General features: G+C 44.5%; 100 protein-coding genes, 1 other RNA gene, 1 pseudogene and 1 riboswitch (2 of these 103 cut by a window edge). Of the genes and pseudogenes, 70 read left to right on the top strand and 32 right to left on the bottom strand.

Annotation, left to right across the window (positions count from 1 at the left end):
- Window positions 1-2,578 carry the 5' portion of a ribonuclease E gene (gene rne, locus ACU01J_RS00730; protein WP_481083989.1) on the bottom strand. Its footprint begins 398 nt before the window's first position, so the window shows 2,578 of its 2,976 coding nt (coding positions 1-2,578); its start codon is at window positions 2,576-2,578; its stop codon lies off the left edge, out of view.
- Between the two features lie 574 nt (window positions 2,579-3,152).
- On the opposite strand from rne, the gene rluC reads away from it, so the two are divergent.
- The gene (gene rluC / locus ACU01J_RS00725; protein ID WP_481083988.1) at window positions 3,153-4,097 is read left to right on the top strand and encodes a 23S rRNA pseudouridine(955/2504/2580) synthase RluC; all 945 of its coding nucleotides are present in this window, start codon (window positions 3,153-3,155) and stop codon (window positions 4,095-4,097) included.
- Between the two features lie 115 nt (window positions 4,098-4,212).
- On the opposite strand, the gene ACU01J_RS00720 is transcribed toward rluC, so the two are convergent.
- Window positions 4,213-4,794, bottom strand: a complete 582-nt coding sequence (locus ACU01J_RS00720; RefSeq protein ID WP_481083987.1) for a Maf family protein — start codon at window positions 4,792-4,794, stop codon at window positions 4,213-4,215.
- A gap of 148 nt (window positions 4,795-4,942) precedes the next feature.
- Between ACU01J_RS00720 and yceD the strand changes: the two genes are divergently transcribed.
- The 15 genes from yceD (at window position 4,943) to ACU01J_RS00645 (ending at window position 18,183) form a co-directional block, all read left to right on the top strand.
- Window positions 4,943-5,470 carry a 23S rRNA accumulation protein YceD gene (gene yceD, locus ACU01J_RS00715; protein ID WP_053438277.1) on the top strand — a complete coding sequence of 176 codons (528 nt, stop codon included), beginning with the start codon at window positions 4,943-4,945 and terminating at the stop codon, window positions 5,468-5,470.
- A 30-nt stretch (window positions 5,471-5,500) separates the two neighbouring features.
- Window positions 5,501-5,671, top strand: coding sequence for a 50S ribosomal protein L32 (gene rpmF / locus ACU01J_RS00710; RefSeq protein ID WP_004414666.1), 171 nt, complete (start codon window positions 5,501-5,503; stop codon window positions 5,669-5,671).
- Window positions 5,672-5,680: 9 nt separating this feature from the next.
- Window positions 5,681-6,706: a phosphate acyltransferase PlsX gene (gene plsX / locus ACU01J_RS00705; protein WP_481083986.1), complete on the top strand. Its 1,026-nt coding sequence runs from the start codon at window positions 5,681-5,683 to the stop codon at window positions 6,704-6,706.
- Between the two features lie 5 nt (window positions 6,707-6,711).
- Entirely contained in the window at window positions 6,712-7,662 is a 951-nt protein-coding gene (locus tag ACU01J_RS00700; RefSeq protein WP_481083985.1) for a beta-ketoacyl-ACP synthase III, read from the top strand.
- Between the two features lie 75 nt (window positions 7,663-7,737).
- Window positions 7,738-8,661, top strand: coding sequence for an ACP S-malonyltransferase (gene fabD / locus ACU01J_RS00695; protein ID WP_481083984.1), 924 nt, complete (start codon window positions 7,738-7,740; stop codon window positions 8,659-8,661).
- A gap of 27 nt (window positions 8,662-8,688) precedes the next feature.
- Complete coding sequence (fabG, locus tag ACU01J_RS00690) at window positions 8,689-9,423, top strand: 3-oxoacyl-ACP reductase FabG (protein WP_481084255.1); 735 nt, start codon at window positions 8,689-8,691, stop codon at window positions 9,421-9,423.
- A 305-nt stretch (window positions 9,424-9,728) separates the two neighbouring features.
- Entirely contained in the window at window positions 9,729-9,962 is a 234-nt protein-coding gene (acpP, locus tag ACU01J_RS00685; RefSeq protein WP_004406112.1) for an acyl carrier protein, read from the top strand.
- A gap of 91 nt (window positions 9,963-10,053) precedes the next feature.
- The gene (fabF, locus tag ACU01J_RS00680; RefSeq protein WP_481083983.1) at window positions 10,054-11,298 is read left to right on the top strand and encodes a beta-ketoacyl-ACP synthase II; all 1,245 of its coding nucleotides are present in this window, start codon (window positions 10,054-10,056) and stop codon (window positions 11,296-11,298) included.
- Window positions 11,299-11,395: 97 nt separating this feature from the next.
- Window positions 11,396-12,199 (top strand): aminodeoxychorismate lyase, encoded by an 804-nt coding sequence (gene pabC, locus ACU01J_RS00675; RefSeq protein ID WP_481083982.1) that lies wholly within the window; start codon window positions 11,396-11,398, stop codon window positions 12,197-12,199.
- Window positions 12,196-13,212, top strand: a complete 1,017-nt coding sequence (gene mltG, locus ACU01J_RS00670; protein WP_481083981.1) for an endolytic transglycosylase MltG — start codon at window positions 12,196-12,198, stop codon at window positions 13,210-13,212. Before pabC ends, mltG begins: the two co-directional genes overlap by 4 nt.
- Complete coding sequence (gene tmk, locus ACU01J_RS00665) at window positions 13,209-13,838, top strand: dTMP kinase (protein WP_481083980.1); 630 nt, start codon at window positions 13,209-13,211, stop codon at window positions 13,836-13,838. Before mltG ends, tmk begins: the two co-directional genes overlap by 4 nt.
- Before the next feature lie 3 nt (window positions 13,839-13,841).
- Window positions 13,842-14,804: a DNA polymerase III subunit delta' gene (gene holB, locus ACU01J_RS00660; protein WP_481083979.1), complete on the top strand. Its 963-nt coding sequence runs from the start codon at window positions 13,842-13,844 to the stop codon at window positions 14,802-14,804.
- The gene (locus tag ACU01J_RS00655; RefSeq protein ID WP_481083978.1) at window positions 14,795-15,562 is read left to right on the top strand and encodes a TatD family hydrolase; all 768 of its coding nucleotides are present in this window, start codon (window positions 14,795-14,797) and stop codon (window positions 15,560-15,562) included. The genes holB and ACU01J_RS00655 overlap by 10 nt, the downstream gene beginning before the upstream one ends.
- 445 nt (window positions 15,563-16,007) lie before the next feature.
- Window positions 16,008-17,438, top strand: a complete 1,431-nt coding sequence (gene ptsG, locus ACU01J_RS00650; protein ID WP_481083977.1) for a PTS glucose transporter subunit IIBC — start codon at window positions 16,008-16,010, stop codon at window positions 17,436-17,438.
- 322 nt (window positions 17,439-17,760) lie between these two features.
- On the top strand, window positions 17,761-18,183 hold the full coding sequence (locus ACU01J_RS00645) for a hypothetical protein (RefSeq protein ID WP_481083976.1): 423 nt from the start codon (window positions 17,761-17,763) through the stop codon (window positions 18,181-18,183).
- Window positions 18,184-18,245: 62 nt separating this feature from the next.
- On the opposite strand, the gene ACU01J_RS00640 is transcribed toward ACU01J_RS00645, so the two are convergent.
- Complete coding sequence (locus ACU01J_RS00640; protein ID WP_481083975.1) at window positions 18,246-18,839, bottom strand: outer membrane protein; 594 nt, start codon at window positions 18,837-18,839, stop codon at window positions 18,246-18,248.
- Between the two features lie 129 nt (window positions 18,840-18,968).
- On the opposite strand from ACU01J_RS00640, the gene cydH reads away from it, so the two are divergent.
- Both cydH and ACU01J_RS00630 read left to right on the top strand, forming a co-directional pair.
- A complete protein-coding gene (cydH, locus tag ACU01J_RS00635; RefSeq protein ID WP_481083974.1) occupies window positions 18,969-19,061 on the top strand; it encodes a cytochrome bd-I oxidase subunit CydH in 93 nt (30 codons plus the stop codon).
- Window positions 19,062-19,068: 7 nt separating this feature from the next.
- Window positions 19,069-20,217, top strand: a complete 1,149-nt coding sequence (locus ACU01J_RS00630) for a patatin-like phospholipase family protein (RefSeq protein WP_481083973.1) — start codon at window positions 19,069-19,071, stop codon at window positions 20,215-20,217.
- Between the two features lie 37 nt (window positions 20,218-20,254).
- Here the strand turns inward: ACU01J_RS00630 and pyk are convergent, their stop codons facing one another.
- Window positions 20,255-21,697 (bottom strand): pyruvate kinase, encoded by a 1,443-nt coding sequence (pyk, locus tag ACU01J_RS00625; protein WP_481083972.1) that lies wholly within the window; start codon window positions 21,695-21,697, stop codon window positions 20,255-20,257.
- A gap of 321 nt (window positions 21,698-22,018) precedes the next feature.
- Between pyk and mlc the strand changes: the two genes are divergently transcribed.
- Together mlc and ACU01J_RS00615 are read left to right on the top strand one after the other, a co-directional pair.
- Window positions 22,019-23,236: a sugar metabolism global transcriptional regulator Mlc gene (gene mlc, locus ACU01J_RS00620; RefSeq protein ID WP_481083971.1), complete on the top strand. Its 1,218-nt coding sequence runs from the start codon at window positions 22,019-22,021 to the stop codon at window positions 23,234-23,236.
- A gap of 132 nt (window positions 23,237-23,368) precedes the next feature.
- Window positions 23,369-24,316: a chemotaxis protein CheV gene (locus ACU01J_RS00615; protein WP_481083970.1), complete on the top strand. Its 948-nt coding sequence runs from the start codon at window positions 23,369-23,371 to the stop codon at window positions 24,314-24,316.
- Between the two features lie 157 nt (window positions 24,317-24,473).
- Here ACU01J_RS00615 and ACU01J_RS00610 read toward each other — a convergent pair.
- The 4 genes and pseudogenes from ACU01J_RS00610 to ACU01J_RS00595 all read right to left on the bottom strand — a co-directional run bounded on the left by ACU01J_RS00610 (window position 24,474) and on the right by ACU01J_RS00595 (window position 30,531).
- A pseudogene (locus ACU01J_RS00610) lies at window positions 24,474-27,544 on the bottom strand (error-prone DNA polymerase).
- 14 nt (window positions 27,545-27,558) lie between these two features.
- Window positions 27,559-28,959, bottom strand: coding sequence for a Y-family DNA polymerase (locus ACU01J_RS00605; protein ID WP_481083969.1), 1,401 nt, complete (start codon window positions 28,957-28,959; stop codon window positions 27,559-27,561).
- A gap of 2 nt (window positions 28,960-28,961) precedes the next feature.
- Window positions 28,962-29,639, bottom strand: coding sequence for a translesion DNA synthesis-associated protein ImuA (gene imuA / locus ACU01J_RS00600; RefSeq protein WP_481083968.1), 678 nt, complete (start codon window positions 29,637-29,639; stop codon window positions 28,962-28,964).
- Between the two features lie 148 nt (window positions 29,640-29,787).
- Complete coding sequence (locus tag ACU01J_RS00595) at window positions 29,788-30,531, bottom strand: YciK family oxidoreductase (protein ID WP_481083967.1); 744 nt, start codon at window positions 30,529-30,531, stop codon at window positions 29,788-29,790.
- A gap of 89 nt (window positions 30,532-30,620) precedes the next feature.
- Between ACU01J_RS00595 and sohB the strand changes: the two genes are divergently transcribed.
- From sohB to ACU01J_RS00570, 5 genes are all read left to right on the top strand, one after another.
- Complete coding sequence (gene sohB, locus ACU01J_RS00590; protein WP_481083966.1) at window positions 30,621-31,682, top strand: protease SohB; 1,062 nt, start codon at window positions 30,621-30,623, stop codon at window positions 31,680-31,682.
- Between the two features lie 207 nt (window positions 31,683-31,889).
- Window positions 31,890-32,375, top strand: coding sequence for a hypothetical protein (locus ACU01J_RS00585; protein WP_481083965.1), 486 nt, complete (start codon window positions 31,890-31,892; stop codon window positions 32,373-32,375).
- 287 nt (window positions 32,376-32,662) lie between these two features.
- Window positions 32,663-32,932, top strand: coding sequence for a PTS sugar transporter subunit IIB (locus ACU01J_RS00580; protein WP_481083964.1), 270 nt, complete (start codon window positions 32,663-32,665; stop codon window positions 32,930-32,932).
- 11 nt (window positions 32,933-32,943) lie between these two features.
- Entirely contained in the window at window positions 32,944-34,200 is a 1,257-nt protein-coding gene (locus tag ACU01J_RS00575; protein WP_481083963.1) for a PTS ascorbate transporter subunit IIC, read from the top strand.
- On the top strand, window positions 34,197-34,643 hold the full coding sequence (locus ACU01J_RS00570; RefSeq protein ID WP_481083962.1) for a PTS sugar transporter subunit IIA: 447 nt from the start codon (window positions 34,197-34,199) through the stop codon (window positions 34,641-34,643). The genes ACU01J_RS00575 and ACU01J_RS00570 overlap by 4 nt, the downstream gene beginning before the upstream one ends.
- A 132-nt stretch (window positions 34,644-34,775) precedes the next feature.
- Here the strand turns inward: ACU01J_RS00570 and ACU01J_RS00565 are convergent, their stop codons facing one another.
- Together ACU01J_RS00565 and rrtA are read right to left on the bottom strand one after the other, a co-directional pair.
- Window positions 34,776-36,221, bottom strand: a complete 1,446-nt coding sequence (locus ACU01J_RS00565) for a DEAD/DEAH box helicase (RefSeq protein ID WP_481083961.1) — start codon at window positions 36,219-36,221, stop codon at window positions 34,776-34,778.
- Between the two features lie 131 nt (window positions 36,222-36,352).
- On the bottom strand, window positions 36,353-36,910 hold the full coding sequence (gene rrtA / locus ACU01J_RS00560) for a rhombosortase (protein WP_481083960.1): 558 nt from the start codon (window positions 36,908-36,910) through the stop codon (window positions 36,353-36,355).
- Window positions 36,911-36,913: 3 nt separating this feature from the next.
- Between rrtA and ACU01J_RS00555 the strand changes: the two genes are divergently transcribed.
- Both ACU01J_RS00555 and ACU01J_RS00550 read left to right on the top strand, forming a co-directional pair.
- Window positions 36,914-37,522 carry a tRNA-uridine aminocarboxypropyltransferase gene (locus ACU01J_RS00555; RefSeq protein ID WP_481083959.1) on the top strand — a complete coding sequence of 203 codons (609 nt, stop codon included), beginning with the start codon at window positions 36,914-36,916 and terminating at the stop codon, window positions 37,520-37,522.
- An 89-nt stretch (window positions 37,523-37,611) separates the two neighbouring features.
- Window positions 37,612-37,711, top strand: a riboswitch (purine riboswitch).
- A gap of 62 nt (window positions 37,712-37,773) precedes the next feature.
- Entirely contained in the window at window positions 37,774-38,811 is a 1,038-nt protein-coding gene (locus tag ACU01J_RS00550) for an adenosine deaminase (RefSeq protein ID WP_481083958.1), read from the top strand.
- A 54-nt stretch (window positions 38,812-38,865) separates the two neighbouring features.
- On the opposite strand, the gene ACU01J_RS00545 is transcribed toward ACU01J_RS00550, so the two are convergent.
- The 3 genes from ACU01J_RS00545 to ACU01J_RS00535 form a co-directional block, all read right to left on the bottom strand.
- Entirely contained in the window at window positions 38,866-40,182 is a 1,317-nt protein-coding gene (locus ACU01J_RS00545) for an anti-phage deoxyguanosine triphosphatase (protein ID WP_481083957.1), read from the bottom strand.
- Between the two features lie 111 nt (window positions 40,183-40,293).
- Window positions 40,294-41,844, bottom strand: a complete 1,551-nt coding sequence (locus ACU01J_RS00540) for a DHA2 family efflux MFS transporter permease subunit (protein WP_481083956.1) — start codon at window positions 41,842-41,844, stop codon at window positions 40,294-40,296.
- Between the two features lie 2 nt (window positions 41,845-41,846).
- On the bottom strand, window positions 41,847-42,905 hold the full coding sequence (locus ACU01J_RS00535; RefSeq protein WP_481083955.1) for an HlyD family secretion protein: 1,059 nt from the start codon (window positions 42,903-42,905) through the stop codon (window positions 41,847-41,849).
- Between the two features lie 124 nt (window positions 42,906-43,029).
- Here ACU01J_RS00535 and ACU01J_RS00530 point away from each other — a divergent pair, with 124 nt between their 5' ends.
- Entirely contained in the window at window positions 43,030-43,941 is a 912-nt protein-coding gene (locus ACU01J_RS00530; RefSeq protein ID WP_481083954.1) for a LysR family transcriptional regulator, read from the top strand.
- Here the strand turns inward: ACU01J_RS00530 and yfbR are convergent.
- Both yfbR and ACU01J_RS00520 read right to left on the bottom strand, forming a co-directional pair.
- Window positions 43,934-44,548: a 5'-deoxynucleotidase gene (gene yfbR / locus ACU01J_RS00525; protein WP_481083953.1), complete on the bottom strand. Its 615-nt coding sequence runs from the start codon at window positions 44,546-44,548 to the stop codon at window positions 43,934-43,936. The genes ACU01J_RS00530 and yfbR overlap by 8 nt on opposite strands.
- 72 nt (window positions 44,549-44,620) lie before the next feature.
- Complete coding sequence (locus tag ACU01J_RS00520) at window positions 44,621-45,835, bottom strand: pyridoxal phosphate-dependent aminotransferase (RefSeq protein ID WP_481083952.1); 1,215 nt, start codon at window positions 45,833-45,835, stop codon at window positions 44,621-44,623.
- 219 nt (window positions 45,836-46,054) lie between these two features.
- Here ACU01J_RS00520 and ACU01J_RS00515 point away from each other — a divergent pair, with 219 nt between their 5' ends.
- The 7 genes from ACU01J_RS00515 (at window position 46,055) to ACU01J_RS00485 (ending at window position 53,612) form a co-directional block, all read left to right on the top strand.
- The gene (locus tag ACU01J_RS00515) at window positions 46,055-47,362 is read left to right on the top strand and encodes an isochorismate synthase (RefSeq protein ID WP_481084254.1); all 1,308 of its coding nucleotides are present in this window, start codon (window positions 46,055-46,057) and stop codon (window positions 47,360-47,362) included.
- On the top strand, window positions 47,362-49,092 hold the full coding sequence (gene menD, locus ACU01J_RS00510; RefSeq protein ID WP_481083951.1) for a 2-succinyl-5-enolpyruvyl-6-hydroxy-3-cyclohexene-1-carboxylic-acid synthase: 1,731 nt from the start codon (window positions 47,362-47,364) through the stop codon (window positions 49,090-49,092). The genes ACU01J_RS00515 and menD overlap by 1 nt, the downstream gene beginning before the upstream one ends.
- Entirely contained in the window at window positions 49,082-49,858 is a 777-nt protein-coding gene (gene menH / locus ACU01J_RS00505; RefSeq protein WP_481083950.1) for a 2-succinyl-6-hydroxy-2,4-cyclohexadiene-1-carboxylate synthase, read from the top strand. Before menD ends, menH begins: the two co-directional genes overlap by 11 nt.
- Before the next feature lie 41 nt (window positions 49,859-49,899).
- Window positions 49,900-50,766 carry a 1,4-dihydroxy-2-naphthoyl-CoA synthase gene (gene menB, locus ACU01J_RS00500; protein WP_038207015.1) on the top strand — a complete coding sequence of 289 codons (867 nt, stop codon included), beginning with the start codon at window positions 49,900-49,902 and terminating at the stop codon, window positions 50,764-50,766.
- Between the two features lie 175 nt (window positions 50,767-50,941).
- Window positions 50,942-51,928, top strand: coding sequence for an o-succinylbenzoate synthase (gene menC, locus ACU01J_RS00495; RefSeq protein WP_481083949.1), 987 nt, complete (start codon window positions 50,942-50,944; stop codon window positions 51,926-51,928).
- Entirely contained in the window at window positions 51,928-53,295 is a 1,368-nt protein-coding gene (gene menE, locus ACU01J_RS00490) for an o-succinylbenzoate--CoA ligase (protein WP_481083948.1), read from the top strand. The genes menC and menE overlap by 1 nt, the downstream gene beginning before the upstream one ends.
- 140 nt (window positions 53,296-53,435) lie before the next feature.
- Window positions 53,436-53,612: a hypothetical protein gene (locus tag ACU01J_RS00485; protein ID WP_481083947.1), complete on the top strand. Its 177-nt coding sequence runs from the start codon at window positions 53,436-53,438 to the stop codon at window positions 53,610-53,612.
- On the opposite strand, the gene ACU01J_RS00480 is transcribed toward ACU01J_RS00485, so the two are convergent.
- The 3 genes from ACU01J_RS00480 to ACU01J_RS00470 all read right to left on the bottom strand — a co-directional run bounded on the left by ACU01J_RS00480 (window position 53,609) and on the right by ACU01J_RS00470 (window position 57,148).
- The gene (locus tag ACU01J_RS00480) at window positions 53,609-54,532 is read right to left on the bottom strand and encodes a YeiH family protein (RefSeq protein WP_481083946.1); all 924 of its coding nucleotides are present in this window, start codon (window positions 54,530-54,532) and stop codon (window positions 53,609-53,611) included. The genes ACU01J_RS00485 and ACU01J_RS00480 overlap by 4 nt on opposite strands.
- Window positions 54,533-54,661: 129 nt before the next feature.
- Window positions 54,662-56,533 (bottom strand): MFS transporter, encoded by a 1,872-nt coding sequence (locus ACU01J_RS00475; RefSeq protein WP_481083945.1) that lies wholly within the window; start codon window positions 56,531-56,533, stop codon window positions 54,662-54,664.
- Window positions 56,534-56,557: 24 nt separating this feature from the next.
- Entirely contained in the window at window positions 56,558-57,148 is a 591-nt protein-coding gene (locus tag ACU01J_RS00470; protein WP_481083944.1) for a TetR/AcrR family transcriptional regulator, read from the bottom strand.
- A 192-nt stretch (window positions 57,149-57,340) separates the two neighbouring features.
- Here ACU01J_RS00470 and ACU01J_RS00465 point away from each other — a divergent pair, with 192 nt between their 5' ends.
- Together ACU01J_RS00465 and ACU01J_RS00460 are read left to right on the top strand one after the other, a co-directional pair.
- A complete protein-coding gene (locus ACU01J_RS00465; protein ID WP_053438232.1) occupies window positions 57,341-58,219 on the top strand; it encodes a Tim44 domain-containing protein in 879 nt (292 codons plus the stop codon).
- A gap of 126 nt (window positions 58,220-58,345) precedes the next feature.
- A complete protein-coding gene (locus ACU01J_RS00460) occupies window positions 58,346-58,666 on the top strand; it encodes a DUF1244 domain-containing protein (RefSeq protein WP_481083943.1) in 321 nt (106 codons plus the stop codon).
- Window positions 58,667-58,789: 123 nt separating this feature from the next.
- Here the strand turns inward: ACU01J_RS00460 and ACU01J_RS00455 are convergent, their stop codons facing one another.
- Window positions 58,790-59,860: a PLP-dependent cysteine synthase family protein gene (locus tag ACU01J_RS00455; RefSeq protein ID WP_481083942.1), complete on the bottom strand. Its 1,071-nt coding sequence runs from the start codon at window positions 59,858-59,860 to the stop codon at window positions 58,790-58,792.
- A 117-nt stretch (window positions 59,861-59,977) separates the two neighbouring features.
- Between ACU01J_RS00455 and ACU01J_RS00450 the strand changes: the two genes are divergently transcribed.
- Window positions 59,978-60,451 (top strand): Lrp/AsnC family transcriptional regulator, encoded by a 474-nt coding sequence (locus ACU01J_RS00450; protein ID WP_053438230.1) that lies wholly within the window; start codon window positions 59,978-59,980, stop codon window positions 60,449-60,451.
- Between the two features lie 64 nt (window positions 60,452-60,515).
- On the opposite strand, the gene tesB is transcribed toward ACU01J_RS00450, so the two are convergent.
- Entirely contained in the window at window positions 60,516-61,376 is an 861-nt protein-coding gene (tesB, locus tag ACU01J_RS00445) for an acyl-CoA thioesterase II (RefSeq protein ID WP_481083941.1), read from the bottom strand.
- 191 nt (window positions 61,377-61,567) lie between these two features.
- On the opposite strand from tesB, the gene ACU01J_RS00440 reads away from it, so the two are divergent.
- A complete protein-coding gene (locus ACU01J_RS00440) occupies window positions 61,568-61,993 on the top strand; it encodes a YbaY family lipoprotein (protein ID WP_481083940.1) in 426 nt (141 codons plus the stop codon).
- A 25-nt stretch (window positions 61,994-62,018) separates the two neighbouring features.
- Here the strand turns inward: ACU01J_RS00440 and ACU01J_RS00435 are convergent, their stop codons facing one another.
- Entirely contained in the window at window positions 62,019-62,321 is a 303-nt protein-coding gene (locus ACU01J_RS00435; protein ID WP_481083939.1) for a DNA base-flipping protein, read from the bottom strand.
- A gap of 50 nt (window positions 62,322-62,371) precedes the next feature.
- Between ACU01J_RS00435 and ACU01J_RS00430 the strand changes: the two genes are divergently transcribed.
- The 17 genes from ACU01J_RS00430 (at window position 62,372) to ACU01J_RS00350 (ending at window position 83,778) form a co-directional block, all read left to right on the top strand.
- On the top strand, window positions 62,372-63,112 hold the full coding sequence (locus ACU01J_RS00430; protein ID WP_481083938.1) for a VP0952 family biofilm-associated protein: 741 nt from the start codon (window positions 62,372-62,374) through the stop codon (window positions 63,110-63,112).
- 160 nt (window positions 63,113-63,272) lie between these two features.
- Window positions 63,273-65,282 carry a diguanylate cyclase domain-containing protein gene (locus ACU01J_RS00425; RefSeq protein WP_481083937.1) on the top strand — a complete coding sequence of 670 codons (2,010 nt, stop codon included), beginning with the start codon at window positions 63,273-63,275 and terminating at the stop codon, window positions 65,280-65,282.
- 128 nt (window positions 65,283-65,410) lie between these two features.
- Window positions 65,411-65,507: signal recognition particle sRNA small type (ffs, locus tag ACU01J_RS00420), an RNA gene on the top strand.
- Window positions 65,508-65,802: 295 nt separating this feature from the next.
- The gene (locus ACU01J_RS00415) at window positions 65,803-66,066 is read left to right on the top strand and encodes a hypothetical protein (RefSeq protein ID WP_481083936.1); all 264 of its coding nucleotides are present in this window, start codon (window positions 65,803-65,805) and stop codon (window positions 66,064-66,066) included.
- Between the two features lie 245 nt (window positions 66,067-66,311).
- Complete coding sequence (locus ACU01J_RS00410; RefSeq protein WP_481083935.1) at window positions 66,312-67,130, top strand: DUF4123 domain-containing protein; 819 nt, start codon at window positions 66,312-66,314, stop codon at window positions 67,128-67,130.
- Between the two features lie 3 nt (window positions 67,131-67,133).
- On the top strand, window positions 67,134-69,206 hold the full coding sequence (locus tag ACU01J_RS00405; RefSeq protein WP_481083934.1) for a lipase family protein: 2,073 nt from the start codon (window positions 67,134-67,136) through the stop codon (window positions 69,204-69,206).
- Entirely contained in the window at window positions 69,203-69,901 is a 699-nt protein-coding gene (locus ACU01J_RS00400) for a hypothetical protein (RefSeq protein WP_481083933.1), read from the top strand. The genes ACU01J_RS00405 and ACU01J_RS00400 overlap by 4 nt, the downstream gene beginning before the upstream one ends.
- Before the next feature lie 438 nt (window positions 69,902-70,339).
- Entirely contained in the window at window positions 70,340-71,914 is a 1,575-nt protein-coding gene (locus ACU01J_RS00395) for a type I restriction-modification system subunit M (RefSeq protein ID WP_481083932.1), read from the top strand.
- 12 nt (window positions 71,915-71,926) lie between these two features.
- Window positions 71,927-73,195, top strand: a complete 1,269-nt coding sequence (locus ACU01J_RS00390) for a restriction endonuclease subunit S (protein WP_481083931.1) — start codon at window positions 71,927-71,929, stop codon at window positions 73,193-73,195.
- A gap of 75 nt (window positions 73,196-73,270) precedes the next feature.
- Window positions 73,271-73,627: a four helix bundle protein gene (locus ACU01J_RS00385; RefSeq protein WP_481083930.1), complete on the top strand. Its 357-nt coding sequence runs from the start codon at window positions 73,271-73,273 to the stop codon at window positions 73,625-73,627.
- Between the two features lie 42 nt (window positions 73,628-73,669).
- A complete protein-coding gene (locus ACU01J_RS00380; RefSeq protein ID WP_481083929.1) occupies window positions 73,670-76,600 on the top strand; it encodes a type I restriction endonuclease subunit R in 2,931 nt (976 codons plus the stop codon).
- A 486-nt stretch (window positions 76,601-77,086) separates the two neighbouring features.
- A complete protein-coding gene (locus tag ACU01J_RS00375; protein WP_481083928.1) occupies window positions 77,087-78,718 on the top strand; it encodes an ABC transporter substrate-binding protein in 1,632 nt (543 codons plus the stop codon).
- Window positions 78,719-78,810: 92 nt separating this feature from the next.
- Entirely contained in the window at window positions 78,811-79,734 is a 924-nt protein-coding gene (oppB, locus tag ACU01J_RS00370; RefSeq protein ID WP_481083927.1) for an oligopeptide ABC transporter permease OppB, read from the top strand.
- 12 nt (window positions 79,735-79,746) lie between these two features.
- Window positions 79,747-80,649, top strand: coding sequence for an oligopeptide ABC transporter permease OppC (gene oppC, locus ACU01J_RS00365; protein ID WP_481083926.1), 903 nt, complete (start codon window positions 79,747-79,749; stop codon window positions 80,647-80,649).
- A 29-nt stretch (window positions 80,650-80,678) separates the two neighbouring features.
- On the top strand, window positions 80,679-81,650 hold the full coding sequence (gene oppD / locus ACU01J_RS00360; RefSeq protein ID WP_481083925.1) for an oligopeptide ABC transporter ATP-binding protein OppD: 972 nt from the start codon (window positions 80,679-80,681) through the stop codon (window positions 81,648-81,650).
- The gene (gene oppF, locus ACU01J_RS00355) at window positions 81,647-82,642 is read left to right on the top strand and encodes a murein tripeptide/oligopeptide ABC transporter ATP binding protein OppF (RefSeq protein WP_481083924.1); all 996 of its coding nucleotides are present in this window, start codon (window positions 81,647-81,649) and stop codon (window positions 82,640-82,642) included. The genes oppD and oppF overlap by 4 nt, the downstream gene beginning before the upstream one ends.
- Before the next feature lie 191 nt (window positions 82,643-82,833).
- Window positions 82,834-83,778: a glutathione S-transferase family protein gene (locus ACU01J_RS00350; protein ID WP_481083923.1), complete on the top strand. Its 945-nt coding sequence runs from the start codon at window positions 82,834-82,836 to the stop codon at window positions 83,776-83,778.
- Between the two features lie 68 nt (window positions 83,779-83,846).
- On the opposite strand, the gene pta is transcribed toward ACU01J_RS00350, so the two are convergent.
- Window positions 83,847-86,012 (bottom strand): phosphate acetyltransferase, encoded by a 2,166-nt coding sequence (gene pta / locus ACU01J_RS00345; protein ID WP_481083922.1) that lies wholly within the window; start codon window positions 86,010-86,012, stop codon window positions 83,847-83,849.
- A 123-nt stretch (window positions 86,013-86,135) separates the two neighbouring features.
- Window positions 86,136-87,332: an acetate kinase gene (locus tag ACU01J_RS00340; RefSeq protein WP_481083921.1), complete on the bottom strand. Its 1,197-nt coding sequence runs from the start codon at window positions 87,330-87,332 to the stop codon at window positions 86,136-86,138.
- 361 nt (window positions 87,333-87,693) lie between these two features.
- On the opposite strand from ACU01J_RS00340, the gene yfbV reads away from it, so the two are divergent.
- Window positions 87,694-88,146 (top strand): terminus macrodomain insulation protein YfbV, encoded by a 453-nt coding sequence (yfbV, locus tag ACU01J_RS00335; RefSeq protein WP_004414497.1) that lies wholly within the window; start codon window positions 87,694-87,696, stop codon window positions 88,144-88,146.
- Between the two features lie 153 nt (window positions 88,147-88,299).
- On the opposite strand, the gene ald is transcribed toward yfbV, so the two are convergent.
- The gene (gene ald, locus ACU01J_RS00330; protein WP_481083920.1) at window positions 88,300-89,424 is read right to left on the bottom strand and encodes an alanine dehydrogenase; all 1,125 of its coding nucleotides are present in this window, start codon (window positions 89,422-89,424) and stop codon (window positions 88,300-88,302) included.
- 174 nt (window positions 89,425-89,598) lie between these two features.
- Here ald and lrp point away from each other — a divergent pair, with 174 nt between their 5' ends.
- Together lrp and ACU01J_RS00320 are read left to right on the top strand one after the other, a co-directional pair.
- Window positions 89,599-90,093 carry a leucine-responsive transcriptional regulator Lrp gene (gene lrp, locus ACU01J_RS00325; protein WP_004414493.1) on the top strand — a complete coding sequence of 165 codons (495 nt, stop codon included), beginning with the start codon at window positions 89,599-89,601 and terminating at the stop codon, window positions 90,091-90,093.
- 182 nt (window positions 90,094-90,275) lie between these two features.
- Window positions 90,276-93,299, top strand: a complete 3,024-nt coding sequence (locus ACU01J_RS00320; protein ID WP_481083919.1) for a DNA translocase FtsK 4TM domain-containing protein — start codon at window positions 90,276-90,278, stop codon at window positions 93,297-93,299.
- A gap of 239 nt (window positions 93,300-93,538) precedes the next feature.
- Here ACU01J_RS00320 and dsbB read toward each other — a convergent pair whose 3' ends face one another.
- Together dsbB and nhaB are read right to left on the bottom strand one after the other, a co-directional pair.
- Window positions 93,539-94,057, bottom strand: a complete 519-nt coding sequence (gene dsbB, locus ACU01J_RS00315; RefSeq protein ID WP_481083918.1) for a disulfide bond formation protein DsbB — start codon at window positions 94,055-94,057, stop codon at window positions 93,539-93,541.
- Between the two features lie 92 nt (window positions 94,058-94,149).
- Entirely contained in the window at window positions 94,150-95,739 is a 1,590-nt protein-coding gene (gene nhaB, locus ACU01J_RS00310; RefSeq protein ID WP_481083917.1) for a Na(+)/H(+) antiporter NhaB, read from the bottom strand.
- Window positions 95,740-96,409: 670 nt separating this feature from the next.
- On the opposite strand from nhaB, the gene fadR reads away from it, so the two are divergent.
- Window positions 96,410-97,249, top strand: a complete 840-nt coding sequence (gene fadR, locus ACU01J_RS00305) for a fatty acid metabolism transcriptional regulator FadR (RefSeq protein WP_481083916.1) — start codon at window positions 96,410-96,412, stop codon at window positions 97,247-97,249.
- Window positions 97,250-97,315: 66 nt separating this feature from the next.
- Here fadR and ACU01J_RS00300 read toward each other — a convergent pair whose 3' ends face one another.
- Window positions 97,316-98,488, bottom strand: coding sequence for a DUF1887 family protein (locus tag ACU01J_RS00300; RefSeq protein ID WP_481083915.1), 1,173 nt, complete (start codon window positions 98,486-98,488; stop codon window positions 97,316-97,318).
- Window positions 98,489-98,636: 148 nt separating this feature from the next.
- Window positions 98,637-100,628, bottom strand: a complete 1,992-nt coding sequence (locus ACU01J_RS00295) for a methyl-accepting chemotaxis protein (RefSeq protein ID WP_481083914.1) — start codon at window positions 100,626-100,628, stop codon at window positions 98,637-98,639.
- A gap of 221 nt (window positions 100,629-100,849) precedes the next feature.
- Between ACU01J_RS00295 and hinT the strand changes: the two genes are divergently transcribed.
- The 7 genes from hinT to ACU01J_RS00260 all read left to right on the top strand — a co-directional run bounded on the left by hinT (window position 100,850) and on the right by ACU01J_RS00260 (window position 106,932).
- A complete protein-coding gene (hinT, locus tag ACU01J_RS00290; RefSeq protein ID WP_481083913.1) occupies window positions 100,850-101,200 on the top strand; it encodes a purine nucleoside phosphoramidase in 351 nt (116 codons plus the stop codon).
- A gap of 111 nt (window positions 101,201-101,311) precedes the next feature.
- Entirely contained in the window at window positions 101,312-102,706 is a 1,395-nt protein-coding gene (locus tag ACU01J_RS00285; RefSeq protein ID WP_481083912.1) for a COG3014 family protein, read from the top strand.
- Window positions 102,703-103,092: a YcfL family putative periplasmic lipoprotein gene (locus tag ACU01J_RS00280; RefSeq protein WP_134833813.1), complete on the top strand. Its 390-nt coding sequence runs from the start codon at window positions 102,703-102,705 to the stop codon at window positions 103,090-103,092. Before ACU01J_RS00285 ends, ACU01J_RS00280 begins: the two co-directional genes overlap by 4 nt.
- Before the next feature lie 36 nt (window positions 103,093-103,128).
- Window positions 103,129-103,719 (top strand): penicillin-binding protein activator LpoB, encoded by a 591-nt coding sequence (gene lpoB / locus ACU01J_RS00275; RefSeq protein WP_053438204.1) that lies wholly within the window; start codon window positions 103,129-103,131, stop codon window positions 103,717-103,719.
- A gap of 22 nt (window positions 103,720-103,741) precedes the next feature.
- Window positions 103,742-104,596 carry a phosphotransferase gene (locus ACU01J_RS00270; RefSeq protein WP_481083911.1) on the top strand — a complete coding sequence of 285 codons (855 nt, stop codon included), beginning with the start codon at window positions 103,742-103,744 and terminating at the stop codon, window positions 104,594-104,596.
- A 101-nt stretch (window positions 104,597-104,697) separates the two neighbouring features.
- Complete coding sequence (gene ycfP / locus ACU01J_RS00265; protein WP_481083910.1) at window positions 104,698-105,237, top strand: alpha/beta hydrolase YcfP; 540 nt, start codon at window positions 104,698-104,700, stop codon at window positions 105,235-105,237.
- Window positions 105,238-105,642: 405 nt separating this feature from the next.
- On the top strand, window positions 105,643-106,932 hold the full coding sequence (locus ACU01J_RS00260) for an NAD(P)/FAD-dependent oxidoreductase (protein ID WP_481083909.1): 1,290 nt from the start codon (window positions 105,643-105,645) through the stop codon (window positions 106,930-106,932).
- 62 nt (window positions 106,933-106,994) lie between these two features.
- On the opposite strand, the gene ACU01J_RS00255 is transcribed toward ACU01J_RS00260, so the two are convergent.
- From ACU01J_RS00255 to ACU01J_RS00240, 4 genes are read right to left on the bottom strand one after another with little or no spacing between them, the layout of a single operon-like run.
- Window positions 106,995-107,534: a GNAT family N-acetyltransferase gene (locus tag ACU01J_RS00255; RefSeq protein ID WP_481083908.1), complete on the bottom strand. Its 540-nt coding sequence runs from the start codon at window positions 107,532-107,534 to the stop codon at window positions 106,995-106,997.
- Between the two features lie 33 nt (window positions 107,535-107,567).
- A complete protein-coding gene (locus tag ACU01J_RS00250) occupies window positions 107,568-108,341 on the bottom strand; it encodes a peptidoglycan binding protein CsiV (RefSeq protein WP_481083907.1) in 774 nt (257 codons plus the stop codon).
- A gap of 51 nt (window positions 108,342-108,392) precedes the next feature.
- A complete protein-coding gene (mfd, locus tag ACU01J_RS00245) occupies window positions 108,393-111,854 on the bottom strand; it encodes a transcription-repair coupling factor (RefSeq protein ID WP_481083906.1) in 3,462 nt (1,153 codons plus the stop codon).
- A gap of 9 nt (window positions 111,855-111,863) precedes the next feature.
- Window positions 111,864-112,430, bottom strand: coding sequence for a PilZ domain-containing protein (locus tag ACU01J_RS00240; RefSeq protein ID WP_481083905.1), 567 nt, complete (start codon window positions 112,428-112,430; stop codon window positions 111,864-111,866).
- Between the two features lie 179 nt (window positions 112,431-112,609).
- Between ACU01J_RS00240 and lolC the strand changes: the two genes are divergently transcribed.
- The 3 genes in view from lolC to lolE are tightly spaced (each overlapping or abutting the next) and all read left to right on the top strand, a layout consistent with a single transcriptional unit that may run on beyond the window.
- Entirely contained in the window at window positions 112,610-113,818 is a 1,209-nt protein-coding gene (gene lolC, locus ACU01J_RS00235) for a lipoprotein-releasing ABC transporter permease subunit LolC (RefSeq protein WP_481083904.1), read from the top strand.
- Window positions 113,811-114,497 (top strand): lipoprotein-releasing ABC transporter ATP-binding protein LolD, encoded by a 687-nt coding sequence (gene lolD, locus ACU01J_RS00230; RefSeq protein WP_481083903.1) that lies wholly within the window; start codon window positions 113,811-113,813, stop codon window positions 114,495-114,497. Before lolC ends, lolD begins: the two co-directional genes overlap by 8 nt.
- Window positions 114,498-115,343 carry the 5' portion of a lipoprotein-releasing ABC transporter permease subunit LolE gene (gene lolE / locus ACU01J_RS00225; protein WP_481083902.1) on the top strand. The gene runs 399 nt beyond the window's last position, so only the first 846 of its 1,245 coding nucleotides appear in the window; its start codon is at window positions 114,498-114,500; its stop codon lies off the right edge, out of view.

The following is a 115,343-nucleotide window of genomic DNA, read 5'->3' as shown; positions in this document are numbered from 1 at the left end:
CCATTTCAGGACAAGCAAAGCCACCTAGTGAAGCCACGTTAGTTTCCACATTCGCTTCTACAGCCGCTGCTTTAACATTGTCTGTCTTCGCTTGCTGCTTAGGTGCTGGTTTAGTGATGCCGTAGCTTGGCATTACTTTACCCATCGCCATTTCAGGAGATGCTACACCACCTTTACGTAGGCGGAATGGGTTAGGGCGACGATCGCGACCGCGACGACGACGTTGACCACTTGCACGTAGGTGACGAGGTGAACGACGGTTACGACGTTGCTTCGGCTGCTCTTCAGATTCTTCAGAAACTGCATTTACTGCTTTTTCTTCAACAGCATCAGCTTTTGCTTCTGACTGAATTTGTTTCGCTTCTTCGTCAGCTTTCGCCTTGTTAGCTTGGTCTTTAACGCGAACTTGTTTAGATAGCTTACGACGTTGACGGCGCTCTTTAACTTTCGCTGCTTTCTCTTCTGCACGCTCTTTACGCGCATCAGGTTTGTCAGTTTGTTGCGCATCTGCTGCCAGTTTTAGACCTTCTTCAGCAACTTTACTAGGCTTAACATCATCACGCTTGTTACGGCGATCTTGTTTCGGCTTACGGTTCTGTTGCTTACGCTCATTTGGCTTCGCTTCGTTCGCTGCTTCATCGCGAGTATTCTTACGCTTGTTATCGCGTTTGTCGTCACGATTCTCGTTGCGATTGTCATTACGATTATCGCGGTTGTTACGGCGACGGTTATCGTTGCGGTTGCGGCGGTTACGGTTATTGCGGTTGCCTTCTTTATGCTCTTTAGGCTTCTGCTCTTCTTTCTTCTCTTCTTCTTTTTCAGAAGAACCGAATAGGAAGCTACCTAGAGCTTTAAAGAAGCGGTTTACCAAGCCAGGCTGGTCGTCTTGAGCGGGTTCGACCTTCGCTTTTTTCGCTGGTGCAGGTTTTGCTGCTGGCGCTGGAGTAGCAGGTGCTGGAGCTGTTTGGTTAGGAGATGCGAAACCTTTCAGTGCAGGTTCTTCGATCTTCTTAGGCTTAGCTTCAACTTCTACAGGCTCTTTACCTTCAGCTTCCTTCATTGCTTCAAGCTTCTTAGGAAGTAGGTAAGAAAGCAGATCAAACTCTTCACCTTCACGAACACGGATAACATCAAAATGCGGTGTTTCCATATCTGAGTTAGGTACAACAGTGATCTTCACTTCTTGAATGCGTTCAATGTGGTTAACTGAACGACGCTTTTCGTTAAGCAGGTAAGACGCGATAGGTACAGGAACAACGGCCAGTACTTGCGCAGTATTATCTTTTAACGCTTCTTCTTCGATAAGGCGAAGAACAGATAGTGCTAATGATTCATTGTCACGAACGACACCAGTACCTGTACAGCGAGGACAGATGTGGTGACTCGCTTCTGCAAGAGATGGGCTCAGACGCTGACGTGACATTTCTAATAGACCAAAACGAGAAATTCGGCCGATTTGTACACGAGCGCGATCCATACGAACAGAATCACGTAGACGGTTTTCAACTTCACGCTGGTGACGCACTGGCGTCATATCGATAAAGTCGATAACAACTAGACCACCTAAGTCACGTAGACGTAGTTGGCGAGCAATTTCTTCAGCAGCTTCTAAGTTAGTATTTAGAGCTGTTTCTTCAATATCACCACCTTTCGTTGCACGAGCAGAGTTGATATCGATAGAAGTTAGCGCTTCAGTTGGGTCGATTACGATTGAACCACCAGAAGGTAGACGAACTTCGCGTTGGAACGCAGATTCGATCTGACTTTCGATTTGGTAGTGGCTAAATAGTGGTACTTCACCATCGTACTTTTTAACGCGGTTGACGAAGTCTGGGCGAACTAGGCTGATGTGCTCAAGTGCGCGCTCATAAATCGTGTTGCTGTCGATAAGGATTTCGCCGATATCGCGACGTAAATAGTCACGGATAGCGCGAACAATCACGTTACTCTCTTGGTGAATCAAAAAAGGTGCAGCGTTAGAGTCAGAAGCTTGCTTGATTGCGCCCCAGTGGTTCAGAAGTACGTTTAAATCCCACTCAAGTTCTTCAGCACTTTTACCAACACCAGCCGTACGTACGATTAGACCCATGCCTTGAGGCAGTTCTAAAGTACTTAATGCAGCTTTAAGTTGAGTACGCTCATCACCTTCGATACGGCGAGAAATACCGCCTGCACGAGGGTTGTTTGGCATAAGAACTAAATAACTACCCGCAAGAGAGATAAACGTAGTAAGAGCTGCGCCCTTGCTACCACGTTCTTCTTTTTCTACTTGTACGATTACTTCTTGGCCTTCAGTTAGCACTTCTTTAATGCTTGGACGGCCTTGGTAGGTATAACCTTCAGGGAAGTATTCGCGGGCAATTTCTTTAAGAGGGAGGAAACCGTGTCTTTCTGCACCATAGTCAACAAAAGCCGCTTCTAGGCTTGGTTCGATGCGTGTGATACGTCCTTTGTAGATATTTGCTTTTTTAGATTCATGACCAGGGCTTTCGATATCTAAATCGTATAAGCGCTGTCCATCAACCAAAGCGACACGCAACTCTTCTTTTTGAGTTGCGTTAATTAACATTCTTTTCATTGATAAATCTCGTTGTCATTCTTTTGTTTTGTTTCTTGTCATTGTGGTCGCGTTCACGGTGCCTGATCCCATGGCTTAATCGTTGCAGCCTCCCGGCTGGAGGGATGCTCTTGGGGCACTTCAGTCTCACAAGCTTTTCTCGTTCAGCTTGTAAGCCGCATAATCGGCGGAAAATACTCAACATGACGTGCGACGAGTAGGGTGACAAGATTGCCAATTCCGAAATGTCTTACGCCGTATGCAGCATTTTGGTAAATTAGCGAGCTACTCATTCTATTGCTCAAAATATGGGAAGGTTTGTTTAAAATGCAACCAACTCATATATTGCAGGTGTGAACTATAGCAGTACCCATTAAACTCAGCAATCTGCTTTATAATAAAACGCTGAAAAAGCTGATTTTATTTTCTATAAGTGTTTGTTTTATCGGTGCTATTGAGCTCTTTTTTGAAAAATGTAATAAATTTGATGGATTTTTATCCGTAGAGGATTTTGAATTCACTCTTATCAAGCTATTTTCCATTTTGTTGCGAAGAAAATGTGATTCTGCGCAAGTTAGGGTGTTAGAATAAACGCATGAGCGAAATTAGAACAAAAGTCCAATTCGTCGACATAGACGAAGATATGGCGGGTCAGCGTATTGATAACTTCTTACGCAACCAATTGAAAAGTATCCCTAAAAGCATGGTTTACCGAATCCTGCGTAAGGGAGAGGTGCGTGTAAATAAAAAACGCATCAAGGCTGAGTACAAGCTTAAAGCGGGCGATTTGGTTCGTATCCCGCCTGTGACCATCGAAGAGAAACCGGAAGAAGCGGCCCCGAGCACTAAGCTGAATAAGGTAGCAGAACTAGAGCATATGATTATCCATGAAGATGACCATATGCTGATACTCAATAAACCTTCAGGTACAGCGGTTCATGGTGGTAGTGGCTTAAAGTTCGGTGCAATCGAAGCGTTAAGAGCACTTCGACCTGAGGCGAGATTCTTAGAGCTTGTACACCGTATTGACCGAGATACTTCCGGTATTCTACTGGTAGCGAAAAAGCGTTCTGCGTTGCGCCATCTCCAAGCCCAGTTCCGGGAAAAGACCGTGAAGAAGTTTTACTTCGCGTTGGTGATGGGCCAATGGAAAACCAATTGCAAAGTGGTCAATGCGCCACTGTTGAAAAATGAAGTGAACAGCATTGTACGTGTTAACCCGAAGGGAAAACCGTCAGAGACTCGTTTTAAAATTCTGGAAAAGTTTGCCGATGCGACCTTAATTCAAGCGAGTCCTATTACAGGGCGAACTCACCAGATACGTGTCCATACCCAATATGTCGGTCACCCGATTGCGTGGGATGACCGTTATGGTGATCGCCGCTTTGATGCTTACACTGGGCAAGTTGGGTTAGATCGTCTGTTCTTACACGCGGCGAATATTAAATTCCAACACCCATCGAATGATGAGTGGATGGAGATTAATGCGCCAATGGAGCCTAAGTTAGAGAAAGCATTGGCTGGGCTGCGTAAGCTATAAAACGTCATTCTATAGAGTGACGAAGGTGCGAGTAGGGAATCTCTTGAGGTTTTCGACTCGCTTCTGGAGATCCCCAACTCGTTCGTCCCTCGCTCTCGAGGGTGACGACAATTCATTAAAGCACTTCAAACCCTTGTGCTTCGAGCATATCAATTAAGTCTATCAACGGCAGTCCGACCAAAGTGTTTGGATCCTTGCCTTCCAACCGTTCAAACAGTGCGATTCCTAGCCCTTCACTTTTAAAGCTACCGGCGCAAAAGAACGGCTCTTCTTTATCTACATAATTGGCGATTTGCTTTGCAGTCAGTTGACGGAAATGAACCGTACAAGTATCAACTTTTACCTCGGTTTCATTAGTGTGCGAATTATACAGAGCTAGACCCGTATAAAACTGAATGGATTGACCGCTTTGCTGAGTGAGCTGCTCGATGGCTTTATCACGAGTGTGAGGTTTACCGATGATTTTACCGTTGATCACACAAACTTGATCGCTACCTATCACTAAGCTCGGTTTTGTTAGTGGGCATGACTGCGCTTTGCCTTTAGCGAGGCGCGTTACTAGCTCGATTGGACTCTCATTGTCTAATGGAGTCTCATCAAACTCGGGTGATGCGGTCTCAAACTCTACTGCTAGTTTATTGAGCAGTTGTCTGCGGTATGGTGAGGTTGAGGCTAAAACTAGTTGGTAATTCTGCATTTTAATTTACAATCTAACGGCGGGTTAGTGTGAGCTTAATCGATATTATGGTTGTGATACTAGCTCTCTCGCTGATAAGGAAAAAAAGTCCAACTTTTTACCCTTTTTCTTTGACTATAAACGATTTGGAAGATAGAATTCGCGCCCTATGCAAAAGGTAAAAATACCGCGTACGATTGATCCGACACGCGCAGCTCAAAAGCGACTAGATGTTGAAGGTATTATTCAAGTTAGTCTCTTTAAGCGCTTATTGGAATCAGTTGAAGGCGTTAAACGCGACGCCCAAGTGTCACTGTCATTTGACTTAGATGAGCAGCGGCTCGTTGTTATCTCTGGTAAAGCTAACATCGTAGTCGACGTAGAGTGTCAGCGCTGTAATGAGGTTTTCGCACATGAGTGCGATGTCCAATTCACCTACACACCGTATCGCGGTGAAAGGACTGAAGAGGAAGCACCGGAAGAGTACGATTTGGTAGATCTGAACGAGTACGGTGAGTTAGACCTAATACAGTTAGTTGAAGACGAGTTCATTCTAAACTTGCCTCAAATAGCAATGCACGAAGAAGCGGACTGTAGCGTTGATTCAGATAATATGGTGTTTGGTGAGATTCCAGAAGAAATTGTGGAAGAAGAGAAGCCGAATCCATTTGACGTTTTAAAAAGCTTAAAGAAGTAATTCTTTAATACTTACATAGGAGTAGGGTCAATGGCCGTACAAAAGAGCAAGAAATCACGTTCAATGCGTGGTATGCGTCGTTCACACGATGCCCTAACTACAGCAGCACTTTCTGTAGACGCAACTTCAGGTGAAACTCACCTACGTCACAACGTAACTGCTGAAGGTTACTACCGTGGCAAAAAGGTTATCAACAAGTAAGGTTGACCTTTGCAAAATATAACCGTTGCACTTGATGCAATGGGCGGGGACTTCGGTCCTCGCGTCACAGTGCCTGCCGCCGTGCAGGCACTGTCGCATTTCCCAGAGCTAAAAGTGATTCTTATTGGTGATCAATCTCAGATCACGTCTCAATTATCTTCGCTTGGTTTTAAGACGAATCCTCGTTTGAGTATTCAACACACAGACCGAGTGATCTCTAATTCCGAAAAGCCTTCTCTCGCATTAAGAAACAGTCAAGGCAGTTCCATGGGGACCTCGATTGAGCTCGTGGCTGATAAACAAGCTGATGCTTGTGTTAGTTGCGGTAATACTGGCGCTTTAATGGCTTTGTCTCGATTTAAACTCAAGCTACTGCCTGGTATTGAACGCCCTGCGCTTATTTCTGCTTTACCCACCGCCTCTGGTGGGCATACCTGGATGCTAGATTTAGGTGCGAATGTTTCCAGTGATGCAGACTCTTTATTTCAGTTTGCCATCATGGGCAGTGCATTGGCAGAGCAATATCTACAACGACCACCGAGAGTCGCAATTCTCAACATAGGTGCTGAAGAAATAAAAGGTAATGATCTTGTCAAGCGCTGTGCTGAAATGCTGTCTCAAACCAAATCGGTAAATTATGTTGGCTATATTGAAGGAAACCAACTTCTTCATGATGCTGCAGATGTCGTTGTTTGTGATGGTTTTGTCGGAAACGTCTGTCTGAAGGCGTGCGAGGGGACAGCCCAACTGTTTATAGATAAGTTGAAATCACACATGCTGGCCTCATCTGTAAAGGGTTGGATTGCAAGAAAATTATTTTCTAGCTTATTTAATGAGCTAAAAACATTGAACCCCGACCAGTATAATGGCGCAAGTTTGCTAGGATTGCGCGGCATTGTCATAAAAAGCCACGGAAGTGCTGATGTAGACGCAGTCATCAATGCAATTGGTGAGGCGCTGCATGAGGTCCAACGACAAGTACCAAACCGTATTAGCGATCGTTTGGAAGCGGTTTTACTCGAGAGGCATTATTAGTCTTCATGTATAGCAAAATTTTAGGTACTGGCAGCTACCTGCCATCTCAGGTGCGTTCAAACGCAGACCTAGAGAAAATGGTAGATACAAGTGATGAGTGGATTGTAACTCGTACTGGTATTAAAGAACGTCGCATTGCTGCTGAAAATGAAACAGTAGCCGACATGGGTTACTTAGCTGCGAAAAACGCGATTGAAATGGCGGGCATTGATAAGGACGATATCGATCTTATTATTGTTGCTACCACTAGCGGCAGCCATACATTCCCGTCATCTGCGTGTCAGGTTCAGGCTAAGCTTGAGATCAAAGGCTGTCCCGCGTTTGATCTAGCAGCGGCTTGTTCAGGGTTTGTTTACGCATTGTCAGTGGCTGATCAGCATATTAAATCGGGCATGTGCAAAAATGTGCTTGTTATTGGTGCCGATGCGCTCTCTAAAACTTGTGACCCTACAGACCGTTCTACCATCATTCTATTCGGTGATGCAGCGGGCGCAGTTGTGGTCGGTCAAAGTGACGAGCCGGGCATACTATCAACACACATTTATTCAGATGGTCGATTCGGTGAGCTACTAAGCCTTGAAGTACCTGAGCGCGGTAAAGATGCGGACAAATGGTTACACATGGCTGGTAATGAAGTATTCAAAGTAGCGGTAACACAACTGTCTAGGCTAGTTAAAGATACGCTTGCTGCAAATGACATGCACAAGTCCGAGCTAGATTGGTTAGTACCACACCAAGCCAACTACCGGATTATTTCGGCGACGGCGAAAAAACTGTCAATGTCATTAGACCAAGTGGTAATCACTCTTGATAAGCATGGCAACACTTCTGCGGCGACTGTTCCTACAGCGTTAGATGAAGCAGTACGAGACGGTCGTATTAAGCGTGGTCAAACCTTACTACTAGAAGCGTTTGGTGGCGGCTTCACTTGGGGCTCAGCTCTAGTTAAGTTCTAAGTTTTAATATCAAGATTTAAATTTAAGATGCCCCACGGCATCTTATCTTTCTTACTTTGTTTTAAGGAAACGAAAATGAGCAAGTTTGCTATTGTATTTCCAGGTCAAGGTTCACAAGTTGTCGGTATGCTTGCTGAGCTTGGCGAGCAGTATGACGTAGTTAAACAAACATTTGCTGAAGCGTCTGACGCTCTAGGCTATGACCTTTGGGCATTGGTTCAAAATGGTCCTGCTGAAGATCTTAATCAAACGCATCGTACTCAACCAGCATTGCTAGCATCTTCTGTTGCTATTTGGCGTGTATGGCAAGAGCTTGACCTTGAGCAACCAGCAAACCTAGCGGGTCACAGTCTAGGTGAATATTCAGCATTAGTATGTGCTGGCGTTATCGATTTTAAAGAAGCGATCAAACTGGTTCAGCTTCGTGGTCAACTAATGCAAGAGGCGGTCCCTGCTGGTACTGGTGCAATGTTCGCAATCATTGGTCTTGATGACGAGTCTATTGCTAAAGCGTGTGAAGAAGCAGCACAAGGTGAAGTTGTTTCACCAGTAAACTTCAACTCTCCAGGTCAGGTGGTTATCGCAGGTAGCAAAGACGCTGTAGAGCGTGCTGGCGCACTATGTAAAGAAGCGGGCGCTAAGCGTGCACTTCCTTTACCAGTTTCAGTTCCTTCACACTGTGCGTTGATGAAGCCGGCAGCTGACAAGCTAGCGGTGGCACTAGAAGAATTAGAATTCAATGCCCCTCAACTTCCAGTAATCAACAACGTTGACGTGGTCGCTGAAACGGATCCTGCAAAAATTAAAGACGCACTTGTACGTCAGCTATACAGCCCAGTTCGTTGGACTGAAAGCGTGCAGCTAATGAGCGAGCAAGGTGTAGAGAAACTTCTTGAACTTGGTCCAGGTAAAGTTCTAACTGGCCTAACAAAACGAATTGTTAAGACACTAAGTGGCGCGGCAGTAAACGATGTTGCATCTCTAGACGCCGCTAAGTAATTTAAGAACATAGGAATAACGAACATGATGAACCTAGAAGGTAAGATTGCGCTAGTTACTGGTGCAAGCCGTGGTATCGGTCGTGCTATCGCTGAGCTGCTTGTAGAGCGTGGTGCGACAGTAATTGGTACTGCAACTTCTGAAGGTGGCGCGGCTGCAATCAGTGAGTACCTTGGTGAGAACGGTAAGGGTCTTGCTCTAAACGTAACAGATGTTGAGTCTATCGAAGCAACACTGAAGACTATCAGCGATGAGTTTGGTGCGATTGATATCCTAGTGAACAACGCAGGTATCACACGCGACAACCTACTTATGCGTATGAAAGATTCAGAGTGGGATGACATCATCGACACTAACTTAACGCCAATCTTCCGTATGTCTAAAGCGGTTCTACGTGGCATGATGAAAAAACGCGCTGGTCGCATCATCAACGTAGGTTCGGTTGTTGGTACTATGGGTAATGCAGGTCAGGCTAACTATGCAGCAGCAAAAGCAGGCGTAATTGGTTTCACTAAATCTATGGCTCGTGAAGTTGCTTCTCGTGGCGTTACTGTGAACACAGTAGCACCTGGTTTTATCGAAACAGATATGACTAAAGCACTGAATGATGACCAACGTGCAGCGACTCTATCTAACGTTCCAGCAGGTCGTCTAGGTGACCCACGTGAAATTGCTTCAGCAGTTGTATTCCTAGCTTCTCCTGAAGCTGCGTACATTACTGGTGAGACTTTGCATGTAAATGGCGGTATGTACATGGTGTAAAACGCTTTCGTAGAGATATTTGTGAACTTTTACATTAATTTTCACTCAAATCTCTGTAATCGTGTTAATTTGCACTTAATGTCGTCAACTAGGCTATTTTTTGTAAGGAAAGTAGCCTATAGTTTGAGATTGTTGACACTATCTTGCACAAGATTTGTGCATGATTTAAGTCAAAAATGTATTGAATTTCGGTTAAAATCGCTAAAATTGTGGTTTGACCAGCAAGGTCCCTCTTGCAACTTTCAGTAGTTCGAATAAACTACTGAATCATCGCATTGAGCGAAATCTGTAAAGGAAAAGAAAAAATGAGCAACATCGAAGAACGCGTAAAGAAAATCATTGTTGAACAGCTAGGTGTAGACGAAGCTGAAGTTAAAAACGAAGCTTCATTCGTTGATGATCTAGGTGCTGATTCTCTAGACACTGTTGAACTAGTAATGGCTCTAGAAGAAGAATTCGACACTGAGATTCCAGACGAAGAAGCTGAGAAAATCACTACTGTTCAAGCTGCAATCGACTACGTAAACAGCGCTCAGTAATATCTCTCCCAGGCGGCCTTCTGGCCGCCTGTGTTCTTTTAAACCCTTCTATCCTTCCATAGAATCATTTCATTTTCCGGAGAATAATATCGTGTCCAAGCGTCGTGTTGTTGTCACTGGCATGGGTATGTTGTCACCGGTAGGCAACACCGTAGAATCATCTTGGAAAGCCCTGCTTGCAGGTCAAAGTGGTATTGTTAATATCGAACACTTTGATGCTGAAAACTTCTCAACTCGCTTTGCGGGTCTTGTTAAAGATTTTGACTGTACAGAATACATGTCAAAGAAAGATGCACGTAAAATGGATCTATTTATCCAGTACGGCATTGCGGCGGGTATCCAAGCTCTAGATGACTCTGGTTTACAAATCAACGAAGAAAACGCACCACGTGTTGGTGTTGCAATCGGTTCAGGCATTGGTGGTCTAGAACTGATTGAAACTGGCCACACTGCGCTAGTTGGAAAGGGCCCTCGTAAGGTTAGCCCGTTCTTCGTTCCATCAACCATCGTTAACATGGTTGCAGGTAACTTATCTATTATGCGTGGTCTTCGCGGTCCTAACATCGCGATCTCGACGGCGTGTACAACAGGTCTTCACAACATCGGTCACGCGGCGCGTATGATTGCATACGGCGACGCAGACGCAATGGTTGCTGGTGGCGCAGAGAAAGCATCTACTCCACTAGGTATGGCTGGTTTTGGCGCAGCTAAAGCATTGTCTACTCGCAATGAAGAACCTCAAAAAGCTTCACGCCCATGGGACGTAGACCGTGATGGTTTCGTTTTGGGTGATGGCGCAGGCATGATGGTTCTTGAAGAGTATGAACACGCAAAAGCTCGTGGCGCTAAGATCTACGCTGAACTTGTTGGTTTCGGTATGTCTGGTGATGCTTACCACATGACTTCTCCTTCTGAAGATGGTTCTGGTGGTGCACTGGCAATGGAAGCGGCAATGCGTGACGCAGGTATCGTTGGTACTCAAGTTGGTTACGTGAACGCTCACGGTACCTCTACGCCAGCCGGTGATGTTGCAGAGATTAAAGGCGTTCGCCGTGCTCTAGGTGAAGAAGGCGTTAAACAGGTTAAAGTTTCATCAACGAAATCTATGACTGGTCACCTACTTGGTGCAGCAGGCTCGGTTGAAGCGATCATTACTGTTATGTCTTTGGTTGACCAGATTGTTCCACCAACAATCAACCTAGATAACCGAGCTGAAGGTCTTGAAGATATCGATTTAGTTCCGCATACAGCGAAAGAAGTTCAAATGGATTACGCTATTTGTAACTCATTCGGCTTTGGCGGTACTAACGGCTCTCTAGTATTTAAAAAAATCTAAAGAACTGTTTAACTGAGTCTAATTAAACGGCTTAATGCTTTGGCATTAAGCCGTTTTGTTATTTAATACCCTTATAAATTCAATTTAAGGACTCGCGATGTTTTGGCTTAATGGAAAACCGGCTGACTCAGTTTCATTGTCTGACCGTTCATTTCAATATGGCGATGGTTGTTTTACAACCATGCTGACACGTGGCGGTCGTATTCAGAATTGGTCAAGGCACGTAGAGAGAATGAATGCCTGTTTGGACTTGCTTGCTATACCTCGGCCCGATTGGAATCAAGTAGAGCATTGGTTGCAGCACGCTATTAAGCCAGACACCAAAGCAGGCCTGAAACTGCATATTAGTCGCGGGGAAGGGGGAAGGGGATATAGCCCTACTCAAGTAGCCTCACCAAATGTTACTATTAGCGACTTTATTTATCCTCCTCACTATGAACAATGGCTGAGTCGAGGATTAGAGCTTGGAATCTGTCGTACTCGACTTGGTCACAATCCATTACTTGCCGGACACAAACACAACAACCGCCTTGAACAAGTTCTCGCAAAAGCGGAGCTCGATGACGGTGGGAATGCCGACGGCGTTGTTCTTGATATTCGTGACTATGTTGTCGAAACAACGATGGCGAATCTATTTTGGGTTAAAGATTCGACATTGTTTACCCCTGATCTTCGAAATGCAGGGGTCAATGGTGTGATGAGACGAATTGTATTAGAGCAGGCAAAGAGACTGCCGCTCGAAACTTCAATTGGCCACTTTCAACTTGAAGAGTTACTGTCAGCTAATGAAGTGTTTGTCTCAAACTCTGTGCTTGGTGTTGCTCCAATTACTCGTATTGGTTCGACAAGCTTTGATATTGGAAAAATTACAAAACGAATTCAGGAGATGATCGACTCGTGATCAAGAAAATCACTCTATTTTTGCTTTTGGTTGCTGGCGTGGCCGCAGGAGGTTACTTCTACGTTGCTCAGCAGATAGAGCAATATGTTAGCCAACCACTTCAACTTGAAGAACCACAAATCTTTACAATCGAATCTGGAACTAGCTTCAATCGTGTGTTGGCAAGTTTAACCAGTGCCGGGTTTATTGAAAGTAACGATATGCTGAAATTGGTTCGCCGTTTTCACCCAGAGCTGACTCAACTTAAAGCCGGTACTTACTTGATTGAGCCTAAGTTGACTTTAAGAGACGTGCTTGAAGAGTTTAAACAAGGTAAAGAGCATCAGTTTTCGATTACCTTTGTTGAAGGGTCGACATTTAAAGAGTGGCGCGAAACTTTAGAAAGCTCCCCATATTTGGAACATGAATTACAAGGTCTAACAGAAGCAGATATTGCCAAGCTGTTGGGCTCTGAGCACGAAAAGCTTGAAGGGTTACTACTTGCAGAAACGTATCACTATACCTTGGGTGCATCTGACCTTGATATCTTGAAACGTGCAGCGAGTAAGCTGCAAGCAGTATTAGATGAGCAATGGGCACAACGCCAAGACAAGCTGCCATTAAAATCGGCTTATGAAGCACTAATCCTTGCCTCAATTATCGAAAAAGAGACCGCGGTTGACTCTGAACGTGAACGCGTTGCGTCTGTGTTCGTTAACCGCCTTAATAAGCGTATGCGTCTGCAGACCGATCCGACGGTCATTTATGGTATGGGTGATAATTACCATGGCAACATTCGCAAGAAAGACTTACGCACACCAACACCATACAATACCTACACTATTTTTGGTTTGCCACCAACGCCAATTGCTATGCCGGGTGAAGCGTCAATAGCAGCTGCTCTCAATCCTGAAGAGAGTAACTACCTTTACTTTGTTGCTAGCGGCAAAGGCGGACACGTATTTTCCAAATCTTTAGCTGAGCATAATCGCGCAGTTCGAGCGTACTTAAAACAACTAAGAAGCAACAAATGACAAACGCTAAATTCATCGTAATCGAAGGCCTTGAAGGCGCAGGAAAAAGTTCAGCAATTAATGCGGTACTAGAGACACTGAAGCAATCAGGTGTTGATGCGATTACCAATACTCGTGAGCCAGGCGGAACCGCACTTGCCGAAAAACTAAGAACATTAGTTAAGCAAGAGCATGAAGGTGAGCAACTTCAGGATATGACGGAGCTTCTTTTAATGTATGCGGCTCGCGTTCAGTTAGTTGAGAACGTTATTAAGCCAGCACTCGCGACAGGCACTTGGGTTGTTGGCGATCGTCATGATATGTCATCGCAGGCTTATCAAGGTGGTGGGCGTCAGATACCAGCAGAAACGATGTTAGCGCTAAAGAAAACTACGCTAGGTGATTTTAAGCCGGACTTAACCATCTATCTTGATATCGACCCACGTGTAGGTTTAGAGCGTGCTCGTGGCCGTGGGGAACTAGACCGTATTGAGAAGATGGATATGAGCTTCTTTGATCGTACTCGTGAGCGTTACCTGCAACTCGCTGAGCAAGATGAATCGGTCATTGTTGTGAATGCTGAACAACAAATTGATAAAGTAACGGCCGATATTTCTAACGTGTTAACCACTTGGATGAAAGCGTAAGTGATGAATGAGCTATACCCTTGGCTAATGCCCTTGTGGACAGAATGGCAAGCAAACTTGCAAGCAGATCGTTTTTCAAACGCCTCTTTGCTGATTGCCGAAGAGGGAATGGGTTCATCACATCTTGTTGATGCCTTTAGCAAAGCTGTTATGTGTCAAAATTACCCAGCAGAGGCTTGTGGCTTTTGTCACGGTTGTCAGCTAATGAGCTCTTCGAGTCATCCTGATTTTCACGTGATCAAGCCAGAAAAAGAAGGCAAAGCTATTACGGTAGAGCAGATTCGCCAGTGTAATCGCATTGCTCAGGAGTCATCTCAGTTGTCTGGGGTGCGATTGTTTGTCATTGAACCGGCTGAAGCCATGAATGAGTCAGCGGCCAACGCGTTGTTAAAAACATTGGAAGAGCCGTCGTCGACTTGTATGTTCTTGTTGGTCGCACATCGAGCTAGTTCTCTGTTGCCGACCATTACCAGTCGTTGTCAGCAGTGGCATTTAACGCCGCCTAATTCTGAAACGGTCGCACAGTGGCTTTCTTCTCAATATAGTGGCGACGTACCTTTGTATGCTGCTCATATTAATGGCAATGCACCTTTAGCTGCGCTCGATTTTATCCAGCAAGATAAAGTCAGCCGTTATAGCTCGATTGAGAATGATTTTATTGCACTGTGTCAGCAGCAATCAGATGCGGTTAAGTTAGCCAAAGAGTTAGCGACAGAACCTCAAGAGTTACTCAGTTGGTTGTGGTACTTATTGTCTGATGCGCAAAAGGTCCACTATGGGCTCGCCTTGCCATCTTTTGTGCCTGGAGCGGCAAAGTTGGCGCAAGTTTGTGACTATTCAAAGCTATACTCTCAATCGCAAGCGCTTTTAAAACTGTTAGATCAGCTAAGATTACACACAGGGTTAAATGCAGAGCTTCTTATCCTAGATTGGTTATTTAAATTTTACGAGGAAACATGTTCGTAGATTCTCACTGTCATTTAGACAAATTGGACTATCAAGAGTTACACGAAGGTATTGCTGATGTTGTTGCCAAAGCGAAGGCGGCCAATGTCACGGAGCTTTTATCTGTTGGTGTTACCTTAGATTCGTTTCCTAACATGATGGAGATGATTGAACCGTTTGATAACGTCTACGCTTCTTGTGGTGTGCATCCATTGGATGTAGAAAGTGATTTTGCATTAGACCGATTACATGAATATGCGGCTCATTCACGTGTTGTTGCAATCGGTGAGACAGGGCTGGATTACCACTACCAACCGGAAACAGCGGATTTACAGAAATTGCGCTTCGAACAGCAAGTGGAGTTAGCAGTAAAGCTGAACAAGCCATTGATCATTCATACGCGCAATGCTCGCCAAGATACATTGGATATCTTAAGAAATGGTGGCGCAGATAAATGTGGTGGTGTGATTCACTGTTTTACCGAAGATTTGCCTTTCGCTGAAGCCACGATGGAATTAGGTTTCTATATTTCGATTTCTGGTATCGTGACTTTCAGGCAAGCGACAGAACTGAAAGAAGTGGTGAAAGCACTGCCGTTAGAGAGACTACTGATCGAGACTGACTCTCCCTATCTAGCACCTGTTCCTCACCGAGGTAAACAGAACCAGCCAGCTTATGTTGTCGAGGTCGCTTCCTATATCGCACAGCTAAAAGGGTGCTCGCTAGGAGAAGTTGGACAGAAAACCAGCGAAAATTTTAGAAATCTTTTTTTTAGATAAAAAATTAAATTATAGAGAAAAAGGGGCCTTAGCCCCTTTTTTTTGTAATCAAACTCACGCGCAAGCGTTTAACTCGTCTTGTTTACTAAAAATGTTGAACTTGAGAGCCTAAAAAGCATCCCTTGTAATTTTGTTACATGAAATAACAACTGCATCTATTTTATTTACTCGTCGAAATTAATGCTTTGGTTGATTATTTTGTTATTAATCAGGGGGTTATGTTGTTGTAATCCATTTCAAAGCCAAGTTTGGATTGTGATCTATCTATTAGTTTGAAACTAAATACCGTAACTCGCTAGAAAGTATTGTCACCCGCAATATATATTTAGAGCCAGAAATTATAGTGACATAAGTGGTTACATTTTTTCAGGGTGCTAACATTTAAGGCTACGGGGGTGTGCCGTTAGAGCCCAATAAATCTTATAAACTTTTCAGGAGCATAAACATGTTTAAGAACCTTTTTGCTAATCTGCAGAAAGTTGGTAAAGCTCTGATGCTACCAGTATCAGTGTTACCAGTTGCAGGTATATTACTAGGTGTTGGTGCTGCACACCTAAGCTTCATTCCAGAGGTTGTTTCTAACCTAATGGAACAAGCGGGTGGTTCAGTATTCGGCCAAATGGCACTTCTATTTGCTGTTGGTGTAGCGCTTGGCTTCACAAACAACGACGGTGTAGCAGGTCTTGCTGCAATCGTTGGTTACGGCATCATGACAGCAACGCTTGGCGTTATGGCTGGCATCATGGGTGTTGAGAAAATCGATACAGGTGTACTAGGTGGTATCCTTGTCGGTGGTGTTGCTGCTTGGGCATTCAACCGTTTCTTCAAAATCCAACTTCCAGAGTACCTTGGCTTCTTCGCTGGTAAGCGTGCTGTGCCAATCATCACTGGTTTCGCTGCGATCATCCTAGGTGTCGTACTTTCTATTGTATGGCCACCAATCGGCGGTGCAATCTCTGCATTCTCTGACTGGGCTGCGCACCAAAACCCACAACTTGCGTTCGGTATTTACGGCGTAGTTGAGCGCTCTTTAATCCCATTCGGTCTACACCACGTATGGAATGTACCATTCTTCTTCGAAGCAGGCACTTGTGTGAACGCTGCTGGCGAAACTCAACACGGCGTACTAACTTGTTACCTAGTTGCTGATGACGCATCTCGTGCTGCTGGTAATGGCTTCGGTCAGCTAGCGGGTGGTTACATGTTCAAGATGTTTGGTCTACCAGCTGCTGCTATTGCTATCGCTCACTCTGCTAAGCCAGAAAACCGCGCGAAAGTAATGGGTATCATGGCTTCTGCTGCACTGACTTCGTTCCTAACAGGTATCACTGAGCCAATCGAATTCTCATTCCTATTCGTAGCTCCTGTACTTTACGGTATCCACGCTCTACTTGCGGGTTCTGCTTACGTTGTTGCTAACACTCTAGGCTTCGTACACGGCACTTCATTCTCACACGGTCTAATCGACTTCCTAGTTCTTTCTGGCCACGCTCAGAAGATGGGTCTGATGGTTGTGACGGGTCTTGTTTACGCTGCAATCTACTACGTAGTGTTCCGTACTGTAATCAAAGCTATGGACCTTAAAACTCCAGGCCGTGAAGATGAATCTGAAGAAGCAGTAGTGACTTCTGGTTCTGATATGGCAGGTGAGCTAGTTGCAGCATTCGGCGGCAAAGCAAACATCACAGGTCTAGACGCATGTATCACTCGTCTGCGTGTAGCAGTTGCAGATACTGAAGCTGTTGACCAAGACAGACTAAAACAACTAGGCGCAGCAGGCGTAGTCGTTGTAGCCGGTGGTGTTCAGGCTATCTTCGGTACTAAGTCTGACAACCTGAAAACAGAAATGGATGAGTGGATCCGTAACCACGGTTAATCTCTTTCTCATCTGATTGATAAAAAGGAGGCTTCGGCCTCCTTTTTTGTTTTTTGTTCATACAGAAGTGTCATACCTTAGAGAGACGAAGGAGTGAGTAGGGAACCTCTGTTTTTGAGCACCTGGCTTGAGAGAGCCCTAACTCGGTCGCCCCTTCCTCTTGAGGGTGACCGTTTCAATGGCTAAAATCTAGAGTTTGATATTGCAAACTCACTTTCTACACTGAGCTTCGCCTCAGTTTTCTCACTTTTTCCTGACATCCTTTTCCTACATATTTGGATAATTGTACGCTGTTTTATTTTGTGTATAGGAAAAGCCCAATATGAAAAACTCAGGTTTACTACTCGGTGCGGCGGTTTTGGTCACAGCGGTAAGCTCATCAGTGTATGCAGAGCAACTGCAGTCGAAAGACATCTCGGCAGGGCTAGCAATTGATCAGGGGCTCAGCGCAGTGTTAGAACTTGATAATACTTATCGCTTTACGCTCGGCAATGACGGTGCTGCGTTTGACTACATTCTGAAAAGAGGGCAATTTGATGCCAATACCCCAGTGTCTTGGTATGTCGGTGTTGGTGGTTGGAGTGAGTGGGACCACAAAGAGTTTGGTGCTCGTGTGCCGCTAGGGGTGAAGTGGGATATTAGCAAGGGTTGGGAGATGTATGGGCAGTTACACCCAGAGCTCAACCTATACACAGGACCTGAACTTCAAATAGGCGCTGCGCTAGGTATCAAATATTCATTCTAGCTAAGTTGCAAGTAACAAAGGGCCAACTGGTGTGGCCCTTGGTTATTCTTCATGACAATCGACTAAAAAGACCAAGTAAGTCCGAGGTTCGCTGCGAACTGATTCATCCAATCGGTCTTGAACTTAACCACACAAGAGCTATCGCCACCCGCGGGCAGATTACAAATGCCATTGGTTTCATTGTCGACCACAGTACCAAGCCAGCGCAATTGAGTATTAAGTGCTAGCGAGTCACTGAATTGATACTCAAAGCCACCAAATATACTGGCTGAGAATCCCCATTCATCCTTGACCCAGTCAGCATCGACATATGAAGCTCCTATACCTACTCCTAAGTAAGACTGCCATTTATCTTGCACGGGGTAATAGACGCTACTTTGAAAGTGTAGATAGTGGATCGAAGAGTCTAGATTAACGTTTTCCACCTCTGAACGTTGATTGGCGTAAAACAGCCCTATTCGTCCCTTGTCGACATCGGTCTCCAGCGATAGCGCATAGCTTTCTGAAGCCTCCAAATCGAGCTCATTCTGGTTCTGATCTTCGACGCTCCCTCCAAAGGTATAACCTAGCCAAGGGGACAAGTAAGTATCGGCCTGAACCAAAGGGCTAACACCTGCAATCAAGATCGGAAAAAATAATCGGGAGATGGTATTCATTTTTTGCCCCTTTCAGCGTTTTGAAAGCTAAGTGTGATGCTAACGCCATAATTCCGCACGAAAAATGCGTATTAATTGAAGATACCTCACATAGATGTTATTACTTTGTTAAACAACGAGGAGGTGTCTATGGAACACGATCTAAAATATGCCCTACTGATCACGGCTGCCGCTTTCGCAGTTATTCTTGGCTTTGCCTTGATTGCAGTAACAACTGTCTAGGAATGCCATGAAAAATTGCGGTGTCGTGACTAATACCGCTGTACAGTTTGATGCTGAACGACTAAAAAAATACACTGGCGGTAAAAATGCTCTGGTTGCACAAGGTGGTGGCCAACGGGGAATTTTTACTTCCGGTGTACTTGATGCCTTTCTTCTTGCCAACTTCGACCCTTTTCACTCCTTCTATGGCACTTCCGCCGGTGCGATGAATCTATGTGCATTCCTTTGTCGCCAGAATGGTATAGGACGCTCGTTTATTCTCGACCTCACGACTGATTCTGAGTTCTTTAACCTATTTCGTTATATTCGCCGTAAGCAATATATGGGCATGGACTGGGCACTAGAAAAAATTTGCGATTATCCGTATCGGTTAGATATTGATATGGGACGTAAGATTTTGTCTGGCCGAGAGGCGTATGCCGCAGTGACCGATACCAATCGTTTATCCGATCACTACCTACCGATGTTACAAGATGACTGGAGGCGAGTGCTTCTTGCCACTTGCGCTATTCCTCGGCTTTACCCTGAACCTATTTTGTTCCCTCATGGTGAATATGTTGATGGCGGTGTATCGGCATCAATTCCAGTGCAAGAAGCGTGGCGTAAAGAAGCGCGTTGCATTGTGGTGATAAGAACGGAAGGGGAAGACCTCATTACCAATTCTGAAGAGGTTAATCAAGAGCCTGCAGTAGAGTGGTTGCGTGACTCGTTTAATGTTATCCAAGGGCACTGGCAAGATAAACTGGGTCAGTGGAAACAAGACTGGAGTAGTTTTTTCAACGAGCAAGTGGAGCGCTCTCGTCTAGAGAAAAGTGAGCATACGCATCTTGAGTTACTCAATGGCGGTCGTTGGCTTTTCGGCGCCGATGATATTTATCGGTTGAGTCATCTTATTGGTGATAAGTTTGAGTCCGGATTAGCGGATATGCTGATGGTACATTATCAAACCTACTCATTAACGCAGGACTTTTTACACTCTCCGCCAGACGATTGCTTTATCATCCAAATCAAACCCGATCAACCGCTCAAATCAACGTCATTGATGAGTGAGAGGGAAGAGTTACTGCATGATTATCAAGTGGGATTAGATGCGGGTTTCCGTTTTGTGGAGTCGTTTTCGCAATGTATTGCCAAACCAACCTTTGAATTGAAATGAGGGGAGTAACATACCTCCCCACATCATTGGCCTTGAGTTAGGCAGCAACAATACGCATGCAGTTGGTTGAGCCAACAACATCCATCACGTCACCTTGGGTGATAATGACTAAGTCCCCTTCATCTAACAGGCCACGCTCCCTGAGTGTTCCGACCGCTGCTTGAGCTATCTCCAATCCCGTATCCCCTTTATCATCAAAGTAGACCGGGAACACACCACGGTAGAGTGCAGATAGGTTGAGTGTACGCTCGTTTCTTGACAGTGCAAAAATTGGTAGGCCAGAACTTAAGCGTGACATCATAAGGGCTGTTCGGCCTGATTCCGTCAGGGTAACAATGCCTTTGATGCCACGCATGTGGTTGGCAGCGAACATGGTAGACATTGCGATAGTCTCTTCACCGGTTTCAAACACCGAATCCATGCGGTAGCCAGAGCGGTTAATCGACGACATTTTCTCAGCACCGACACACACCTCCGCCATAGAGCGAACGGTTTCTAATGGGTATTTACCTGCAGCCGTTTCACCAGAGAGCATGACCGCATCGGTACCGTCGAGAACCGCGTTGGCGACGTCCATCACCTCAGCACGAGTCGGCATTGGGTTTTCCATCATCGACTCCATCATCTGAGTGGCAGTGATGACAGTACGGTTTAATGCACGCGCTCGGCGAATCAATTGTTTTTGAACTCCAATTAGTTCTGGGTCGCCAATTTCGACCCCTAAGTCCCCACGAGCCACCATAACGGCATCTGAGGCGAGAATGATGTCATCTATGCTTTCTTCAGTTTCGACGGTCTCAGCGCGTTCTACCTTCGCTACAAGGCGAGTTTGCAGCCCAGCGTCAGTGGCAAGTCTACGCGCGTATTTCATATCTTCGCCATTCCTTGGGAATGAAACGGCTAAATAATCGACTTTGATCTCTGCTGCTAACTTGATGTCGTTCTTATCTTTTTCTGTCAGAGCTTCCGCAGAGAGGCCGCCGCCTTTTTTATTGATGCCTTTATTGTTGGATAAAGGGCCACCTATGATCACTTTGGTTCGAACTTGAGTACCGCTCACAGCCATAACCTGAAGTTGAACACGGCCATCATCAAGTAGCAGCACATCGCCAGTGGAAACGTCGTTTGGCAGTTCTTTGTAGTCTAGGCCGACCGCGTCTTTATCACCTTGGCCTGCTGGCAAGCTGCTATCTAGAGTGAAAATATCCCCTACGTTGAGTTGCACTTTGCCATCTTTAAAGGTCGATACGCGAATCTTGGGTCCTTGGAGGTCACCTAAGATTGCGACATGAGTGCCGAGCTTGGCAGAAATGTTACGTACACGGGTTGCACGCTCACGGTGATCTTGTGCACTTCCATGTGAAAAGTTCATTCTTACAACGTTCACGCCAGCCTCTAAAATTGCTTCAAGTACGCCGGGTGCATCGGTAGAAGGTCCAAGAGTAGAAACAATTTTTGTTCTTCTTTGGATTGAGGTCATTCGGATCTCCTTGATCTAATTTTACCGCGAAGAAAACGATGCGGCTGATAAGTTGTTGTTCCCATCCCTAAATTTATAAGTATATACCTGCCGAGGAAGGGTGCTGATTATTTGCTCGTATTCTCATTTGAAAGGTGATGAAAAACATATTTATTAATGCAAAAAAACAAAAGATTAAATGTGATAAATACTTTGCTATTTGATTAGGTACACAAAGAATTATGTTTATACGTGACACTTGTCACGGCGATCTATCAAAGCTCTTCACAATTACTTCGCAAAGTAAAAAAATTACCAGGTTGTTGATATTCGGAGTGCTCTATGTACATGGCTCAACCTGGCCATATTGATCATATCAAGCAGGTCAATGCTGGCCGTGTATATAAACTCATTGATCAAAAAGGTCCAATTTCTCGAATCGATCTCTCTAAAAAGAGTGAGCTCGCACCTGCGAGTATTACCAAAATCACTCGTGAGCTTATCGAGGCCCACCTGATACACGAAACCACAGTCCAGGAAGCGACAAGTCGTGGGCGTCCTGCCGTTGGTCTACAGGTCAACAACGAAGGGTGGCAATTTCTTTCGATGCGTTTAGGGCGTGGCTACTTGACGATTGCATTGCATGAGTTGGGTGGTGATGTGCTAATCGATACTAAAATTGATATCCACGAAGTGGACCAAGAAGATGTTCTTGCGCGATTGCTGCATGAAATCGATGAGTTTTTTCAAACATACACTGAACAGTTAGATCGTGTTACGAGCATTGCGATTACGTTACCTGGCCTGGTCAATTCAGAGCAGGGTGTAGTGTTGCAGATGCCGCACTACAACGTAGAGAACCTGCCACTTGGCCCTGAAATTTACAAGGCGACTGGGTTGCCTGTTTTTATCGCCAATGACACGCGAGCTTGGGCACTAGCAGAAAAGCTTTTTGGCCATTCACAAGATAACGAAAACTCGGTGCTGATTTCCATTCACCATGGTTTAGGCGCAGGCATTGTGCTTGATGGTCGAGTGCTACAAGGGCGCCATGGCAATATCGGTGAGCTTGGTCATATCCAAATCGACCCTCAAGGAAAACTTTGTCATTGTGGCAATCGTGGCTGTCTTGAAACCGTTGCCAGTTCGCAAGCTATTCGTAGTGAAGTGACTGAACGAATTGCCCAAGGTGAAGACTCTTGCCTTGCGGACATTGAAGAAGTATCGGTTGAAGATATTTGTGAAGCGGCAGCGAACGGCGATCCACTTGCGGTTGATGTGATTGAGAAGCTCGGACGTTATCTAGGTTCTGCGATTGCCATCGTAATCAACTTATTTAACCCTGAGAAAGTGCTGATTGGCGGGGCAATTAACCAAGCCAAAGACGTTCTTTATCCGGCGATTCAAGCTTGTATTGAAGAGCAGAGTTTACCTGTCTATCACCAAGACCTCGAATTGATTGAGTCACGTTTCTATAAACAAGCAACCATGCCAGGCGCTGCGCTGATCAAACAAGCGCTGTATGATGGTCTATTGTTGATGAAAGTGATTGAAGGCTAAGATCACAGATACTAATCACTTACTGTTAAATCCTAAATAAACCCATATAATCTTGAGTGATGTATGGGTTTATTTTTATCTTAGCCTCTCAATAGGCTATTTTTACATTATCCACATTTGGCGAGAAGTAGTATGTCTGGAGTATTAAATACAGTTGATCAGCGAACCAACCTTGTAGGTGAGAACCGCTTGGAGCTGTTGTTATTCAGTTTGAACAGCAGACAGATTTTTGCCATCAACGTGTTCAAAGTGCGTGAAGTGATTAAGGTTCCACCCTTAACCAAAATGCCGGGTTCCCATCACCATATCACTGGTGTGGCGTCATTGCGTGGCGTTTCTGTCCCTGTGATTGATCTTCGAGCGGCGATTGGCTTTCCGGCATCGCGCTTAGAAAATCAAGAAGAGAATCTTATCATTACCGAGTACAACCGGACGGTGCAGGGCTTTTTGGTTGGCCAAGTTAGGAACATCGTCAATACCGCTTGGACGGAAATTCAACCGCCACCAAAAACGGCGGGTAGAGCGAACTATCTGACGGCAATCACTCACGTCAAAGATGGTGATGGGCAGAGTATCGTTGAGATTATCGACGTTGAAAAAGTACTGGCGCAAATTATTGATTACGATATTTCTATCTCTGAAGGTGTGCTTGATCAAGAGCTAGTCGATGAAATGGTTGGGCGTAATGTTCTGATTGTTGATGATTCGTCAACGGCGCGCTCTCAGGTTCGAGGGACGCTTTCTCAACTTGGCCTAAATATCATTGAATGTCGTGATGGCCTAGAAGCGCTCAACTTGCTTAAGTCATGGGCTGATGAAGGTAAGAACGTTGTTGAAGAACTGCTGTTGATGATTACCGATGCTGAAATGCCTGAGATGGATGGCTATAAGTTGACTCATGAGGTTCGTACCGATCCTCGTATGAAGGATCTGTATGTCACGTTGAATACCTCTCTCAGTGGTAGTTTTAATGATGCAATGGTCAAGAAAGTCGGCTGTGATCGCTTTATTTCCAAGTTCCAACCCGATCTCTTGGTGGAAGTTGCCCAAGACCGATTGCGACAAGTACTAAATAAATAGAATATTATTTTATTTGTGCTGCGTGACCATACTTTTGTGAAATGCTATATAGAGAATATAAGAAAAAAAGTATGGACGCTGAAGACAAGTTTTAGTTTGTCAAAGTAACACCAAAAAGGGAGCCTCGGCTCCCTTTTTATTTTCTTACGCTGAAACGTTAATGGAAATCTCTCGATTTACTATGTAGCCCTTGTAGCTTGTCGGTCATATCTATCAAACGCCCTGCAATGACATGATGAACCTCTCCCTCTTTTTCCAAAACTCCTTTTACTTGCAGTATTTTCGCGGTTAAGTACGCGGATTTTTGTGCTCTTGCTGTCGCTTTCCAAACCACGACATTAATGTTGCCCGTATCATCTTCTAAGGTGAAGAAGGTAACACCAGCAGCTGTGCCTGGTGATTGCTTACCTGTTACGACCCCTGTCACGGTGACTAGCGATTGATGCTGCTTATTTTTAGCTCTTGCATACGAGTAAAACGCCCGAGTACGCCAGCGTCATCAAGCAGAGCAATAGGGTGCTTAGCAAGAGAAAGCCCCGTCGCTGCATAATCTTCAAGCAATGTTTGGCTCTCTGTTGGGGTTCCGATAAGTGGCGCTGTGTCATTTTGGGTATCTTGAAACAGCGGTAAGTCAGAGAGTGAGTCCATCATTGCCCAGCGGGTTTGGTAACGGTTTTGGCTCAGCGTGTGCATGGCATTGGCGGAAGCAAGTAGCTCGACATCTCGACGGTTTAAACCAATATGCTTGATTTGGCCTGCATGCGTAAAACCATTTTTGGCTCTGGCGTGGATAAGTTGCTTGGCGCTTTGCTGACTAAAACCTTTGATCTGGCGAAACCCTAAGCGAATTGCCAAACCACCTTGATGAGAGATCATCTGGTGGTCATAGAGTGAGGCATTCACGCAAATAGGCAAGATGACGACCTTATGACGACGAGCATCTTGTACCAGCTGTGAGGCGCTATAAAAGCCCATCGGTAGGCTGTTGAGTAAAGAAGTATAGAAAGCTTCGGGATGGTAGTGTTTTAACCATGCTGAGCAATAAGCGAGAACAGCAAAAGAGGCTGAATGACTTTCAGGAAAGCCATATTCACCAAAGCCGAGAATTTGATCAAAGATTCGCTCGGCAAACTCTAGCTGATAACCTCGACTGAGCATGCCTTCAATAAGTTTGGTTTTAAACTTGACGAGGTCACCACTCTTCTTCCAAGCCGCCATAGCTCTCCTTAGTTGATCGGCTTCACCACCACTAAAGCCAGCCGCAACCATAGCAATTTTAATCACCTGCTCTTGGAAAATAGGCACACCAAGCGTGCGCTGTAAGACACTGTGCACTGCTTCTGATGGGTAGTCGATTTGCTCTTCACCATTTCTACGCTTGAGGAAAGGGTGAACCATATCGCCTTGGATTGGCCCCGGTCTGACAATCGCGATTTGAATCACTAAGTCATAGTAAGTCGCAGGTTTTAGTCGTGGCAGCATGCTCATTTGGGCACGTGATTCGATCTGAAATACGCCAACGGTATCCGCTCGTTGAATCATTTGATAGACATTAGTGTCGTCTTGGCGGCGAGTAATGTCTGCAATACTGAGCGTTTGCTGGTGGAATTTCTCTATCAAGTCAAAGCACTTCCTAATGGCAGAAAGCATACCGAGCGCAAGGACATCAACCTTAAGCAGTTTGAGTGATTCTAAGTCGTCCTTATCCCATTGGATAACGGTGCGATCAGGCATAGACGCATTCTCTACCGGAACCAGTTCATACAACGGCCCCGCCGCGATGATAAAGCCACCGACATGTTGAGATAGGTGGCGAGGAAAGCCGAGGATCTCGTTGACCAAGGTAATGAATTGCTCACCTTTGAGCGAGTCTGGTTGCAGTCCGAGTTCAACAATCTGTGCTTGCCAGCCTTGGGCTCTATCTCGACGATTGACGTTCTTAATAAAGTAATCGAGTTGGCTTTCTTCAATCCCGAGCGCTTTACCAACATCTCGTACTGCGCTTTTAAAACGGTAAGAGATAACCGTGGCCGCAAGCGCTGCACGTTCTCGGCCATATTTTTGGTAAATGTATTGAATAACTTCTTCACGTCGCTCGTGTTCAAAATCGACATCAATGTCGGGCGGTTCATCACGCTCTTTACTGATGAAACGCTCGAATAATACCGAGATTTGTCTTGGGTCTACCGAAGTGATTTCTAAGCAATAACAGACAACCGAGTTCGCCGCCGAACCACGTCCTTGGTAGAGAATATGATTACGCTTGGCGAACATCACGATGTCGTGAATGGTTAAAAAATAAAACGGGTAGTTGAGCTCATCGATTAAACAGAGCTCTTTATCAATGGTGTGTTGAATGTTGCTAGGTACGCCTTCAGGGAAACGCAGCGCTTTACCTTTTTCGACCAATTGTCTGAGGTAACTCATTGGCGAATAGCCATCAGGAACTAACTCGCTTGGGTACTCATACTGAAGATCAGCTAAGCTAAAACCGCATCGCTGGGCGATGGCGACACTTTCCGCTAACCATTCTGGTTTAAACAGTTTGCTGAGCTTTTCTTGACTGCGCAGGCTTCTTTCGGTGTTAGTCAGTAATTGTTCGCCTAGCTCGCTCACGCTGCAGCCGTGTTTGATGGCACACAGTGTATGCTGCAGGGGAAGGCGTGTCGCCGTGTGCATCAACACGCCACCGCAGGCAGTGATAGGCAAGTGGATTTCATCGGCCAGTTGCTGACAGTATTCAATATATTGTTTGTCATCGCATGATAGGTGACGCTGAACCGCAAGCCATAGTCGGTGCTGGTGGTGCTGAGTAAGCCAGCGGCCCCATTTATTGTCGCTAGGTTTGTGGCAAGGTAGCCACAGAACTAAGCAGTGACGAATTGACATCAAATCCCACTCAGAAAGTTGATACTTGCCTTTTTCTGAGCGCCTTCTGGCATTAGTAATGATACGGCATAGCTCAGCATAGGCGTCTCGGTTAGGGCACAGCAGCACGACTTGGCATTCATCATTGAGCCAAAACATGCTGCCAATAATCAATTTTATATTGAGCTGTTGATTTTTTATCGCGCTGTAAGCTCTCACCACACCTGCCACAGAGCATTCGTCGGTGATGGCCAGTGAATGGTAGCGGAGAAAATCCGCCTGCAAGATCAGCTCTTCGGCGTGAGAGGCGCCGGTTAGAAAGGAAAAGTTGCTCTGACAGAAAAGTTCAGCATAAGCCATAGCATTACCTTAACTTAACTAAATAGACCGTGGGTAAACCACTGCTTATCTTGGTTTCGAAATACCCATAGCCAGCGCCCTTGATCGCTACGCGCGACGAAGTAATCCCGGGTCATGTCATCACCGTCCCACCATCCAGTGACAAAACGTTCAGGGCCCTGAATCAGTGAGATTTTTTCCAATAGAAGCTCTGGGGTAGGCAGCATAAAGCTAGGCCGTAGTTTATTGCTCGCCATCTTGTTTGGTATCGGCAGAGTCGGATCACAGAGAAAAGTGGATTTTTCTGGGCGAGGATCGTGACTGTGAACCGTTTTTCGTACTTGCTCTTTGCCTAACTTAGCTTGCAGAAGACTGATTAATTCCATTTCAGTTTGTTCGCCTTGAAAACCTTTAAACAGGTCAGCGCTGGTGGACTCAAGCTCGCCACTGCGGACTAAGCGCAGTGTTAAGCCTTGAACGGGTGCTTCAAGCTGTAAAGATTCCATTGTGAGTTGGCACAGCACCATCCAACGCTTGGCAAAATAATCACCACTGGCCGAATAAAATGAAACCGAGCACGCTTGTTTATCACGTTGGTGCAACACAAGTTCAAGCTCATAGCCAACTTGGTTACGTAAGGTTAAGAACATTTCTAGTTTTTTAAGCAGTTTAGATAACGGTTTTTCCAGCCACTGGATGTTCTCAATATCAAACAGCAACTCTTGATAGTTCTCGAATGGTTCTGGTGGATGATAGAAATTAATCGGGTGCTTAAATTGTCCCATTAGCCGGCCAATGTAATTGACTAAGTCGATATCGAAGCGGCGCGCCAGCTCTTGCATCGGTATGTCTAGCAACTCACGTAAGGTTGCCACTCCGACTCTTTGTAGTTTCTCGACTTTGTTCATCTCTAGCTCGGTGGCCATCAGTGGAAAAGGCTTGAGAGCATCAATAATCACCTGTTTATCTAGCGTTAATAGCTGTGCATTCGCTTTCGCCAGTAACATCGCCGAAAAAGGAGAGAAACCAATCGAGAATTGATAGTGAAAGTCGAGTTGGTCTAAATGCTTGGACACACGCTGCCAGTAGTGCTCTAATCCACCATAGAGAGAAAGCATATTGGTCACTTTCAGCAGTACACCTTGGGGTGGAATCAGGCAGATATCAGACGTCACCATATACAGCCATTGGGCGATATTCATCAAGGCTTGCTGCTCTACCTCTTCATCATAAGGGTGGACTTGCAATTGGTGACAGAGTGCACTGGCTGTCCCTAACCCCATACCGATCTCAATGCCTTGCTCATGGGCGGTCATATTGTGCTGTACGACCTTAAATCGTTTCGATTCAACGATCGCTAAGGGTAGGGTGGTGTGTTCTGAAAACAGACCGTCTAATTGTAAGCTTGGAAAGTGAAGATATATCCAGCTCTGCATGTTTAACCTTGCTGTCTGATCGGAAACGGAATCACTACTGGCGGTTTTGGTTGTAGCGTCAGGCTTGGCCAGTGAGATGACATATCAATAATGAAGCTGCCTTGTGGCCATCCCCCTTTTCTTTTGGTGATAGTGACTTCGAGACCTGACGGATGAGGGGTTAAGCGCATGCTCAGGTTTACGGGTAAAGAGAAAACGTGTGTGTTCTCGGTCTTAAACAAAAAATGGACGGCATTACCGCGCTCACTTGCAACCTGTAAACGCCTAGCTTGGTGAACTTCAAGGCTAGAGTGCCATAGCAGTACATTGCTACAGGCACCACTGCGTAAGCATTGCTCTGCAGCCCATAATGCTTCTTTCTCGTTTCTTGGGTAGACAAGTAAGACTTTATTGTTATCAATACCTTCATTGCATAGCTGTTCTGCACAGAGATACCCTGGAGGCTGAATAAAAACCGATAATCGCTCTTGGCTGGTATTTTTTAGATGGGGGATCAATAGGCGCAGTTCGCCAATACTTGACGTTCCTTGGAGCTCAACAACACCGTGTTTAGGGAATCCCCCTTCTAGCTTTTGATCAAGCAGATCATAGCCTGTCGGATAGTAGTCAGAATGTTCCGGAGTTTGCACTCCAGACCAAAGCCATTGTTTCTGTTTAAGGTTTTCGATTAATTCATACATAACAATTTACCTGTATATATATACAGTATAAATAATTATTAATGATCGGCAAGGGTGTGAGTGATCGAATGGATAAAAAAACGCCTTGTGTTTCTACTTTGAAAACACAAGGCGTTGAATTTTATTTAGAAAGTATTCGAGTTAGCGATTACTTTTTTGGCTGAGCATCAATACACTTGCCATTGACTGCTTTACCTTCTGGTGCCATCAAGTATAGGTACAGTGGCATGATATCCAGTGGTGTTTTTAGCAGATCAGCATCTTCTGCAGGATACGCTTTAGCACGCATTCCAGTACGTGTCGCACCAGGGTTAATAGCATTTACTCGGATAGTCGTGTCGCTGAGCTCATCAGCAAGGATCTGCATCATACCTTCTGTGGCAAACTTCGACATTGCGTAAGTGCCCCAGTATGCACGGCCACTGTGACCGACAGTTGAAGAGGTAAAGATAATACGAGCGTCTTCAGACTTATGTAGCAGTGGTAAAACCGCTTGAGTCATCAAAAATTGCGCTTTTACGTTCACCTGCATGATATCGTCAAAGGTATCTTCGCCAATCTGATCAAACGGGCTGATCACACCGAGCAAACTTGCGTTGTGAAGTACGCCATCTAAGCGGCCGAACTGGCCTTCAATGGTATCGACCATATCAAGGTAGTTTTGCTTCGTCGCGCCTTTCATATCAAGTGGAATAATCGCTGGCTGTGGGTAACCCGCAGCTTCAATTTCGTCGTAAGTTTGTTCCAGCTTTTTCACTGTACGACCAAGTAAAATCACAGTTGCGCCGTGCTGAGCATAAGAAAGCGCGGCTTGTTTACCAATACCTGCGCCCGCACCAGTTACCAGAATGACTTTACCCTTCAAGGCATCTGAAGAAACAGCATATTCCACGATGTGTATCCTTATTGTAATGATTTACTTTATGATTCCGTAAGATGGTGGTTACAATACACTAATTCGCACATTAGAGGATAATCACATTGGAATTTTTATTGGACTACGGGCTGTTTTTAGCCAAGATTGTGACTGTCGTAGTCGCAGTGATTGCGATTTTAGTTATAGCTAAAGCGGTTGGTGGCAAAAGCGGTGGCGCGAAAGGTGAGTTAGAAATTACTAACTTAACTGATCAGCACAAGCATACTGTAGAGCAGTTAGAGCACCACCTGCATGATGAAGCCTTTATCAAAGCTCGTGATAAAGCAGAGAAAAAACAACATAAAGAGAAAAATAAAACTCGCGAAAAAGAGATCAAGAAAGCATACAAAGAAGGCGATCTTGATAGTAAGCGCGAACCACATCTGTTTGTTTTAGATTTTAAAGGCAGTATTGATGCCAAAGAAGTCGCATCGCTACGTGAAGAAGTAACGGCGATTCTAGCGGTTGCTCGTGAAGGTGATGAAGTGCTACTACGCCTAGAGTCTGGCGGTGGTATGGTTCATGGTTATGGCCTAGCATCGTCTCAGCTTGATCGTCTTAAAGCGGCTAAGCTGCCATTGACTATCTCGGTAGATAAAGTGGCGGCAAGTGGTGGCTACATGATGGCGTGTATCGCAGACAAAATTGTCTCTGCTCCATTTGCCATCGTAGGTTCAATCGGTGTGATTGCTCAGTTACCAAACTTTAATAAAGTGCTTAAGAAGTATGATATTGAGTATGAGCAGCTAACGGCGGGTGAGTACAAACGTACTTTGACTATGTTCGGTGAAAATACGGATAAAGCGCGTGATAAATTCAAGCAAGAGCTCGAAGAAACGCATGGTTTGTTCAAAGATTTTATCCGCGAGCGTCGCCCTGCACTTGAACTAGATAAAGTAGCAACCGGTGAACACTGGTTCGGCACACAAGCGCATGAGTTAGGCTTGGTTGATGAGATCAAAACCTCTGACGATCTGGTTGTGGAAGCGTGCAAAGAGAAAACTGTCTTGGCTATTCACTATGTTGAGAAGAAAAAGCTCACTTCCAAGCTTGCAGGTCTTGCGGGCGAAGCGGCTGACAATGTACTGATGAAGCTTATCGACCGAGGTCAACGTCCAATCGTGTAAATGGATGATCTGTCAAATAGCGCTCACCATTTGGTGGGCGTTTTTGTTTGTGCCAGCAACGAGAATAACTACCGTAGTTCAGGATACTTATATGTTGGTATGAAGATTTGTTACAGAGCTGATCAAGAATATTGTCATTTATAAAGGTTAGATGAGCGTATATACTTGCGATATGTCGGACAGCATAAGAAGTACCAGGTACACTGGATGTTAATAAAAAAACTCGAAGCCCCACACGATATGCAAATTGGTGCGAGGTTTGAGACGAAAAAGCACGGTTATGTCACAGTGATCGAATACTATAATACACACACTGTAATTGTCGCTTTTGAAAATACTGGAAATATCCGCTCAATTACTGCGGCAAAATTGCGTAGTGGCCAAGTTTCAGACCGTTCTGTTCCTCCCCAATCCTCTATGGTTGGAGAGAAAGTTGAATCTATTAAACACGGTATATTAACTATTACCCAAGTTGAGTCGGAAAATATTGTTGTGTTAGAAAATGAAGAAGGCGAAGAGATCCGCATGTTGCTGCCTGCCGTGCAGAAATTAAAGGATAAAGTTGATGAACTTGAGAGTGAAAAAGAAGCCCCAGAGCTGCCAACATCACTTAGCGCATTAACCAAACGAAACAAGAAAACCAAAGATGTTAATAGTCTGCTTAAAAAAATGCTCACAGACTACGGTAAGTAAAATAAGCATTTTCTTTATATAGTTAACTCTGTTCATATACTGACTTCACACTTTTCTACTCCCCATTTCATCGCAGTTTAAATGCATAAAAATAGCCACTACTCCGAAAGGGGAGTTAGTGACCTTTTGTGCATTTTGTTTGCTCATTATCGAGATCTGGGTCACAAGGTCATTTTGATTTTGTGATGGTGATCTATTCTGTTTTGGCGTGATTTGGATATGATTCTCATCAACAAATAGACGGAAGTTAATCCCTCTTCCTAATAAAACCCTACAGAGAAAATATTATGAAAAAAATTATGGTAGTGTGCGGAAACGGTCTTGGTACATCTCTAATGATGGAGATGGCAGTGAAAGAAGTCGCAGGAAAAATTGGTCTAGAGGCCGAAGTAGATCATGAAGATTTATCTTCTGCTGCATCAAGCAATGCGGATATCTGGGTTGCAGCAACAGATGTTGCAAACCAACTTTCTGAAGCGGGTAAAACAAATATTGTTAGTCTGAAAAATATTTTCGATAAAGCTTCAATTGAAGAGCAATTAAAAGCATTTATGTAAGGAAATAAAATATGGCTAACTTCTTTGAGTTTATGCTTGGCTTATTAAAAGAGCCAGCAATCATGGTGGGTTTAATTGCTTTTGTTGGCTTGGTTGCTCAGAAAGCAGATATTTCAACTATCTTAAAGGGCACTATTAAAACCGTAATGGGTTTCCTAATTCTAGGTTTTGGTGCTAGTGCCTTAGTTGGTGCACTAAATAACTTTTCAACCGTATTTACTGAAGCCTTTGGTGTAAGTGGTGTTATTCCAAATAACGAAGCGATTGTTGCTTTAGCACAAGAAGCGTTTGGTTATGAAATGGCACTAATTATGTTCTTTGCCTTCATTGTTAATATTCTTCTAGCGCGCTTTACTCCGCTTAAGTTTATTTTCCTAACAGGTCACCACACCATGTTTATGTCTATGCTGGTTGCGGTAATTCTGTCTACGGCTGGCATTACAGGTACAGCATTAGTGGCATTGGGTTCAGTGATCGTTGGTTCGTTAATGGTTATCATGCCGGCACTTTCTCAGAAATATACTGAGAAAGTGATGGGCACCGATCAGCTAGCAATGGGGCATTTTTCGACTTTCTCCTACCTAGTTGCAGGCTTTATTGGTAGCAAGTTTGGTGATACATCAAAAACAACTGAAGATATCAATGTACCGAAGAGCTTAATGTTCTTGCGTGACACTCCAGTAGCTGTTGCGACTACCATGGCAATCTTCTTCATGTTTGCTTCAATCTTTGCCGGTGGTGACTTTGTAGAAACAGTATCTGGCGGTCAAAACTGGGTTGTGTTTACCTTCATGCAATCATTAACGTTTGCAGGTGGTGTATACATCGTTCTGCAAGGTGTGAAGATGCTAATCGCAGAAATCGTACCGGCATTTAAAGGGATCTCTGACAAGCTAGTTCCGGGTGCAAAACCAGCGCTAGATTGCCCTATGGTATTCCCTGTAGCACCAAATGCGGTTCTTATCGGCTTCCTATCTTCATTCGCGGCAGGTTTAGCTGCGATGGGTATCCAAGGCATGTTCGACTGGACAATCATCGTTGCTGGCGTTGTTCCACACTTCTTTGTTGGTGGTGCAGCGGGTGTCTACGGTAACGCAACCGGTGGTCTACGTGGTGCAGTACTAGGTGCATTTACTCAAGGTTTATGTATCTCATTCCTGCCTATGCTACTTCTTCCAGTGCTAGGTGGCCTAGGTCTTGAAGCAACAACATTTGCTGACTTCGACTTCGGTGTGGTTGGTCTGATTCTAGGGTGGTTAGTATCATGAGCATTATGAATCTAATTGGCGACAATATTATTATCTCCAACGAACAGAACCTTACGGTTGATGCGGCGCTAGAGCTTACATGCTCAAAGCTGGTTGAACAGGGTAAAGTAGAGGCGACCTATCTAGAGGCTATCAAGCAAAAGCACAAAGAAATCGGTGCATACTATGTGCTGGCACCTAAGATTGCGATGCCACATGCTCGACCTGAAGATGGAGTAAATGAAGCCGCGTTACAAATCACAGTGTTTAAGAATGGTGTGGATTTGGAATCCGAAGATAACGGTGATGTGTTCTTCTCAGTTACTTTAGCTGCACTGGACTCTGATAGCCATATTCAAACTATCGTTGCACTGTCTGAACTGTTCCAAAATGATGAAGATATTGAAGCGATTATTGGTGCAGAAAACGAATCTGTGATCGCTGAGATTCTAAATAAATATTGATGAGATAGTCCCCCCGTACTGAAAAGTATCAAGCCCTCGCTAGTCACGAGGGCTTTTTTCGTTTAGCACCCAATAAAAAACGCTCCTGAGTGAGGAGCGTTCTTTAGTTCAAGGCTTTTTCATCAATAGTTATTAAGCTTTTGCTTGACCGCTTGGTTTGCGATTGGCTGGTTTACGGCGTTGTTGGCCATTACCCCCATTGTTGCTGTTTGGCTTTCCACCGGCAGGCTTGCGTTTTGTTTGGCCGCCATTACCACTGTTACCACGGTTTTCGCCATTTGGCTTATTGTGACCGAAGTGGCGTTTGTTTTTGCTTGCTGGCTTGTTACCACGAGCATTGTCACCAGAGCGTTGGCCATCAGCATGTTCCGCTTTTGGCTGCTTAGGCTTCTTCGGTTTCTTTGGCTTGATCGGTCGAGTATCTAACTTAGACTCAGGCAGCTCATTAACTGGTTTAAAGCCTTCTAGCTCGATGCGTGGCAGCACTTGCTGAATTAGACGTTCGATGCCAAATAGTTCGCTCGCTTCAGCCGCTTCAACTAAAGAGATTGCTCTACCTACTTCACCTGCGCGGCCAGTACGGCCAATACGGTGAACATAATCTTCAGATACATGTGGTAGTTCGTAGTTTACAACTTGAGGAAGCTGAGGGATATCGATACCACGTGCTGCGATATCTGTCGCTACTAACACGCGAACATCGCCCGATTTAAAATCTGCCAATGCACGAGTACGAGCACCTTGGCTCTTATTGCCATGAATTGGTGCAGCGGTAATGCCCTCTTTATTTAGGAAGAAAGCTAAGCGGTTTGCGCCATGCTTAGTACGACAGAACACAAGTGTCTGCTTCCAGTTACCATCTTTAATCAGCTTAACCAACATCGGCGCTTTTTTACGCTTGTCTGCAGGGTAGATGCTTTGCTCGATGGTTACTGCAGTAGAGTTCTCTTTGTTAACCGATACTTCGACAGGATCGTTGACCAAGCCTTTTGCCAGTTCACGGATCTCTGCTGAGAATGTCGCCGAGAAAAGTAGGTTTTGGCGTTTCGCTGGCAGTACGTTTAAGATCTTACGGATATCACGGATGAAACCCATATCTAACATGCGATCGGCTTCGTCTAGAACTAACACTTCAAGCTGATCAAATTTCACCGCATTCTGCTGGTAAAGATCTAATAGACGGCCCGGAGTCGCGACAAGTACATCACAACCTTTACGTAGCTTAAGCATTTGTGGGTTAACTTTTACACCACCAAATACCACTTGAGACGTCAGACGCTGATGACGGCTGTACTTAAATACGTTTTCTTGTACTTGTGCAGCAAGTTCACGAGTCGGCGTTAGGATAAGCGCACGAATGTGGTTACCTTTTACACGCTGGCCATTATCAAGACGTTCTAGGATCGGCAGAGTAAAGCCTGCTGTTTTACCTGTACCTGTCTGCGCTGCCGCCATGACATCTTTCCCTGAAAGTACCGCAGGAATTGCTTGTTCCTGAATCGGAGAAGGGGTGTCATAACCTTGTTCTTCAATTGCTTTGAGGATTGGTGCAGAAAGGCCTAAGGAGGTAAAACCCATAAATTGATCTCTGTAATGTGTAAGCGGAGTATCACGTAGAGTTGTTCTACATGAAAAAGGGCGTCATTCTGCGCCCTTTATCGATGAACATCAACCTAATTATTGCCTAGCGGTCGGTATATGACTGATATCTATGCCACTGATTTATTTCGGCTAGGGAAGAAGCGAACGATCAGCGAGAGCACAAAACCTGAAAGCATGCCAAACAGGTGCGCCTCGACGGCCACTCTCGCATTGATGAGCTCGACAGTAGATTGCGAGGCCCCCATGATTAGCTCCCAAGTGACTTTGGCAATAACGCCAACTACTAGCAACCAACTGCTTTTACGTCCATTAAGGCTCTCTTGTAAGGCGAAATAAGCAAATAATCCGTGTAGTAAACCGGACAATCCAACATAGCCATTCATATCGCTAAGGAAGTTGAGGGCACCTATCGCTAAGCTAATAGCAATGAGTAGTAATGCGAGTGACTTCTCTGTTGGTTTAAAGATGAAGCTGATAACCCATAGACCAGCAAGGTTCATCGCCAGATGAGCAAAGTTGGTATGAGTAAAATTTCCTGATAGGATTCGCCACCACTGCCCATCAAGAATGAGATCGCGTTGCCAATTTGTCAGCGAGGCAAGCGGTTCGAATTGCAGACCTAGGCAGAGTAGGCTGACTGTCATTAATAGAAGAAATAAGCGCACATTATGTCCCGATACTGTTCTCAATGTGGTAAATCACTCAAAGCGTGTATTTGCCAATGGATCCAAAGCCTAACATCGAATGTTGAGCTGGTCATCCTACAACATCACAGTGAAACAGACAGACCAATGGGTACTGCGCGTATCTTAAAGCTTTCTCTGGCAAACAGTTATTGCTTTGTTGGGGAAGATTTCTCTAGCAATAATCAGCTTAACCAACTGCTCAGTGATGACCAATACCAACATTTTGTCCTTTATCCTGGGGAAGGCTCAATCACTCATAATGAGGTAGCAGAGCAAGTTGCCAATCAGCAAAAGGTGCGTGTGATCTTACTCGATGGTACGTGGAAAAAAGCCTACAAGATGTGGCAACTTTCGACCAATCTCCATAAGCTGCCTCTAGTACGCTTACCTGATGACCTACAGGGAAACTATCGAATTAGAAAAGCGCCCAGTGACAATAGTCTTTCAACGGTTGAGGCGGGATACTATATTCTTTCTCTCCTTGAACCAGAAAAAGACTTTATGCCGCTGATTGAGGCTTTTAATCAGATGATTGAGTTTCAAATCAAACAGATGCCGCCCGGCGTATTCGAGAAAAATTACCTTTCTTAATCGGATTTATTCTACACTTATTTCTAAGCGCGATATTGTCATTAGACCTTTTGGTTGAATATAATGATGCGCAATCGTTTATCTTAACCCGTATAAGTTAAACGATACTTCGTATAATCCCACTGATAAGGTGTGGGAGTCTCTACCTGAAACCGATAATTTCAGATTACGAAGAGTAAAGTGCACAGCGCTTTTCTCTTTGTATGCTTGAAACTTTTCTAGAGAAAAGCGCTTGTTGGAACCCAGTCAAAATGAATGGAGACACAAGCGTGAATAATCAAACTGCTTTTATTGAACAACTACCGAAAGTTGAACTTCACTTACATATTGAAGGTTCCTTAGAGCCTGAGATGATGTTTGAGCTGGCAAAGCGCAATAACATTGAATTGCCTTTTGCTACGCCAGACGAAGTCAAAGCCGCTTACCAATTTACCAATCTACAGTCTTTCCTTGATATCTATTACCAAGGGGCTAATGTGCTGATTCATGAGCAGGACTTTTACGATCTGACATGGGCTTACTTACTTCGCTGTCAGCAAGACAATGTGATTCATACCGAGATTTTCTTTGATCCACAGACTCATACCTGTCGTGGGATTGCGTTTGATACCGTAATTAACGGCATACATCGAGCATTGAAAGATGGCGAAGAGAAGCTAGGAATTAGCAGTCAGATCATCATGTGCTTTTTGCGCCACCTTGATGAAGAGAGCGCTTTTGATACTCTGTTTGAAGCCTTGGCTCACAAGGATAAGATCGTTGGTGTGGGTTTAGATTCTTCGGAGCTTGGTCATCCTCCAGAGAAATTTGCTCGCGTTTATAGCAAAGCATTAGAAGAAGGCTTTCTGACGGTCGCTCATGCTGGAGAAGAAGGACCAGTAAGTAATATCTATGACAGTTTGGAGCTGCTGAAAGTGAGCCGAATTGACCATGGTGTGCGTTGCTCAGACGATGAAAACCTACTGCATGCATTAGCGAATAACAAGATGCCACTGACGGTTTGCCCGTTGTCGAATACCAAATTAAAAGTGTTCGACAAAATGGAGCAGCATAATATCGTTGAGCTGCTTCGCCGCGGTCTCTGCGTGACAATAAACTCTGACGATCCTGCCTATTTTGGTGGTTACATGAATGCCAACTTCCACGCCGTTGCGCAGAGCCATGAGGTGACAAATCAAGAGCTCGCAAGTTTTACCCGCAATGCGATTGCTGCCAGCTTTATTAATGATGAAGAAAAAAGTCGGCTACTAGGTAAGCTCAATCAATTTGTTAGCGAGTTTAATCACTAATTGGAAGGGATGATGACGAGAGTGACAAGTTTGTCACTCTCGTCATAGCTTGGATTAATGAGAAGAGAATAACTGTTGGTGAAGTCTTTGAGCGTGGCCATCTGTCATTGAAGAGATGTAATCTGCAATCACACGATACCCGTCACTCTCGTCATGTCTATTTGCCCACTTTTGCTTGATATCGATGGGTAGCAATCGCTCTGGGTCAGCATTGAGCGCCTCAAAAATATCCATAATGATCTGTTGGCCTTTGTACTCCATCACCTGAACATGAGGGACTTGGATGACGTATTGGCTGACAAAGCGTTTTAGGATCTCCAAAGCATTGGCCATTGAAGGTTCAAGTACGGCGTTAAAGGCCAGTAACTGTGACTCAAATGGCGCATCGACTGGCTTAATTGATATGCTGGTCAGCAGGGCGTTAACCATGCCGCCAATTGCATCTTTACGTTGGTGATGAGTACCAGACAGCAGCATGTCTGAAATAGAGGCGATATGTTCTTCAAACCACGGGTCACCACATTCAGCCAATAGGCTCGCGGCACCCTCTACCCATTGGTTACGATTGACCATACCAAGAACCAAGGCATCTTCTAGGTCGTGAACGCCATAAGCGATGTCGTCGGCGAGCTCCATAATCGAACAGTCGATAGACTTATAACGGGTCTTCTTATGTTCAGTTGCTAGGTATTGCTCGTCGCGCATCTGGCTAAAAATAGCTTTATCGCTTTCACTCAGTGGTGCTAAAACCCAACCAAACAGGTCTGCATCACAGTCATAAAGTCCTTTAGCGGGTGACCAATCACGTGCTCTGAGTTTACGTTGATGGGAAACACATTCAGGCATGACGTCAGCACGGGTTTGGCTGATAAGTGCAGGATACTTGATAAGTCCTAACAAAGTACGGCGCGCTAAGTTCATACCAAACAGCTCAGTGTATGGCTCAAGCTTGGTGACGATACGAAAAGTCTGCGCATTCCCTTCAAAACCACCATGCTCACGCATCATATAATTGAGTGCGACTTCGCCCCCGTGGCCGTAGGGTGGATGGCCAATGTCATGGGCTAAACATAATGAATCAATTAGGCTATCACTTGGCAAAAGTTCACGAAACTCAGGTTGTTTTTTCTTAATTTGAGCAACGATACCAGTGCCTAATTGGGCCGCTTCAAGAGAATGAGTTAATCGTGTGCGGTGGAAGTCATCGAAGCTATTACCATGGACTTGTGTTTTGGCTTGAAGACGGCGAAAAGCTGCCGAGTGCAGAATACGGGCGCGATCACGCTGGCATGGACTGCGGTGATCATCACGACGAATTTTGTGTTCATCATCATGGCGTTCAAACCATAAGGAGCTGATTGTAAACGTCATAGGTGTACTCCCAGTTCTTTTTTCTCACCGTACACCTGTTGAACCACAAATACAAAGAAATAGACGTGAAGTGCTGAAATCTCACCACTTCACGTGATTTGAGCGATAAAACTAATCTTTCATGCTCAAAATAAGGACCGCAGCAACAGCAAGAAAGATAGTCATCATTAAAAACACATCATTGTATGCCATGATGGCTGCATCTCTTTGCATCGTCGCTATCAAGCTCGCTTGAGCTTGATGCATCGCTGTTGCTGCATCACTACCCGCGTGAATAAAAAATGCCTGTTGCTGCTGGAGGGTTTGCCAACCATTAATATTGACAGAAGTGAGTGACTCTTTAATGTGTGCGAGATGCTCACGAGTTTTGTTATCCAGCAAAGTGGCAATGATAGCAATGCTGAACGCTCCGCCTAAGTTGCGCATCACATTTGTGAGTGTCGATGCATCAGGAATATCGGCTTGACCAACATTTTTCATAGCGACTAAAGAGAGTGGTACCATAATAAACGGGCTGCCAATTGCCCGTAGAACCATCGATAAGATAAGCTCGTGGCCACCGAAATTAACGGTCATATGAGTATTGACATAACAACTTAAGCCAAACATGACAAAGCCAAATGTGACAAGGTATTTGGGTTTAATTATCTGGGTAAGTTTAGGCACTAATGGGAAGATCAGTAACTGGGGGAAACCCATCCACATCAGTACTTCACCAATTTCCATAGCGTTATATCGTTGAATTTGAGTTAAGTACATGGGTAGCACGTAGATAGAGCCAAGTAATGCCATGCCTAGAATTAAATAGGCAATACACGACATCGCAAACTGACTGTCACGCAGTAAGCGTAAGTTAACCAGTGGCTTCTTGTGCTGCAATTCGTTAATGATGAAATAGACCAAGCTTACTGCTGAGATAATACCCATGGTAATAATGAAACTGGAGCTGAGCCATTCCTCACGGTTCCCTTCTTCTAATACCACTTCAAGACAGCCAAGTCCTAGAGCCATCGTCACGATACCAAACCAGTCCGCCTTCATCAAAGTCGCGAGCTCCAAAGGCTCATCATCAAGGCCATAGCCGATCATCGTAAGTACCAACAAGGCGGGTGGAATATTAATGTAGAAAATATAGTGCCAAGATAAGTTTTCAGTTAACCAACCACCAAAGGTCGGGCCTATCGATGGTGCAAAGGTTGCCGTAATGCCAAATAACGCCATACCTACAGCCCGTTTATTGATCGGCAGCAATTGGATGACTAGCGAGAATGCAAGTGGGATTAAAGCCCCGCCACTAAAACCTTGCATGGCGCGAAATACGATCATCGAGGTCATATTCCATGAGAACGAGCACAGCAGAGAGGACAGGGTAAAGATAGCCGTAGTAGACATCAGGTAACGGCGTTTCCCAAGTGCTTTTGACAACCAACCACTGAGAGGGATCGCAATCATTTCAGCGACCAAATAGGAGGTCGAGATCCACGAGCTTTCATCCAAAGTTGCCGATAATGCACCTTGAATATCTTTCAGCGAAGAGTTGGTGATCTGGATATCCAAGATCGCCATAAACGCGCCAATAAGGCCACCAAAAAGCGCGATCCAGTGACGAGTGGGAACCGCTGAATCTTGCTCTGTATTAGTCACTACATCTGCTTGGCTCATGATTAGCCTCGGGTATCAATCGTAGTGACCACGGATAAGCCTGGTAGCAGGCGACCTTGCAGATCTTTTTGATCAAGGATGACGATTTTAACCGGAACACGCTGAACGATTTTAGTGAAGTTGCCTGTCGCATTTTCAGGTGGCAGTAGGGCGAACTTAGCTCCAGTCGCCGGTGAGAAGCTGTCCACGACACCTTCCAATGTTTGACCTGGGAAGGCATCTAATTCGATTTCTACTTTTTGCCCTTGGTGAATACCACTCAACTGAGTTTCTTTAAAATTCGCTTCAACCCATACTGTGCTATTTGGCACTAGACTCATTAATGGTGTTCCAGCTTGAACGAGTAAGCCTTCACGTACGCTACGTTTACCAATAACCCCATCCGCAGGTGCGTAGATTTTGGTGTAATTTAGGTTCAGTTCCGCTTGCTCAAGTTGTGCATTAGCTTCAGTCACAGATGCTTTCGCTTGTTCTATTTCGCTGGCGATAACCACTAGCTGATCGTTTGCTGCCGCTAGATTGGCTTTCGCTTGCTCTAATTGCGCCAGCGTGACTTTTTGTTGTGCCAGCATGCTGTCGACTTCATCTTGAGATGCATAATTCCGTTTTAAAAGACTGCGCGAGCGAGCGACTTGCTGAATAGCGCGATCGTACTCTGCTTGCGCGGAATCAACTTGGCTTTTAGCTTGGTTAATTTGGCTGCGTTGTAAGGTCTGCTGAGCGTATAGATTGTTCACGCTAGAGTAAGCAACTTTGAGGTGCGCTTTAGCTTGGTCGAGCGTCGCTTGGTAGTCACGATCATCAATTTGTGCCAAAAGGTCGCCTTGTTTAACCACTTGGTTATCCTTTACATAGGATTTAACAATGTAACCGGAAACTTTTGGGCTGATCGTCGTAATATCACCTTGAAGGTAAGCGTTGTCTGTTGATTCGAAGTATTGACCATAGCCAAACCAATAGCCGCCGCCTAAGAGCCCGAGAGACAGCATAATGACTGTCGCAATAAGAGGGGCTTTTTTACGCGATTTTTTCTTGGTTGGCATGTCGTGTGTTTCAGTCATTGACGCATTCTCGAATTCTTTTGAATGTAACGAATTGTAAATGATCTGCATTGGTTGATAAGATAGGAAAAACTGAAAACACTGTTGCAAAAACTTTACTAATTCCGGAGTTAGGGAGGAACGGATGGATTTGAATGGGGTCAATGTGTTTGTTCAAGTTGTTGATTGTGGGAGTTTTACTGACGCTGCTGAGTCGTTGCGAATGACTAAGTCAACGGTTAGTCGAAAATTGGCGGATTTAGAACAGCATTTGGGTGTGAGGTTGATCACTCGTTCGACACGCAGTTTAGTCTTGACTCCTGAGGGTGAAAAGTTCTACCAATCGAGTTTGCAAATGTTAGAAGTGATGAATCAAGCGGAACTCGAAGTGTCAGCCAACCAAGATCTCGTGAGGGGGCCGTTGAACGTTGTACTTCCTGTCGAGTTAGGCCATCAAGTTTTGGGTTCATACATTAACCAGTTTTTAAAGCGTAATCCTAATGTCACGATGAACTTAGAGCTGTCGAATCGCGAGGTAGACATCATCGCGGAAGGCGTGGACCTGTCTGCGCAGATAGGGGAGTTAGAAGACTCAAATCTTGTTTCCCGCTTTTTAACAGCATCAAAGCGAGCGATGGTTGCAAGTCCTGATTACATTGAAGAGCATGGGATGATCGAGCATCATCTCGATCTCGTTGCCCCTCATCAAATGGTTGAAGTTTATAATAAAGCGGCTCGCTTGCCGAAGTGGCATTTACAACTTGATGATGAAACCTCTTATCAAATCGATCTGCCATATCGCTTGCGAGTTAATACCGTCACTGCGTGCGTTAAAGCTTCTATTGACGGATTAGGCATTGCAGTGTTGCCTGAATTTATCTGCCGTGAACACTTTGCTACTGGCCGTTTAGTCCGCTTATTACCCGAATATAAAATGCCTGAAGTAGCAGTGAGTCTTGTCTATGCTGACCGAAAGCTGATGCCGAAACGAAAGAAAGAGTTGATTGATTTCCTACTCCACAGCTTTAAAAGCGATCAGACAACGGATATTAGCTGATTTCATCCAGAGAAAGCTCAAAGCTTGGTGCAAAGACATTGAGAAAGTAGTCCATTTCACGGCTACTGCGCTCTTTGAGGGTGATATCCAAGCGTTTTTTAGCCAGAGCGTATTCGTGGTTGCCCGCGCTCAATTCCTCTAAACATTTTAAGTAGGCACAAATGGTGTCGGCTTGTTTGACGATATCAGCGTCTTCTTCATGTGCTGCGGTAGAAACAAGGAAAGGGGCGAAGTCCTCTTGGAACTCTTCAGGTAGCATTGAAAGCAGTTTCTGCTCTGCGGCCGCTTCAATCTTTTTATACTCTTTAGCAATCTCAGGATTGTAGTATTTGACTGGAGTGGGTAAATCACCAGTTAGTACTTCACTGGTGTCATGGTACATGCCCAAAATTGCGATGCGTTCTGGGTTGAGGTTAGCACCAAACTTCTTGTTTTTTATCAGAGCGAGCGCATGAGCAACAAAAGCGACCTGCAAGCTATGCTCAGAAATATTCTCAGTTGATACAGAGCGCATTAGCGGCCAGCGCTGAATCAATTTCATCCGCGCTAGGTGAGCGAAAAAGTGACTTTCCTTATAGCTGTGTTCTGAAACGTTGTCTTGCGGCATTTCTTTACTCCATGAAATGAAAAGGGTACTCAATGAGCACCCTTTAAGCATATGAAAGAACGAATCTAATTACTACTGGCTGTAGGTTGAAAGGAAACGTTCGAAGCGACCAATCGCAACTTCTAAGTCTTCAACGTGTGGCAAAGTCACAATTCGGAAGTGATCCGGTTTTGGCCAGTTGAACCCAGTGCCTTGGACCAGCAATACTTTTTCTTGAATGAGGAAGTCGAGCACCATTTTCTGGTCATCTTTAATGTTGTACATCTTAGTGTCGATCTTAGGGAACAGATACATCGCCCCTTTTGGTTTGACACAAGAAACACCAGGGATTTGGTTGACCAACTCCCATGCGCGGTCACGTTGCTCAAGGAGACGGCCACCCGGAAGCAGTAACTCATTAATACTTTGGTAACCACCTAGTGCGGTTTGAATCGCGTGTTGCATTGGCACGTTGGCACACAAACGCATCGAGGAGAGCATGTCTAAGCCGTTGATGTAGCCTTGTGCTTGATGTTTAGGACCGGTTAGGAACATCCAACCGCCGCGGAATCCACATACGCGGTAGGCTTTTGATAAACCGTTAAAAGTTACAACTAATACATCCTCAGTCAGAGTCGCTACCGAAGTGTGCGTTGCACCGTCGTATAGTACTTTGTCGTAAATCTCGTCAGCAAAAATGATCAGTTTGTGTTGGCGTGCAATCTCAATCACTTCTAATAAGAAGTCACGGCTGTAAACGGCACCAGTCGGGTTGTTTGGGTTGATAAGAACAATGCCGCGTGTTTTTGGCGTGATCTTACTCTTAATATCGTCTAGGTCTGGGTACCAGTCTGCCTCTTCGTCACACATGTAGTGAACCGCTTTACCACCGGATAGAGCAACCGATGCAGTCCACAGTGGGTAGTCTGGGGCAGGTACCAGCATTTCATCGCCATTGTTTAGCAGTGCTTGCATTGCCATCACGATCAGCTCTGAAGCGCCGTTACCAATGTAAACATCTTCAACGTCTAATGAACGAATGCCTTTGCGTTGGTAATGTTGCACCACGGCTTTACGCGCGGAGTAAATACCTTTTGAGTCGCAATAGCCTTGAGAAGTCGGCAAATTGCGAATCACATCAACCAAAATTTCATCTGGGGCGTCAAAGCCAAATGGGGCAGGGTTACCGATGTTAAGCTTCAGTATTTTATGTCCCTCTTCCTCCATGCGCTTAGCATGTTTTAGTACAGGACCTCTAATGTCATAGCAGACATTGTCGAGTTTTGACGACATCCCGATATTTTGCATTGATTAAAACCTAAAAATAATTGAATAACTTTATTAAAGTACCCTAAAAAACGCTTCTTTAGAATAAAAATCTGGTTTGATGGTCACAATAACACCTTTGTAGCACGCCCATTATCACAGGATTTCGCAAAACATTGCTTGCAACCTTGATTTGAGTGAAGTCTATAAATAGAGTAGCGCGGTAGAATGAATAATAATTTCGATGCATACGAGGCTGATTTGTCATACTTTCATCAAGCCGTTACTGAACTGATCGAACGCGTAAAGGATGCGAAAGACGGTACAACCCGTCTAGTTCAAGTTCTTGAGGAAAAACCTGACTTCCCATTTATTGACTGGTTAGACGCCCAGCCATTATTTCCAAAGTTTTATTGGCAATCTCGCGATACTCGCGAAGAGGTGGTTGCGTTAGGTCAGTTACATACTTTTGTGGATCCTGCGCCTGCTTACGCGATTTTAGCCGATGATCAGCGCGTTTGGGGTGGTCGTTCTTTTGACGGTCATACCGGAAAAAACCGCAGTTGTATGTCTTCTTTCTTTTTTCTGCCGCAAGTAGAGTTAATCCGTTTTGATGACAAATGGTCCTTAGTCGTTAACCTAAGCGCAGAGAAACATCGTACCCTCGCTGGCTTATATAAGCTGCAACTAGACGTCGCACCACTACCACCGATTTCATCTCATATTGATAGCATTCAGCATGTGCCTGAAAAAGAGCAATGGTCTGAGCTGGTTGATAAGGTGCTAACGGGGATTGAAAACGATGATTTCAAGAAAGTGGTATTAGCGCGAAAGACGACTGTTTCGCTTGATCAGCCGTTATGTGCTTCTCGTTTGTTGAAATCTAGCTACTTAAGTAATCACCATAGCTTCCATTTTTTGCTTTCATTAGATAAAAAACACAGTTTCATCGGCTCAACACCAGAGCGTCTTTATTTACGCCAAGACCAAGAGTTGTACACCGAAGCATTGGCAGGCACGATTGGTCGTGGCGATAATGCTAGCCAAGATATGGAACTGGCGAACTGGTTAGCGAGTGACAGTAAGAACCTCAATGAAAACCAATATGTGGTTGACGATATCATTGAACGCTTATCGCCTTATTCTGACGATGTAGTGGTAGAACAAGAGGCAAGGTTAGTTCGACTGCGTAAAGTCCAACATCTTAAACGCAGTATCCATGCTCACCTACATAAAGGTATTCATGGTGTTCAATTGCTTGGTGCTCTTCAGCCAACCGCTGCAGTAGCGGGCTTACCTAGACAAGAGTCGATGGATTTTATTCAACAAAATGAACCTTTTGCTCGTGGTTGGTACGCCGGATCAATGGGCTTTATTAGTCACCAGCGAGCTGAATTCTGTGTCGCAATTCGCAGCGCATTAGTGTTAGATGGCGAAGTACAGCTATTCGCTGGTGCCGGTATTGTTCCCGGTTCTGTTGCCGAGTATGAATGGCAAGAGCTCGATAAGAAGATGTCGACGTTACTTTCTCTTATCTCAGATAATCCACCTCTTGGAGTTGCTTCTTAATGAGCGACCTAACCCAGACTATCAATCAAGCGGTACTGAATCGAATTTGGTGCCAAGTGTTACTTGAAGAACTGACTCGTCACGGTGTCACCGAGCTTTGTGTAGCTCCCGGTTCGCGTTCAACGCCACTGACTCTTGAAGCAGACGCAAATCCAAAACTGAATCTACACACTCACTTTGATGAGCGTGGACTTGGTTTTCTCGCTTTAGGTTTAGCAAAAGCCAGCGGCAAGCCAGTAGCGATCGTCGTGACTTCTGGGACTGCAGTGGCAAACTTGCTTCCTGCGATTGCTGAAGCAAAGTTAACCGGCGAAAAACTGGTTGTGCTTACGGCAGATAGGCCAATTGAGCTGGTGGGTTGTGGTGCAAATCAAGCCATCAACCAGTCGGGTATTTTCTCATCACATGTAACGTCAGCACTTGAACTACCAAGCCCGTCACTGAATACACCTTTGAAGTGGCTACTGACGTCGATTGACCAAGTCATGTTTGAGCAGCAAGATCAGGGCAGTGCAGTACATATCAATTGCCCATTCCCTGAACCGCTCTACAGCAGTGAAAGCAAATCGCTCTATCAATCTTACATTGACCAAGTGGCCGCATGGTTGTCAGGTACAGGAACTTATATTTGTCACCGACGCTACTCAAATGCCAATTATGTCAATGTCGCTGCGTTTGCAGATAAAAAAGGTGTCATCGTTGTCGGTAGCGTTAGGTTGAACGAAGCGAACAAAGCTAAGCAACTGGCTGAAAAACTCGGTTGGCCAATTTTTATGGATCCCCAATGCGGAGCGACATCTGACTGGGCACATTATGATATTTGGCTGCAGAACAGTGACAATGCTGCGTGGTTAAATCCGTGTGAGCTGATTTTGCAAGTAGGCTCGCGAATTGTATCGAAACGTCTAAACCAATGGATAATCGGACAGGTAGAAACTCGTGGTGCTGAGTTCCATTATCTAGACCCTAAGCAAGAGCGAAACAACCAAGCTCACCTGATGCAAACGCATCATATAGCGGCCATCGAACCATGGTTAGCTCAAGCCATTGAGGCAATACAACCATTGAGTTGTATGACTGCGGGTTGGGAAAAAGAACTATCGCATGTTTCTCAACAAGTGGCGTCACTTGCCCAGCTTCACCTTGCAGCGCCAGCTTGTTTGAGTGAAATCGGTTTAGCGTTAAATCTCAATCAGCTCCCTTCAAATACAGATATCTTTTTAGGTAACAGTCTATTTGTTCGGCTGGTGGATATGTTCAGTGGTGTGGCGGATTACTCCGTATACAGCAACCGCGGGGCTTCGGGTATCGATGGGCTGATTGCAACGGCGACTGGTGTGACTCGCTCGAATCAATCTCCAACTATCGTATTTATTGGCGATACGTCTCTGCTTTACGATATTAATTCGCTCGCGCTTCTATCACACCAATCAACACCGGTTGTAGTGGTTGTGACTAACAATGATGGCGGCGCAATATTTGATTTGTTGCCAGTGCCACAACAGCAGAAACAATCGCTCTACCAGATGCCTCATGGTTTTGATTTCGAGCATGCCGCTAAACAATTCAAACTGGCGTATAGCAAACCTGAAACCTTATCCGCTTATACAGAAATAGTGAACAGTCACTTACTGGGTGGGCAAGGTACGTTATTGGTAGAGGTTCAGACCCCTCCGGAACAAGCTTCCTCTCAACTGAAAGAGTTTATTCAACAAGTTTATGCTCTTTAGTCATTCCACTCTCAACACTAGCCATTCAGAGCCCATTGTTGTGTATTTACATGGCTTGTTGGGGTGTGGTAAAGATTGGCATCAGGTTCGCCAGCAACTTAGTGATTACCCCTCTATCACTATCGACCTTCCGGGGCATGGGATGAGCGCATTACACTCTTGTTTCAATTTTGAGGATTGTTGCGATCAAATATCTGACACTCTTCTTACCCATGTGAGACCAGAGCAGCCTATAGTATTAGTTGGCTATTCCTTGGGGGGAAGGGTAGCAATGTCCGGCGTGGCGAATCACTACTTCTCATCTCTTAATATTCAACGCCTTATTGTTGAAGGTGGAAACTTTGGCTTGCAAACAAAGCAAGACAAAAAGGCTCGCAGAGATAATGATCACAGCTGGGCCGAGCGCTTCAGAAATGAGCCAATTGAGCAGGTGTTGGCCGATTGGTATTTGCAGCGCGTCTTTAGTTCACTAAACCATGAGCAAAGACAAAAAATGATCTTAAAACGCAGTGCTAATCTAGGTACTTCAGTGGCGGACATGCTCGAAGCCACTTCGTTAGCGAAACAAGATTACTTACTTGAGCGACTAAAACGCTCGGGTGTCGCGACACATTATATTTGTGGCGAGAAAGACAATAAGTTTAGTCAGTTGGCCGAACAAAGCGGTTTGTCTTTTAGTCAAGTTGCACAAGCAGGGCACAATGTTCATATCGAGCAGCCGCAAGCTTTTGCAGAAATCATAAAAGCTCAACTCAATACACTTTGAGTCGTTAAGTTGAGTCATTAGGTAAACAAACAGGAATCACCATGGCAAAAACAGTCGGTATCTCAGAAGAAGAACTATACGCACCAGTTAACTGGAATGACTGCACAGGTGAATATGAAGATATTCAATACCATAAATCAGAAGATGGCATCGCAAAAATTACCATTGCCCGTCCTCAAGTTCGCAACGCTTTTCGTCCGCAAACAGTAAAAGAGATGATTAATGCTCTTGCTGATGCTCGTTACGACGAAGGTGTTGGTGTGATTATTTTGACAGGCTTAGGTGAGAAAGCCTTCTGTTCTGGCGGCGACCAGAAGATTCGTGGCGACTACGGCGGTTACCAAGACGATTCAGGTACTCACCACCTAAACGTTTTAGACTTCCAACGCCAAATTCGTACTTGTCCTAAGCCTGTAATCGCAGCGGTTGCTGGTTGGGCTGTCGGTGGTGGTCATGTTCTGCACATGATGTGTGACCTAACAATTGCAGCTGAAAATGCGCAGTTTGGTCAAACAGGACCGAAAGTTGGCTCATTTGATGGCGGCTGGGGCGCGTCTTACATGGCTCGTATCGTGGGTCAGAAGAAAGCACGCGAAATTTGGTTCCTATGTCGCTTCTACGATGCTCAAGAAGCATTGGATATGGGCCTAGTGAACACAGTGGTTCCAGTAGAAGAGCTAGAAAAAGAGACAGTACGTTGGTGTCGTGAGACGCTACAACACAGCCCAATGGCACTACGTTGCCTAAAAGCGGCACTGAACGCTGATTGTGACGGCCAAGCGGGTCTGCAAGAGCTAGCGGGTAACGCAACCATGATGTTCTACATGACAGAGGAAGGACAAGAAGGGCGTAATGCATTTAATGAAAAACGTCGTCCGGACTTTAACAAATTCCCACGCAACCCTTAATTTGTTGTCGATATCGTCGCTCTAGCCTCAATAGCTACGTCGAGGATGCTCATTTATGCTTATAAACTGCGCGTCCTCTCCTTGCTCTTAAGGCTATAGCTTAGATATCAACGTACAAATGGGTGAAATATCCAATACAAGCTACATTTAAATCAAAATATAAAGGGATATTGCTATGAGATCAGCCAAACTGTATCGCTATGAATTGCCGATGGACAGTGGCGTGATACTGCGTGAACAAAGGCTAAAACATCGTGAAGGGTTTGTTGTCGAGCTAAGCTCGGGCGGCGATGTTGGTAGAGGTGAGATTGCGCCGCTACCTGGTTTTAGCGTTGAAACCATGGATGAGGTTTACTCGCAACTTGTTGAGCAACTGGAATTGTGGCACCAAGGCTCAGAGTTAAAACTGGATGAGCTATACCCGTCTGTCGCATTTGGCCTTTCTATGGCTCAATTGGAGCTTAACAAAGAGCTTCCTGCGAGCGGTAGTTATCAAGCTGCGCCGTTATGCTCAGGCGACCCAGATGAGTTACTGCCAAAGCTTAACGCGATAACAGGTGAGAAAGTCGCTAAGATCAAAGTCGGCTTATACGAACCTATCCGTGACGGAATGTTAGTCAGTCTGTTCCTAGAATCGATTCCTGATTTGACTTTACGTTTGGATGCAAACCGAGCGTGGAGTGCAGAAAAGGCTGAGCAGTTTGCGAAAAAAATTGCCCCTTCACTGCGCGGCAGAATTGCATTTATTGAAGAGCCTTGTCAGGTGCCTGGTGATAGCTTTTCATTTGCGATCAATACCGGTATTGCCATCGCTTGGGATGAAACACTGCAACATGCGATTCGTAAAGATGACTTTAAGCTTGAGGACTTAAACGGTGCGAAAGCCATTGTCATTAAGCCGACCCTAATTGGTTCAGTTGAGCGCTGTATTGAACTAATCGATAAAGCGAAATCGCTTGGGATCAAAGCAGTCGTAAGCTCTAGCATTGAATCTAGTTTAGGCCTAACTCAGCTAGCAAGATTTGCGCATTGGCAGTTGCCAGATGAAGTGCCGGGATTAGACACGGTTGGATTGTTTGCTCAGCAGCTTGAAACCCCGTGGCCTTCTTGTGAATTGCCAGTTGTTAGCTTATCTGAACAGCCACTGATATGGCGTTCGTAATGCAGCACGAACTCTCTCCTTTAAAGCAATGGGCTCAAATGAGCCCATCTTTATGTGCACTTGAAACGTGTGATAGGAACTACACTTGGGCTGAGCTGAATGATTTAGTCGCCAAGGTTGCTAATCACTTAAATCAGCAGGGGCTTGAGGCTGGAGACGTACTCTCCTGTGTTGGCAAGAACAGCATTGAGCAGCTAATTATCTTCTTAGCTTGCCTGGAGCTAGGTGTTACCTGCGCATTGACCATGCCACAAACTCGTACTGAGCTAGAGAGTAAACTCGATACTCTGTACTCATCGAAGTCAAAGCAAAAGGTATGGGTTAATGTTGAGTCTCAAGAGTTAAACTCGCTCAGCAATATTCGATATGGCGAGACGGTAGAGTCTCAAAAAGTTAGTGCTTACCAACCAGATAACCTCGCTTCGATTGTTTTCACATCCGGTTCGACGGGCACACCGAAAGCGGTCGCTCACACTTCTCGTCAGCATCTCGCCTCAGCGTCGGGGTTATTGGAGCGATTTTCGTATCAGCAAGGCGATACTTGGTTATTGAGTCTGCCTATGTACCATGTCTCAGGTTTAGCGATTGTTTATCGCTGGTTATGCAGCGGTGCGAGCATCAAAGTTGGCAGCGGAGCTTTGGCGACAGACATTCTCGGGGTCAGCCATGCTTCTCTGGTTGCAACTCAGCTAAAGCGTTTGCTTGACGATAAGGTGTGTTTGTCACTGAGTCATGTCTTGCTTGGAGGCAGTCATGTGCCTTTAGCGCTGAGTCAGCAAGCGGCCAAACAAGGCATTGAAACTTGGCTTGGTTACGGTATGACTGAAGCCGCCTCGACGGTAACGGCTAAACGTATCGATGAACATTACAGCGCGGGTAAGGTGCTACCTAACCGAGAACTAAAACTTGAAGGGAATAGGATCTATATTGGCGGAGAAACTCTTGCATCCGGTTATTACCGTAAAGGTAAGCTAACGCCACTGGTCGAAAATGGTTGGTTTGATAGCAAAGACTTAGGTGAGTGGGTGGATGGTGAGTTAAAAATCATTGGACGAGCAGACAACCAGTTTATTTCCGGCGGTGAAAATGTTCACTGCGAAGAGATTGAAGCAGCCCTGATGCAGGTACCTGAAATTTCTCAAGCTATTGTTGTTCCGATTAGCGATGCTGTGTTTGGTCATCGCCCCGTTGCGGTTTGCTCATTTTCCAATGTGTTGGAAAAAAGCGAAATCGAGGCTTATCTAGAACAATGGTTAGTTAAGTTTAAATGGCCAATTGCTTATTATTCAATGCCTGAGAGCTTGTTACGAAGCGGGATTAAGGTGTCAAGAAAGTCAGTAAAAGAGTGGCTAATTGAGCAGGTCTGATACTAAGTGACCCTCAGTGATTCACGACTTTGCTTAGCAACTTAGTTAATTTGGCAATTTCATAGTACAAATATGAATTTATCAATCTTATAACTCTAATTCATAATGGCTCTAAGCTTAATATGGAAATTGGTATAAGAATGATAAAAACAGTGTTAGTTATCGCAATCATTTTGCAGATAGTCGTCGCGGTTCAAAGCGACGGTTTGGTTAGAGCATTGGCTGAGCTTTCTGCGTTCTTGCTAGTGTCCATATTAGTTTTCAGTGCTAAATCACAAAAGCGCAAAAAGCTAGTCCCAAGTTCGGATGAGTTTTAAGTGAGAGTTAGCCACGCTAACGAAGTGGTTGAAATCAAAGCCCATAGCGTCACGCCAAATATTAGTGGCTTAGGGCCAGAAGACTTCAGTTTCTCTACTGAAATTCCGCAGCCAATCAAGAACAGACATATCACCAGTGCACGCTTAGCAATATCAAAGATACCCTGATAAATAACTTCAAATTGAGGCACTAAGTCGCTGAATCCAATTGCGAGACAGTAAAAGAAAATGAAGTATGGAATAGTGATTTTCTTCGAATCATTGCGAAATAAGAATGCACTAAATAGAGCAACCGGAATGATCCATAGAGCTCTCGCTAATTTAAGTGTAGTGGCAGTGGTTAATGCCTCTTCACCATAAGCAGAAGCTGCCCCAACGACTGACGAGGTATCGTGAATTGCGATTGCTGCCCAAGTACCGAACGTATGCTGATCAAGATTTAGCGCATGGCCTATTACAGGGAATATAAACAGAGCAATCGAATTTAGAACAAATACCGTTGCCAATGCTAAGCCGATTTGTTCATCGTCAGCTTTAATCGCCGGTGCTACTGCTGCAATAGCACTTCCACCACAGATAGCGGTTCCTGATGAAATTAAATACCCAGTCTCTTTGTTTAGCCCCAACCATTTAGCGGCCCACCATCCGAATAGCAATGTGCCCACAATCGTCGCGATAATAAGGCCTATACCATCAGAAGTGACCGCTAGCGCTTCATCAAAATGAATACCGAAACCTAGCCCAACGATGGAATAAGCGAGAAGCTTTTTGGTGAACTTCGATAGGTTTAAATCAGCGGGTACTAAACCCAAAGAAGCCAGTAAGAAGCCAATAACAAGAGCGGTTGGCGAAGACACATAGGGTGTGAGACAAACCAATAGACCGGCGAAAAAAGGGAGAAATCGAGTAATCTTTTTCATTTTGAATGCAATAGTAGTTAGGTCAGCTGAGTTTAGCTGACTTGTCTTGATAAATAGAGTTGAATGTATTGAACGTGCGTTAAAAAAAACTGAACAAACATTCTAATTGGATATTGCATGCACGCGGGATTAGCGCCACTCTCCTCGTAACTCGGATACTTTTTGTCGCATAGTATTCGTAGAGGCAAAGCCTGGTTCGACAGGCGTACCGACTTCGATTTCAATCTTAGACCAAAAACGTGAAGGTAAACCTTTGCAAGCGGAGCCCTTATAGCGGCTAAAATAGCTCCCCCAGAGGCCTTTAAGAGCAACGGGTATTACTGGTACAGGACTGCGTTTTAAAATGATATCCATTCCGCGTAAGAAGTCGTGTATCTCACCATCAGGGGTGAGTCTACCTTCAGGAAAAATACACACTATGTGGCCGTCAGCCAATGCTTGCTCTACCTCATTAAAAGCGCGGATGATTGAGCGTCGGTTGGTTGCAGAAATAGGAATCACTCCCGCACGTTTCAAAAAGCGTCTCAACGGCGGTAAGTTAGCGTAATCCTCTTCCATGACGAAACGTATCAGCCGTGGGCAAACGGCACTGAGCAATAACGCATCCATATAGCTAACGTGGTTGCAAACCAGCAATGCCCCGTTTTTTTGCGGCAGGTTATGCAGGTTTTTATGAGTGACGCGATACATGGTATGAGTCAGCATCCACATTAAGAATCGCACCAAATAAATAGGCAATTGTAGGCAAAGATAAATCGTAACTAATAGATTCATTACAGCAAGCAATAAGAAAAGCTGCGGAATACTAAAATCTAGAATGGTGAGACAAACTATGCCTAACACAGCACTGCAAACCATAGACAGTGAATTGTAAATGTTCAGTCCCGCGATCACTTGTGCACGTTCTGTTTCTTTAGAACGTTGCTGCATCAGAGCATAAAGTGGAACGATAAAAATGCCGCCAGAAATCCCAAGCATTAGCAGATAGGCAAACACTGGCCAAAGAGCTTGATATGAAATGAAATCAGAAAAACCAGTAAAATTTGGTAGCGTAGCAGGGATAGATGTCGCCATTAGTGCGCCAAAAACAGTAATGCCGAGGCTGCCTAATGGAACAATGCCAACTTCAATTCTATGGTTTGAAAGCTTGTCACAGGCGAGCGAGCCAATCGAAATCCCAACAGAAAATAATGCAAGTAAGAACGAAACCGCGCTTTCGCTGCCATTAAGGTAAAGTTTGGTAAAGTTTGGAAACTGGGTTAAGTAAGCGGCACCTAAGAACCAAAACCAACTGATCGCCATTAACGCTTGGAAAATGGTTCGGTCCGCTTTGGCGATAGCGATTGTCTTTTTGGTTTGTTTGATTGGTTGCCAACGGAATTTAAGGTTAGGCGCACTTGCTGGTGCTTCGGGAATGGAGCGACTAGACATGTAGCCAAGCACCGCAAATACCACCACACAAATTGCAGCAACATACTGCGCACTGTCTGCAGAGGCGATAACGCCAGCGCCTAGGGTGCCAAGGAGTATTGCCAGAAAAGTGCCTGTCTCAACAAGTGCGTTACCGGGTACGAGCTCATCGGCTTTAAGTTGCTGAGGGAGTAATGCATATTTTACCGGGCCAAAAAAAGCAGACTGCGTTCCCATAAAGAAGAGCAGGATAAGCAAAATAATGTAGCTTTGCGTGATGAACCCGATAGCGCCTAAGCACATGATGCCTACTTCAGCGAGCTTAACTTTACGGATAAACCATGCTTTTTCGTATTTATCAGCGAGAACACCAGCAGAAGCAGAAAAAAGAAAGAAGGGTAAAATAAACAAACCTGCTGCTAGGTTGATAAATAGGTTACTCGATACGGGAAGTGTACCTGCGCTAGAAAAAGCGACAAAAAGTAGTAGTACGTTCTTAAAAATGTTGTCGTTGAACGCGCCGAAAAACTGAGTAATAAAGTAGGGCAAAAAGCGCCTTTGCCCAAGAAGAGCAGCCTGACTATTAGGCATTTGTGATCCTTATTCCCTTAGGATTTACCAATGGATTAGGTAGTTAGACAGTAAGTTCTCAATGAGCTCTCTCCCATCGATAGGCTCGGCAGCAAAAAACTTGTCGTCGACACTGAGCAGTGTAATACCATGTACACCAGACCATAACACACGGCTTGCTTGTAACACTTCTGCTTCACTTCGAGTTGGTGCCAGTGCTTTTAGCAGGTGCTCTAGCATGCCAGTCATTGAATCAATGCGAGCAGACTGCCATTCAGGAAGTGGTTCACCATTCATATTATGTTCGAAGATCAGTTGCCAGCGGTTTGGGTGGCGCTGAGCAAAGTCATGGTAACAGTAGGCCAAGTCATAAAGCGCTGTTTCGGCGTTCTTACTGTTGGTTACCACTTGATTCGCTTCTTGAGTCAGTTCATCGAGAGTCTGAGCTACTGCATGCAGCAGCAGTAAATTATAGTTACCAAAAACGTTAACCAATGTGCTCGGTACATAGCCAATCATATTCGCTATCTTTCGTAAGCTAAGATCGTTGTGCGAGTTAGTCGCTAAAAACTCTTTGACGGTATTAAGCGTTAAAGCAACAAGCTCTTCGCGAGTATGATCGTTTCTTCGGGCCATAGTAAGTTATCTAAAATGAACATTGTTCAATATCTTAATTATCAGATGCCTATTGCGTCAACTGACAGAGCTATTATTTGCAATATTCTGATACATGTAATCAAGACGTTTTAGTTTGAATATAAGCTAGCTAAGGTTAATATGAATCGATAAGTATAAATTTATAATCTTGATAGACACAAAAGGAAGAACATGAAACGACTCTTTTCTCTTGTTGCCCTACTAATGGTCTCAGTCGCGATTACTCCAATCGCTGAGGCGAAAAAGTTTGGTGGTGGCAAATCTTTTGGCAAAAGCTTTAAGACGGCTCCAGCACCGAAACAACAGCAACAGAACACCAATACGATTGGTAAAGATCAAACGACTAAAACTCAAAGCTCAAGCAAGAAGGGCTTAATGGGTGGTCTTTTAGGTGGCCTACTAGCTGGTGGCCTACTAGCGGCGTTCTTTGGTGGCGCTTTTGAAGGTATCCAATTCATGGATATTCTTATCATGGGCTTGATTGCCTTTGTGATCTTCAAGCTAATGCGCTCTATGCTTGGGGCGAAGCAGGGTAGTATGAACCAGCAGCGTCAACAGCCTGCATTTGGTGGTTCAGCACCTAAGTTTGAACAGCCAAACGTACATAATTTTGAGCAACCACAGAACGCACCTCAAGGTGGCGGTTTTGGCTTTGGCGCTCAAACAGACGTACCACACAACTACCCACCGGGTTTTGATCAATCAGCATTCATCAATGGCTCACGCGAACACTACCGCATTCTTCAAGGGGCGTGGAACCACAATCAGTTACACACAATTGAAGAGTATGTATCGCCAAGCCTATACGAAGATTTGAAAGCGGAACGTGCGAAACTAGACGGTGAGCAGCATACAGACGTGATGTATGTTGATGCAGAAATTGTTCGTGCTGATCACGATGCATCTAAAGCGCAGCTTAGCCTACAATTCAGTGGTCGTTACCGCGATGCAGTAGAAGGCATTGAAGAAGACATCACTGATATCTGGCACCTAGAGCGTGACCTAACTGCGCCAAACGCACCATGGTTGATTGTTGGTATTCAAGGCTAATTTAGCTTCGTCAATCAATAATTCGAACGCCCAAGTTAACGCTTGGGCGTTTTTGTATTTGAGCTATAGGGAGTTCGCTTGATAGGATAGTTATGTTCAAAAATTACAATCATAAAGGTAAGTAAAGTGGCTGAATTTAAATACAAAAATCTGTCTCAAGAAGAACAAGATAAGCTAGATGCCGCGACATTTCGTCGTCTATTGGCTCACCTTGACGAAAACAAAGATGTGCAAAACATTGATTTGATGATCTTAGCTGGCTTCTGTCGTAACTGTTTTAGCAAGTGGTACAAAGCAGAAGCAGAGAACCAAGGTTTAGAGCTGGATATCGATGATGCTCGTGAACGTGTCTATGGCATGACTTACGATGAATGGAAACAGAACCACCAACCAAAAGCAACGCCAGAGCAACTTGCGGCTTTTGAAGCTCGTCAGAACAAAGGTTAATCGAACCCCAAAAAGAAAACCGCGACCTTGAAGTCGCGGTTTTTTTATGCCCAAGGCTGACGTTGTTGTTATGAGCTTGAGTAACGGTCTATCGAGAAACCCTCACTCAAGCATTTTTAAATTCTATTGCTCGATTTGGCCTGTTTGTTCGAAAGCTTCTAGTTTTTCTGTGTATGGCTGCAAATCACCAATATTTTCGTTGACCCACTCAGGGTTGTAGTAAGTATCAAGGTAACGCTCGCCGCTGTCACAAAGTAGAGTCACGATTGAGCCTTTCTCACCACGTTGTTTCATTTCACTCGCTAGCTGCAATACACCGTAAAGGTTAGTACCTGTTGAAGCGCCGACTTTACGGCCAAGCATTTTTTCAAGCCAATGTGCCGTCGCCACTGAAGCCGCATCTGCAATGGTGCGCATCTCATCAACCACGCCAGGAATGAAGCTTGGTTCTACACGTGGGCGACCGATACCTTCAATTTTGCTGCCGCGATTTCCAGTTAGATTCTTGTTGCCTGTTTTAAAGTACTCATGGAACACAGAGTTCTCTGGATCGACAACACACAGTTTAGTGTCATGTTGCTGGTAACGGATAAAACGACCAATGGTAGCTGACGTACCGCCAGTACCTGGGCTCATGACGATCCAAGATGGAACTGGGTGATCTTCCATTTCCATTTGGTTGAAGATGGAGTTGGCAATATTGTTGTTACCACGCCAGTCTGTAGCACGCTCAGCGTAAGTAAATTGGTCCATATAGTGACCATTTAACTCTTCTGCTAGGCGGTGTGATTCTGCGTAAATTTGGTCAGAGCGATCAACAAGGTGTGCTTTACCGCCGTAAAATTCGATCTGTTCGATTTTCTTACGAGCAGTGCATTTAGGCATTACTGCTATAAAAGGCAGGCCAAGTAGGCGCGCAAAATAAGCTTCAGATACCGCAGTGCTACCAGAAGATGATTCGATGATTGTTGTCTCTGGGCCAACCCAGCCGTTACAAATCGCATATAAGAATAGTGAGCGAGCAAGACGGTGTTTAAGAGAACCCGTTGGGTGTGTACTTTCGTCTTTAAGATAAACGTCGATACCATCAATGCTTGGTAGATCAAGTTTGATTAAATGCGTATCAGCGCTACGTTGGTAATCCGCTTCAATTTTACGGACTGCGTTATTAATCCAGTTATGGTCAGTACACATAGGGTTTCTCCTTAGAATCGTTATGTTATTAATCTAACGAGTTTTCTGGAGAAAAACTTTGCTATTTATGCTTTGGTTTGCTTTATTTGGAGAAAAGTTTTCTACAAAATTGATGTTATGGAAATTGAACTAGATAAAATCGATCGAAAAATACTCGATCTACTGCAAAATGATGGCACGCTTTCTTTGAATGACCTGTCTGAAGCGGTCAACTTAACCACTACGCCGTGCTGGAAAAGGCTTAAGAAGATGGAAGAGGCTGGGATCATTCAAAAGCGTGTCGCCTTGTTGAATCCTGAAAAGCTCGACTTATCATTCACTGCATTTGTGTTGGTCAAAACCAGCGATCATTCACACGAGTGGTATAACCGTTTCGTGTCTACAGCTTCGGAGTTTCCGGAAGTGATGGAGTTCTATCGTATGGCAGGGGAATACGATTATATGATGAAAGTACTAGTGAAAGATATGCAGTGCTTTGATCACTTTTATAAGAAGCTCGTAAACTCAGTGGAAGGCATTTCTAATGTAACCTCGACCTTTGCGATGGAGCCGCTTAAATATACAACGGCACTTCCTATATGTAATGATTAGAAAGTAAAAGAAAAATGCCACTCTCTGGGAGTGGCATAGTTTTAATGAGTAAGTATAGTTTTAATTAGTCAGTAAAACGCATCACACCTTCTTGAACTGCGCTTGCGACGAGGTGGCCTTGGCGGTTGTATATCTCACCCCTTACTAGGCCTCGGGTGTTGCTCGCGGTAGGGCTATCAATCACATACAGAAGCCACTCATCCATTTTAAATGGACGGTGGAACCAGATAGAGTGGTCGATGGTAGCGACTTGGAATTTTGGTGTCATCAGTGATACGCCGTGTGGATGTAGTGCAGTTACTAAGAAGCCCCAATCAGACGCATAACCCAACAGATATTGGTGGATCAATTGGTTGTCAGGCATCTCGCCGTTGGCTTTGATCCACAGATACTGCTTAGGCTCGACTTTTTGTGGTTTAAGTGGATTCACCACAGTAACCGGGCGCATTTCAATTGGCTTTTCACCGCAGAAGGTCTTCTTAAGTTTTTCCGGTAGGAAGTCTGCAATTTTCGCAGCAAGTTCAGACTCTGATGCGTAATTTTCCGGACCTGGAATATTTGGCATGGTATTTTGATGCTCAAAGCCTGGAGCCTCACCGTGATAAGAAGCGGTTAAGTAGAAAATAGGGCGGCCATTTTGGATTGCTTTAACTCGGCGGGTGCTAAAGCTACGGCCATCTCGGAGGTTTTCAACATCATAGATGATAGGTCTCTCGGGATCGCCAGGGTATAAGAAGTAGCTATGGAATGAGTGAACAGTGCGATCGTCATCGACAGTGTATCTCGCAGCAGACAGAGCTTGCCCTATCACTTGTCCACCATACACTTGAGGCAAGCCTAAGTTTTCACTTTGTCCTCTAAAAAGCCCTTCTTCAAGCTTTTCTAGTTGCAGTAAGTTCAATAACTCGTTGAGAGGTTGGCTCATTGTTGACTACCTTAATTACGCCTTGGCGCGATGTTCGACGTTGTTGTAGGAAAATTCAAACAGATGTTTACTTTTAGGTCAAGATCTCATCTTTAGCGTTAAGCCGCTGTCAAGATTCAGACGTTGACGATGACAATATTACAGCGTCTACATATAATCATTATAAATTTAATTGCTTATAGGTAAGTTTCATGAAAAAGGCACTAGCATTCATTTCATCATTAGTATTAGGAGTAGTATTGGTGGGTTGTCAATCAGAGCAAGCAGAAACTGAGCAACCAGCAGTAGAATCAATTACAGGTACACTAGCGTACCGTGAGCGTATTGCACTGCCAGATGATGCAGTTGTTACGATTACTCTACAAGATATCTCTTTAGCAGATGCGCCAGCGAAAGTTATCGCGAAGCATCGTTTCGAGACAGCCGGTTCGCAAGTTCCTTTTGAGTTTGATCTTGCTTATGATCCAGCAAAAATCGAAGCTCGTCACCGCTACAGCGTGAGTGCACGTATTGAAGTGAACGGCCAGCTTAAGTTCATTACTGATACCTCATACCCAGTAGTCACTGATGCAGAAAAAACAGATAAGGTCGACCTACGTCTTATCGGTGTGCGTTAATTCAAGTCTTTATATCGGTGGTAGGTTAAGGCTGCCACCGATACTTCCTCAAGCTAATCTTGCCATCGTTACTCACTGCAATTCCTTCAGCGAGCAGTGCCTCCCTCTGGCGAACTAAATCCTCACCTTTCAATGAAATGCGTCCTTGGCTATTGATGACGCGAAACCAAGGCAATTTACTCTCTTTAGGAAGGTTACCCAGTGCTTTACCGACATGACGGGCATAACCGGGATAACCTGCCATTTTTGCGATCTCACCGTAAGTACTGACTTTTCCAAGAGGAATTTGGTGAATTACTGCAAAGATTTGCATCGAAAACTGGTCCATAATCATTCAAGTCCTAGTACAAGTTTCCAAGGAATGGATAAGGAGAGGGCATGCTATTTTCAACGTTTCAATTCTTAATAACAACCCTATTGGCAGTGGTATGTGCTCGCGCTATCAGTCTAAGTGAAGGCGATATTCCAGTTCTTGCGCTGCTGATACCTGCATTGTGGATTTTCCCTCAAGGTGGATTAGTTGGTTTGCTACTTATGGCAGCCATGACCGTTTATGGTTTAACACTTCCTTATCAACCGATCACCTTATCAATCAGCCTTTGGGTTTTATTCCCTTTACTTATGGTGGCATTTTCAAAACGCAGTAGCTTAGCTGTTGTACTGACCAGTGCTTTGATTGTCACCACTTTAATGGTCGGGATCATGGTGACTCAGGCAGGGGGCAAGCTTGCTGGTGAACCCATGATCACTACGACTCAAATACTCTCTGTGATGGTCATTTGGTGGTCGGCGTCCCATTGGAAACCGTCGAGTAAACATAGCTGGTGGGCTTTGGGGCTTATTTTACCGTTGTGGATGGCCGACCTTTCCTATGCAGCCTTAGTGGCATTGTGCATTGTTGGCATCATGGCCTCAATGGAAAGCTTGTCTAAATTGAAAACGTTCCGTTGGAGCAAGCTACTTTGTTGGACGCTGCCCACGGTTGGTTTCGCTGCATTAGTTGTCTCACCGAGCATTGAGGTGCCGAATCCTGTTTTTGTGGTTTGGATTTGCTTGTTAGGTACCGCTTGGATGACCGATTATATTCTTAGAAGTGCGGAAGACAATCAAGATGCATAACTGTAGCCTATGTCACTGCCTTGTTATATGAATTTGGTTAATTGGTTAAGTTGTGGCAAAGTTGACCTGTGTTTAGACAAAGCTATCAGAACTGCGCTTTAGCTTTGTATCTAGTGGCCTTGAAGGGTTACATATATAAAGACAAAAGGGTTTTCTGTAAATGGCTAGCTTTTGGCGATTGCTTAGCTTTGTTCTCATATTGTTACCGTCATCAATTCTACATGCGCAAACCACTTACAAGGTGGCGATGGAAGAAGACGATGTGGTCACGCGAACACTGTTTGATGCTGTAGCAAGTAAACTGAATATCAATGTTCATTATGTTTACTACCCAAGTTTTAATGCCATTCTTAATGCAGTGAAAACAGGTGAGAGCCATTTCGCTGCCAATGTTACCTTTACTGAAACACGAGCGCAGTCGTTCTCCTTCTCTAGTCCAACAAACATTGAATATACTTATCTGTACAGTAACAACAATGCCACTCTTGATTCTGTTGAAACTATAGGGGTACCTAAAGGTACAATATATGGAGGCTTGGTTCGGGAGCATTATCCAAATATTCGTCAGGTGGAGTATAGAGGGCACCAGCATGCTAAGAAACTGCTAGAGTCGGGAGAAGTAGAAGGTGTCATTGATGCAATTAATCAGCTTAAGCCTATGCTGCTCTCAGGCTTTGACGCTCAGCTATTAAACCACCAGATTTCAATCAAACCGGTTTCTATTGTGACTGCGCGCGGCACTAACCAAGTCATGCTAGAGCGTATTGAATCATTTGTTCGCAGTGCTGGTATTCAAAGAACGTTAAGAGAGTCCGTCAAATCCTATCAATTTGAACTTCGCCAACAAGCGCTGAGAAGAGCGGTTCTCGACAGCGGAATCGACCTAACTAAAACCTTCAAGGTGAAATTTGATGGGATAGGGCAGTACGCGACATACAACAGTGATGGAACGGTGACAGGCATTAGTGCGGATGTCGTTCAGCAGGCGTGTGCGATCTTATTACTGAAATGTGACATCGTGAGTGAGGCGAATGAAACTTGGGAGAGTATGTACCAAGATCTACTCGCGCAGGAAATTGATATCTTAGCGCCGCTTGTCGTTTCGGATCAGCGTAAAGCGTTAGTTGAATTTAGCTCACCATATTACTTTCCAGAAGTGGTGATGGTTAAGCGGGAAGGGTACAAACCCAATGTTTATAGCAATGTATCAGAGTTGATTGTAGAAGAGGTTGGGGTTGTCAAAGAGGATTTCTTTGCCACGCTTCTCTCACAACAATTACCGAATAAGCCTTTACGAGCCTACTCCAATATTGATGAAATTTTCATAGCGCTACTTGAAGGGGAAGTCGACTATATGGCGATCAGCCGAGCTAACTTCAATAAAACCCTACGTGAGTCAAATTCGTTGCTGCCTTTAGAGGTAGATACCGCGATTGGCGGCTTTTATCAATCAGCTATTGCGGTCGGATTTGCAAAAAACGAAACGGGTAAAAAGGTCGCGGAACTATTTAGCCGAGCAATTAAGATGATTGATACGCGTCAGATCATCGAAGCGTATGATTACCGCCCAAACTGGAAAGCCACATTGCAAGCGGAAAAGTCGTTTGCCAGTAATACCCAGATCTTATTTAGCTTAATGCTGAGCTTTTTAGTCCTTATTGCCTTCTATCTTCATAGTCAGTCAAATACCGACCCGCTAACACGACTGAAAAACAGGCGTTCGCTTCATCAACGTTATCGAAATGGGCTACACCCAAGTGAAACACTGGTCTATTTAGACATGAATCGTTTCAAGCAGGTTAATGATACATATGGCCATGAGATCGGTGACCAAGTGCTAGTGCGTGTTGCGCGGCATATTGAACATCTTTGGAATGGTCGTTGCTACAGAATTGGAGGTGATGAATTCGTTTTGGTTGGGAAAATCGCAGAGTCGCGGCTGATTAAACTCATCCATGAGCTGAAAACGGTCGAATTTACTTCTCCAGTGCAGCAAGTTTCGTTTCAAGTCTCTTTAGCTGTAGGTTATTCGACTTCCAGAGATAAAACCACGACATTGCAACAGGTGATGGGAGACGCTGATAAAGCGATGTATCGTGACAAATTAGTCGATAAAAACGTTGGTTCAGAACAAAAAACGTGTGACAACGTTGTTCGATATCTAAATTAATGGTCACTCCCTAAGCAGTTGAGTCGGAAAGATGGGTTTTATTGGTGGTTTCGCTTGAAATCAGCATAAGGATACTTGATAATCCTCATCACTCCTTAGCGACGCTAAGGAAACAGAATCTATGGAGGCCCTGGTCCTCCCGCAACAATAGCTCGTGAACTCGGTCAGGTCCGGAAGGAAGCAGCCGCAGCGAGTGACTTGTGTGCCGGGATGTGGCTGGGGCTTCCACCCCTTAAAAACGCCGCTTTTATTAGCGGCGTTTTGCTATCTAAATTCCATCAAATCAATGCCTTATTTGCTCTTAGGGCATCATTTTTCGCTTGGTACTAGAAGACGCTACTAAACTATGCGTTATCTCACCTTAAAATCGAATGGTAAATGGTAGTTTCAATTTCAGATCCCTTGCCAATTGCGGCCACACTTCAATAATCGCCGAGAAGTTAAAAAGACTTTAAATGTCAGTTGTAAACAGGAAGCATATTTATCAGGGTTAAAACACGAACTGGCAATTAAACAATTCATGTCTGAAGTGATATTCGGTGAGTACAATCGCAGCTTTGATGAGGCTCGAGCTCGTTTGCTCGTTTCAAACGTAGCAAACACGGGGAAACAGCAAATCAATGAAGTGACGCAAAAAATTTCGAATGATGTCATCTTTTCAGCTGCACTGAGGCAGGCGAGAGCGACCCAAGATGTCCTTGGCGGCGCAGAAGCTGTTTTTGGACTGATTGATGAGAGTTTTGGGTTATACATTGCTCAGTTAGGTAAGTTGCTGCTCATTTAGGAAGTCGCGCCAACTTAACTCATTGAAATGCTGAAATTAGATGTTGGTGTCATATTTGCTTATGTGTGCCTATCAAAGGTAACGATGTGAGTTGCCTTGACTGACTTTATTGAGGTATTTGTAATGTCGACCGTGGTATATCCAGCTTTTCAAAGTGAAACCCAACAGCCCCCAATTTCTAATTTTTCCTTTGTTTCTTCATGTTATCGAGCATTGCAATCCTACCTATTCAGAGGGGAATATTAATGTTCGTATCATGGTTCCAACAACAAACCGAGGATCAATACTGGTTGGTCGACTATCAGGTTCATAAGGAAGCATTACAGCAAAATGGCAGTATTGGCTTTGAAGATTCTATACCGTTATTTGACGGGGCAATGTTTGCTGACGTCATGTCTCTTTCTCCATGGTTAATTCCCGTTTCAAAGTCAGTCTCATCGCTACCAGAGTCGTTATTAGGAAAAGGGCTGGTTTTATCCAGTAGCGAAAGCAGCCAATCGGTTTTAGATCATTTACGCAGCTTATTGATAGCGGCCTTAGAAGGTGAAGAGGTCTTGTTTCGTTTTTATGATAGGCAGGTCATCATTCCAATGCTTACTCGAATGGACGAAATAGAGAAGAATCAGTTCTTGGGTAATATTAGCCAGTTAGCGGCGTTCGATAACCAAGAGCAGCCCCAGTTTGTGACGTTCACCAATACATCGAACCGTCAGTTTACTGTTCATGAAACAACTTGGTGGGTCGTTAAGCCGCATCATTTAGAGAGTTCGGATGACCTTTCTCTTATTCAAACCAACCTTGAGTCTTGGTTATGGCAGCATTACCCAGACACGATGAACGAACACCTAGCTCAAGGTCGTGACGTCAGTTCCATACTGGCTCCGTTCCTCGCCGAATCTGAACAAACCTTAACGTATCGTGTGATGAGTGCTGCTATCGTCGGTATCGCTGGTCCAGAACTACTCACTCAACACAATATGATTGAGTTTCTCCAAGAGTATGAAAATGAAGAGGTTCGATTCGCTCTGCATGCTTTAACTCGTCAATTTGAACAGAAGGGATAATCTATGGACTCATTTAATTACTGTGTGCAGTGCAACCCTGAAGATAAGTGGTTAGAGCTAGAGTTTCGAAGTGAGAGGGATGAACCGATTGATGGCTTAATGGTCACCATCACGAGCCGTATGACCCCTTCCTGCACATACACGCAAACCACAAGTTCTGGTAAGGTCTTGTTTAGGAACATTGCTGCTGGTGAGTGGAGAGCCTCGGTGAGCCAAGCGTCTCTATTAACTGAAGTCGAAAAATATCCGAGTCGAGATGAACAGCAAGAATCTCCGGTAAAAAAACGAGCTATAACGGAACTTGATGCCGAAGATAATAAAGCGAAACAGTACCGCTACACCACGATTGGCGATTTCTGGGATGAAGCGCCACAAGACGAGTTTTTGCAAGAGCATCACAAAGGGGTAGACATTAATGCCTCAGCGGAAAAAGCAGGGTTTAGGCTCAGTCATAACCAAACCTATGTTTTTGAAATCAAAGCCTTGCGCAGTTATATGCCCATGATTGTGGATACGGACAAGTTTAGTTTGGTTAACAGTTATACCTTTGCGCTATTGTCGCAATTAGCTTATGCCAATAAAGAGTATGGTGATGCAAGAAACGAAAAGGTGCCGCAAGGTGGGCATGATGCTGTTTTAAAATCACTCAAACAGAAGTTGCGCCCAATTTATTCAGCGGATAATGAAGTCACTTGGTTGCTGGACGAAATACCCTACTCGCAAGCATTGAAAGGGGAGTTTTACCGTGATGACACCATTGGCTCTGAAGGCTATATCTTCAGTAATGATGATATCGCTATTATCGGTGTCAGAGGGACGGAAACGTACTTTTATAATGATGATGCATTTCAGTTCTCTAGTAACAAAGAAACTGCTTTGATGGCTGAGGTGAGTTCCAAGCTACCGATATTGAAAGTGACTGAGGTCATGGATGGGGTACTTGCGGCAGTTGGTTCACCGGGTTATCAAGATGTGGCTACTGACATTAATGCATCTCAAATTGCACCACCAGAATTTGAAGGGACGTATGTACATCAAGGTTTCTATCAATATGCGGTTGGACTGTGGAAACCAATTGATGACTCTATACTAAAAAACCATGAAGGAAAAAAGATTTATATTTGTGGCCATAGCCTAGGAGGTGCCGGTGCTATACTACTGAGTAGCCTAATTCAGGATACCTATTCACCCTCAACATTGCGTCTCTATACCTACGGAATGCCGCGAACTGGTACACACAGTTTTGTTCGTCGTTATAGCTCACTTTTACACTTCCGGCATGTAAACAATCACGATCTTGTTCCTCAACTTCCAATGCGCTGGATGAACACCAACTCCGATAACAAATGTGAGTCATCATTGTTATGGAAATATTTGTCGCCGACCTTACTGTACCTTTGGGACTCTCTTAAAGAGAGAACGATGGATTGTGATGAGGATAATTATCAACACCATGGCGACCTTATTCAGTTGTTAACCTATAGCCAAACTAAACATCGCCCTGACGAAGTAAAACAAGTCATGTTAACGGAAAAACAGACGCACATCACCAGCTTGACACTGGCATCTAACAAAACAGAAGACTCTTATCGTTTAGCTAAAACATTAAACAACGATCATATTGATATTAATGGCTACGTTGATACCTTCAAGAACTCCGGATTGGATCATATGCTAGGTGAATACATTCCAAACCTGAAACAGCAAGTTATTATGATGCTTGACAATAACATGACGGAGAATTATCAATCAGCTCAGCATATAATCCACCAGACAGAAGCAAAATTATTGAAAGCTCACCGTGCACTCAAAGAGGATGAAATGAACGCTTTAGTCATGCACGCCATATCAAGAAAAGATCCTGCGGCGCATGCGCGGCGAGAGCATGAACGTACACAAGCATTATTTGTGATCAGACAAGAGCTGAAATTGACAGAAAAAATTACATTGAATGTGCAAAGGGTAAGAAAAGAACTTGATGCTTTAGTTACCACTCCGGACTTATTGCCTAATAAAGAGTTACTATTTGGCGATCAAAGCATAGAGATACAAACGGTGAAGGAGCAATTGCAATGAGCATCAAACAGCGAGCATTATCGATTGCGCTGATCATTATTACCGCGATGGCACTGGTTTATTTCTTGGCTCCATCGGAGAGGATATGGGGAGCTGGTGAAGAGCCATATATGGTAATTGCTGGGAAAAAGCCATCAGATGCTAAGATCAGTGTTCAGGTTAACTACTTTGGGCGCGGAGAAAGCTGTTCTGGATGGTCATGGAATGCAGGTAGTGGGAAGGTAAATACAGGGAATTATAATGAACATTTTACTATCGAGCACAATTTCTCGAAAGATGAAGATTTTTATGAACTAAGGATCCCTTATCAACCCAGACAGCCAGAGACAAACTGCATTACTCATTTATCAAATATGGAAGTGAAGTTAACTAATGAGTTCGATACGGTAGGGTTTGCAAATTTACGTATCAATAAAGCAGGCACCGATTATTATAACAAATCGTTAGAGTTAACTTCAAAGATTGAAGCAAGAAAGTGTGAGCCTTTTTATTCTCCAAAATATGACAGATGGACGAATGGTTTTGGTTGCTTCTATTACGTTAATGGTGAAAAGAAATCCAAAGACCAGGAGTTTAATGCAGAAACTGTTTACTTCGATTTCTCTCAATTTAATAGCGACACAGTAATTCACTACGATATTTTAGCTGGTGAGGAATATCGTAGTACCCCGTTAGATCCGCAAACTGGGAAGTGAACTTAAAAAAGTCACTGCAGCAACTTCGGGCATGGTGGGGTTTCGTTTATAGCGTCGAACTATCCTAACGAAAAAGTTAATGGTGAGTCTGCAATAGGTAACGGTAGTGTAGTAACTTTACAACGTAGGATTTTAACAAGTGCTCAGTTATGCAGGCTTTTGATGCAATCTTATGTGAACTTATACTGCAAATTGCTTGTTAACTTATTGATAGCTGGTTCGAGTTATGCTGACTTATCCTGCAAGCATCACCATTCAAAACGCCGCTTTTTTTAGCGGCGTTTTGCTATCTAAACCGTTGTCCCTATTGGTTGGCAATATCGGTCGAGTAGGTGGGCAACATTTCTCTCTTGCTCGTGAGATAAAACAATCGCAACACTTTGGTTTCTGGTACAATTCGGCCTCATCATTGATTGAACGTACATCAACAGGTAAACCATGGTTCAGCAACATCAACAACAGCTGCAAAAACAGCTCTGGAACATTGCCAACACCCTACGTGGCAATATGTCGGCCGACGACTTTCGTGACTACATTCTGGGGCTTATCTTCTACAAGTATCTCTCAGACAAGCTAAACCGCTACTGTGATGAACTACTTGCTGAAGATGGCATTACTTTTGTTACTGTTGGCGTTGATGCTGCTGATGATAAAGATCTGCTCAATGACTTGCGTGAAGAGTGTGTTGAAAACCTAGGCTACTTTATTGCGCCTAAGCAGCTTTTCTCTAGCCTAGCGGAGCGTGGTCAAAAACAAGAGTTTATTATCGATGAGCTTGATCGCACTCTTGCTGATATTGAACAATCCACCACTGCGGCGGACTCTGCTGATGACTTCAATGGTTTGTTTGAAGAGTTAGACCTTAACTCAAGCAAATTAGGTAAAAATCCAGACGCACGTAATAAGCTCATCAGTCAGGTTTTGGTTCACCTAGATAACATCGACTTCCACCTAGAGAATACCGAGATTGATCTGCTTGGCGATGCCTACGAATACCTTATTGGTCAGTTTGCCTCTGGTGCGGGTAAAAAGGCGGGTGAGTTCTATACCCCGCAACAGGTCAGTAAGATTCTCGCTAAGCTTGTTAGCTTAGATGGCAACGTAAAGTCCGTCTACGACCCTACTTGTGGTTCAGGTTCATTGCTACTGCGTGTTGCTCGTGAAGTGGGTAGCCCTGATTTGTCTGCAAGTGGAAGCCTTGAGTTTTGTGGTCAGGAGCAAAACCCAAGCACTTATAACCTCGCTCGTATGAACATGCTGATGCACGGCGTGCGCTACGATAAGTTCGACATTAAAAACGATGACACCTTAGAGCACCCAATGCACCTAGATAAGCGTTTTGATGCGGTAGTAGCGAACCCTCCGTTTTCAGCGAATTGGAGTGCTAATGAGCTGCACTTAAACAGTGAACGCTTCGCTGATTACGGCAAGCTTGCGCCTAAATCGAAAGCGGACTTTGCTTTTGTGCTTCACATGATCCACCAATTGAATGAAACGGGCACACTAGCGGTGGTTGTCCCTCACGGCATCCTATTCCGTGGTGCGGCAGAAGGACATATCCGTAAGCACCTTATAGAGAAAAAGAACTACCTAGATGCTGTGATAGGCTTACCTGCGGGTATCTTCTTCGGTACAGGCATCCCGACTTGTATTCTTGTGTTCAAGAAGACCAGAAAACATGCTGACAACGTGCTGTTTATCGACGCTTCTAACCACTTCGAAAAAGGCAAAGCGCAAAACTACCTTCGTGATGAAGACGTTGAGCGCATCATTGAAGCTTACAGTAAACGTGAATCCGTCGAAAAGTTTGCTCATGTTGCCAAGCTAAGTGAAATCGAAGAAAACGACTACAACCTCAACATTCCTCGCTACGTGGATACTTTCGAAGAAGAAGAGCCTGTTGATCTGGATGCGGTGGCGGCTGACCTTGTTGAGTTAGAAACCAAGTTGCACTCAGTTGACGCTGATATTGCGGAGTTCTGTTCGCAGCTCAATATCAAAGCGCCGTTCTAAGGTAGGTATGTTATGACAGAACAAATGAATGTACCGAAACTTAGGTTTTGTGATTTTGATGGTAGCTGGCACCATTATTCAATCAAAGAAACAATTTCAGCTCTTATCGACTGTGAGCATAAGACTGCTCCATATGTCGATGCACAAGATTACATGGTAGTAAGAACCAACAATATAAAAAATGGTTCGCTTCTTATGGATGACATGAAATACACCTCAAAGGAAGGCTTTGAAGAGTGGACGAAACGGGCAGTTCCTTCTTATGGTGATATTCTGTTTACAAGGGAAGCCCCTGCTGGCGAAAGTTGCCTAGTACCAAAAAACTCTAGGTTGTGCTTAGGGCAACGCATGGTGTTACTTCAGATCGATCAGTCTGTTATGAATTCAATGTTTATAAGCCAGCTTCTATTGAGTCCTAAAGTACAAAATACTATTAACTCGTATTGTATTGGCTCTACAGTGACTAGAATCAATATTGCAGACATTAATCGCATTGACTTTGATATCCCAGCTCTCCTAGAACAACAAAAAATCGCCTCGTTTTTATCAAAGGTCGATGAGAAGATTGCCTTACTCACAAAGAAAAAAGACAAGCTCACCGAGTACAAAAAAGGTGTGATGCAACAGTTGTTTAGTGGAGAGGTGAAAGTTGATAGTGGAAAGTTAACCTTCATCCCCCCCACACTGCGCTTCAAAGCAGATGACGGTAGCGAGTTTCCTGATTGGGAAGAGAAGAAGTTGGGTGATGTAAACTCAATTATGGGAGGCGGCACTCCAAGTACAGCGGATGAAAGCCTATGGGGTGGAAACATTCAATGGTTCACACCTACTGAATTGAAAACCAAGTACGTAAGTGTAAGTAAAAGAACCATTACAGACAAAGGTTTAAGTAATTCATCGGCTAAAATTCTCCCGAAAGGTACAGTTTTGTTTTCAAGTCGTGCAACTGTTGGGGATGTGAGTATTGCTCAACAAGAATGTACAACAAACCAAGGTTTCCAGTCATTCAACGGCAAGCCAAAGAAAGCGAATAATGAATTTACCTACTATTGGGTTAGTTCTCATAAGAACGAGTTTCTTCGTAGAGCCTCAGGTTCAACTTTTCTTGAGATAAGCAAAAGTGAGATATCAAAAGTGTCTATTTGTCTTCCGTCATTTGATGAACAAATCAAAATCGCAAACTTCCTATCCGCTATCGACCAGAAAGTCGACTTAACCAACTCTGAGCTTGAGAAAGCTAAAGAGTGGAAGAGAGGGTTATTACAACAAATGTTCGTTTAGTTAATTGAAAATGGAGAGTGGACAGTTGACAGTGTCGTTATCAACTATCAACTATCAACTCACGCAAGGTTTTCCATGGACGGAGCAATAAAAACAAAGTCATACAATTTTTCACTGCGTATCATTAAGTTGTATCAGTTTCTACAAAGTGAAAATCGCGAATATGTACTTTCCAAGCAATTACTGAGAAGTGGTACATCCATTGGTGCTTTAGTACGAGAAGCGGAACACGCACAATCAAAAGCCGATTTTATCAATAAGATGAACATCGCTTTAAAAGAAGCGAATGAAACGGTTTATTGGCTTGAGTTACTTAGAGATTCCAAATATATCTCACAAAAACAAGCCGATTCCATTATTCCAGATAGCATTGAACTGCTGAAACTTTTAATCAGCATAGTAAAAACCAGCAAACAAAACTTAAACAAGTAGCACTCTTAGCTATCAATTTTCAACCATCAGTTATCAACTATTATGAGCACACAATCAGAAGCACAACTTGAAAAAGAGCTAATCGATCAGCTTGTCGCTGCCGATTTCAAACCTGTCGATATTGGCAATGCAGAGGCGTTAAAAGCGAATCTCAAAACTCAGCTTGAGAAAGCCAATGGCGTAACGCTAACCAAGCGTGAGTTTGAAAGTGTGCTCATTAAGCTTGAAAAGGGCAACATCTTCGATAAATCCAAGCGCTTGAAAGGCAAGGTGGATGTCACTCGAGAAGACGGCACCACAGATTACCTGACTCTGTTATTTGATGATGCGAAGAAAAACTTATTCCAAGTCACCAACCAGATCACCATTCACGGCACGTACGAGAACCGCTACGATGTGACTATCTTGGTCAATGGCTTACCGCTGATTCAAATTGAACTCAAACGCCGTGGCATTGAGCTGGCAGAAGCATTCAACCAGATTAAGCGTTACGACAAACATACCTATGGTGCGCAAGGCGGGCTGTTCAATTATGTGCAGTTGTTTGTTATCTCTAATGGTGTTAACACCAAATACTTCTCCAACAATCGTGAGCTGTCATTTAAGCAGACCTTCCACTGGACGGATGTTGAGAACAACAAGATTAACTCACTGCCTCAGTTTGCTGATGCTTTCTTAAATCAACCGCACCTGACTAAGATGCTCAGTCGCTACATCGTACAGAACGAATCAGGAAAGTTCTTGATGGTGCTTCGCCCATACCAATTCTATGCGGTAGAAGCGATCGTTAATCAGGTTAAAAGCAATAATCAAGATCAAGGAAAGAATAACCATGGTTACATTTGGCACACGACAGGCAGTGGTAAGACGCTGACCAGCTTCAAAACCGCTCAGATCCTCTCCACGCTTGAAGATGTAGACAGAGTGGTATTCGTGGTTGACCGCAAAGACCTCGATTATCAAACCGCTAAAGAGTTTGATGCGTTTTTAAGAGGCAGTGTTGATAGCACAGGGGATACTAAAAGCTTACTTAACCAGTTCTTAGGTAGTCGACCAGTTACGAAAAAAGCAGCTAATGATGATGGTAAGTTGCAGCAAGTGGCAGAGTATGCGCCAATCTACAGTAGCAAAGTCAATCGCATCAACAAACTAACCATTACTACAATTCAAAAGCTTAATAACCTAATCACCAAACCTCGCTTTAAAGGACAGGTTGAGCACTTACGCCAAGAACGGGTGGTGTTTATTTTTGATGAATGCCATCGCAGTCAATTTGGCGAAACGCACCAAAATATCGTCGACTTCTTCGAGAAGGCACAACTGTTTGGTTTTACGGGCACGCCAATCTTTGCCGACAATGCGACAGCGAAGAAGGTCGAGGGTAAGGGAACCCAAAAGCGCACCACAAAAGATCTGTTTGGTGAACGCCTGCATAGTTATGTGATTGTGGATGCGATCAAAGATGACAACGTACTTCCATTTGCGATTGAGTATTACGGCAAGCTAAAACATAGAAACGATGGCATGGATGTCGATGTAAGTAGTATCGATGTCGCCGAGTTTTTTAGCTCTCCAAAGCGCATTAAACAAGTATGTGAGCACATCATTGGTATCCACGCTCACAAGACCAAACGTAAGTTTAATGCCATGCTGTGTGTGGCAAGTGTGCCTGATCTCATCACTTACTATGATACCTTCAAAGCACTCAAAGAAGAGGGCAAACACAAGCTCAATATCGGCACCATCTTTAGCTACGGTGTAAATGAGGAAGAAGAGTTTGAAGGCGAGGCCAATGTCAAAGGTTTAGCGGAAGCCAATGCCAAAGTGCATAGTCGAGACAAGCTAGATGCTTACATCGAAGACTACAATCAGCAGTTTGGTACCAGTTACTCAACCCAAGATACCGACAGTTTCTACAACTACTACAAGGATCTATCGAACCGTACCAAGAACGGTGAAGTGGATATCTTGCTGGTGGTGAATATGTTCCTTACAGGTTTCGATGCACCCGGCTTAAACACTATCTATGTCGATAAAAACCTTAAGTACCATGGCTTGGTACAAGCCTTCTCCCGTACTAACCGCCTAAACGGCACTGTGAAGTCGCATGGTAACGTTATGTGCTACCGCAATCTTAAACCGCAAGCGGACGAGGCGTTTACGCTGTTCTCAAACAAGCAGCCAATCGAGGTTATTGAAGTACCAGATCTTAACGGGCTAACTGAGGACTTTGCTAAAGCACTGGAAGCGTTAAAAACGATCGTACCAGAACATCAAGATGTGGATGGCCTTCCAGACGAGGATGCTCAAGCAGGCTTTATTAAGCAGTTCCGTATCTTGATGCGCTTGAAGAACCAGCTAGAGACATTTAGCGACTTTGACATTGAAACACTTGGTATATCTGAGCAAGAGTTCGTTGACTACGCCTCTAAATACAGCGATCTAGCCCGTGAACTCAAGAAAGGACCTGCTGATAAAGAGTCTATCTTAGCGGACATCGATTTCGAGCTAGAGCTACTGCAAAGAGATGAAGTGAATGTTGGCTACATTCGTCACTTGTTAATGACGATGATCGAAGAGCCTTGTGATGAAGCCAAAGAGAAAAAGCGCCAAGTTATTGCTAACTTGCTGGCGACTGAACCGACCTTGTATAGCAAACGCTCCCTCATCGAAGATTTTATCAATAAGAGTATGCAAGGCTTAGTGCAAGGTGCTGAGTTTGATGAGTTCATTGAAGAGCAGAAGCAAAAACAGCTAAATCAAATCGCAGCGGAAGAGCAGCTAGACGCAGACAAGTTTAGCGCCATGGTGACGAGCATTGAAAACGGTATGAGTGTAGACAGCTTGAAGTCTGACGATATCGCACAGCTCACTACCGAAAAGATGACGTTTAGAACGCGACGTACCATTCTTCCTCGCATCACTGAACGATTAAAAAGCTTCGTTGAAACCTTTATTGAAGGGTTTCATTGATTGCTTAAACCATACTGTTCATTTCAATGCAGCCAGCCAACCAGGTTTTGTTGCAGAAAGTGTGCTTTAGATACGACCTTAACTCCCTTTTGTAAAGAGAAGAACTACCCCTGATAACAGTGCGTTATTGGTTGTGGCTGTTGTTGGTGGGTTTGGTTATTTGTTTACTGAATATTGCCGATATGTTGCTAATTTGAGTAAAAGCACTTCAAACTATGTCTTTGGTTTTTTTGTGAATTTTTAAACTGCAAATGCAATTTTTTGCAGTCTCTTTTGCTAATATGTTGGTACTTTTGGCGAATTATACGATTTTTTGCTACATATATATGGCAAATTACTTCAATGGTTGATAATGTGTGCCGCAGTCTTTGTAAGGTTTTAGTTTTTTATACTCAAAAAAGTGTACGAAACAATATTAAAACACTGGCCGTTCCAGTCCCTTACAAAGAAGTCATGGATGCTAATAAAAAACTTGGAGTTTTACGCATGTATAAGAACAAAATCACTCAAGCCCTTCTTCTAGGTGCTGGTCTAGCCGTTGCAGCGACTTCAACTGCAACAATTGCTGCACAAGTTCCTGCCGGAACTAAACTTGCTGCTAAACAAGAAATCGTACGTGGTAATGGTACTGAAGTTGCTTCAATCGATCCTCAAAAAACAGAGGGCGTGCCAGAATCTAACGTTATACGTGACCTATTTGAAGGTTTGGTTAACCAAGACGGTAACGGTAAGATCGTTCCTGGGGTTGCTGAAAGCTGGGAAACAAAAGATAACAAGACGTTCATCTTCCACCTAAGAGATACCGCTAAATGGTCAAATGGCGATCCAGTAACCGCAGAAGACTTTGTTTACAGCTTCCAGCGTGCTGCAGATCCTAAAACGGCTTCACCATATGCGTGGTACATTGAAATGACCACAATGGATAATGCAGCTGATATCATTGCAGGGAAAAAAGATAAGTCGACTCTAGGTGTGAAAGCGTTAGATGCTCATACTCTAGAAATCAACTTAGAGCGTCCTGTACCATACTTCGTTAAAATGATGGCTCACACAACAGTGAAACCTGTGCATAAAGCAACGGTTGAAAAGTGGGGCGATCAGTGGACAAAACCTGAACATTTTGTTGGCAACGGTGCGTACACGCTGAAGAGCTGGGTTGTTAACGAGCGTATGGTGATGGCTCGTAGCAATACTTACTGGGATAACGAACATACTGTTATCAACCAAGTTACGTATTTGCCGATTGAGAATCAGGTTTCTGAAATGAACCGTTTCTTGTCTGGTGAGATCCAAATTACTAACGAGCTTCCACTAGAGCACTTCAAACGTTTGAAGAAAGAGCATCCTGAATCAGTAAGTGTACACGGTAACCTATGTACATATTACTACGGCTTTAACAATCAGCGTGCACCATTTAATGATGTTCGTGTTCGTAAAGCACTCTCTTATGCAATCGATCGTAATATCATCACAGATGCAATTTTGGGCCAAGGTCAAAAGCCTGCTTACTTCCTAACACCTGAAATTGTTGAAGGCTTCAGCCCAACGCTACCAGATTACGCGAATATGTCTCATGATGAGCGTATTGCAAAAGCGAAAGAACTGCTAGCGGAAGCGGGTTACGATAAAGATCACCCATTAAACTTCAGCCTTCTGTACAACACATCTGAAAACCATAAGAAGCTTGCAACGGCTATCCAATCAATGTGGAAACGTAACTTAGGCGTGAATATTACTCTTGAAAACCAAGAGTGGAAAACGTTCCTAGATACGCGTCGCCAAGGTAATTACGATGTGACTCGCGCGGGTTGGTGTGGTGACTACAACGAAGCCTCTACCTTCTTGTCGTTAATGCAGTCAAATAACAGCTCGAATGACCAAAAATATAATAGTGCAGAATATGATAAAACAATGTCTGATGCACTAGGTGCAACTTCAGACGAAGCTCGTTCTAAGCTATACACGAAAGCAGAAACTATTCTTGCGCGTGATATGCCTATTGCACCTATTTATCAATACGTAATTTCTAGACTAGTTTCACCAACAGTTGGTGGCTTCCCAGAAAATAACGCACAAGATCAGATCTACACTAAAGATCTGTACATTAAAGCAAAATAATTAACATATATATTGCTTAAATCTAGCTGAGCTTTAGGTGTCTTACCTAAAGCTTAGCTTTCTAATTCCTGTCACAGAACGAAATAAGTCCAATGTTAAAATTTATCTTCAAAAGGGTATTGGAAGCGATTCCTACGCTACTCGTGTTGATCACAGTGTCGTTCTTTTTGATGCGTTTCGCACCCGGAAACCCATTTTCAAGTGAACGTGCACTTGCCCCTCAAGTGCTAGAAAATATCAATGCAAAATATGGCTTAGATAAGCCAGTATTTGAACAATATACGACCTACCTTACCAATATTCTTCATGGTGATTTTGGTCCCTCTTTTAAGTACAAAGACTATACAGTTAATGAATTGATCAATAGTGCATTACCTGTATCGGTAAAAGTGGGTTTTGCAGCCTTTATATTCACCGTAATTTTTGGTGTATTAATAGGTACCATAGCAGCACTGAAACAAAATAGTTGGCTCGATTACTCGATAATGTCGATCGCTATGATTGGGGTTGTTATGCCTTCCTTTGTTCTTGCCCCAGTTCTTATTTACATATTTGCGATTAATTTGGAATGGCTTCCTGCGGGTGGCTGGTTAGATGGTTCGTTCCAATATATGGCACTCCCTGTGCTAGCTATGTCTTTACTCTATATTGCGACCTTCGCTCGTATTACGCGTGGTTCGATGATCGAGACACTCAATAGTAACTTTATCCGTACGGCTCGTGCTAAGGGCTTAAGTTACCGCTATATCATTATCAAGCATGCACTTAAACCTGCATTACTTCCTGTTGTTTCCTATATGGGACCTGCATTCGTGGGGATCATCACAGGTTCGGTTGTTATCGAAACGATTTTTGGCCTTCCGGGTATCGGTAAGCTGTTTGTAAATGCAGCGTTTAACCGAGATTACTCACTGGTCATGGGTGTGACTATTCTCATTGGCTTCTTGTTCATTCTGTTTAATGCGATTGTAGATATTCTACTCGCAATGATTGACCCGAAAATTCGCTACCAATAGGAACTCCTGGCTATGTTAACAAAAAAAGAAAATTTAGACGCGCTAGAGAAGTTCTCTGAAAATCTAGAAATTGAAGGGCGTAGTCTTTGGCAAGATGCTCGCATCCGCTTCATGCGAAATAAAGCTGCGATGGTAAGTCTCTTTATTCTGACTTTAATGGTATTGGCCGTTATTTTCTTGCCGATGCTTTCATCATACACATTCGATGAAACAGATTGGTACTCCATGCATGCGGCACCGTCGATGGAACATTTATTTGGTACGGATGCGTTGGGACGAGATCTTTACGTGCGCACATTAGTTGGTGGCCGTATTTCACTGATGGTGGGTGTGTTAGGTGCGTTGGTAGCGGTAGTGATTGGTACGCTTTATGGTGCTGCATCAGGTTTTATTGGCGGTAAAGTAGACCGCGTAATGATGCGTATACTAGAGATCCTTTACGCAGTACCGTTCATGTTCCTAGTTATCGTACTGGTGACTTTCTTCGGCCGTAATATCATTCTGATTTTCGTTGCTATCGGTGCGATCGCATGGCTTGATATGGCACGTATTGTACGTGGCCAAACGTTGAGTTTACGCAGTAAAGAGTTTATTGAAGCAGCGCATGTTTGTGGTGTGAGCAATTGGAAAATCATCACTCGCCACATTGTGCCGAACGTACTAGGTATTGTCGCTGTATACTCTACACTTCTGATCCCTAGCATGATTTTGACCGAATCATTCTTATCATTCCTTGGTCTTGGTGTTCAGGAACCAATGACAAGTTGGGGCGCACTTCTACAAGAAGGTGCTCAGACAATGGAAGTGGCAATCTGGCAGCTCGCATTCCCTGCAGCGTTCATGGTTGTGACTCTATTCTGCTTCAACTACGTTGGTGACGGTCTGCGCGATGCGCTTGATCCTAAAGACAGATAATTAAAAATAGAAAGATTAAGGAAGCAACGATGAGCTTATTAGATGTCAAAGATCTGCGCGTCGAATTTACCACGCAAGATGGTATCGTAACCGCAGTAAACGATTTGAATTTCTCTCTGAACCAAGGTGAAACACTCGGTATCGTAGGTGAGTCAGGTTCAGGTAAATCACAAACAGTATTCTCAATCATGGGTCTACTGGCGAAAAACGGCATTATTTCAGGTAGTGCGAAATTTGAAGGTCGAGAAATTCTTAACCTTCCAGAAAAAGAGTTGAACAAGGTTCGTGCAGAGCAGATCGCGATGATCTTCCAAGACCCGATGACCTCTCTTAACCCATACATGAAAGTGAGTGATCAGCTGATGGAAGTGCTGATGCTACACAAAGGTATGGGCAAAGCAGAAGCGTTTGAAGAGTCTGTACGCATGCTTGAAGCGGTTAAAATTCCAGAAGCTCGCAAACGTATCACTATGTACCCGCATGAGTTCTCAGGCGGTATGCGTCAACGTGTTATGATCGCAATGGCGTTGCTATGTCGTCCTAAACTTCTGATTGCAGACGAACCAACTACAGCTCTTGATGTTACGGTTCAGGCACAGATCATGGACCTTTTGAACGAGCTTAAGTCTGAGTTTAATACTGCAATCATTATGATCACACACGACCTTGGCGTTGTTGCGGGTTCATGTGACAAAGTACTTGTGATGTATGCAGGTCGTACCATGGAGTACGGTACTGTTGATGAAATCTTTTACAATCCAAGCCACCCATACGCGGAAGGTCTACTTAAAGCGATTCCTCGCCTTGATACTGAAGGTGAAATCCTACCAACTATTCCGGGTAATCCACCGAACTTACTGCGCTTACCACCAGGCTGTCCTTATCAGGAACGTTGCCACCGCGTAATGGATCGTTGTAAGCAAGAAGCACCAATCTTGACACCATTTGCCGATGGCCGTCAGCGTGCATGTTTTTCTGAATGGGAGACTTGGAAAAAATGAGTGTAGAAGGTAAGAACCTAATCTTAGACGTAAAAGACCTTAAAGTTCACTTTAGTATTGCGTCAAAATCCGCTTGGCCATGGTCAAAGCCTGCAAATCTTAAAGCAGTCGATGGTGTTAACGTTCGTCTATACGAAGGTGAAACACTGGGCGTAGTAGGGGAGTCTGGTTGTGGTAAATCAACGTTTGCTCGAGCGATCATCGGTTTGGTCGAAGCGACAGACGGCGATGTCATGTGGTTAGGTCAAGACCTAACTAAGATGAAAGAAGTTCAGCGCCGTGAAACGCGTAAAGAAATTCAGATGATCTTCCAAGACCCACTTGCATCACTCAACCCACGTATGACCGTCGGTGACATCATTGCTGAGCCTTTGGAGACTTTCTACCCAGAGCTTTCGAAGCAAGAAGTGAAAGATCGTGTTAAAGAGATGATGGCGAAAGTAGGTCTACTGCCGAATGTTATCAACCGTTACCCACACGAGTTCTCAGGCGGTCAATGTCAGCGTATTGGTATCGCGCGTGCTCTTATTCTAAAGCCAAAGATGATTATCTGTGATGAGCCAGTATCAGCACTTGATGTGTCGATTCAGGCTCAGGTAGTCAACCTTTTGAAAGAGCTACAAAAAGAGCTTGGTCTTTCGTTGGTGTTTATCGCGCACGACCTGTCGGTAGTGAAGCATATTTCTGACCGTGTATTGGTCATGTACCTTGGTAATGCGGTTGAGTTAGGTGAAGCCGATGCACTATTTGCTGACCCGAAGCACCCGTATACGCGAGCGCTAATGTCAGCAGTGCCGATTCCTGATCCTAAGCTAGAGCGCAGCAAAAAGATTGAAATGCTAGAAGGTGATCTGCCATCACCAATCAGCCCACCATCAGGTTGTGTGTTCCGTACACGTTGTCCGCAAGCGACAGAGACTTGTGCTCAGACTAAGCCGCGTATTGAGGGCAACGATGTCCACGCTGTTTCTTGTCTGCATGTTAGCGTTTAATCGCGAAGTCATAATTTAGCCTGTGACGGGCTTAAGCGCGGCATCTTTCGGGAGTCGCGCTTTTTTCATCTCTCAATATCGTAGACTGCTATCTTCGAAATATTCGAACAACTAAGCCAAGCTATTCTACTCTTCTTATCGTCAGCATTTTTTATACTAACTTCATTAGGATACTGGCTTAGGAGATGATCATGGGTAAATTAGTTAAAGGCGTTTGGCATGACGTTTGGTACGACACAAAATCTAACAACGGTAAGTTTGTTCGCGAAGATGCGGGTTTTCGAGATTGGATTGAGAATAAACCAGAGGCAAAATTTCAGCCCGAATCAGGCCGCTATCACTTATACGTCTCCCTAGCATGTCCTTGGGCGCACCGGACGTTGATTTTCCGCAAACTGAAAGGATTAGAGCCTCATATTGATGTGACAGTCGTCTGCCCTGACATGATGAATGAAGGTTGGCAGATGGGGCTGCCAGAGCCGCTGTTTGGCCACATGCGCCTGCATCAGATTTACACTCAAGCAAAACCTGATTACAGCGGTCGTGTGACCGTTCCTGTATTATGGGATAAGAAACTCAACACAATTGTGAGTAATGAATCTTCAGAAATCATTCGCATGTTTAACTCTGAGTTTAATGATCTTACTGGTAATACCGATGATTATTATCCTCAGGCTGATCGAGAAATGATTGATGAGTGGAATGCGTATATTTACCCCCACGTGAATAACGGTGTTTATCGCTGCGGGTTTGCAACGACGCAAGAGGCTTATGAAGAAGCGTATCATCAACTGTTTGAGTCGCTAGACAGATTGGATGATCATCTAGCGAAAAGCCGCTACCTTGTTGGTGACAGCATTACTGAAGCCGACTGGCGCTTGTTTACTACATTGATTCGCTTTGATGCGGTGTATGTAGGTCACTTTAAGTGTAATAAAAAACGTATTGCTGACTATCAACACTTGAACGGCTACATGAAAGAGCTGTATCAGGTGCCGGGAGTCAGTGAGACCACAGACTTTTATCACATCAAACGTCACTACTATTACAGCCACACAGGCATTAACCCTACTCAGGTTATTCCGCTTGGGCCAGAGTTGGATTTGGACTCTAGCCATGGGCGCGAGAAGCTCTAATTTTATTGGCGCACATAAAAGAAAACCCTCGCATCTGCGAGGGTTTGTCATTTCAGAAAAGCGTTAAATTAATTAACTACTTTTTCTTCCGCTTGAGCCGCTTGGTCTGCTTGGATAGCAGTTAGCGCAACAGTGTATACGATGTCGTCGACTAGAGCGCCGCGAGACAGGTCGTTTACTGGCTTACGCATACCTTGAAGCATTGGACCGATAGAGACTAGATCTGCCGAGCGCTGTACCGCTTTGTAAGTCGTGTTACCAGTGTTTAGGTCTGGGAATACGAATACAGTTGCTTTACCTGCTACAGGAGAGTTAGGCGCTTTAGAAGCGGCTACGTTTTCCATGATCGCTGCGTCGTACTGTAGAGGGCCGTCGATCACTAGATCTGGACGTTTCTCTTGAGCTATCTTAGTCGCTTCACGTACTTTATCTACGTCTGCACCCTTACCAGATTCACCAGTAGAGTATGAGATCATAGCAACGCGAGGGTCGATACCGAATGCCGCAGCAGAATCTGCAGATTGGATAGCGATTTCAGCTAGCTGTTCAGCGGTTGGATCTGGGTTGATCGCACAGTCACCGTAAACCAATACTTGGTCAGGCAGTAGCATGAAGAAGACAGAAGATACGATAGACGCATCAGGTGCAGTCTTGATGATTTGGAACGGAGGAACGATAGTGTTCGCCGTTGTGTGAACAGCACCAGAAACTAGGCCGTCAACTTCGTCGTTCTCAAGCATCATTGTGCCAAGGAATACTGAATCTTGTAGTTTCTCGCGAGCAACAACTTCAGTCATACCTTTCGCGCCACGTAGTTCAACTAGGCGAGCAACGTAGTTTTCACGCACTTCATCAGAGTTGATGATAGTTACGCCAGCACCTAGCTCAACACCTTGCTGCGCTGCAACACGTTTGATCTCTTCTGGGTTACCTAGAAGCACACATTCAGCGATACCACGCTCAGCACAGATAGCCGCAGCTTTAACTGTACGAGGTTCATCACCTTCAGGAAGAACGATACGTTTACCTGCTTTACGAGCGAACTCAGTTAGTTGGTAACGGAATGCTGGAGGGCTTAGGCGACGAGACTTCTGAGTACCCTCAGTCATAGACTCGATCCAGTTACCATCGATGTTGCCGGCAACGTGCTCATTAATGAACTCGATACGCTCTTTATCGTCGGCAGGTACTTCGATAGAGAAGCTCTGTAGGTTTAGAGACGTCTGCCAAGTGTTACCTTGTGCTTTGAAGATCGGTAGACCTGAATCAAATGCTGGCTTACATAGGCCTGTGATTTCTTCGGGAATGTCGTAACCGCCAGTTAGAAGTACTGCACCGATTTCAACACCGTTCATTGCAGCTAGTGCCGCAGCAACGATTACGTCTGGGCGGTCTGCTGAAGTCACAAGTAGAGAACCAGGCTTGAAGTGCTCAATCATGTTTGGCAGAGAACGTGCACAGAACGTGATGCTCTTAATACGACGAGTATTGATGTCACCAGCGTTGATAATATCAGCGTTTAGGTGCTCAGCCATGTCGATTGCGCGCGTTGCGATTAGGTCGATACTCCATGGCACACAACCTAGTACACGAATTGGAGAAGTGTTGAAGATTTCCATCACTTTCATTTCGTTTTGCTTCGCGCTATCTGCATCATCAAAGATTTCAGATAGGTCAGGGCGAGTACGGCCAGCTTCATCAACAGGTGCGTTTAGCTTGTTGATGATAACGCCAGAGATGTTTTTGTTCTTAGTACCGCCGAAGTTAGAACATGCTACTTCGATACGCTCTTTAAGCTGCGCAGGGTTATCTGTGCCAGGCGTTGCAACAAGTACGATCTCTGCACCAAGTGTCGCTGCGATTTCAGCGTTTACCTGGTTAGCGAATGGATGTTTACGAGTCGGTACAAGACCTTCGATTAGCGTTACGTCAGCATCTTTGTTGATTTGGTTGTAACGCTCAACCACTGTTTCTAGCAGCTCATCCATGTTGTCGTTACCGATTAGGCTTTCAGCAACAGACATCGCAAGAGGTTGGCCGATCTTCACATCGCTGTTTGTACCAACGATAGTTGAAGTTAGATCAGGTTGATCGCCGCCAGAACGTGGCTGACAGATTGGCTTGTAAAAAGAAACTTTAACGCCCTTGCGCTCCATTGCGCGAAGAACACCCATGCTTACGCTAGTAAGACCAACACCAGCACTTGCAGGGATAAGCATAATAGTACGAGACATTCGTAGAGTACCTATAGCTATTGGGGGATAAAAGCTCAACTATTATTCCTTGTACTGCAAAGAATAGGAGTTGAGCCCCAGAATAAGAAAACCGGCTGCTTATTTAGCAGCCGGTTAAGTCAATTAAAGACCTGCTAGGCGTGCAGTGTCTTCAGCGATAACTAGCTCTTCGTTAGTAGAGATAACCATTGCTGGGATGCGGCTGTTTGCAGTAGTGATAGTACCTTCGCCGCCGAAACGTGCTTTAAGGTTAGCTTCACCATCTACTTCGATACCGAAGATACCTAGGCGGTTAAGAACCATTTCACGGATAGGGCCAGAGTTTTCGCCGATACCACCAGTGAAAGTGATTGCGTCTAGACGGCCTTCAAGAGTCGCTGTGTAACCTGCAACGTACTTAGCTAGACGGTGACAGAACACGTCCATTGCACGAGTTGCTTCTTCTTTCTCACCGTAGTTGTCTTCAACGAAACGACAGTCAGAAGTCACTTCAGTTAGACCAGCAAGACCAGACTCTTTAGTTAGCATGTTGTTGATTTCTTCAACAGAGTAGCCTAGAGCGTCATGTAGGTGGAAAATGATTGCAGGATCTAGGTCACCACAACGAGTGCCCATTACAAGACCTTCAAGAGGAGTAAGACCCATAGAAGTATCTACAGATTGACCGTTCTTGATTGCACATACAGAAGCACCGTTACCTAGGTGACAGTTGATGATGTTAACTTCTTCTACTGGCTTATCTAGTAGTTTAGCCACTTCACGAGTGATGAATAGGTGAGAAGTACCATGCATGCCGTAACGACGAATGCCGTGCTCTTTGTACAGGTTGTACGGTAGAGCGTATAGGTAAGACTCAGAAGGCATTGTTTGGTGGAACGCAGTGTCAAATACCGCCACGTTTTGTAGACCAGGGAAGTTTACTTTAGCTGCTTCGATACCGATTAGGTGAGCTGGGTTATGAAGAGGTGCGAAAGTCGCAGCGTCTTGAATACCCTTAAGTACTTCATCTGTGATTAGTGCAGATGAAGTGAACTGCTCGCCGCCGTGTACGATACGGTGGCCGATTGCACCAAGGTTAGCTTTAAGCTCAGGCTTAGAAGCAAGAATAGTTTCTACCATGAAAGATAGTGCTTCTACGTGAGCAGCGCCCGCGCCTAGTTGTGCTTCGTGCTTGCCGTCAAGTTTCCATTTAATACGAGCTTCTGGAAGACTTAGACACTCAGCAAGACCAGTTAGGTGCTCTGCACCTGTTTCTGCATCAACTACAGCGAATTTAAGAGAAGAACTACCGCAGTTTAAAACTAAAACTAGCTTAGACATTAATGACTACCTGTTAATTTTTTCTGATCGAAATCAGTAAGGGTGAAAATTAATCTCAAGAATAGACGAAGCAGAAGAAGCTGCGTACTAATCTTGGTCAAAAAAACTTCGAATTCCGTATATAAAGATAGTGGCGATCTAGCTCACCACTCTTGCATCCGCTGCAGAAAGGTCTCAGAGTTGCTTAAATTGTAAATAACAGCAACAATGAGATTGTGGGTCCGCAAAGAATAACGATAATAGACAATGATAACAAAAAAAAATTGAAAGAATATTAACTTTTATCAATTTTTTCTTTGTTTAGTTGAATCTTTCAACTAAATTTTAATCGAAGGATCCGATGTTGAAGTGAGAGAGCCTTATGAGCAATAAAGTCGGTTTAGTTCACAGCCTACGTGACGGACAAAAATACATGGACATTTGGCCAATGCGAAAAGAGCTGAATATGCTGTTTCCAGAGCAGCGTATTATCAAGGCTACGCGTTTTGGCGTAAAAGTGATGCCAGCGATAGCCGCAATCAGTGTATTGACACAAATGGCATTCAATAATTATCAGTCTATGCCTCAAGCTGTCATCATCGCGCTTTTCGCTATCAGCATGCCGATTCAAGGTATGTGGTGGTTAGGCAATCGCGCTAATACACAACTACCTCCAGCGCTTGCGGGTTGGTACCGTGAAATCTATCAGAAAATTGCAGAAAGCGGGTTTGCTCTAGAACCAATGAAATCGCGCCCACGCTATAAAGAGCTCGCAAAAATACTGAATCGCGCATTTCACCAACTTGATAAGAGTGCGCTAGAGCGCTGGTTCTAAGATAAGCGACGAGCTGCGAGTTTCTAGTGAAAAGTGTTGGCATAGCAAATGATGTGTCAACAATTGCTCGTCACTCGTCACTCGTCACTCACCACTCAAACTAAAAAACGCCCACCGAAGTGAGCGCTTTCTTTTATCTAACACGATTCAACATTAGTTGAACATCGCAATCGCGTCTGCTGGTGCAACGTATTCAAGATCGAAGCTTTCAGCAACTTCTTTACACGTTACTTTACCGTGGATAACGTTTAGACCTTCTAGGAAGCCTTTATCTGAAAGTAGTGCTTCGCGGTAACCTTTGTTTGCTAGCTTAACAATGTAAGGAAGTGTTGCATTGTTTAGAGCGAATGTGGATGTGCGAGCAACAGCACCTGGCATGTTTGCAACACAGTAGTGCACAACGTCGTCAACGATATACGTTGGGTCTGCGTGTGTTGTAGCGTGTGATGTTTCGAAACAACCGCCTTGGTCGATAGCAACGTCAACAACTGCTGCACCTGGCTTCATCTTAGCGATGTGCTCTTTTGTTACTAGCTTAGGCGCTGCAGCACCTGGGATTAGTACCGCACCAATTACTAGGTCTGCTTCTAGAACGTGCTTCTCAATAGCGTCTTCTGTAGAGTAAACCACTTTGGCACGACCTTGGAACTCTTCATCTAGGCGACGTAGTGTATCAACATTACGATCAAGGATAGTTACGTCTGCACGAAGGCCAACAGCCATACGTGCTGCATTAGCACCAACAACACCACCGCCGACAACGACGACTTTTGCTGGCTCAACGCCTGGAACACCACCAAGTAGAAGACCACGACCACCGTGAGATTTCTCTAAAGTTTGTGCACCTGCTTGAATAGACATGCGACCTGCTACCTCAGACATTGGAGCAAGTAGTGGCAAGCGACCCATATTATCTGTTACAGTCTCATATGCTATACAGACAGCTTTGCTCTTGATTAGCTCATCAGTTTGTGGAAAATCTGGTGCTAGGTGCAAATAAGTAAATAAAATTTGCCCTTCTCGTAGCATAGCGCGCTCGACAGCTTGAGGTTCTTTAACCTTTACAATCATTTCTGCTTTCGCGAAAACGTCAGCAGCGGTAGGAAGAATGGATGCGCCTACAGCGATGTAATCATCGTCTGAAAAACCGATGCCTGAACCGGCATTAGTTTCAACAAAAACTTGGTGACCTTGAGACACTAGCTCGCGAACGCTCGCTGGGATCATGCCAACACGGTATTCGTGGTTTTTGATTTCCTTAGGTACGCCAATGATCATCCTGACTCCTCATTTTATTTTGGTTGTATAAACTATAGTAGTTGTATTAACTGTGTGTAGGGTAATTCTGTCGAATTAATATCTAGTATAGATACGATTGAATAAAATTTGATACTGAATATTAAAAAGTTGTAGTATATTTTTTTGCAAGGAAGTAATAAGGTGGAATAAAAAATGGCAGACAACAATAAAAAGCCGTCCAAGGATCTTGACCGTATCGATCGCAACATTCTAAATGAGTTGCAGAAAGATGGTCGTATTTCGAATGTAGAGTTGTCTAAACGTGTGGGGCTTTCGCCTACACCATGTTTGGAACGTGTGCGCCGATTAGAGCGCCAGGGGTACATTACAGGTTATACAGCGTTGCTGAACCCGCAGTACCTTGATGCTTCACTACTAGTATTTGTTGAAATTACGTTAAATCGTGGTGCTCCTGATGTATTTGAGCAATTTAACACGGCAGTACAAAAGTTAGACGACATCCAAGAGTGTCATCTAGTTTCTGGTGATTTCGACTACCTATTAAAAACTCGTGTATCTGATATGAGTGCTTACCGTAAGCTGCTCGGTGACACGCTATTGCGTCTACCCGGTGTTAATGACACACGTACTTACGTAGTTATGGAAGAAGTGAAGCAAACTAACCAATTGGTGATCAAAACTCGATAACTTCGAGTGGGTATTGAGTTAAACTCTTAATTGCTTTCTTTATTCTGACTTTAAGCAATTGGGTTTTTGCCCCTGATATGGTTAAATCGATAGTCCGAGTAGCGGTGCTGCTCGGGCTATTTTATTTTTTGCCGAAACGAATCTTTCGAACTCGGTTTTATGCTACGTAGATAAAGTTGGTTATGTTTAAAGAGACCAAAAATAAAGTCCAAACAATTATTAAAACGGGTGATGACTCCTCACTTTCTCGTCTGAGTGGACCTCAGCGTCTTCAAGAATGTAGTCTGATTGTTATAGTTTTAGCGTCGATATTGCTTTCAGTAGCACTTATCACTTTTAATGCCGCCGATCCTTCGTGGTCTCAAACTGCGTGGGGGGGAGAGATCCACAATGCTGGTGGCTTAGCAGGAGCTTGGCTCGCTGACACTCTCTTTTTTACCTTTGGCTCTCTTGCTTACGCTCTACCTTTTGTGATTACTGGTACCGCATGGGTTATATTACGTAAGCGCGGTGAAGATGAACCTGTCGATTTGATGCTGTGGGGTACACGACTGCTGGGTTTAACGATTGTTATTTTGACCAGTTGCGGACTTGCTGACATTAACTTTGATGACATTTGGTATTTTTCATCAGGTGGTGTGATTGGTGATGTACTCACAAGCTTAGCTTTACCAACTTTAAATATCCTCGGCACCACATTAGTCTTCCTATTTTTATTGGGAGCAGGCTTCACCTTACTGACGGGTATTTCTTGGCTATCTATTGTTGATTGGCTAGGTGAGAAGACCATTAATTTGTTTACTGGGCTTGTTAACCGTATTCGTGGCCGAAAAGATGAAACCCTAGAAGCTGAGTTAAATGATTATGAGCAAGAGATTACGCCTGCCCGCTCAGAATCAGCGCGTGAAGAGCCAACGGTATCATTAACGCAAGATCTTGTAGAACCAGCTCCGGAGCCACGTCGATTCAATATTCATATGCCTGAATCTCAAGAAGCCGAGCCTAAGCCAGTTCAACCAGAACCCGTGAATGAAGCGCAGCAACCTGTTCCTGAACGCATTGAGCCAGTCGCGCCACAGAGCGCGTATACTCAGGTGGAATCAGTACAACCAATTGCGCCTGTTCAACCAGTTGTGAGTGATGAGCCTCAAGTGGAGCGTTCTAAACAACTTGGCGCGACAATTGAAGAGCTGGAGCAAGCAGCACAATACGCCGATGACTTTGTTGAACCCGCTCAAGCTGCAAGTGTCGCAACAGCAACGATGACAGCGACCGCAACGGCTGACATACATACGCCGGAAATTGCGACGCCGTATGAGCAAGAAACCCCAGCGATTGTTGATGTTGAACCAGTAGTCGAAACGACTCCTGTATATGAAGCGGCAGAAGAAGTTCCTAGCTCAGAGTTACCTTGGGATGAGAGTATCGTTGATGAAAACATTGCCCAGCCAAGTATCACAACGTCCGAACTTGATCAAATCTCTACTGAGATTGAGCCGCTCGAGCGTTATCAAGAGCCAATGATTTCATCGTTCGATGTTGTAGAAGAAGCACAAATTGAACCTTTAGAACAATATCAATCTCAGCAGCTTCCAGAAGATGAAGATGCTGCTGCGCTTAACAATATGGTTGCTGAGGCTCAGGCCAAAGTGGCTGCGCAGCAAAATCCATTCCTTGTACAGCAGGAGCCAAATCTACCTAAGCCAGCAGAGCCGATGCCGACGCTAGAGCTTCTTTATCATCCAGAAAAGCGTGACAATTTTATCGATCGTGATGCATTAGAAAATATTGCGCGATTGGTTGAAGCCAAATTAGCTGACTACAAGATTAAAGCGGAAGTGGTCGACATCTTCCCTGGGCCTGTTATTACACGATTTGAGCTAGACCTAGCTCCTGGGGTTAAAGTGAGTCGTATTTCGGGCCTTTCTATGGACTTAGCTCGCTCGCTATCGGCGATGGCTGTGCGCGTTGTTGAAGTTATTCCGGGTAAGCCATACGTGGGCTTGGAATTACCAAACATGAGTCGTCAGACGGTATTTTTCTCTGATGTTGTCGGTAGTCAGCAGTTTATTGAAGCTAAATCGCCAACGACGGTTGTCCTTGGTCAGGATATCGCTGGTGAAGCGGTTATTGCTGATCTCTCCAAGATGCCGCACGTGTTAGTCGCGGGTACAACAGGTTCTGGTAAGTCTGTTGGTGTAAACGTAATGATCCTGAGTATGCTCTACAAAGCGACGCCGGAAGATGTACGTTTCATCATGATTGACCCGAAAATGTTGGAACTGTCGATTTATGAGGGGATTCCTCACCTTCTTTCTGAAGTAGTAACGGATATGAAAGATGCATCAAACGCACTGCGTTGGTGTGTGGGTGAAATGGAGCGCCGCTATAAGCTGATGTCTGCACTTGGTGTACGTAACATCAAAGGCTTTAACGATAAGCTTAAGATGGCGGCAGAAGCGGGGCACCCTATCCATGATCCGCTATGGCAGCCGGGCGACAGTATGGATGAGCATCCGCCGCTGCTAGAGAAACTGCCTTACATTGTGGTTATCGTCGATGAATTCGCTGACTTGATGATGGTTGTTGGTAAGAAGGTTGAAGAGTTGATAGCACGCTTAGCGCAAAAAGCGCGTGCGGCAGGTATTCACTTAATTCTAGCGACTCAGCGACCTTCGGTAGACGTTATTACTGGTTTAATTAAAGCTAACATCCCAACTCGTGTCGCGTTTACCGTTTCGACTAAGACCGACTCGCGTACTATTCTTGATCAAGGTGGTGCTGAATCGCTGTTGGGTATGGGTGATATGCTCTACCTACCACCGGGCTCAAGCCATACCGTTCGTGTTCATGGTGCGTTTGCTTCTGATGATGATGTTCACGCGGTGGTTAACAACTGGAAAGCGCGCGGTAAGCCGAATTATATCGATGAAATCACCAATGGTGACCAAGGGCCTGAAGCGTTACTCCCAGGCGAAAAACCGGAAGGCGAAGAGGAGATGGATCCACTGTTTGACCAAGTGGTTGAGCATGTTGTCCAGTCTCGCCGTGGTTCGGTCTCTGGTGTTCAGCGCCGCTTTAAGATTGGTTACAACCGCGCAGCACGTATCGTTGAGCAGCTCGAAGCTCAAGGCATTGTGAGTGCACCAGGCCATAACGGTAACCGTGAAGTACTAGCTCCTGCGCCTGGTCGTGAGATGAACTAAGTACTGTTATTGGATGAATCAAAAAGGGTTAGCAATTGCGCTAACCCTTTTTTATGTGTAGCTTGAGTGAAGCAGCATCATTCCACAGAGTGACGTAGGAGCGAGTAGGGAATCTCTAAAAGTAACCTGCTCGCTTTAAGAGGTCCTTTATACATTCCTCGTTGTAAGTATGACCGCACGTTTAAAGAAAAAGGGCTGATACACACGCATCAGCCCTTTGTTGTTCTCTAACCTTGCACTTATTTGTTCTTAGCAAATTGCGCTATCACAATCACGCCAAGCGCAATTAGGTTAGCCGAAAAAATAACCACTAGCCATTGAGGCATAGATAACGTTAGGAACTGCCAAACCACTTTGCTGCAATCACCGTACGCTTCAAACATCCACGGAACCCATTGGTTTAATGGTGCCCAGTCAGGGAAGGTGACAAACAGGTCACAAGTAGCGAATGGTGATGGGTTGAACTGGTAATCGACGTGTTGCATGGCAAGAGCTAAACCTTTGTATGCACTAGCCCCCCACGCAGCTAAACCTAGCCAACGTATTACAGGGTTGTTCGGTGCGATTAAGCCAAGCAGTGCAGCACCGCCAACACCAAGCATTGCCACGCGCTCATAAATACACATCACGCAAGGTGATAGCATCATAACGTGTTGAAAGAACAGTGCACAGGATTCAAAGAATACGACGAAGAGGAGTAGCAACAACCATGAGAGTCGTCCTTGAGAGAAAGTTTTGATTGCAGAAAGTATATTCACACAGGCGTCCTAAGAAATAAAAGCTCTGAGTTATCAGAGCTTTTTATAATGGAAAAGTTTCAGTATCAACTAAAAATTGTAGCTTGAGCTATCTAGTGACCGTTAGATAGCGTTTGTATACCTTCATCCACGACTCTAGTGATCCAACCGGCTTCATGAAACCATGCTGTCATCGGCTCGACGAAGAATACGATACCGATTAGGCCAACCAATGCTAAGACGATAGTGTAAGGCAGTGCCATGACAACCATACGACCATAAGAGAGGCGAATTAGCGGAGCAAGAGCTGACGTTAGTAGAAACAGGAATGCTGCCTGTCCGTTTGGTGTTGCAACTGATGGTAGGTTAGTACCTGTGTTGATGGCTACGGCAAGAAGGTCAAACTGATCACGACTAATCACACCGTCTATTAACGCTGACTTAACTTCATTAATGTATACCGTACCAACAAACACGTTATCCGATACCATTGAAAGAACACCATTTGCGACATAGAACAGAGCTAGCTGGGTGCTCTTGTCTTCAACCGCTAGTACGGCATCGATAACTGGCTTAAATAGCTGTTGGTCTATAATTACTGCGACCACAGCGAAAAATACAGCGAGTAGAGCGGTAAATGGCAATGCCTCTTCGAACGCTTTACCCATAGAGTGTTCTTCAATGACACCGGTAAATGCCGTTGCAAGAATAATAACAGATAGACCGATAAGACCAACTGCCGCTAGGTGAAGGGCTAAGCCAACGATTAGCCAAACAGCGATGATACCTTGCACCCACAGTTTTGCTACGTCTTGCTTAGTGCGTGTCTTACGTTCTTCGCGGTCAAAATCAACAAGGATCTGACGCACGTTTTCAGGCAGTCGAGCACCGTAACCGAAGACTTTCAGTTTTTCGACAACCACACAGGTAATAAGACCGCAAACGAATACCGGCGCCGTTATCGGAAGCATACGGATGATGAATTCGCCAAATTGCCAGCCAGCTTGGTCTGCAATGATAAGGTTTTGTGGTTCACCTACCATCGTCATTACACCACCTAGGGCGGTACCTACACCAGCGTGCATTAGTAGCGAGCGTAGGAATGCTCGGTAGTTTTCAAGGTCGTCACGAGTTAGTTCTGAAAGGTGATCATCTTGAGTATGATCGTGCGATGCATGTGGGCCTTGGCCTGATGCAACTTTGTGGTAAATCGCGTAGAAGCCCACAGCAACACTGATAACAACAGCGATAACGGTTAGGGCATCAAGGAATGCAGAAAGGAATGCTGCCGCAAAACAAAAAGCTAGCGAGAGCATGCTCTTAGAACGAATGCCGAGCAATATCTTAGTAAAGATAAATAGCAGCAGTTGCTTCATAAAGTAAATGCCGGCGACCATGAATACTAGTAATAAAAGTACTTCAATATTGGCAACAAGTTCATGTTTAACTTGATCAGCACTGGTCATGCCGATTGCGATCGCTTCGATGGCGAGTAAGCCACCAGGCTGCAGAGGGTAACATTTTAGCGCCATTGCTAGAGTAAAGATAAACTCAGCGACGAGTAGCCAACCGGCTACAAAAGGGTCAACCAAAAAGAAGACAATTGGGTTGATAATTAGAAAAGAAATGATGGCAACTTTATACCAATCTGGAGCTTTACCAAGAAAGTTCTTAATAAATGCATTTCCGAGTGACATCGGCATGATCTAGATACTCTTAATGTTGTTATGAATAGACACTGCGCGTGCTTGAATCCATTAACCGAAAATTTTGGAACTTCCAACGTCGGGCTATCGGCTAGCCTGCAGGAAATGAACCAGATTCAACAGTGACTTAGCAAAACAACATTGCATTAGCGATCATGTGGCCTTGTCAAGTCACTCCCTGAGAAAGACAAGCACTCCTTACTTTGGCCGCCACTCTACTCTTCAACAAAATTTAGTCAACGATAAACTGGATGTTGTGATTTTATAAAGCGACTTTTGTTGAAAAACGCGATCAAAGTGGCGTAAATTTATCATAAGAGTTGTGAAAAACAATGGTTAATGTCGGCTGGGCATTGAAAGCTTAGAATAAGAAAGAATATGTAATTATATTGCATTAAAATGGCAGTTTTTTTTTGCAATTTTATAAACTCAGCTTTTGCGCATAACCCTAAATAGGGTGGGGTGTGTCGTGTGTTGGTGATTTGTTAAACTTTATTGTGGAACTATTTCATCGGTCATTATGGATGGGTAAATGTGATTTAAATTTAGAGTTTTGGCTCCAATGGTGTTTTGTGCCATGTTTCCTGTGTGTCGGTTTCCGATATCGCATAACTAGTGGTATGATGAGTTAATTAGACCCAAATAATAAAGACTGGATAATATATAAATGGTCATTAAGGCAAAGAGCCCAGCAGGATTCGCAGAAAAATACATTATCGAAAGTATTTGGAAAGGCAGATTTCCACCTGGTTCAATTTTACCAGCAGAACGCGAGCTCTCTGAACTAATTGGCGTTACTCGCACAACACTACGAGAAGTCTTACAGCGTTTAGCACGTGATGGTTGGTTAACAATCCAACACGGTAAACCAACGCGTGTAAACCAGTTTATGGAAACGTCGGGCCTGCATATTCTTGATACGTTGATGACGTTGGATGCTGAGAACGCAACATCGATTGTTGAAGATTTGCTTGCAGCACGTAGTAACATCAGCCCGATCTTTATGCGTTATGCATTTAAAGCGAACAAAGAAAACTCTGAGAAAACCATTACCAACGTTATCAGTTCATGTGAAGCCTTGATTACAGCTGATTCATGGGATGTGTTTATGGAGTCTTCTCCGTATGCAGAGAAGATTCGTCAACACGTTAAAGATGATGGCGAGAAAGACGAAATCAAACGTCAATCTATCCTGATTGCGAAAACGTTCAACTTCTACGATTACATGTTGTTTCAACGTCTTGCGTTCCACTCAGGCAACCAAATCTATGGTTTGATCTTTAATGGTCTGAAGAAGCTTTATGATCGTGTAGGCAGTTACTACTTCTCTAACCCAGAAGCTCGTGAGTTAGCGCTGCAGTTTTACCGTGACTTACTTGAAGTGTGTGAGACTGGAAATCGCGAACAAATTCTGATTGTTGTTCGTCATTACGGTCTGCAGAGTGCGCAAATCTGGAATCAGATGAAAACCACGCTGCCAACCAACTTCACTGAAGACGACAGCTAAGAAGCACACGACTTAAATAAAAAACCGCCTTTTGGCGGTTTTTTTGGTTTATTGATCGTGTGTAAGTTAGCAGTCGGCGATTTCTTCTTCACAGCCACCGGCTTCTGCAAACCACTCGGCTAGATGAGATTTTAGATCTTTAAGTTCATCAGGGCCAATCAGAGCGAGGCCAAGATCTTCCGCGCGGGTAATATCATTGTGACGCAATGGACGGAAGCTAACCAGCATAGCGCGAGCTTGTAGGCCACCGAGAAGGTCACGTAGAGACTCTAGCTTGTAAAGCGTGTCATCACCGTCGTCACGCATTCCTTTAGTCTTACATTCGATGATATGCAGCTTATTGTTCACCACTGACGCGACGTCTAGCTCATTACGCACTTCTCTATCACCTAGCTGGCGGTAGACTTGAACGTTGAGTGAGCGGTCTTGAATGGTTGGCATATCTCGCTGGAGCTGTCTTACCGTGCTGTGCACTAGAGTCTCCAGCCATTCCCCATTTGAAAAGCGTCGTGCATCTTCGTTAGCAAAAGTAAGTGCGCCATTTTCATAGGTTGCAATGTCGGCTTCGACCAAATCGGTCAATAGCATATTCAATTCGCGATAGCCCTGCTGCTTCTCAGAAAGCTCTACGTCGAGCTTTTGCTCTTTACGGCAAGTGGTAGCCAGATAGTTCAGCGTTGCCAGACCGGGGCCAAGTTCCAACGCATTACTTGCCCAGCGCTCCCCAAGCTCATAGAGCTTTTGGTCCAGCTGAGGTGGTAATTGATGCTCATTGAACTCGCCACGTGCACCAAACACCGTTAAGTAATCGTCAATAGTAATGCGGTCTTCCACTTGTGAATCTTCTTGGCCATCAGGATAGAGCCAGCACAAACGGTCACTATTGGGCTCTACAACAAAAATCGGCCAGTGATAAGTACGAAAGACTTCGTAAACGGATAACAGTCGATGACGCAGGCCACAACTGGCGTTAAGTTTGACCTCTTCGCCTCTAGCTGCGAGACCTTCAGCCAATGTGATGATGGCTTGTTTGATTTTCGAAGTGTTCGCTACATTTGGAATTTGGAAAAACTCTGAAGTGATATTTCTTTTGCTCAATACACTATGAAGGCGAAGGTACATTTCTTCTTGGGATTCCACCCCGATGAAAACGATATGATCGCTAATCGTGCGATTGTCTAATAGTGGTGTAACTAGGCGTATCGGGTCTTGATCAATAATGCCAACATGAACGGCCATAACAATTCCTCATGTTCGGCTTGCAAAAAAGAGTAAGAAAAGCGGGGGGCAAGCCTATTAAATCATATAATGACACGGATCTTAAAAAACAAGGGCGACTATAGTAAATAGTCGCCCAAACTCAATTAATTACCGTTTTCTGACTTAACTATAACTTAAAGCGATGTACCAAGGTACCTTGTTGGTTTGCTAATGAAGAGAGGTTAGAGCTGGTTTGAGCTATCTCTGCCATTGCTTGATAGCTGGCATCGGCAATCAGGTTAATCTCTTCAATATTGCGGGCAATTTCGCTAGTGGTTTCGCTTTGCTCCGCTGCAGCATGAGAAATGTGGCCACTCATTTGGCTGATTTCCATGATTAGCCCCTGAATCTCTTCCATAGCACTGTTGGCACTAGAAGCTTGCGCGACTGACAGTTCCATATCGTCTTTACAGCTTTGAATGACCTTGTTGGCCGAGCTCGAGCTGCTTTGAAGGTTACTGATCATATTTTCAATTTCTGACGTCGATTCTGTCGTGCGCTGTGCAAGTACGCGGACTTCATCTGCAACAACCGCAAATCCGCGACCTTGTTCACCGGCACGAGCTGCTTCAATTGCAGCGTTAAGCGCGAGAAGATTGGTCTGTTCAGCGATATTACGAATAACGTCTAAAATACTACCGATTTGACTGCTCATTGCTTGCAGGTCTTTTACCGCATCAACCGATTGATTCAGACGGGTTTCAAGCTGATTAATCGTCGAGATATTGGTCCCCATAATCTGTCGACCTGACTCCGAAGCGATTTCGACTTTTTCGACCATAGTCTGAGAATTCTGAGCACTTTGTGCGACCTCTTGTACAGAGTGAGCCATTTCAGTCATCGCTGTCGCCACGTTTGCGGTCTGTTCACGTTGTTGGCTTAATTGCGATTGAGTCTGAGAAGACGTTGATTGGTTGGTTGACGCCGTTTTGGTCAGGTTGTCTGAGGCATCATTTAGTTCGACCAATATTCCATGTAAGTTGTCCGCGAGTGAGTTGATATGGTGACTAACACGGCTGAATTCGTTGTTGTAACGAATGTCGATACGCTGCGTCATATCGCCTTCAGTGAGCGATTCAAGAGTACGAAGAATACGAGTTAAAGGTTCACGTACACTTTGAGCAATATGGTAACCGATAGCGAGCGCCATAAAGATCACAATCGCCCCAATAGAAACAGAGCGAATGACGCCTTGCTCGTATACTTCACCTGCTTCGTTTAGTGAGGCGTTAAGTTCTTGTTGCGCCACTGCGCTGAATGAAGCAAGCAATTCGCTGGTCGCGTCAACTTGCTGGGTTAGGTTTGCGATATTGGCATACAGCGCATCTTTTGCTTGTAGGTAGGCGCTATGTTGGTCAAGCACACCGCCTTTTTTACCAACGTCTATCGTAAACTGTTGAACTGATTCATCGAACGCTTTTTTAATCTCGGGCATCTGGCTGGTTAAGCCGCGGTAAGCGTAGTTGAGGTGAGTCACCGCTTTCTTGTTTTTGGCCACAGCTTTAGCGACGAACTCTGTGTCACTACTTGCGAGCGCATCAGAGGTGATCATCTCAGCATCTTTTAACTTGATGAAATAGCTTTTAGCCATCACTTTTACTGAGATACTACTTTGATCATCGACATACTCTTTCATGCCTAAACTCAGTTCAGAGTGCAGTCGTTGGAATTGACGAGTTGACTTTTGTACCTGAGCTTGGGCGACAAACATCGCACGGTAGTTTTCCATCGCTTGCTTAGCTTCAGTGAAGTAATTTACTTCCATCTCTTTAAGCTGAACAATCGACTCAGTGAGCTCAGGGTAATTTGAACTGACTTGCTCTAACTTTAATAGCTGTTGGTTATAGGTTTGTTTTACTTCTTCATATTGGCCCGATAGTTGGTCCATACGCTCGAAGCTTTGAGTGGTCAAAAAATCTTTGAACAATTTATCGGCAGAAAGTAGCGCTACACTCGTTTGGTTAGATTGTGAAACTAATGGTAGTGAAGTGTTAGATACGCCTTCGAAATTCTGGTGTATCTGCTGCATTCCTCGCATCATCATCAACGTAGTGATGACGAACATTATTATGATCAATGCAAAGCCAGCGTACATACGCTTTATCACTGAGCCCTTCATGGATCTCTCCCTTATTTATATTTTAGTAAGAAATTAACAAAAAGATGCTCATTGTATTAATAACGAGACACGCATTTTATGACGCACAATACAAATTTAGTAGGATGTTTCCTACGACACGCTGTTATAACAAACGAACACTGTTTTTTATTGTGATTTTGCGAAGCTTGGCGCATACTCGAATCAATTCAATTATTAAAACCGTATCGATGGAGCGCTTCATGGCAGAAGAAACCATTTTCAGTAAAATCATTCGTAAAGAAATTCCGGCAGATGTTGTTTATCAAGATGACCTAGTCACTGCATTCCGAGACATCAATCCACGCGCGCCAAGTCACATTTTGATCATCCCAAATAAGCTTATTCCGACGGTCAATGAGATCAAAGAAGAGGACGAGCTAGTTATGGGTCGTATGTTTACGGTCGCACGAAAGTTAGCGAAAGAAGAGGGTATCGACGAAGATGGGTACCGTCTGATCGTTAACTGTAACTCTCATGGTGGCCAAGAGGTTTACCATATTCATATGCATCTTGTTGGCGGTCGTCCGCTAGGTCCAATGTTAATGAGCTAGTCTTTCTCAAAGGCATATCGAACAAATTCGCTCTCGCATTGTCTTAAGCAAGGACAAATTTAGAGTGCGGCGAGTCTCGCGGCGCTCTTACTTACAACTATGGAATACCAAGTGCAAAAACACATTCGACTTGCATTCGTCATCGGCAGTTCATTCGTGCTTTCTGCATGCGCCAATTTATCTGCAGGCAATCTATTTAGCCACTACAGCGCACAAAACAACGAACTGCATCAAAAGGTGAGAAGCGGAGACTACCAACAAGCTAAGACCTTACTACCTGAACAAGTTGCGGGAGATATTCTAGATAACTTTGAAAAAGGTCGAGTCTATTTACTCAACCAGCAATATACAGAGAGTAAATCTGCGTTTGATGAGAGTGATCGAGCTGTTCGAACTCAGCAAGATCAAGCAACAGTTTCGCTTTCGGAAAGTGCGATGAGCGTTGGTGCTTTAGCCGTTAATGACAATTTAAAAACGTATCATCCTGCTGATTATGAACTGGGCTTCTTGCACCTTTATCTAGGGCTTAATTACCTTAAAGAAAACGATCTAGAAGGTGCATTGATTGAGATGCGTAAAGCCAACCAAGTTCAAGAGCAAGCACGTAAGGATAGGGAAAAGGAGCTAGAGGCGGCTCAAAATCAAATGGAGCAGCAGGGCTTAACGCCCAATTTAGGGAGTATCTTGTCTAATTATCCAGATGCGGGCCAAAAATTGCAGGCTGTTCAAAATGGCTATTTGCTGTACCTGTCAGCGTTGTTATATGAAGCAGATAAAGACTTAAACAGTGCTTACGTTGATTATCGACGCGCATTAGCGGTAATGCCTGATAATCAGCAAGTCATTGAAGGTACGAAACGTGTTGCTAAGCGTTTAGGTATGCAAGAAGACCTGATAAAACTAGAAAAACGTTACGGCAAGGCGAGCTATCTTGCTGATGGCAAAAGCCGTGTTATTGTGATCGATGAGCGTGGTGTTGTTGAGGCAATGCAAGGTTGGACACTCACTTTACCCTTACATGACAGTAGGGGGAATGGGGCTTGGTATAGCATTTCATTGCCCTACTACGCAGAAAAGCATGAGCAAGACTTTGGTTCATTATCTCTTAACCGTGATACGCTTTCTGCTGATATGCTAACTGATGTGAACTTGATGGCGAAGCAAGACCTCTCAGAGCGAATTCCTAACATTATTATTAGGCAAGGCTTAAGAGTCTGGGCTAAAGACCGATTAAGAAAAGAGGCTGCACAGGGCGATGATGTTGGGAATTTGTTGTTTAATGTCTGGAATACGTTGACAGAACAACCTGACACTCGCAGTTGGCTGACGCTTCCAAGCGAGATTTACAGTTCGAGTGCGATCGTTGAACCTGGTAAACAGAGTATATTGCTCAACGGACAACCCTATACATTTAACGTGGAGTCAGGGCGAACAGTGTTGGTTTGGCTCTCACGTCAAGGAAACAATGCCACGATTTGGCACAAACAGTTAGGAAACATACGATGAAAAAATGGCTTATTTCATTAGTAACAGTATTGGCTATCGTTGGCTGTGCTGACAATACTGCAGGGTTGCGTATTGATGGTGCGTCTCAAACGGTCATTTTTGGTGACAACGTATTAGCCGGTCGTTTGAAAATCGACGATATTTCAACGACGGAAGTTGATGGCAGAGCACGTGGTGTCGTACGACTTGTTAGCCAATATACCGGTGACCAGCACGTACAGTATCGCTTCTATTGGTATGACGACCAAGGCTTAGAAGTGAATAACAAGCTAAGTCCATGGAGACAAGCAATTGTTCGAGGTACTGAAGAAATTTCGATTTCGGAAGTGTCGATCAACCCAAATGGAACTCAGTTCCGCGTTCAGATTCGTCAGCTAGATAACTAATTAAGTAGTAACAAAGGAAATTTTAAGGAACCAACAATGAAAAAAAGTGTAATTGCATTACTTGGTTTAGCGGTTGTATTGGGCGGTTGTTCAAACCAAGTGAGCTACGGGGACGCTCAAGCCGTTGAAACAACCACAATCGACTTTGGTTCAACAGACTTGCAAAAAATTGCTGGTGAGATGGTTGATAGCATGATGATGTCAGGCTCAGTGGCTGCCATCACACGCGACTCACGTCCGATTGTTTTTGTAGAACGAATCAAGAATAAAACCAGTGAACACATTGATACTGAATCGATTACAGACAGCATCAGCACTAAAATGCTTAACTCTGGGAAGTTCCGCTTTGTTGATATGGATCGTGTAGAGTCTGTTCGCGATCAACTGAACTTCCAAAATAACGATGAGCTTGTTAATCAGAGCACAGCAATTCAGTTTGGTAAGATGGTCGGTGCTCAATACATGCTTTACGGTAACCTATCAAGCATTGCCAAAAACGCTGGTAGTGACAAAGACGTTTACTACAAGATGACGATGCGCTTAATGGATCTAGAAACAGGTCTGATTGAATGGGCGGATGAAACAGAAATTCGTAAGCAAGAGTCTAAGAGCTTCTTAGGCCTATAATGAGTTAGAGAAGGAGTGAGCTATGGCGAGGATGTCTTGGAACGAAGCTTGTCACCTTGATCGTTCGTTATTGTCGTTAGATCACTTTTTCTCTATTCCTCCGGACTATGCGCAGACGCTGACCGGAGGGCTCACCAATCGTTGCTGGAAAATCGTTACTACAGACGACAAGTCTTACGTGTGGCGTCCAGCAACGCATATCACCAAAGCGTTTTCAATTTCACGCTTTCAAGAATATCAAATCCTTTCGGCGATTGAGCAAAGCCATTTCTCTCCCGCAGCTATTCATATCAATGACCAAGGTCTGCTTGTCGACTGGATAGAGGGAGCCTCATTGACTGACAGTTTGAGCTTTGATGCGCTACTCCAGACCATGATTAAAATTCACGATTTTGATACTCAGCGTCTTCCTCTCGCACCATTTAACTACACAGCCCGAGTCGACCATTACTGGATGTTGCTATCCGATGAGCACAAAGTGTCAGCGTATGCTGAAATCTACAATCGTTGGCGTACCGCTCCCAATTTGGCCGATGTAGGCTTATCTCTGTGCCACTTTGACTTAGCAGGTTATAACATGGTGAAGACAGAGCAGGGCAACAAAGTGATTGATTGGGAATACGCTGCTTTGGCGGATCCACGCCTAGATCTTACGCTTAGCATCGATGTGATGGATGAGAAGCCTTTAGAGGCCGTATATCGATACTGTCAATTACGTGGTATTGAAGGGGTAGATGATTGGGTTGAAGGTGTATTGGCTTGGAAACCCAGAGCGACCATGATGGCGATGTTATGGTACTTGTTGGCCTATCAGTTATGGGGAGATGAACAATATTTAACCCAAGCCGAAAAGCTTCAACAAGCATTTTGTAGCTAAGATCACTGTTTGATGCATCGGTAGAGGTTAACTCTAGTCTGTTGCTTTTAAACCTTATTTTTCGTGGTAGATTAAGCTCATAAGGATCGGGGGATTATACGATGATTATTTATTTACACGGTTTTGATTCAACAAGCCCAGGCAATCACGAAAAAGTGCTTCAACTGCAGTTTATTGATGACGATGTGCGTTTTATTAACTACAGCACGCTTCACCCTAAGCACGACATGCAGCATCTTCTGAAAGAAGTGCATAAAGTGATTGAGCAATCAGACGACAAAGCGCCGATCATCTGTGGGGTAGGACTTGGTGGTTACTGGTCCGAAAGAATTGGTTTTTTATGCGGTATTAAGCAAGTTATCTTTAACCCTAACTTGTGCCCAGCGCGTAATATGGAAGGTCGTATTGACCGTCCTGAGGAGTACGAAGATATCGCGACCAAATGTGTTTCTGAGTTCCGAACCAAAAACAAAGGCCGCTGTTTAGTGATTCTCTCTAAAGAAGATGAGATTCACGATAACAGCAAAACAGCTGCTGAATTAGAAGATTACTACGACATTATTTGGGATGAGACCCAGACTCATAAATTTAAGAAAATTTCCCAGCACCTTCAAACGATGAAGGCGTTTAAAAACGCTTAGTGAGTGTTTCTCCGAATAGAGTAGTGAAAGCGACGTAATTTATTAACGTCGCTTTTTTATTGTTCAATCCAGTCAAAATCCTTACAACTTTAAATGAGATTAGCGCATTCTTTAGTTGCGCAACGTATTTTGCCCTATATAATGAGTTCACTATAAATTTTTTGATAAATATCAAAAAAAATTGAGAGTGAGTGAAAAACTTACCCATCATTAACTGATCTTGTTGCAGATTAGTACTTAGCCATAAGGCTTTATTACCCAATAGCGTGTCGTATTTCGAACAACACCTCTACCAGTGTGCTTTCTGGCAATGGAAGCGAGCTGAATAAAAAAGAACCAAATTTTATCGATGTGGTTTTTAGCCATATTGAAACACATTTATTAACTTTTTTGAGGAATGTAGCTGTGACACGAATTATCGTAGTAGGCGGCGGCGCAGGCGGCCTTGAGCTTGTGACTAAACTTGGCCGTACATTAGGCCGCAAAGGTCGTGCAAAGGTGACTTTGGTTGACCGTAAAGCGAGCCATCTATGGAAACCACTTTTACACGAAGTAGCAACAGGGTCTCTTGATGAGGGTGTGGATGCTCTGAGCTACCGCGCTCATGCTAAAAACCACCACTTCGACTTCCAAATGGGTAGCCTTGAAGACATCGACCGTGAACGTAAAGTGATTAAGCTGCGTGAGCTGAAAGATGCAAACGGCGAACTACTTATGCCAAGTCGTGAACTTGATTACGACATTTTGGTCATGTCGATCGGTTCAACATCGAATGACTTTAACACTCCAGGTGTTCGAGATAACTGTATCTTCCTAGATAGCCCTGAGCAGGCTCATCGCTTCCGTACGGAAATGAACAATGAGTTCCTAAAACTGCACGCAAAAAATGGTAACGGTACGGTAGATATTGCGATCGTTGGTGCGGGTGCTACAGGTGTAGAGCTTTCAGCGGAACTTCACAATGCAGTGAAAGAACTGCGTACCTATGGTTTTGGTGATCTTGATTCAAGTAAACTAAACGTAAACCTTGTTGAAGCGGGGGAGCGTATTCTTCCAGCACTGCCGCCACGTATTTCCGGTGCAGCACACCAAGAGCTGACAAAGCTTGGCGTTAATGTTCGTACTGCCACTATGGTGACGCAGGCGGATAAAGATGGCTTGGTAACCAAAGATGGTGAGAAGATCCCGGCACAAATTATGGTATGGGCTGCAGGGATTAAGGCTCCAGACTTCATTAAAGATATTGCAGGTCTAGAGACTAACCGCATTAACCAGTTAGTGGTTAAAGATACGCTGCAAACCACTCGTGATGATGATATTTTCGTAATTGGTGATTTGGCTCAGTGCACTCAAGCGGACGGTTCATTCGTGCCGCCTCGTGCTCAAGCTGCACACCAGATGTCGAGCTGCGCATTTTCTAACATCGTGGCTAAGCTAAACGGACGCGACATGAAACCTTATGTCTACAAAGATAAGGGTTCGTTAGTCTCTTTAAGCCGTTTCTCTACGGTAGGTAGCCTGATGGGTAACCTAACTAAGGGATCAATGATGGTTGAAGGTCGTATTGCTCGCGTGGTGTATATCTCGCTGTACCGCCTACATCAGATGGCTTTGCATGGTATGTTCAAAACGGGTTTGATTATCCTGATGGGACGCATTAACCGAGTACTTCGCCCTAACCTCAAGTTACACTGATACTTGGCTTGAATCGAAGGCAAAAAAGAGCGCTGGTGCGCTCTTTTTTATTGTGGCTCTTTTTATTTAGGAATGATGGAGTAAACAAAGCCTGTTTTAGGTTTTCCATCGTAGAGAAAACGGTTTTCTGCGCGTGATTCGAACTTGCCGCCGCATCTTTCAATCAATTTCTGACTTGCCTGATTATCGGGGTCGCAGACAATCTCGATACGGGTAAGTTTTAGCACATCGAAGCAAAATTCAACTAAGGCGTTAACGGCCTTACTTGCGTGTCCCTGTCCTTGATGCTCATCGCCAATCCAGTAACCAACACTTGCCATGTTGAAGTTGTGGTATATCTCATTAATCGCAACCATTCCCAGGAATTGTTCTGAGTGACGGCAAAATACACCGAAACCATACGCTTGTGCTTTGACCCAGTTGAGTCGGGTAGCAAGGATGAACTGTTCCGCATCATCGGTTGAGAAGTCTGGTTGGCACCAATCAATCCATCGATGGAGGCTAGGGGAGTGACGTACGCAATCGCGTAAAATCTCCGCCTCTTCACCATCGATTAAGCGTAAATTAAGATCTTTTGTGATGATTTGATAGCTAGGCGTCATAAAAATAAAGCCCTCAAGTGAGGGCTCAGGCCTTTATTGATTAACTCGGCGTACTTGAATGATCATGCCAAGAAGTGGGTGATCTAAGTAGTGAGTTTCTGTACTGCGCATACGACGCTTCTGGTCTAAGCGGTAGCTTTTTAGGAATTCTTCGGTACGCACTGTTGGTGTGACATCTTCCATTAAACCAACCTGCACCACTTGGTCATCGCCGTTGAGTTGCTGATCGAGGACTTCCGGTTTGTTTTCCTCAATAATTACGTCACGAACGCTTGGTTCTTTAAGGTCTAGCTCAACGTCTGCATACAAATAATGCTCAACGTAGATCTGCAATTTACCATCTAGCTCATAAAGCGGCTTAGGAATCGACTCTTCTTGAATCCCTTCAATTGCTTGAGTGCCAGTGTTGCTACCAATCATTGAGCCATTTGGATTAAACTTGTTTGAAAAATCTTTGCCAGCTTGGATGTGAAACGTTGGTGCACCAAAGCGACCTTGATCGCCTTGACGCCAAGCTTTGTGCATCAATACTTGAAAGCCAGCGTGACGTTTTAGCTTTTCGACTTCACCATTTAGCTTATACGCAGAATAAGGCAGCATTTGTACTCCCTTCTTCGAGCGGTAATTGGTATCAGAGAAAGAGCCAGCACGTTCAAGATCGATTTTAGGTAAGTCCTTTGGCCATGACTCAGCTGTTTTCTCTGCGTCGACGGCACGCTTAAAAATGATCACTTCGATATCGAATTGGCGCTGCGCCATAGAGGGCATGGCAACTAACAATAGCAACAGCGGGATCAGTTTTTTCATTACAACTCCATCAAGAGGCACTTGGTGCCTCAAATTAAATATTTTGAACAATCAGGCTTTTGGTAATAGATTTTGCTGGAACTCGCCCAGTATATCATTAACAAATTGTATGCGTTTGCGTCTATCAACCAATGGTATCGTAAACTTGAACTTAGTTGGTCCATCCATTGCGAATTTTTGTGGCTGAGATTGCAATAGTTTAACCAAATACATAGGGTTAATGTCAGCATCTGGATAGAATTCGACAAAGCCACCTTTGTCGTGAGCTTCGATTTTTTTCACTTTCAGTGCGGCGGCTTCTAATTTTAATTGAGCGACAGAAAGCAAATTCTTCGTTGCGTCAGGCAATAAGCCAAATCGGTCGATAAGCTCAATCTTCAGCTCGCCTAGCTCTTGTTCATTGCTAACGCTAGCAATCTGTTTATACATAGATAAGCGCGTATTGATATCTGGGATATAGTCATCAGGTAATAGAGCAGGTAGGCGCATCTCGACTTCGGTTTGGTCACGCAGTAGCTCATCCAGTGAAGGCTCTTTACCTTCTTTCAATGCTTCTACTGCTTGCTCTAACATTTCCATATAAAGAGTAAAGCCGACCGATTGAATCTGACCACTTTGCTCGTCGCCTAACAATTCACCTGCACCACGAATCTCTAGATCATGGGTGGCCAAGGTAAAGCCCGCGCCTAAGTCCTCTAATGAGGCGATTGCATCGAGACGTTTAATCGCATCTTTAGTCATAGCCTTTGGATGCGGTGTCATCAAGTAAGCGTATGCTTGGTGGTGTGAACGACCCACGCGGCCACGAAGTTGGTGTAACTGTGCCAGACCTAGGTTATCGGCACGATCCATGATGATGGTGTTAGCGGTTGGAACATCGATACCCGTTTCAATAATTGTGGTACAAACCAGTAGGTTGAATCGCTGGTGGTAGAAGTCGTTCATGATGCGTTCTAATTCACGCTCACGCATTTGACCATGGGCGACGGTCACTCGCGCTTCAGGAACAAGTTTTTCTAGGTCTGCAGCAACTTTTTCGATGGTTTCAACTTGATTGTGCAGGAAGTAGACTTGACCACCACGCATGATCTCACGCAATACCGCTTCGCGAACCACAGCGTCGTCACTTTGGCGAACAAAGGTCTTAATTGCTAAACGTCTTGCTGGTGGTGTAGCGATAATGGATAAGTCTCGCATACCACTCATCGCCATATTCAAGGTTCTAGGAATCGGTGTCGCGGTTAGAGTTAAGATGTCGACGTCGGCGCGCATCGCTTTCATCTTCTCTTTTTGGCGAACACCGAAGCGGTGCTCTTCATCGACAATAAGTAGTCCTAAATCTTTAAACTTGATGTCATTCGACAGTAGCTTATGGGTACCTACGACTAGGTCGACTTTACCTTCTTCGATATCTTGTAAAACTTGCTTTTGTTCCTTGGCCGTTTTAAAGCGAGAAAGCACTTCTACTCGGATAGGTAAGTTGGCAAACCTGTCGCGGAAGTTTTCAAAATGCTGTTGAGCGAGTAGGGTTGTCGGGACTAATACAGCGACTTGCTTACCGTTATCAGTGGCAACAAACGCAGCGCGCATTGCTACTTCTGTTTTACCAAAGCCCACATCACCACACACCAGACGATCCATCGCTTTCGCTTGGCACATGTCCGACATAACCGCGTTAATCGCCATTGATTGGTCATCGGTCTCTTCAAATGGGAAGCCTGCTTTGAAGGTTGCGTATTGATCACGATCCAACTCAAACTTGTAACCAGGCTTAAGTTCACGCTTGGCGTACACATCAAGCAGCTCTGCCGCAACATCACGAACTTTTTCCGCTGCTTTACGACGAGCCTTAGCCCAAGCTTCGCCACCGAGTTTATGGATAGGAGCACCATCTTCAGCGCCACCAGAGTAACGGCTGATAAGATTTAAAGAGGCGACGGGTACATACAGTTTGGCCTCATTTTGATACTCCAGAGTCACGTACTCTGTGACCATTCCGCCTGCTTCGAGGGTTTGCAGACCAATATAACGACCAATGCCGTGGTCGATATGCACCACAGGTTGACCTGGTTGAAGCTCGGCGAGGTTACGAATAACCGCATCGCTATTGGTTGCTTTGCGATCTTTACGTCTGCGTTGGATTACGCGGTCACCAAGGAAATCGCTTTCACAGATAAAGGCGACTTGGTCGCTGCCGAAAATAAAGCCATGCTCGGCCGCGCCGAGTACGAGACTAAACTTATTCGCGCTATTGATGGCTTGCTCTAAACAGCTAAATTCTTCCGGACGTAATTTGATTCTTTGCAGTAGTTCTAGAAGTGCTTCGCGTCGGCCTTCTGACTCTACAGAGAAAACGATCTTGCCGGAAAATGACTCGCTGAACTGACGCAGCGCCGCCATCGGTTCTTTATTTTGGTGCTGAACAGTGAGATCAGGTAGCGGTGATAAGTCTGGGTTACTGCGACCTTGTTTTTCTGCTACTGGTTTAACAAACAGCTGTACTTGAGGTAGCTGTTTAAAGTGGCTAAAGAGCTGGTCTTTCTTTAACCATAGTTCTTCTGGCGGCAATAGCGGACGTAATGGATCAACTTTACGCTGATCGTAGCGGTAGTCGACGTCCGTTAAGAAGGTATCGATCGACTCTTCGATATTGCCAACCGTCAGCAACTGGCTGTCTTCAGGAATGTAATCAAATAAGGTTTCGGTTTGCTCAAAAAACAGCGGCTGCCAGTATTCAATGCCTGCAGGCCATGTGCCTTTTGAAACTTGCATGTAAACTGATTCTGGTTCTCTACGCGCTTCGAAACGCTGACGCCAACGGATTCGGAAGTCTTCAATAGCACTTTCTGACGTTGGGAATTCGTGTGCAGGAAGCAGTCGAATTTCTTTCGTATCCTCAATTGAGCGTTGGTTCTCTGGGTCAAACGTGCGGATGGTATCAATCTCGTCATCGAAGAAATCAATACGGAAAGGGTCTTTCGAACCCATTGGGAACAAATCAAGAATAGAGCCGCGACTCGCATACTCTCCGGGACCAAATACTTGGTCAACATGTCGATAGCCTGACTTTTCGAGTTGAATACGCAGTTTCTCAAGCGAGAAAAGATCGCCCACTTTAACCATCAGCGTATGCTGCATTAAGTAGTCACGTGGGGATTGACGCTGAAGTAGGGTTCCCACCGGGACGATAGTAATACCGCTGGTTTGAGTCGGCAGCTGGTAAAGACGTGAAATACGATCAGAGATAATCTCTTGGTGTGGAGAGAAACTGTCGTAAGGCAGCGTTTCCCAATCAGGGAACAGTGATACTTCTTGGGTTGTGAATTGTTCGATTTCCTGCAATAGCTTTAATGCAGTCTGAGGATCGGGAACCGCAAGTAATGTGTGTGCACCATGGTTTGCAGCAAGCTCTGAAATAGCGATAGCTAAGCTTGCTCCATGTAGATTTCCGATCTGTTTCTTGTCTCCAGCACCTTGGGCACCGACGAGATTAAATAAAGATGTGTTAGGCATAGTATTTGATTATTTCTCGCGGTTAAGCGAACGCTGACGTAGTAACTTTTGTTGCTGGAAAAGAGCCGCTTTGATCAGGAGATCTTGGTCGAGATCTCTGAGCAAATTGTATTTAACAGTAATGAGTTTTTGGTCGTCTTGGTCTTCGATGTGAACAATCTGTCCATAGCAATAAATGGCTGCCGCAGGGTGCTCTAGAAACAGTTTAACTCGAACTTTTGTCTCAATATCGATAGCGCGCTGACTGTAGTAACTGAATTGGCTAGCACCAAATGAATGGGTTTGATGGCGCAGTGATGGATCATCTTGCTGTGAAAGCATAAACGTTAACAGTAGGTTGAGCTTAGAGTTTTGCGTATCAAGCAATTGAATTACGTGCTTGAAGTCATTGTTTTTCAGCTCTGCGCGTGCACTGTCGTTAAGCATGTCTAAGTGGCTAAATTCACTCGCAACGATGAAAGGCGCAGGAATTTCACCTTCAAAGTTGTCATAGCTTGGAAACTGTTCACTTTCCGCTAATGGTTCAACATTCACCGTCATTGTGTGGTTGACGGTGAAAAATTCTTGGTCTGACATGCTCGATTCCTTCTTTATATAGTTTTGATTATCGTTATACGTGGCAAGGAATCAAGGTATCCCTTTGTTTATTACATAATTTAACGACTAATTGGCAATTAAACACTACACCCAAGTCGATTTAATCGGTAGAGTAACCTCATTAATTAGGTCTAAAGACTCTAGCTTTGGTTTCTACTATGTTTCATCCAGTCTCAACCTTTATTGGGTTGCGCTACTTAAGAGGGCGCTCCGGTGATAGGTTTAGCCGTTTTGTCTCTTATATGTCGACAGCGGGTATCACGATCGGTGTGATGTCCCTAGTTACGGTTTTGTCCGTCATGAATGGCTTTGAAGCTCAGCTTAAAGGTCGAATTTTAGGTGTTCTTCCACAAGCGATTGTGTCCCAAGCCGATGGTAAGACGGAGCGCTTAGAACAAGCCCCTGAGTTTATTCGCCAACTGTCTGATGCCGGGCATCCCGAACCGATTGTTCAAAGCGAAGCGGTATTGCAAAGCGCAAGTCAATTAAGCGCGGGACTACTGATTGGCATTAAGCCGTCTGAACATGACCCTATTGAAGAGCACCTTATCGCGGGCAGATTAGAGAACCTTCAAGCGGGTAAATACCAGATTTTTATTGGTCACACCTTAGCGCGATCTTTAAATGTATCCATTGGTGATAAAGTTCGACTGATGGTGACCAGTGCAAGTCAGTTTACGCCTTTCGGTCGTATTCCAAGCCAGCGACTATTTACCGTAGCGGGCATCTACAATACTGGCTCGGATGTTGATGGACAGTTAATGCTGACGCACATTCAAGACGCTGGGAAACTGATGCGATTAAAGCCAGATACCATGACAGGTTGGCGCTTGTTCTTTAATGACCCATTTGTGGTAGCTGATTTAAGTGAACAACCTTTACCTCAGGGTTGGAAATGGCAAGATTGGCGTGACCAACGTGGCGAACTGTTTCAAGCCGTACGAATGGAAAAGAACATGATGGGTCTTATGCTTGGCCTAATCATTGGCGTTGCAGCTTTCAATATTATCTCGGCGCTGATTATGGTTGTGATGGAAAAACAGTCGGAAGTCGCTATCTTGAAAACCCAGGGTATGAGTGACAGACAAGTGCTGGCTATTTTTATGGTACAAGGTGCCAGTAGTGGCGTGATAGGGGCTGTAATTGGTGGCGCTCTTGGGATCGCGTTAGCAAGCAACTTAAATGCGATTTTAGAAGCGGCTGGTGTTGCGCTGTTTTCTGTTGGCGGAGAACTGCCCGTGTTGATTAACCCAATCCAAATTACAATTGTTGTGGTTATGGCGATTGCGCTGAGCCTGATTGCAACGCTATTCCCGTCTTACCGCGCATCTTCTGTAAAACCAGCCGAGGCTTTGAGATATGAGTAACCTTCTACAGTGTCATAACGTTTGTAAAACGTATCGAGAGGGGGCGTTTGATACTCAAGTATTAAAGGGCGTGAGTTTTGGACTTCAGCGTGCTGAACTTGCCTCAATTATTGGTAGCTCGGGCTCTGGTAAAAGTACTTTATTGCATATTCTTGGAGCGCTCGATGAAGCGACAGAAGGGCATGTGACGTTTCTCGATCAAGACTTATCTAAACTGAGTTCAAACAAACAAGCGAAACTACGTAATCAGCATTTAGGCTTCGTTTATCAGTTTCACCATCTGCTATCTGACTTTAGTGCAGTCGAAAATGTGGCGATGCCGCTTCTGATTGGTGGTACTAAAGTCGCTGCTGCTAAACAGGCCGCTAAGGCACTGCTTGATAAAGTTGGATTGACTCATCGTTTGGACCACCGTCCATCAGAACTGTCTGGCGGTGAACGTCAGCGTGTCGCTATTGCTCGTGCGTTGGTTAATAATCCAGCACTGGTTCTGGCTGATGAGCCGACTGGTAATTTAGATCATAAGACCGCGCTGGCTATTTATGATCTGATGCGTGAATTAAACCAAGAGTCGCAAACCGCGTTTCTAGTGGTCACGCATGATGGTGAGTTGGCAGCGAAAATGAACCGTCAACTGCACATGCAAGATGGGTTACTGCTGAATATTGAGGGGGCGTAGGTGTTCTCTTCACTATCTCACTTTATTGCTCGCCGTTTTAGCCGCGGCAAGCAGCGTAACAAAATGGTGTCGTTTATCTCGATGTCATCAACGATTGGTATTGCTGTTGGTGTCGCGGTGATCATCATTGGCTTATCAGCAATGAATGGTTTCGAGCGCGAACTGAATAATCGAGTATTGTCGGTTATCTCCCACGGTGAGTTCGAAGGTGTAAGAGGGCCGCTTGTTGAATGGCAACAGGTTGTTACCCAAGCGGAAAAACACCCAAAGATCGAAGCAGCAGCCCCTTACGTTAAGCTTACGGCTTTAGCTGAAAAGGGCGCACAGCTCAAAGCGATTGAAGTTAGAGGTATCGACCCTGAACAAGAAGGGCGAGTATCGAGTTTAAGTGACTTTATTGACCCAAGTGTATGGGCATCCTTTAAGGCTGGTGAACAACAAGCCATTTTAGGTAAGGGTGTTGCGGATCTGCTGGGTGTTAAAAAGGGTGATTACCTAACCTTGATGATTCCTACCGGTGGGGCGACCACAAAGGTTCAAGCGCCTAAGCGAGTACGAGTCAAGGTCGCTGGCCTATTAACATTGAATGGTCAGATTGATCATAACTTAGCGCTGATTCCACTGGCTGATGCACAAAGCTACGCCAAGTTGGGGCAAGGTGTGAGTGGCGTTGCGGTTAAAGTTACGGATGTTTTAGAGGCAACACAGATTGTAAGAGAAGCAGGCAATACTCTAAGTGTGTATGTCTACTTGCGCAGTTGGCAGCAGAAATATGGCTTCCTTTATCGTGATATTCAGCTAGTACGAACCATTATGTATTTAGTGATGGTGCTGGTGATTGGTGTC

The sequence above is a fragment of the Vibrio sp. 2433-A1 genome, from assembly GCF_056726085.1.
This window is presented reverse-complemented; position numbering and strand designations above follow the sequence as displayed.

Excerpts from the sequence above, each read along its gene's own strand:
- rluC (WP_481083988.1), top strand. The coding sequence starts at position 3,153 with ATGAGCGAAATTAGAACAAAAGTCCAATTCGTCGACATAGACGAAGAT.
- ACU01J_RS00720 (WP_481083987.1), bottom strand. The coding sequence starts at position 4,794 with ATGCAGAATTACCAACTAGTTTTAGCCTCAACCTCACCATACCGCAGA.
- yceD (WP_053438277.1), top strand. The coding sequence starts at position 4,943 with ATGCAAAAGGTAAAAATACCGCGTACGATTGATCCGACACGCGCAGCT.
- rpmF (WP_004414666.1), top strand. The coding sequence starts at position 5,501 with ATGGCCGTACAAAAGAGCAAGAAATCACGTTCAATGCGTGGTATGCGT.
- ACU01J_RS00700 (WP_481083985.1), top strand. The coding sequence starts at position 6,712 with ATGTATAGCAAAATTTTAGGTACTGGCAGCTACCTGCCATCTCAGGTG.
- fabD (WP_481083984.1), top strand. The coding sequence starts at position 7,738 with ATGAGCAAGTTTGCTATTGTATTTCCAGGTCAAGGTTCACAAGTTGTC.
- fabG (WP_481084255.1), top strand. The coding sequence starts at position 8,689 with ATGAACCTAGAAGGTAAGATTGCGCTAGTTACTGGTGCAAGCCGTGGT.
- acpP (WP_004406112.1), top strand. The coding sequence starts at position 9,729 with ATGAGCAACATCGAAGAACGCGTAAAGAAAATCATTGTTGAACAGCTA.
- pabC (WP_481083982.1), top strand. The coding sequence starts at position 11,396 with ATGTTTTGGCTTAATGGAAAACCGGCTGACTCAGTTTCATTGTCTGAC.
- tmk (WP_481083980.1), top strand. The coding sequence starts at position 13,209 with ATGACAAACGCTAAATTCATCGTAATCGAAGGCCTTGAAGGCGCAGGA.
- holB (WP_481083979.1), top strand. The coding sequence starts at position 13,842 with ATGAATGAGCTATACCCTTGGCTAATGCCCTTGTGGACAGAATGGCAA.
- ACU01J_RS00655 (WP_481083978.1), top strand. The coding sequence starts at position 14,795 with ATGTTCGTAGATTCTCACTGTCATTTAGACAAATTGGACTATCAAGAG.
- ptsG (WP_481083977.1), top strand. The coding sequence starts at position 16,008 with ATGTTTAAGAACCTTTTTGCTAATCTGCAGAAAGTTGGTAAAGCTCTG.
- ACU01J_RS00645 (WP_481083976.1), top strand. The coding sequence starts at position 17,761 with ATGAAAAACTCAGGTTTACTACTCGGTGCGGCGGTTTTGGTCACAGCG.
- ACU01J_RS00640 (WP_481083975.1), bottom strand. The coding sequence starts at position 18,839 with ATGAATACCATCTCCCGATTATTTTTTCCGATCTTGATTGCAGGTGTT.
- cydH (WP_481083974.1), top strand. The coding sequence starts at position 18,969 with ATGGAACACGATCTAAAATATGCCCTACTGATCACGGCTGCCGCTTTC.
- ACU01J_RS00630 (WP_481083973.1), top strand. The coding sequence starts at position 19,069 with ATGAAAAATTGCGGTGTCGTGACTAATACCGCTGTACAGTTTGATGCT.
- pyk (WP_481083972.1), bottom strand. The coding sequence starts at position 21,697 with ATGACCTCAATCCAAAGAAGAACAAAAATTGTTTCTACTCTTGGACCT.
- mlc (WP_481083971.1), top strand. The coding sequence starts at position 22,019 with ATGTACATGGCTCAACCTGGCCATATTGATCATATCAAGCAGGTCAAT.
- ACU01J_RS00615 (WP_481083970.1), top strand. The coding sequence starts at position 23,369 with ATGTCTGGAGTATTAAATACAGTTGATCAGCGAACCAACCTTGTAGGT.
- ACU01J_RS00605 (WP_481083969.1), bottom strand. The coding sequence starts at position 28,959 with ATGCAGAGCTGGATATATCTTCACTTTCCAAGCTTACAATTAGACGGT.
- imuA (WP_481083968.1), bottom strand. The coding sequence starts at position 29,639 with ATGTATGAATTAATCGAAAACCTTAAACAGAAACAATGGCTTTGGTCT.
- ACU01J_RS00585 (WP_481083965.1), top strand. The coding sequence starts at position 31,890 with ATGTTAATAAAAAAACTCGAAGCCCCACACGATATGCAAATTGGTGCG.
- ACU01J_RS00580 (WP_481083964.1), top strand. The coding sequence starts at position 32,663 with ATGAAAAAAATTATGGTAGTGTGCGGAAACGGTCTTGGTACATCTCTA.
- ACU01J_RS00575 (WP_481083963.1), top strand. The coding sequence starts at position 32,944 with ATGGCTAACTTCTTTGAGTTTATGCTTGGCTTATTAAAAGAGCCAGCA.
- ACU01J_RS00570 (WP_481083962.1), top strand. The coding sequence starts at position 34,197 with ATGAGCATTATGAATCTAATTGGCGACAATATTATTATCTCCAACGAA.
- ACU01J_RS00565 (WP_481083961.1), bottom strand. The coding sequence starts at position 36,221 with ATGGGTTTTACCTCCTTAGGCCTTTCTGCACCAATCCTCAAAGCAATT.
- ACU01J_RS00555 (WP_481083959.1), top strand. The coding sequence starts at position 36,914 with ATGTCCCGATACTGTTCTCAATGTGGTAAATCACTCAAAGCGTGTATT.
- ACU01J_RS00550 (WP_481083958.1), top strand. The coding sequence starts at position 37,774 with ATGAATGGAGACACAAGCGTGAATAATCAAACTGCTTTTATTGAACAA.
- ACU01J_RS00545 (WP_481083957.1), bottom strand. The coding sequence starts at position 40,182 with ATGACGTTTACAATCAGCTCCTTATGGTTTGAACGCCATGATGATGAA.
- ACU01J_RS00540 (WP_481083956.1), bottom strand. The coding sequence starts at position 41,844 with ATGAGCCAAGCAGATGTAGTGACTAATACAGAGCAAGATTCAGCGGTT.
- ACU01J_RS00535 (WP_481083955.1), bottom strand. The coding sequence starts at position 42,905 with ATGACTGAAACACACGACATGCCAACCAAGAAAAAATCGCGTAAAAAA.
- ACU01J_RS00530 (WP_481083954.1), top strand. The coding sequence starts at position 43,030 with ATGGATTTGAATGGGGTCAATGTGTTTGTTCAAGTTGTTGATTGTGGG.
- yfbR (WP_481083953.1), bottom strand. The coding sequence starts at position 44,548 with ATGCCGCAAGACAACGTTTCAGAACACAGCTATAAGGAAAGTCACTTT.
- ACU01J_RS00520 (WP_481083952.1), bottom strand. The coding sequence starts at position 45,835 with ATGCAAAATATCGGGATGTCGTCAAAACTCGACAATGTCTGCTATGAC.
- menD (WP_481083951.1), top strand. The coding sequence starts at position 47,362 with ATGAGCGACCTAACCCAGACTATCAATCAAGCGGTACTGAATCGAATT.
- menH (WP_481083950.1), top strand. The coding sequence starts at position 49,082 with ATGCTCTTTAGTCATTCCACTCTCAACACTAGCCATTCAGAGCCCATT.
- menB (WP_038207015.1), top strand. The coding sequence starts at position 49,900 with ATGGCAAAAACAGTCGGTATCTCAGAAGAAGAACTATACGCACCAGTT.
- menC (WP_481083949.1), top strand. The coding sequence starts at position 50,942 with ATGAGATCAGCCAAACTGTATCGCTATGAATTGCCGATGGACAGTGGC.
- menE (WP_481083948.1), top strand. The coding sequence starts at position 51,928 with ATGCAGCACGAACTCTCTCCTTTAAAGCAATGGGCTCAAATGAGCCCA.
- ACU01J_RS00485 (WP_481083947.1), top strand. The coding sequence starts at position 53,436 with ATGATAAAAACAGTGTTAGTTATCGCAATCATTTTGCAGATAGTCGTC.
- ACU01J_RS00480 (WP_481083946.1), bottom strand. The coding sequence starts at position 54,532 with ATGAAAAAGATTACTCGATTTCTCCCTTTTTTCGCCGGTCTATTGGTT.
- ACU01J_RS00475 (WP_481083945.1), bottom strand. The coding sequence starts at position 56,533 with ATGCCTAATAGTCAGGCTGCTCTTCTTGGGCAAAGGCGCTTTTTGCCC.
- ACU01J_RS00470 (WP_481083944.1), bottom strand. The coding sequence starts at position 57,148 with ATGGCCCGAAGAAACGATCATACTCGCGAAGAGCTTGTTGCTTTAACG.
- ACU01J_RS00465 (WP_053438232.1), top strand. The coding sequence starts at position 57,341 with ATGAAACGACTCTTTTCTCTTGTTGCCCTACTAATGGTCTCAGTCGCG.
- ACU01J_RS00455 (WP_481083942.1), bottom strand. The coding sequence starts at position 59,860 with ATGTGTACTGACCATAACTGGATTAATAACGCAGTCCGTAAAATTGAA.
- ACU01J_RS00450 (WP_053438230.1), top strand. The coding sequence starts at position 59,978 with ATGGAAATTGAACTAGATAAAATCGATCGAAAAATACTCGATCTACTG.
- tesB (WP_481083941.1), bottom strand. The coding sequence starts at position 61,376 with ATGAGCCAACCTCTCAACGAGTTATTGAACTTACTGCAACTAGAAAAG.
- ACU01J_RS00440 (WP_481083940.1), top strand. The coding sequence starts at position 61,568 with ATGAAAAAGGCACTAGCATTCATTTCATCATTAGTATTAGGAGTAGTA.
- ACU01J_RS00435 (WP_481083939.1), bottom strand. The coding sequence starts at position 62,321 with ATGGACCAGTTTTCGATGCAAATCTTTGCAGTAATTCACCAAATTCCT.
- ACU01J_RS00430 (WP_481083938.1), top strand. The coding sequence starts at position 62,372 with ATGCTATTTTCAACGTTTCAATTCTTAATAACAACCCTATTGGCAGTG.
- ACU01J_RS00425 (WP_481083937.1), top strand. The coding sequence starts at position 63,273 with ATGGCTAGCTTTTGGCGATTGCTTAGCTTTGTTCTCATATTGTTACCG.
- ACU01J_RS00415 (WP_481083936.1), top strand. The coding sequence starts at position 65,803 with ATGTCTGAAGTGATATTCGGTGAGTACAATCGCAGCTTTGATGAGGCT.
- ACU01J_RS00410 (WP_481083935.1), top strand. The coding sequence starts at position 66,312 with ATGTTCGTATCATGGTTCCAACAACAAACCGAGGATCAATACTGGTTG.
- ACU01J_RS00405 (WP_481083934.1), top strand. The coding sequence starts at position 67,134 with ATGGACTCATTTAATTACTGTGTGCAGTGCAACCCTGAAGATAAGTGG.
- ACU01J_RS00400 (WP_481083933.1), top strand. The coding sequence starts at position 69,203 with ATGAGCATCAAACAGCGAGCATTATCGATTGCGCTGATCATTATTACC.
- ACU01J_RS00395 (WP_481083932.1), top strand. The coding sequence starts at position 70,340 with ATGGTTCAGCAACATCAACAACAGCTGCAAAAACAGCTCTGGAACATT.
- ACU01J_RS00390 (WP_481083931.1), top strand. The coding sequence starts at position 71,927 with ATGACAGAACAAATGAATGTACCGAAACTTAGGTTTTGTGATTTTGAT.
- ACU01J_RS00385 (WP_481083930.1), top strand. The coding sequence starts at position 73,271 with ATGGACGGAGCAATAAAAACAAAGTCATACAATTTTTCACTGCGTATC.
- ACU01J_RS00380 (WP_481083929.1), top strand. The coding sequence starts at position 73,670 with ATGAGCACACAATCAGAAGCACAACTTGAAAAAGAGCTAATCGATCAG.
- ACU01J_RS00375 (WP_481083928.1), top strand. The coding sequence starts at position 77,087 with ATGTATAAGAACAAAATCACTCAAGCCCTTCTTCTAGGTGCTGGTCTA.
- oppB (WP_481083927.1), top strand. The coding sequence starts at position 78,811 with ATGTTAAAATTTATCTTCAAAAGGGTATTGGAAGCGATTCCTACGCTA.
- oppC (WP_481083926.1), top strand. The coding sequence starts at position 79,747 with ATGTTAACAAAAAAAGAAAATTTAGACGCGCTAGAGAAGTTCTCTGAA.
- oppD (WP_481083925.1), top strand. The coding sequence starts at position 80,679 with ATGAGCTTATTAGATGTCAAAGATCTGCGCGTCGAATTTACCACGCAA.
- oppF (WP_481083924.1), top strand. The coding sequence starts at position 81,647 with ATGAGTGTAGAAGGTAAGAACCTAATCTTAGACGTAAAAGACCTTAAA.
- ACU01J_RS00350 (WP_481083923.1), top strand. The coding sequence starts at position 82,834 with ATGGGTAAATTAGTTAAAGGCGTTTGGCATGACGTTTGGTACGACACA.
- pta (WP_481083922.1), bottom strand. The coding sequence starts at position 86,012 with ATGTCTCGTACTATTATGCTTATCCCTGCAAGTGCTGGTGTTGGTCTT.
- ACU01J_RS00340 (WP_481083921.1), bottom strand. The coding sequence starts at position 87,332 with ATGTCTAAGCTAGTTTTAGTTTTAAACTGCGGTAGTTCTTCTCTTAAA.
- yfbV (WP_004414497.1), top strand. The coding sequence starts at position 87,694 with ATGAGCAATAAAGTCGGTTTAGTTCACAGCCTACGTGACGGACAAAAA.
- ald (WP_481083920.1), bottom strand. The coding sequence starts at position 89,424 with ATGATCATTGGCGTACCTAAGGAAATCAAAAACCACGAATACCGTGTT.
- lrp (WP_004414493.1), top strand. The coding sequence starts at position 89,599 with ATGGCAGACAACAATAAAAAGCCGTCCAAGGATCTTGACCGTATCGAT.
- ACU01J_RS00320 (WP_481083919.1), top strand. The coding sequence starts at position 90,276 with ATGTTTAAAGAGACCAAAAATAAAGTCCAAACAATTATTAAAACGGGT.
- nhaB (WP_481083917.1), bottom strand. The coding sequence starts at position 95,739 with ATGCCGATGTCACTCGGAAATGCATTTATTAAGAACTTTCTTGGTAAA.
- fadR (WP_481083916.1), top strand. The coding sequence starts at position 96,410 with ATGGTCATTAAGGCAAAGAGCCCAGCAGGATTCGCAGAAAAATACATT.
- ACU01J_RS00300 (WP_481083915.1), bottom strand. The coding sequence starts at position 98,488 with ATGGCCGTTCATGTTGGCATTATTGATCAAGACCCGATACGCCTAGTT.
- ACU01J_RS00295 (WP_481083914.1), bottom strand. The coding sequence starts at position 100,628 with ATGAAGGGCTCAGTGATAAAGCGTATGTACGCTGGCTTTGCATTGATC.
- hinT (WP_481083913.1), top strand. The coding sequence starts at position 100,850 with ATGGCAGAAGAAACCATTTTCAGTAAAATCATTCGTAAAGAAATTCCG.
- ACU01J_RS00280 (WP_134833813.1), top strand. The coding sequence starts at position 102,703 with ATGAAAAAATGGCTTATTTCATTAGTAACAGTATTGGCTATCGTTGGC.
- lpoB (WP_053438204.1), top strand. The coding sequence starts at position 103,129 with ATGAAAAAAAGTGTAATTGCATTACTTGGTTTAGCGGTTGTATTGGGC.
- ACU01J_RS00270 (WP_481083911.1), top strand. The coding sequence starts at position 103,742 with ATGGCGAGGATGTCTTGGAACGAAGCTTGTCACCTTGATCGTTCGTTA.
- ycfP (WP_481083910.1), top strand. The coding sequence starts at position 104,698 with ATGATTATTTATTTACACGGTTTTGATTCAACAAGCCCAGGCAATCAC.
- ACU01J_RS00255 (WP_481083908.1), bottom strand. The coding sequence starts at position 107,534 with ATGACGCCTAGCTATCAAATCATCACAAAAGATCTTAATTTACGCTTA.
- ACU01J_RS00250 (WP_481083907.1), bottom strand. The coding sequence starts at position 108,341 with ATGAAAAAACTGATCCCGCTGTTGCTATTGTTAGTTGCCATGCCCTCT.
- mfd (WP_481083906.1), bottom strand. The coding sequence starts at position 111,854 with ATGCCTAACACATCTTTATTTAATCTCGTCGGTGCCCAAGGTGCTGGA.
- ACU01J_RS00240 (WP_481083905.1), bottom strand. The coding sequence starts at position 112,430 with ATGTCAGACCAAGAATTTTTCACCGTCAACCACACAATGACGGTGAAT.
- lolC (WP_481083904.1), top strand. The coding sequence starts at position 112,610 with ATGTTTCATCCAGTCTCAACCTTTATTGGGTTGCGCTACTTAAGAGGG.
- lolD (WP_481083903.1), top strand. The coding sequence starts at position 113,811 with ATGAGTAACCTTCTACAGTGTCATAACGTTTGTAAAACGTATCGAGAG.